This window comes from Diaphorobacter sp. MNS-0 (genome assembly GCF_019602835.1).
GTDB classification, from domain to species: Bacteria; Pseudomonadota; Gammaproteobacteria; order Burkholderiales; family Burkholderiaceae_C; genus Diaphorobacter; species Diaphorobacter nitroreducens.
Genome location: NZ_CP080761.1, coordinates 3647501 through 3759922, shown reverse-complemented (window position 1 = coordinate 3759922; position 112422 = coordinate 3647501). Strand labels below are relative to the sequence as shown.

Below are 112422 nucleotides of genomic sequence, written 5' to 3'. Positions count from 1 at the left end.
CCCGCTGCCCGAACACGTCCGCCGCGCGCTGGAGACGGTCACCCTTGAGGACAAATACACGCTGGGCCACGGCCGCGCTTTCATGAGTGGGGTGCAGGCCCTCGTGCGCCTGCCCATGCTGCAGCGCCAGCGCGATGCCGCCGTGGGCCTGAATACCGCGGGCTTCGTGAGCGGCTACCGTGGCTCGCCCCTGGGCGGCTACGACCAGGCCCTGTGGGGCGCCCGCAAGCACCTGGCGGAGCACCACGTGGTCTTCCAGCCCGGCGTGAACGAGGAGCTGGCCGCCACCGCCGTCTGGGGCACGCAGCAACTGGACATCTACCCCCAGTCCAAGAAGTACGACGGCGTGTTTGGCATCTGGTACGGCAAGGGCCCGGGCGTGGACCGTTGCTCCGACGTGTTCAAGCATGCCAACATGGCCGGCACGGCCCGGCATGGCGGCGTGATCGCCGTGGCGGGCGACGACCACATCAGCAAGAGCAGCACGGCGGCACACCAGAGCGACCACATCTTCAAGGCCTGCGGCCTGCCGGTGTTCTTCCCCAGCAGCGTGCAGGACATTCTGGACATGGGGCTGCACGCCTTTGCCCTGAGCCGCTTCTCGGGCCTGTGGTCCGGACTCAAGACCATCCAGGAGGTGGTGGAGTCGTCCAGCAGCATCTCTGTGGACCCCGACCGCGTGAAGATCGTCATGCCCGAGGACTTCACCATGCCGCCCGGCGGCCTGCACATCCGCTGGCCCGATGCGCCGCTGGAGCAGGAGGCGCGCCTCATGGACTACAAGTGGTACGCGGCACTGGCGTACATCCGCGCCAACAAGCTCAACTACAACGTGATCCAGGGCCCGCAGGACCGCTTCGGCATCATCGCCAGCGGCAAGGCGTACAACGACACGCGCCAGGCACTGGTGGACCTGGGCCTGGACGACGACACCTGCCGTCAGCTGGGCATCCGCGTGCACAAGGTCAACGTGGTGTGGCCGCTCGAAGCCACCATCACGCGCGACTTCGCCCAAGGGCTGCAGGAGATCCTGGTGGTGGAGGAAAAACGCCAGGTCATCGAATACCAGATCAAGGAAGAGCTCTACAACTGGCGCGCCGACGTGCGTCCCAACGTGCTGGGCAAGTTCGACGAGATCGAGGGTGACAACTCCGGCGGCGAATGGAGCATGCCCAATCCCAGCCAGAACTGGCTGCTGCGGCCCAAGGCCGACCTGACGCCGGCCATCATCGCCAAGGCGATCGCCAAACGCCTGAAGAAGCTGGGCGTGCCCGAGGACATCGTGGCGCGCATGGACGCGCGCATCTCCGTGGTGGAGGCGCGCGAGTGCGGCCTGCTGGAGGTGAAGACCGACACCGGCGAGCGCATGCCGTGGTTCTGCAGCGGCTGCCCGCACAACACCAGCACCCGCGTGCCCGAGGGCTCGCGCGCCGTGGCCGGCATTGGTTGCCACTACATGGCCAACTGGATGCCCGACCGCGCCACGAGCACCTTCACGCAGATGGGCGGCGAGGGCGTGACCTGGGTGGGCCAGGCGCCGTTCACCAAGGACAAGCACGTGTTCGCCAACCTGGGCGACGGCACCTACTTCCACAGCGGCCTGCTGGCGATTCGCCAGAGCATCGCCTCGGGCGCGAACATCACCTACAAGATCCTCTACAACGACGCCGTGGCCATGACCGGCGGCCAGCAGGTGGGCGAGCGCCCCGAGGGGCATTCGGTGGCGCAGATCGCCCACAGCCTGCGCGCCGAGGGCGTGGTCCGGCTGGTGGTGGTGACGGACGAGCCCGAGAAGTACCACGGCCGCACGCACCCGGCCAACGCCGCGCGCGCCGGCCACCCCGAGCTGCTCAACGACCTGCCGCCGGGCATTGAGGTCTTCCACCGCGACGAGCTGGACCGCATCCAGCGTGAGTTTCGCGAGATCGCAGGCTGCACGGCCATCATCTATGACCAGACCTGCGCGACCGAGAAGCGCCGCCGCAGGAAGCGCGGCCTGCTGGCCACACCCGCCAAGACCGTGGTCATCAACGAGCTGGTGTGCGAGGGCTGCGGCGATTGCTCGGTGCAGTCCAACTGCCTGTCGGTGGAGCCGGTGGAGACCGAGTTCGGCCGCAAGCGCCGCATCAACCAGAGCACCTGCAACAAGGACTATTCCTGCGTGAAGGGCTTCTGCCCGAGCTTCGTCACCGTCGAGGGCGGCCAGCTCAAGAAACCCAAGAAGGAGAAGAAGGGCGACCTGTCCACGATGGCGCCCATCCCCGAGCCGGTGCTGCCGGCGGCCGAAGCCGCGTGGGGCATCGTCGTGGCTGGCGTGGGCGGCACGGGCGTGATCACCATCGGGTCCCTGCTGGGCATGGCCGCGCACCTGGAGGGCAAGGGCGTCATCACGCAGGACGCGGCGGGCCTGGCGCAAAAGGGTGGCTCCACCTGGAGCCATGTGCAGATCGCCAACCGCCCCGAGGCCATCCACACCACCAAGGTGGACACGGCCAAGGCGGACCTGGTGATCGGCTGCGACCCCATCGTTGCCGCGAACAAGGCCACGCTGGCCGCCATGCAGCCGGGGCGCACATTCGTGGCCCTCAACAGCCACGGCACGCCGGCCGCGGCCTTTGTGCACAACCCCAATTGGCAGTTCCCGGCCGACGGCTGCGAGGCCGCCATCGCACAGGCCGTGGGCGCCGAGTTGCTGGGTGTGTTCGACGCCGAGCAGGTGGCCAGCCAGTTGCTGGGTGACAGCATCTACACCAACCCGCTGATGCTGGGCTATGCGTGGCAAAAGGGCCGCGTGCCGCTGTCCCACGCCGCGCTCATGCGCGCCATGGAGCTCAACGGCGTGCAGGTGGAGAACAACAAGGCCGCCTTCGAATGGGGACGCCGCTGCGCGCACAACCTGGCCGAGGTGCAGGCGCTGTTCCAGGCCGCGCAGGTGATCCAGTTCGTGAAGAAGCCCGGCTTGGCCGAGATGGTCGCCAAGCGTGTGGACTTCCTCACGGGCTACCAGAACGCCGCCTATGCGGCCGAGTACCAGGCCTTCGTGGACAAGGTGCGCGCGGCCGAGGATTCACTGGGCCAGGGCACGCGCCTCACTGAGGCGGTGGCGCGCTACCTGTTCAAGCTGATGGCCTACAAGGACGAGTACGAAGTGGCACGGCTGCACACCGACAAGGCGTTCACCGACAAGATCGCCGCGATGTACGAAGGCGACTACAAGCTGGTGCACCACCTGGCGCCCCCGCTGCTGGCCAAGCACAACGACAAGGGCGAGCTGGTCAAGCAAAGCTACGGGCCCTGGGTGCGCAAGGCCTTCGGCGTGCTGGCTCGCATGAAGGGACTGCGCGGCACGGCGCTCGATGTCTTCGGTCGGACCGAGGAACGCAAGACCGAGCGCGCGCTGATCCGCGAATACCGCGCCTGCATCGAGGAACTGCTGAAGGGCCTGACGGCCGAGCGCCTGGCGCTGGCGGTGGAGATCGCGCGTATCCCTGAGGACATCCGCGGCTACGGCCATGTGAAGGAGCGCCACCTGCAGGCCGCGCGCAAGAAGTGGTTCGCGCTCATGGACCGCTGGCGTGCCCCACACGCGGGTGCGCCCCGCCAAGTGGCCTGAGACGGTGGGCGGGCCTGTCATGCCCGCCTATTCCTTCCCCGCCTATTCCTTCTGACCCCGCCCGTCGCCGCATGCCCCCGCCCGAGGGCAACGCGGTCGTTCACGCGTTCTGAGGAATGGGCATGCCGGCCACACTGGACGGGCCTTCCTGCCCGGCCGGCGGGTCGGCCAGCTGCACGCGGCTGACCGGCACCGCCAGCCGCATGCCCAGCGCCTGCAGCCGGCCCAGCAACGCCAGGTTGATGCGCTGCTGCAGGTCCATGTAGAGGTTGTAGCCCGGGTCTTTGACGATGTAGACCACTTCGTAGTCGAGCGAGCTGGCGCCAAAGCCCTTGAAGTGCGCGCGGTCGAAGCGCAGCTGCGGTTCGGCCTCGATGATGTCGCGCACCGCTTGCGCCAGGGCCTGCGCCTGCGCGGGCGAGGTGTCCTGCGCCACGCCAAAGCCAAACACGATGCGGCGCTCGCGCATGTGGCGATAGTTGTTGATGGTCTGCTTGAGCAACTCGGTGTTGCTCATCACCACCTGTTCCCCGCTCAGGGCGCGGATGCGCGTGGTCTTTACGCCCACCTGCTGCACGGTGCCTGCGATGGGACCCACGACGATGAAGTCGCCGACCTCGAAGGGCTTGTCCACCGCGATCGCCATGGAGGCGAACAGATCGCCCAGCACGCTTTGCACCGCCAGCGCCACCGCAATGCCGCCCACGCCCAGGCTGGCCACGAAGGCGGTGATGTTCACCCCCAGGTTCGAGAGGATGGCCAGCAGCACCGTGGCCCACACCAGCGTGCGCAGCCCCCAGGACATGAGCGTGGCCGAGGCGCTGATCTGCCCCGTGCCCGCGGCGCCATGGTGGCGCCGGTAGCGCTCGACCCCCAGACTGATGGCGCGCGTGCCCCACAGCCCCAGCTGCACCGCCACGGCCAGGAACCAGAGCTGACTCACACGGTCATGCCAACGCCCGGGCAGGTCCAGCATGCCGGTGCCCACCAGCAGTGCTGCCAGCAGGATGAGCAGACGGCTGGTTCCGGCGAGCACCTGCGCCAGCAGGCTTGCCGCGCCGGCATCGCCGCCGCCGGATTTGCGGTCGGCATGGGCGACGGCCCAGCGCAGCAGCAGCGTGAGCGCCAGGTAGATGCCCATGGCCGTGGCCGCCGCCGCCAATACTTCGGCAGCGGACATGCCCCAGAACCACTCTGTCTCCAGCCAGGCGGATACCGATGCGAAATCCATGGAAAGCGTTTCCTTTCTTGATACGGGGGGTGGGAGGGAAGGGGCCGCGGCGCGGCGCCGGCCGCCGCGGGCGGCACACAGGCATGCTACGAAGCCCTGCCAGGCGCCGGCGTAGGCCCAGGCCGACGATGGGCGCGTCGCATCCGATGCATTAACCGCCCCTGGTCCGGGGCTTTATGCTATATATGTGATAGCTGCTGACGCTCGCTGGACGGGCGTTGCAAGGTGTTTTGATACTGAATCCCAGAGGGCGCCCGCAGCCCGCCGGCCGCCGGTGCGCGCAGCCCTGGCCGGCAGCCCCCCGCATACAATGGCTGGCTCACCGCCCGCAGGCCCTGGCGCCTCCCGGCGGAGCCCCTTTGCACTTATTACTACCAGTGGAGTCCTTCCCGTGTTGATTTCTTCTGCCTTTGCACAGACCGCCCCCGCCGCAGCCGCCGAGGCCGGCCTGATGGGATCGCTCACCAGCATGCTGCCGCTGGTGCTGATGTTCGTGGTGCTGTACTTCATCATGATCCGTCCCCAGATGAAGCGCCAGAAGGAGCACCGCGCCATGATCGACGCGCTGGCCAAGGGCGATGAAGTGGCCACGGCTGGCGGCTTGCTGGGCAAGGTGGCGGGCCTGAGCGAAGGCTACCTGCAACTGGAGATTGCGCCTGGCGTGCAGGTGCAGGTGCAGCGCAGCGCCGTGGCCCAGGTGCTGCCCAAGGGCACGGTCAAGTAAACCGTCCCAGCTGTAGGCCTACGGGCCTTGTTATGAGGGCAGTGCTGCGCCGCATCCCGCGGCCGCTGCCCCGCATGGATTGAAGAGCGCGATCATGAACCGTTATCCGGTCTGGAAGTACGCGATCCTGGTGATCGTGTTGCTCATTGGGGCCCTGTATACCCTGCCCAACTTCTTTGGCGAGGCGCCCGCGGTGCAGGTGTCGTCGGCCAAGGCCACGCTGAAGGTCGACGCCGCGGTCCAGCAGCGCGTCGAGGACGCGTTGAAAGCCGCCAACGTGGCCTCGGACTCCATCGTGTTCGACGGCAACTCGGTGCGCGCGCGCTTTGACACACCGGACAACCAGCTCAAGGCCAAGGACGCGATCGAGAAGGCCCTGATCCCCGACCCGAGCGATCCTTCCTACATCGTGGCGCTGAACCTCGTGTCGCGCTCGCCCGACTGGCTCACCGCGCTGCATGCACGGCCCATGTACCTCGGCCTGGACCTGCGCGGCGGCGTGCACTTCATGCTGCAGGTGGACATGCAGGCGGCGATCACGAAGAAGATCGAGTCGTACGCAGGCGACCTGCGCAGCGCGCTGCGCGAGAAGAACATCCGGCACGGCGGCATCGGCCGCGAAGGGCAGGCCGTGGACATCCGCGTGCGCGACGAGGCCACGCTCACGGCGGCACGCAACCTGATCGCCGACCAGTTCCAGGATTTGGCGGTCGTGAGCAGCGCCGACGGCGACGGTATGCGCCTGCGCGCCACCATCAAGCCCGAGGCACTGCGCAAGGTGCAAGAGCAGGCCTTGAAGCAGAACATGGTCACGCTGCACAACCGCATCAACGAACTGGGCGTGGCCGAGCCCGTGATCCAACAGCAGGGCATGGACCGCATCGTGGTGCAGCTGCCCGGCGTGCAGGACACGGCCAAGGCCAAGGACATCCTGGGCCGCACCGCCACGCTGGAAGTGCGCATGGTGGACGAGGGCACCGAGGCGCGCGCCGCCGAAATGGGTACGGGCCCCGTGCCGTTCGGTGCCGAGAAATACCTGGACCGCAACGGCCAGGCCGTGATCGTGAAGAAGCAGGTCGTGCTGACCGGCGAGAACCTCACCGACGCGCAGCCAGGATTCGACGGCCAGACCCAGGAGCCCACCGTGAACCTCACGCTGGACGCCAAGGGCTCGCGCATCTTCAAGGACATCACGCGCGAGAACGTGGGCAAGCGCATGGCCATCGTGCTGTTCGAAAAGGGCAAGGGCGAGGTGGTGACCGCACCCGTGATCCGCAGCGAGATTGGCGGTGGTCGCGTGCAGATCTCCGGCCGCATGACCACGGCCGAGGCCAACGACACCGCACTGCTGCTGCGCGCCGGCTCGCTGGCCGCGCCCATGGAGATCATCGAGGAATACACCATCGGCCCGAGCCTAGGTGCCGACAACATCGACCGGGGTATCCAGTCGGTGGTCTGGGGCATGGTGGCCATCGCGGCCTTCATGTGCGTGTACTACATGCTGTTCGGCGTGTTCTCCACGATCGCGCTGGGCGTGAACGTGCTGCTGCTGATCGCCATCCTGTCGATGCTGCAGGCCACGCTGACCCTGCCCGGCATCGCCGCCATGGCCCTGGCGCTGGGCGTGGCCATCGACTCCAACGTGCTGATCAACGAGCGCATCCGCGAGGAGCTGCGCGCTGGCGTGGCCCCGCAGGCGGCGATCGCCACGGGCTACGAGCGCGCCTGGGCCACCATCCTGGACTCCAACGTCACCACGCTGATTGCGGGCCTGGCGCTGCTGGCCTTCGGCACGGGGCCGGTGCGCGGCTTTGCCGTGGTGCACTGCATCGGCATCCTGACCAGCATGTTCTCGGCGGTGTTCTTCTCGCGTGGCCTGGTCAACCTCTGGTATGGCCGCAAGAAGAAGCTCAAGAGCGTGTCCATCGGCCAGGTGTGGAAGCCCGAGGGCGATGAGCACCGCTCGGTGGCTGCCCGCGGCAACAGCAACTAAGAAAGGGGAAAACCATGGAGTTTTTCCGCATCAAAAAAGACATCCCGTTCATGAAGTACGCGTTGGTGCTCAACGCGGTGTCTTTCATCACTTTCGCGCTGGCGGTGTTCTTCCTGGTCACGCGGGGCCTGCACCTGTCGGTGGAGTTCACGGGTGGCACCGTCATGGAGGTGGCCTACACGCAGACAGCCGACATCGGCAAGGTGCGCGACACCGTCGCGGGCCTGGGCTATGCCGACGTGGTGGTGCAGAACTTCGGCACCTCGCGCGACGTGATGGTCCGCCTGCCCGTGCAAAAGGGCGTCACCTCGGCCCAGCAAAGCGAGCAGGTGCTGAGCGCGCTGAAGGCGCAGGACCCTGAGGTCACGCTGCGGCGCACCGAGTTCGTGGGCCCGCAGGTGGGCGAAGAACTGGTGCACGGCGGCCTCATGGCGCTAGGCATGGTGGTGCTGGGCATCGTGATCTACCTGGCCTTCCGCTTCGAGTGGAAGTTCGGCGTGGCAGCGGTGATCGCCAACCTGCACGACGTGGTCATCATTCTGGGCTTCTTTGCGTTCTTCCAATGGGAGTTCTCGCTGTCGGTGCTGGCCGGCGTGCTGGCCGTGCTGGGCTATTCGGTGAACGAGTCGGTGGTGATCTTCGACCGTATCCGCGAGGCCTTCCGCAAGTTCCGCAAGCTCAACACGCATGAGGTGATCGACCACGCCATCACCTCCACCATGAGCCGCACCATCATCACCCATGCCTCCACCGAGGCCATGGTGCTGTCCATGTTCTTCTTCGGGGGCCCCAGCCTGCACTACTTCGCACTGGCGCTGACCATCGGCATCCTGTTCGGCATCTACTCGTCGGTGTTCGTTGCCGCGGCCATCGCCATGTGGCTGGGCGTCAAGCGCGAAGACCTGGTCAAGGCGCCGACCCGCAAGGAAGGCGACCCGGCCGACCCGAACTCCGGCGCCGTGGTCTGACGATGCGCGTGCGCAGCCGCCTTGTCCGCGTGCCGATGCAAAGGCCGGGGCGCGACAGCGGCTGGGGCTAATATCGGAGCCCTATGGATTTTTCGCCCACTTCCACTGCCCACCGACGGCTGGCCCACCTGGCCCGCCAGCGTTTCGTGGAGGGGCTGTGCGCCGGCTTGCCGGCGCTGGACAAAACAGTCCATGATTTCCTGACCGAGTTGATGGGGCAGACCGCCACGCAGCGCGACATGCAGTTGCGGCGCGATGCCTGGATGGGCCATCAGGCCCACCGCAAGACCTGGGTGGAACACCTGGGCCGGGCCTGGCGTGAAAGCCTGGCGCCCCCGCCCGTCACGGGGCGCGGCACCCTCAACGCGTCCAAGGCGTTCGATGGGCTTGAACTGCTGGGCGACGACGTGCTGGAGAACAAGATCATCGCCTCGCGGATGGCGCTGACCCTCACCGAGCATGTGGCCGCTCCTTTCGATTCCGCGCGGCAGCGCACACAGCATCTGGAAGGCCGTGAGCTGGCCGGCACCGATATCCTGCGCCCCGAAACCCTGTGCCTGCATCTGGTCGAGCAGTGGTTGGAGGTGGGCCTGCAGCGCGACCATTTGCAGATGGTGATCGACCCGCTGCAGCGCGAACTGGCGGCGCTGGCGCTGGCGCAGTACCAGGCCCTTGTGAAGCTGTACGACGAACAGGGCGTCGTGGCGCAGGACGACCTGCGCGCCCGCGTGCGCCGCGCGGCCGCCGGCCCCAACACCGGCAGCCCCGCCGAGCCGCCGCCCGCGTCCGGTCCCGTGGGGCTGGCCTCGCAGGCATTGCAGCAGTCGCGCGCCGCGCTGGGGCGGCCCACGGAATTTGCCCCCACGCGCCAGGCGGCGTCGGCCTTCATGCCTCCGCCCCCCGGCATGCGCGGGCAGCCGGCGATGGCCGGCATGGGCAGCCCGCTGGTGCGCGCGCGCCAGCGCGCCCAGGGCGTGATGGTGCAGCTGCGGCGCTTGCTCACGCAGCCCACTACGGGCTACGACATGGTCAAGGCACCCCCCGCGTCCGCGGCGCTGGCCCATGCGCTGGCGGCGCACCGCGTCTCGGCCGACAGCTACTACAGCGACGTGGCCACGCTGGTTGAGGACTACAGCCCACAGGCCGTGGTCCGCGTGGCGAGCGCCGTGCGCGAGCGGTCCGTGGAGTTCAAGAAGAAGGCCAGCACCGCCAGCGAGAAGGCCATCATCGAGGTGGTGGCGCTGATGTTCCAGAGCATCCTGAGTGAAGACCGCATCCCGCCCTCGGTGCGCGTTTGGTTTGCACGCCTGCAGGTGCCGGTGCTGCGCGTGGCGCTGGCCGAGCCCGAGTTCTTCAGCAACCTCACGCACCCCGCGCGCCAGCTCATCGACCGCATGGGCGCCTGCGTGCTGGGCTTTGACGCCAGCTCCATCAACGGCAGCGCGCTGGAGGCCGAGATCCGCCGCATCGTGCAGGTGATCGAGCAGTACCCCGAGACCGGCCAGCGCGTGTTCCAGCTGGTGCATGACGAGTTCGAGAAATTCCTCGCCAAATTCCTCACCGAGAAGCAGGGTACCTCGCGTATCGTCAGCGTGGCCCAGCAGGTGGAGCAGCGCGAGACGCTGGCGATCCAGTACACCATCGAGCTGCGCGCGCTGCTCAAGGACATGCCGGTGCGCGACGAGATCCGCGAGTTCTTGTTCAAGACATGGGCCGAGGTGCTGGCGATGTCGGCCGTGCGCGACGGGGCCCAGCATGCCAGTACCGCGGCCTTCAAGCGCGCCGCGGCCGACCTGGTGTGGGCGGCGGGCGCCAAGCCCAACCGCGCCGACCGTGCGCTGGTCATCCAGAACCTGCCGGCGCTGCTGCAGAGCCTGCGCCAGGGGCTGGCGCTGATCGGCGTGGCGGGGCCCGAGCAGGACGCACAGATCAAGGGAATCACCGACACGCTGGCCGACGCTTTCCTCTCCAAGACGGCCTCGATCCCGCAGGCGCACATCGATGCCATGGCCAAACGCCTGGCGAACCTGGAGGACTACATCGGCGACGAGGCGCTGGGCGACATGCCGCTGAGTGCGGACAACATCGAGTTGCTGCTGGGCATCGACGCCTCGTCCATCCACGTCATCGCCGACAATGGCGCGCCTGTGCAGGACGACATGGTGGCCTGGGCGCAGCAGCTGCCGCTGGGCACCTGGTTCACGCTGGACCACAACGGCGCGTCCACCCAGGTGCAATACGCCTGGCACAGCCAGCGCAAGCAACTGCACCTGTTCGCCACGCGCGATGGCGGCAGCTACCTCATCCAGCTGCGCCGGCTGGGGGCCTACCTGCAGGCGGGTCTGCTGGTGGCGCAGGAGGAGGAGAGCCTCACGCTGCGCGCCACGCGCGATGCGCTCACCAAGCTGGACGCCAACCCGGAGCGCCTGCTGGGTTGAGCGGTCGCGCCGCGGCCCAACGCGCACAACGGGGGCCGGCTGCGCACAGCCGCGCCGCGGGCCTCAAGCCTCTGGCATGTCCGTGGCGGCGCTGAAGCCATCGCGCGTATTGCGCGGCCTGGCATTGCACGACGGCGCGGCGTTGCGGGGTGCGACCGGTGGCGGACTGCGCGTCGACAGCTGCTATGGATGAAATAGCTTTGACGCTGGACAGAAGCGCGCCAAGCCCCGTTCTATTCCCATTCATCACCACCCCGCACCACGCGGCGCACCACGTCGGCGGCGAAGCCACGCGTGGCCAGAAAGCGCATCTGGCGCGCACGCTCCTGCGGCGTGTCGGCGGGCTGGTCGCCAAAGCGCTGGCGCCACACGGCCCGGGCGCGCTGCAGTTCGGTGCCCGCCAGCTGGGCGGCGGTGCTGCGCACCAAATCCTCGTCCAGCCCCTTGCGCCGCAGCTCCTGCAGCACGCGCTGGGTGCCGAAGCGCTCCGCGCGGCGGTGCACCACGGACTCGGCCACGCGCTCTGCATTGATGAAGTCGCGCGCCTGCAGCTCGTCCAGCAGCGCCGGCAGATCGTCGCCCTCCTGCACGTGGCGCGCCAGCTTGGCCTGCAGTTCGCTGCGCGAATGCTCGCGCTGGGCAAGCAGGCGCAGCGCACGGCCCTTGAGGGAGAGGGCGGTGAATCCCATGAATGCTATTGAAAAAAGAGCTTCCAGCGCTTGATGGTCAAGCGCTGGAGGCAGATTTCGTTCAAAAACCCCGGTGCGTGGTTACGCCTCGATCTCGCCCGTCTTGTCGGCCTTCTTGCCGCGCGCAGGCTTGTCTTCGGGCAGATCGGCCGCCGGGCTCGCGTGGCCCGTGGGCAGCAGTGCGATGCCCAGGCTTTCGCGCACCTTGTTCTCGATCTCCACGGCCAGGCCAGGGTTCTCGCGCAGGAACTCGCGGGCGTTGTCGCGGCCCTGGCCGATCTTTTCGCCGTTGTAGGCATACCAGGCGCCACTCTTTTCCAGGATGCGCGCGTTCACGCCCATGTCGATGATCTCGCCCTCGCGCGAGATGCCCTCGCCGAACAGGATGTCGAATTCGGCCGTCTTGAACGGGGGCGAGACCTTGTTCTTCACCACCTTCACCTTGGTCTCGTTGCCGATCGCCTCGTCGCCCTTCTTGATGGTGCCGGTGCGGCGGATGTCCAGGCGTACCGAGGCGTAGAACTTCAGCGCATTGCCGCCGGTGGTGGTCTCGGGGCTGCCGAACATCACGCCGATCTTCATGCGGATCTGGTTGATGAAGATGACCATGCAGTTGGTCTTCTTGATGGTGGCGGTGAGCTTGCGCAGTGCCTGGCTCATCAGGCGTGCCTGCAGGCCGGGCAGGGCGTCGCCCATCTCGCCCTCGATTTCGGCCTTGGGCGTGAGGGCGGCGACCGAGTCCACCACGATCAGGTCCACGGCGCCCGAGCGCACCAGGCTGTCCACGATCTCCAGCGCCTGCTCGCCCGTGTCCGGCTGGCTGATGAGCAGGTCGGTGAGCTGAACGCCGAGCTTGCTGGCGTACTGCACATCCAGCGCATGCTCGGCATCCACGAAAGCGCACTGGCCGCCTTGCTTCTGCATCTCGGCGATGACCTGCAGCGTGAGCGTGGTCTTGCCCGAGCTTTCCGGCCCGTAGATCTCGATCACGCGGCCGCGCGGCAGGCCGCCCACGCCCAGGGCGATGTCCAGGCCCAGCGAGCCGGTGGAGACCACCTGGATGTCCTCAATGGCCTCGCCCTCGCCCAGGCGCATGATGGTGCCCTTGCCGAACTGCTTTTCGATCTGCGCGAGGGCGGCTTGCAGGGCCTTGGCCTTTTCGCTGTTGACGGCGGTTGCGTTGCCTTTGACGGTGGCGTCCATGGAATGCTCCTTCGGGTCGGGGTCACGGTGAAATCGTGTGCCTGCCTGGAAACTGTTTCCAATGACAGGCTGGATGCTTGAACAGTAGTTTATGGGCGGTTGATGCGTTATCCAATCAATTTTTGGTCAGTTTGGCTGACAATGTGCGGATGACCGCTCCCCCCAGCCTCGACGACCGCTGGCGCCAGACCCACCTGGGCCGCCTGCTGGGCCATGCCATGCGGCGCTTCGATGCGCGCGTGCTGCAGCTCATGGCGCGCGACGTGCAGGTGCCGCTGGCGCTGTCCAACCTCGCGGCGCGCGACCAGGTGAGCGCCGCGCACATCCACATCACGCGGCATCTGTCGCTGCAGGGGGACCGCCTCACCGACCTGGCCGAGCGCGCGGGCATGGCCAAGCAGTCCATGGCCGCGCTGGTGGAGCAGTGCGCGGCCTGGGGCCTGGTCACGCGCGAGCCCGATCCGCGCGATGCGCGTGCGCGCCTGGTGCGCTTCACGCCCACGGGACTGGCGTGGCTGCAGGCGTTTCGCGCGGCGGTGGCGCAGGCCGAGGGCGAGTTCCGCGCCGAGGTGGGGCAGGACGTGGCCACGGTGGTCGCGCTGGGCCTGGAGGCCTACGCCGGCGGCGAGGGCACGGCGGCCTAAAATTCAGGCAGAGCGCAGGCCGGCGCACGACAACCAGGAGAGACACCCCATGCGCATCCTCATCGCCGAAGACGACCAGGTGCTTGCCGACGGGCTGCTGCGCACGCTGCGCGGCTCGGGCGCCGTGGTGGACCATGTGGCCAGCGGCACCGAGGTCGATACCGCGCTCCTGACCAACAACGAGTTCGACCTGCTGATCCTCGACCTGGGCCTGCCCAAGATGCACGGCCTGGAGGTGCTCAAGCGCCTGCGCGGGCGCGGCTCGGCGCTGCCGGTGCTGATCCTCACGGCGGCCGACAGCGTGGACGAGCGCGTGAAGGGCCTGGACCTGGGCGCCGACGACTACATGGCCAAGCCGTTCGCGCTGTCGGAGCTGGAGGCGCGCGTGCGTGCGCTCACGCGCCGCGGCATGGGTGGCACCAGCAGCGCCATCCGCCACGGGCCCCTGGTGTACGACCAGGCGGGCCGCGTGGCCACCATCGACGGCAAGATGGTGGAGCTGTCCGCGCGCGAGCTGGGCCTGCTGGAGGTGCTGCTGCAGCGCGCCGGCCGCCTGGTGAGCAAGGAGCAGCTGGTGGAGCGCCTGTGCGAGTGGGGCGAGGAGGTGAGCAACAACGCCATCGAGGTCTACATCCACCGCCTGCGCAAGAAGATCGAGCGCGGGCCGATCCGCATCGCCACCGTGCGCGGCCTGGGCTACTGCCTGGAAAAGATCCCGGGCTGACGGCACCCGTGGATGCTCTGTTATTGATAGCTGTTTGCGCTTGGTGCATAAGCGCTAGCGGCCAGAAACGCCCACCACCTTGAAAATCTTCCAGCGCGAGCAGCGCTCCCTCTTCGGCGAAATCCTGGACTGGATGCTCACGCCGCTGCTGCTGCTGTGGCCGGTGAGCCTGGCGCTGACCTGGCTGGTGGCCCAGGGCCTGGCCAACAAGCCCTTCGACCGCGCGCTGGAGTACAACGCCCATGCGTTGGCGCAGCTCGTCACGGTGCACGACGGCAAGGTGCTGTTCAACCTGCCCCAGCCCGCCAGCGAGATCCTGCGCGCCGACGAGTCCGACATCGTCTATTACCAGGTGCTCTCGCCCACGGGCGACTACCTGTCGGGCGAGCGCGACCTGCCGCGCCCGCCGCCCGAGGAGCAGGCGTTCTCCGGCGAGGTGCGGCTGCGCGACGCCGAGCTGCGCGGCATCGACATCCGCGTGGCCTACATCTGGGTGCGCGTGCCGCTGCCCGACGCGCCCGCCGCGCTGGTGCAGGTGGCCGAGACACGCGCCAAGCGCAGCGTGCTGGCCACCGAGATCATCAAGGGCGTGATGCTGCCGCAGTTCGTCATCCTGCCGCTGGCGGTGCTGCTAGTCTGGCTGGCGCTGGCGCGCGGCATCAAGCCGCTGCACCAGCTGGAGGAGCGCATTCGCGCGCGCAAGCCCGACGACCTCTCGCCGCTGGACCACAAGGCCGTGCCGATGGAAGTGGCGCCGCTGGTGGATTCGGTGAACGACCTGCTGCGCCGCCTGTCGGAATCCATGGCCACGCAAAAGCGCTTCCTGGCCGACGCCGCGCACCAGCTCAAGACCCCCCTGGCCGGGCTGCGCATGCAGGCCGACCTGGCGCAGCGCGAGGGCACCAGCACCGAGGAGCTCAAGCAGTCGCTCAAGCAGATCGGGCGTTCGTCCATCCGCGCCACGCACACCGTCAACCAGTTGCTGGCGCTGGCGCGGGCCGAGGGCGGCAGCGCCGTGGTGCAGCGCCAGCCGCTGGACCTGGCGCGGCTGGTGATCGAGGTGGTGCGCGACAGCGTGCCGCGCGCCATGGACAAGCACATCGACCTGGGCTACGACGGCGTCGAGCCCGGCACCAATGGCGTGTGGATGGACGGCAACCCCACGCTGCTGAAGGAACTGGTGCGCAACCTGGTGGACAACGCCATCAACTACACCCCATCCAGCGCGCAGCAGCCCGGCGTGATCACCGCGCGCGTGCTGCCCGACCCGTTCAGCCATGTGCTGCTGCTGCAGGTGGAGGACTCGGGGCCCGGCGTGCCCGAGGCTGAGCGCGAACTGGTCTTCCAGCCCTTCTACCGCGCGCTGGGGACGGACGCCGACGGCTCCGGCCTGGGCCTGCCCATCGTGCGCGAGATCGCGCGCCAGCACGGCGCCGAGGTGGAACTGGAAGACGTGCGCCCCGGCGCGGCCATGCCCGGCGCGCGCTTCAGCGTGCGGTTCGCGGCACGCGAATCGGGGCCATAGCGCTGCCGCTGTCCGATGCTATCGATTAAATAGCTGCTCGCGCTTGATGGGCAAGCGCTGGAGGGCATTTTGAGGTGGATTCAAGCAGCCGGTGCGGCCGTGCCCGCCGCGGGGTCCGCCAGCGCCAGCAGCCAGTCGCGAAAGCGCACCAGCGTGGCCAGCTGCGCACGCGACTCGGGGTAGCACAGCCAGTAGCCCAGGTCGCTCGTGTAGCCGCCGCCGGGCAGCGGCTCGGTGACGGTGCCGGCGGCAATCTCGTCCTGCACCAGGCAGCGCGGCACCAGGGCCAGGCCCATGCCCACCGACACCGCACGGATGATGGTCTGGAACTGGTCGAACTGTGGGCCGGCCAGCGGGTTCAGGCCGTTCACGCCGTGCGCCTCGGCCCAGTGCTGCCAGGCACCGGGCACGCTCACGTGGCGCAGCAGCGTGTGGCGTGCCACGTCCTGCGGGCTGTGCAGGGGCGGCGCGCCGGCCAGCCCGGCGCGCGGGCCGATCAGGGCCACGTCGTTGCCCGTCAGGTAGTGCGCGCGTGCGCCCGGCCAATGCCCGTCGCCGAACAGGATGGAGCAGTCCAGCTCGGGGTCGGCAAAGTCGTAGCCGTGCACGTAGGGCACGAAGTGCAGCGTGATCTGCGGGTGCTGCGCACGCAGCTGCGGCAGGCGCGGAATCAGCCACTTGGCGGCCAGCGTGGGCAGCACCGACAGGTGCAGCGCGCCGCCCTCGTCACCGCTGGTGATCAGCTCCAGCGTGGCCGCCTCCAGGCGGGTGAGCAGGGCGCTCACGGCCTTTTCGTAGCGCTCACCGGCGGGTGTGAGCGACAGGCGCTTGCGGCTGCGCTCGAACAGCGGAACGCCCACCCAGCGCTCCAGCTCCTGCACCTGCTTGCTCACCGCGCTCTGGGTGAGGTGCAGTGCCTCGGCCGCGCGCGAGATGCCCCCGAAGCGGGCCACGGTACAGAACGCCCGCAGCAGGTGCAGCGGCGGGTGAAGGCGGCGCAGGATCATGGGGTTTGCCGATCAAAACATTCCACAATGGAATGATAACAGGCACAGCTATTGCTTTTCCGACCGCACCCCTTCGTTTATCTTTCATGCACCATCAAAGGAGTGAGTCCATGCAACGTCGCAAACTGATTGCCGCGCTGGCGGTTACCTCTGTAGTTTCTGGAATGACCTTCGCCCAGGACAACAGCCGTCCCCTGCGCATCGTCGTGCCCTTCCCGCCGGGCGGCGCTACCGACATTGCCGGCCGCTCGCTGCAGGAACCCCTGCAGCGCCTGCTGGGCCAGCCGGTGGTGATCGAGAACAAGGCCGGTGCGGGCGGCTCCATCGGCATGGCCGAGGTGGCGCGCGCCACCGACGGGCTGACCTTCGGCGTGGCCACGCTGTCCACCCACGGCGTGAACCCGGCCGTGCTGGGCAAGCTGCCCTACGACCCCATCAAGGACTTCGTCGGCGTGACCGAGATCGTCAAGGCGCCCGGCATCATCGTGGTCAACCCCAAGGTGCTGCCCGTCAAGGACTTCGCCGACCTCGTGAAGCACCTGAAGGCCCATCCCGGCAAGGTGGAATACGCGACGCCGGGCAACGGCACCATCGGCCACATGTGGGGTGAGCTGTTCAAGAGCGCCACGGGCACCAGCATGGTGCACATCCCCTACCGCGGTGCGGGTCCGGCCACCAACGACGTGCTGGGCGGCCAGGTGCCGGTGTACTTCGACCAGGTGGCCTCGTCGCTGCCGCACGTGAAGGCCGGCAAGCTCAAGGCCTTGGCCGTGTCCTGGCACGAACGCCTGGCCGTGCTGCCCGACGTGCCCACCTATGCCGAGCTGGGCTACAAGCAGGCCAACGATGCGTCGTGGTTCGGCCTGGTGGCGCCCAAATCCACTCCCGCGGCCCAGGTGCAGCGCGTGCAACAGGCCGTGGCCCAGGCCCTCAAGGAGCCGGCGGTGCGCGATCGCCTGGCGGCCCAGGGGCTGTATGCGTCGGGCACCACGCCCGCCGAGTTCTCCGCGCAGATCGCGCGTGAAATTGACAAGATGAAACAGGTGGCAGCCTATGCCAAGATCAAACTGGATTGATTTCCACGGAGTGTGCCTATGCAAGCAGTGCTGAAACTGATCCACAGCCAGTACCTGCAGGCCGAGCCCGGCGCAGCCGGCGCCCCTGCGGCGCCGCCCGCTGCGTCACCCGCACGCATGGTCTCCCGCATCGCGGGGCGCACGCCCCTGGTGCTGGATTCGCCGCACAGCGGCACCGTCTACCCCGCCGACTTCCGCGCTGCGCTGGACCTGCCCGTGCTGCGCCGTGCGGAGGACACCCACGTCGAAAAGCTCTACGCCTTCGCGCCCGGGCTGGGCGTGGGCTGGGTGGAGGCGCATTTCCCGCGCATCTACCTGGACGCCAACCGCGACACTACCGAACTGGACGCCACCCTGCTGGACGCGCCCTGGCCCGACCCGGTCACCACCGACCCCGTGGTGCTGCAGAAGGTGCGCCTGGGCAAGGGGCTGATCTGGAAGTTCACCGACGAGGGCGAGCCCATCTACGACCGCCCGCTGGGCGTGGACGAGGTGCGTGCACGCATCGATCGCTGCTGGCGGCCCTACCACGCGGCGGTGGCGGCCGAGATCGACGCCGCCCACGCGCGCCATGGCTACAGCATCCACCTCAACTGCCACTCCATGCCCGCCGTGGCCGCCAGCCACGCCACGCTCTACCCGGGCCTGCACCATGCCGACTTCGTGGTGGGCGACCGCGACGGGGCCACCGCCAGCCCGGCGCTGTCGCAGCAGATCTGCGCGTTCCTGCGCGAACGCGGCTACAGCGTGGACTACAACCATCCCTACAAGGGTGTGGAACTGGTGCGCCGCTACGGCAACCCGGCGCAGCATCGCCACAGCATCCAGGTGGAGATCAACCGCAAGCTCTACATGGATGAGCAGACGCTGGACATCCTGCCGGCAGGGTTCGACCGGCTGCGCGCCGACCTGCGCGCGCTGGTGGAGTCTCTGCTGGCGACCGACCCGCGCGGCTGACCGCTGGCGGCGGCATTCAGGCGGCGGCCTCGGCAGCGAAGGGGCCGCAGTCGGCTGTACCGAGGTTCCCAACGCAAGGCCCGTTCCCATGGACGGGCCTTTGTCATTCCACGCGCTTGTGCAGGCGTGGCGATAAAAAACATAGCTGCTGGCGCTTACCAGGCAAGGGTGAATGCGGGATTTCTTCCCTACGGCCACCGGGCGCCGCCGCGGTGTGCGCCGGCAGTGCATTCCGCATTGAAATGAGATGTGTCGCAATGCTCATTGGTCAGCGGCCCGCGGGGTTACCAGAATGGTTTGTTACCAAAGACCAACCTTGAGGGAGCATTGCATGCAGCGTAGAGACATCCTGACACTGGCGGCCGCTGGCGCCATCCCCGGCCTGGCGAGCGCCCAGGCCTCCAGCAGCACCCTGCGGCTGGTGGTCCCCTTCCCGCAGGGCGGCGCCACCGACATCACCGCGCGTGTGCTGGCCGCGCCGCTGTCGCGCATCCTCGGCATGCCCGTGAAGGTGGACAACCTGCCCGGCGCGGGCGGCGCCACCGGCATGCAGGCGGTGGCCAAGGCTGCGGCCGACGGGATGACGCTGGGCGTGGCCACGCTCTCCACGCACGGCGTGAACCCCGCCGTGTACAAGAAGCTGCCCTACGACGCGATCAAGGACTTTGCGGCGGTGACCGAGATCGTCAAGGCTCCGGGCGTGCTGGTGGTGCACCCCAGCGTGCCGGCGCAAAACTTCGAGCAGTTCATCAAGCTGCTCAAGAGCCAGCCGGGCAAGATCACCTATGCCACGCCCGGTGCGGGCACCATCGGCCACATGTGGGCCGAGTTGCTGCAAAGCACCACCGGCACGTCCATGAAGCACGTGCCCTTCCGTGGCGCGGCGCCCGCCGTGCCCGACCTGCTGGAGGGCAAGGTGCAGGTGTACTGCGACCAGGTGGCGTCGTCGCTGCCCCATATCCAGGCGGGCAAGCTGCGCGCGCTGGCCGTGTCGTGGAACCAGCGCCTGGCCGTGCTGCCCAAGGTGCCTACCTATGCCGAGCTGAGCCTGTTCACCAACAACGATCCGTCGTGGTTCGGTCTGGTGGCACCCGCCGGCACGCCCGCCGTCGTGGTCCGCGCGCGCCGCAATGCCGTCGCACAGGCGCTGGAGGAGCCCGCCGTGCGCAAGGCGCTGGCCGACCACGGGCTGTTCCCCTCGGGCTCGCTGCCCGCGGAATTCGGGGCCCAGATTCAGAAGGAAGTGGACAAGATGCGGCGCGTGAGCCGCTTTGCGCAGATCCGCTTGGACGCGGGCTGACGGCTGACGGCGGGCCGGCAGCGGCGCTGCCGGTGCGAAGGCCGCCATCCATCAAGGCTGCCGCGCGCCATGCCGCGCAGGCCACCGCGGTAGGCAAACCGCGCCGGCGGCGTGCCAGGGATCAGGCGCAGGGGCGCAGCGTCTTGCCGGCCAGCGCCGGCTGCAGCGCATCCAGACGCAGGCGCAGCGACTCGCTCACCGCGGGCAAGCGCAGCGTGAAGCCCGGTGCTTCGGCGCGTTCCACCACCACGCGCGCGGTGCGCACGCCCTGGTTGGCCAGCAGGGCCATGCCGCGCTGCGCGGCCTCCTCGGTGGAAAAGCGTCCCAGCGACAGCCCCGGCTCCAGTGCCGCGCCGGGCCGGTCGTAGGGGATCTTGAGCGTGCGCAACTCGGCGCGCTTCTTGGCCACCGCCTCTTCGTCGGGAAAGCGCCCCATGTACACCATCCAGCGGCCCGTGATCGGCGTGGGCTCCAGGGTCCAGCTGCCCTCGGGCAAGACGGCCGCCGCCTGGCGCAGCGCGTCGGCCTGGCGCGCGTCGAACACGCCCGCCTGCAGGCAGGCCGGGGGCTCCGCGGGCGCGGCGGCGGTTGCGGGGGACGCCGCCGCCCCGCTGGCTGCGGGTGTGGAGGCCGGCGCGGAAGACGCCGGGCCCGCCGGTGCCGCGGATGACGCGGCCCCCTTGCTGCCCTGAGGCAGCAGGCGCAGGTTCTGCGGAGCGATCTGCTGCTCCATGCGCTGCGGCTCGGACTCATCCACCGGCGCCAGGCCCCAGCCGCGCAGCAGCCCCTGCGACCAGGCGTAGTAGCCGGCGTTGGCCAGCAGCAGAAGCACGACGGCAAGGCGCAGCATGGCTCAGTCCTTCAAGGTGCGGGGGGCGCGCAAAAAGCGCGGGGAACGCGGCGTGGCGGTCATTGCGGGCGCACGCTGATCTCGGCGCTGGTGACGGGCTGCATGCCGCGCGCGGTGTGCACCAGCAGGGTGCCGTCCTCGGTCACGCCGTGGGCCGTGCCCTGCGTGCCGTCGCTCAGCGTGACGGCGCGCCCGGCCAGCAGGTCGCGCTGCGCAAAGCGCGCCTGGAAGGGGGCGAAGCCATGCTCGGCAAAACCCAGCAGCGCATGCACCAGCGGCGGCGCGATGCGCTGCAGCGCGCTGGCCGCGGTGAGCGTGGTGTCCACCTCGCGCAGGCACGCGGGAGGCGTGCGCAGCCCGTCGGCCAGCACGGGCAACACGTTCAGCCCGATGCCCACCACCACGTAGCGGCTCTGGCCCGCCACCAGCGGCGGCACGGCCGCGCCGGGCGCGGTCAGCGTGGCCGTCTCCACCAGGATGCCGCCGAGCTTGCGCCCATCCTGGAGCCACAGGTCGTTGGGCCACTTGAGCAGGACGCGCGGGTGCCCGCTGCCTTCGGGGGGCAGGACGGGCTGCAGCGCCTGCGCCACGCTCACGCCCACGGCCAGCGACAGGCCCGACCAGTCGTGCGGCGCCAGCGGCAGGCCCAGCGAAAACGTGAGCGCGGGCACCACGCCGGTGTCGCGGTAGGTGGCGGCGCTGTGCCAGTCGCGCCCCAGGCGGCCGCGGCCGGCGGTCTGCTCCTCCGTCACCAGCAGCGTGGGCTCCAGCCGGCCGTCGCGCGCGCGGCGCATGAGCTCGCTGTTGGTGGAGTCGATGCTGGGCAAGACCTCCACGGTGAAGCCGGGCAGCAGCGGCGCAATCGCCTCCCACAGGGCCTCGGCCGGCCAGCGCACGGGGGTGGCGGCGGGGCTCACCGCTGGGCGCTCCTGCGGCCCTGGCGGGGTTTCGCGGATTTGGCGGGCTTGCCGGCTTTGCCGCTGCCCTTGGCTTCCTCGGCCTTGCGGGTCTTTGGGGCCTTCCCGGCTTTTTCGGTGGGAGGTTGGGGCGCCAGGCCCGGCGGCGCCCAGCCGCGCTTGGGCGCCAGCAGCGTGCCGCGGCAATTCTTGCTGCCGCACCAGCAGGGGTATTCGGCCTTCAGCTTGGGCGTGTAGCGCTCTTCGATGATCAGGCCGTAGTCGTAGTTCAGTTCCTCGCCCGCGCGGATGTTGCGCAGCGCGGTGATGAAGATGCGGCCGCCCTGCTCGTCGGCAAAGCAGTTGGGGTCGCAGCTGTGGTTGATCCAGCGCGAGGAATTGCCGCCGAACTTTGCGTCGATCACACGGTCTTCATCCACGTGGAAGTAGAAGGTGTGGTTGGGCTGCGCGGGGTCGTGCGGGTGGCGGTCCTGGGCTTCCTGCCAGCTGATGACCTCGCCCGTGTATTCGACGAGGACCTCGCCCTCGGCAATGTCCTGCACGGCGAACACACCCTTGCCATGCACGCCCGAGCGCCGGGTCTGGATGCGCCGACCGGCGGCGGGCGTGGGGGCGGCGGTGGAAGCGGTGCGGGGCATGGGGAAACTCTGTTACTTTGAATGTGTGCACACATGCGTGCGCGTGCGCGCGTGTGAGGCGGATTGTAGAAGCGCCAGCAGGGCGCGGTATGGCGTAAGAGACCCACAAAATGACCAAAACACTGGTAATTGCAGAAAAGCCCTCGGTGGCGCAGGACATCGTGCGCGCCCTCACGCCGGTTGCCGGCAAGTTCGAGAAGCACGAGGACCATTTCGAGAATGAGCGCTACGTGGTCACCAGCGCCGTGGGCCACCTGGTGGAGATCCAGGCGCCCGAGGAATTCGACGTCAAGCGCGGCAAGTGGAGCTTTGCCCATCTGCCGGTGATCCCGCCGTATTTCGACCTGAAGCCCGTGGACAAGACCAAGAGCCGCCTGAACGCGGTGGTCAAGCAGGCCAGGCGCAAGGACGTGACCGAACTGGTCAACGCCTGTGACGCGGGCCGCGAGGGCGAGCTGATCTTCCGCCTGATCGAGCAGTACGCCGGCGGCGCCAAGGGCGGGCTGGGCAAGCCCGTGAAGCGCCTGTGGCTGCAGAGCATGACGCCCCAGGCCATCCGCGACGGCTTCGAGAACCTGCGCAGCGACCAGCAGATGCAGGGCCTGGCCAGCGCCGCGCGCAGCCGCTCCGAGGCCGACTGGCTGGTGGGCATCAACGGCACGCGCGCCATGACGGCCTTCAACTCGCGCGACGGCGGGTTCTTTTTGACCACCGTGGGCCGCGTGCAGACGCCCACGCTGTCGCTGGTGGTGGAGCGCGAGGAAAAAATCCGCAAGTTCGTCAGCCGCGACTACTGGGAAATCCACGCGGGCTTTCATGCCGAGGCCGGCGAATACCTGGGCAAGTGGTTCGACCCCAAGTGGAAGAAGAGCGACGACCCCGAGGCCCGCGCCGACCGCGTCTGGTCGCACCACCAGGCCAAGGACATCGCCGACGCCGTGCGCGGCAAGGCCGCCACCGTCACCGAGGAAAGCAAGCCCACCACCCAGGCATCGCCGCTGCTGTTCGACCTGACCAGCCTGCAGCGCGAGGCCAACGGCAAGTTCGGCTTCTCCGCCAAGACCACGCTGGCCCTGGCGCAAAGCCTGTACGAACGCCACAAGGCGCTGACCTACCCGCGTACCGACTCGCGCGCGCTGCCCGAGGACTACCTGCCCGTGGCCAGGCAGACCTTCGGCATGCTGGCCGGCAGCGGCATGCGCCACCTGGCGCCGTTCGCGCAGCAGGCGCTGGACGACGGCTACGTGCGCCCGTCCAAGCGTATCTTCGACAACAGCAAGGTGAGCGACCACTTTGCCATCATCCCCACCACGCAGGCCCCCAGCGGCCTGTCCGAGGCCGAGCAAAAGCTCTACGACCTGGTGGTGCGCCGCTTCATGGCGGTGTTTTTCCCCAGTGCCGAATACCAGGTCACCACGCGCATCAGCCAGGTGGTGGGCCACTCGTTCAAGACCGAGGGCAAGGTGCTGGTCAAGCCCGGCTGGCTGGCCATCTACGGCAAGGAGGCCGCCAACGAGGTCGAAGACGGCAAGGCCGGCGACAAGGGCCAGCCGCTGGTGCCCGTCAAGCCCGGCGAGATGACCCACACCGAGTTCGCCGAGGCCAAGGGCCTGAAAACCAAGCCGCCCGCGCGCTACTCCGAAGCCACGCTGCTGGGCGCCATGGAAAGCGCCGGCAAGCAGATCGACGACGAAGAGCTGCGCGAAGCCATGCAGGAGAAAGGCCTGGGCACGCCGGCCACGCGCGCGGCCATCATCGAAGGCCTGCTGACCGAGAAATACATGCTGCGCGAAGGCCGCGAGCTGATCCCCACCGCCAAGGCCTTCCAGCTCATGACGCTGCTGCGCGGCCTGGATGTGCAGGAGCTGTGCCGCGCCGACCTGACGGGCGAGTGGGAATTCAAACTCGCGCAAATGGAAAAGGGCCAGCTGAGCCGCGAAGCCTTCATGCAGCAGATCCAGGCCATGACCGAAAAGCTGGTCAAGAAGGCCAAGGAATACGACCGCGACACCATTCCCGGCGACTACGCCACGCTGTCCACGCCGTGCCCCAACTGCGGCGGCGTGGTGAAGGAGAACTACCGCCGCTACGCCTGCGTCGGCCGGTCGGACGACGCTTCAGGTGCTGGCGCGGGCGGCAACGGCGAGGGCTGCGGCTTCTCGTTCACCAAGTCGCCCGCGGGCCGCACGTTTGAAACCGCCGAGGCCGAGCAGCTATTGCGCGACCGCCGCATCGGCCCGCTGGAGGGCTTCCGCTCCAAGGCCGGCTGGCCCTTTGTGGCCGAAGTCACCATCGCCCGCGATGAAGAGGCGGGCAACTACAAGCTCGAATTCGACTTTGGCGACGACAAGAACGCCGAGGAATCGGGCGAGATCGTGGACTTTACCGGCCAGGAAAGCTTAGGTGCCTGCCCCAGCTGCGGCGCCCCCGTGTACGAACACGGCAGCAACTACGTGTGCAGCAAATCCGTGCCCACCGCCCAGCAGCCCACGCCGTCGTGCACCTTCAAGAGCGGCAAGGTCATCCTGCAGCAGCCCGTGGAGCGCGCGCAGATGCAAAAGCTGCTGGCCACCGGCAAGACCGACCTGCTGGACAAGTTCGTCAGCATGCGCACGCGCCGCGCGTTCAAGGCCTTCCTGGCCTGGGACAAAGAGGCGGGCAAGGTCAACTTCGAGTTCGAGCAGCGCGAATCCAAATACCCGCCGCGCAAGACGGCTGCTGCAAAAACAGGAGCTGCCAGCGCACGTGGGACGGGCGCTGGAGCCGCAAAAGCCTCTAAACCCGCCACCAAGGCCGCCGCCAAGAAGGCCGCCGCCAAAACCACGGCCGCCAAGACCCCGCGCAAGGCCAGCACCGCCGCTGGCAAGGCGCCCAGCGCCCAACTGGCCGCCGTGATTGGCACTGAACCCGTGGCGCGCCCCGAGGCCGTCAAGAAGATGTGGGACTACATCAAGGCCCACAACCTGCAGGACCCGCAGGACAAGCGCACCATCGTCGCGGACGACAAGCTGCGCGCCGTCTTCGGCAAGGACCGCATCGGCATGTTCGAGCTGGCCGGCATCCTGGGCCAGCACCTGGCCTGACGCCATGCTGAGCCGCGGCGAGCGCATCTTCTGGGGCGGCCTGGCCGCCGCCGTCATTGCCGGCGCCGCCGCCGCGTGGTGGACGGCCGACCAGTGGACGCCCCACGCCGCCCCCTGGGCCGCGCAGATGTGGCGCAAGATCACCCGCCCCGGCCCCGACACCCTGCCGCCGGACAAGGCCGGCCGGCCCGCCCCCGCCGCACAGGGCGCGGCCGGTGCCGCGTCGGCGCCCCTGGCGCCGCCGCGCAAATGCCAGCAACCCGATGGCCGCGTGATCTACACCGACCAGCCATGCCCACGGGGCAGCCGCGAGCAGACGGTGGACGGGGCGGTCACGTCCCTGCCGGCGCGCTGAGCGGGCATTGCCGCGGCGCCGGGGTGTCGTGCTCCCCTGCTGCGTTGGGTGCAGCGCCATGTCTGTCGGGCATTTGACGCCCTGTATTCAAATTGCTCCTGAATAAATAGCTATTAGCGCTTGCTGCATAAGCGCTAGAGGCTGTTTTCGTCTTAAGCCGCGCACCGTGCCCCCATGCAGCCGGATGCCGCAGGCTTGGGGGTTTCGTCAGTTTGGAATCAGCTTCGCCGACTATAAGGTTTCAATCCGAAACAAATGGGACGGGCGGGGAGGAATGGCGACGTTGATACCCGCACTTGGCTCATGCGCCGGGCGCATGCAGTCGGGTGAACGCAGGCTGGCCGAGCGGCTAGCGAAAATTGGAGAAGACGACTGCCGACTGGTAGGGCATGCCCATAGGCCCCGAGCAGACCTTCACGGAATTCGTGGTAGTGCCTCGCGCTTAATTCAACGTTTCAGCATCACGGAATAAAAGGGTGGAACGCAGTGCGTGTGCATCGGCTAAATTTTAGGCGGTCTAAATTTCTACAACGCTCAGAAATATGCGTTGCTGTATGCGCCCCGCATATGTTTGGCACGCCTTTGACTGCGTTCGTACGAGTGTCTAATCCTAGTTAGAAATATTATGTCCCGTGCCTACCAGGGTTTTGAATACGGCATCAAAGATGCTGAAGAACTTCTCGCTCATTTTGATGCCATTAACACCAAACCACCGCCTCCAAATGCTGAAGTACTTAAACGTGCTGGACTTGTTATGGCCTTAACAGCTTGGGAGACATACGTGGAAGATCGTCTTTTGGAAGAAATGAATAAGAAACTTGGCGTGGTCTCCGGTAGTTACATCGGTGATTTTGTCCTAAAAAAATTGCACTCAGATTTGAAGCAATTTCACAACCCGACTTCAGATAAAACAAAGCGCATATTTCAAGAATATTTAGGTTTTGATGTAACCGAAGGCTGGACATGGGCCAACTATGAGCCAGAAAAAGCCAGGACAACTTTGAATAGTTGGATAGGAAAGCGTGGAGATGCAGTACACCGCTCCAAGCCGATAAATAATGGATCACCTGTTGCGCATCTAGTAAAACGTGATGACCTAGAAAAGGTTATTCGTTTTATAAAAGACCTAGTTAAGGCAACTGATGCCTATGTGGACAAAAACCTCTAACCCGGCGCTCAAGCCGACCCGCCTGCGGCGGTCGGCTTAGCTTTTTCGTTAGGTTTCAAGAGGTTTATTCGCATGGATGAGAAGTTAAAGAAGAAAATTCTCTCCGAGATGGAGTCCATCATCGGCAACCGATGCTACAACGGGAACATACAAAACTGGGGTGCTGGAGGTGAATGGCTTGGAGAGGGTAGAGAGTTCAGATATCCAATAATATTCTTAGAAAAAGATCTCAAAAAAGATAAATGTTGGCGCTCCGATCCATCCATGTCTATTCAAAGAATGAGAACCGGCCATTACGCCTTCGGCGCAAATAGACTCTACATCATTCAAGCATTGGAAAAGATACTTGAGAATTTAGAAAATAAATATCAATTCAAGCCAATAAACACCGAAGATTTAATTAATTGCGAAATATGCAATGCACCAGTCAACGCGAAAAACCTCAAAAAACACATAAGAAAAGTTCATGAAGCAAAAGTCAAAGAGGCCTAACCCATCACTCAAGCCGACCCGCCTCCGGCGGTCGGCTTACCTTATTCGTTAGTCCCATCACCCGCTCTATGCGCGCAGTCACTTGTTCCAGCGCTCGGCCCTGTTCAAAAGGCTTATCTGCCTTTTTGGCCTCCAGCGCTTTTGCAGCAAGCGCCACCAGCTATCATTCTTGCAGCGCTGCGCCGCTTTCGTGGCCCAGCGCTTTTTCGTGGGCTGCGCCCGTCTTCAAGGTTGGGCGCTCCCTTTTGGCCTTCGGGTCTAACCTGGCGTTCAAGCCGACCCGCCTGCGGCGGGCGGCTTACCTTAGGCGTTAGCCGCTTTTAGAGGAGAGTCTCATGGAGATGATCGCGGTGAGTTCAACAGCCATATCCGCTGTCGGGTACGACGAGAAGCTTGGTCTGATGAAGATCACCTTTCAGCAAGGCCATACGTATGACTTCTGTGGAGTTCCTCGGCACATTTTTGAAGGTCTGCTGCGGGCCGCGTCGAAGGGCTCCTACTACAACGACTACATCAAAGACCGTTATCAGTGCTAGGAGGCACGAATGACGAATCCATTGCTTTCCGATGACGATGCGCGAACCATTAATCGGCTTGTGGAGGCCGCTAAAGAAAATGGCGTAGTCATGGATCTCTTGGAGGCCATAGCGGATTGGCAAGGCTCAGGCAAACCCGCTCCCATGGATATGCATTTCTTCGAGCTCGCTGCCATGGCGACACCGTTTGCCAGGCTTGCAAGAAAGGACGATGCCGAATGAAGTCCTGGTTCGCCGAAGCGCCTAACCCTTCCATCGAGAGGACGCTGTCCGGCAAGCCGGCCAGCGCCTCTCATGTCAAACGTTAGATCTTCAAGCACCGCTATGCCAATTGCCGCAAGACGCGTCACGCAAGTCACCCTTAGCCTTGTGATTACGGGCCTCACCTTGTGGGCTGCGTTCAAGCTGCTCCAACTTCTCTGGAGTGCGTTCTCTCAGGTCAATCCGACCGTTGGCGCAGGGGTGATAGCAGCGGCAGCCACCGTGATGGTTTCCGTAATTTCTGTCTTGGTCGCCAAACGACTTGAGTTTCGTGCGAACGTCGATAAAGAGCATCGCGAAAAGAAGGTCCCGTTCTACGAAGAGATGGTCAGGTTCATCTTTCGTATTGCGTTTGCGCAGAAGCTAGGAGTTGACCCGGTGACCGAACAGGAAATGGTCCAGAAGATGGCTGAATTTACGGAGAATCTCGTTGTTTGGGGATCGGATGACGTAATCGATGCCTGGTTCAAATTTAGAAATCGCAGCATTAATAGCGGTGACTCTGGTGTTGCCGTCATCTTCGAAATCGAAAACCTCTTATTGGCTATTCGCCGAGACCTTGGTCATCAAAACAAGGGGCTCACCAAAGGAAAAATCTTGGGTCTGTTCATCAATGATATCCATGAACACATCAAGGTCTAACTCGTCATTCCAGCGGATCGCCTTCGGCGCCCGCTGAACTCAAGCGTTAGTCCCATCACCCGCTTCATGCGCGCAGCCACCTATTCCAGCGCTCTGCCTTGGCCAAGGGGTTTTCAAGCCTTTTTGGCCTCCAGCGCCTGCGCAGCAAGCGCCACCAGCTATCATTATTGTAGCGCTGCGCCGCTTTTGTGGCCCAGCGCTTTTTCGTGGGTAGCGCCCTCGTCCAAGTCTGGGCGCTCCCTTTTGGCCTTCGGGTCTAACCCGGCGTTCAAGCCGACCCGCCTACGGCGGGCGGCTTACCTTGGCCGATAGCGCCACAATCAAGATCACCTCAATTCGGGAGTCAGCATGCAGGAGTTCAAGGGAACGTTCGAGGAACTGCAAGGCACTGTCGCGGCTGCGGGTTGTATTGGCCAGTGGTCGGACATTGCAAATGGCAAACAATTCAAAAGCAAAGACGGCGGCATTCTCAATTGGTTCACAGCAACAGGCCGCGTCACCTTTCAAGGTACTGCGGCACCCAAGGCGAAGCTGATGCAAATGCTTGGGTCCGAAGCCATGTCGGAGCCTCAAGCGGCGCCAGCTCCGGTGGCCGCAGCAAAACCCAAGAGCAAAGTATTTCTGGTGCATGGGCACGATACTGTCGCGCGAGAGCAACTCGAACTTGTACTCCACAAGCTTGGCCTAGACCCCTATGTATTGGCAAACACAGGTGGCGGCGGAATGACCATCATTGAAGCTCTTGAAAGCCATATCGGTGGAACTACAGACGCAGCGAAGTTCGGCATTGTCTTAATGACTCCCGACGACATGGGTTACTCAAAGCGAGATGGCGAATCAAAGGTAGAGCCGCGTGCGCGGCAAAACGTAGTACTTGAAATGGGCATGCTCATCTCAGCCCTTGGTCGCCCAAACGTGGCAATCTTGAAAAAGGGGCACCTTGAAGTGCCCTCTGATGCCGACGGCATTCTCTACATCGGCTTTAACGATCACGTTAAAGAAACCGTTCCGCGCTTGGCCGAACGCCTTAATCACGCCGGTTTCAAGGTTGAAGGTTCTGCTATTGCGAAGGCAGCCGCATAACACGGTGGTGGCTAACCCGTCATTGCAGCGGACTGCCTTCGACAGCCGCTGAACTCAGTCGTTAGGGTTAGGCATACGACTCGTCCCACGATCATCGGCTGCACAAGCAGGGACTGGTCGTTGATACCTCCTTGTCGCTTTCCTGCGGCCCAGCGCTTCGCCCGCTACTATCTGTGCCCGCGGCGCATGTGCCGCGCGCCTGTCCTCCAGGTGCCCACCAAGCATTTCACCAAGGAGACCCACCCCCCATGTTCAGCCACGTCATGCTGGGAGCCAGCAACCCCGACCAATCCAAGCAGTTCTACGACGCCTTCCTGGGCGCCCTGGGTTGCAAGCCTGGCTTTACCGACCCCAAGGGCCGCACCTTCTGGCGCCACGCGGGCAACACCTTTGCCATCTCCGCGCCCATCAACGGCGAGCCGGCCTGCTTTGGTAACGGCGCCACGACGGGCTTTGCGGCCGAGTCGCCCGAGCAGGTGGATGCGGCGCACGCGGCAGGCGTGTCCAGCGGCGGCGTGACGTGTGAAGACCCGCCGGGCTGGCGCGAGCATGCGCCGGGCGGGCGGCTGTACCTGGCCTATCTGCGCGACCCGGCCGGCAACAAGCTGTGCGTGCTGCACCGCCCGCCCAAGGCCGCCTGATCCCCGGAGCGTTCACGCATGCAACTGTCTGAACAATGGGTGCTGGTCACGGGCGGTGCCCGGGGGCTGGGCCAGGCCATCACGCGCGCGCTGGCGCGCGAGGGCGCGGGGGTGGTCATCAACTACCACCGCAGCGCGGCGGCCGCCAAGGCGCTGGCCGATGAGCTGGGCCCGCGCGCCATCGCGCTGCAGGCGGACGTGACCGACGCCGCCGCCGTGCAGCGCCTGTTTGCCACCGCGCGCGAGCGCACGGGCGCCCCCATCAGCGCCGTGGTGAACAACGCGCTGGCGCAGTTCTCGTTCGACGGCGATGCGCGCCCCAAGCTGGGCGAGATCACCTGGGAGCGCTTCAGCCAGCAGATCGAGGGCGCGGTCAAGGGCGCGCTCAACACCATGCAGGCCGCGCTGCCCGCCATGCGCGCGCAGGGCTTCGGGCGCGTCGTGAACGTGGGCACCAACCTGTTCCAGAACCCGGTGGTGCCGTACCACGACTACACGGCGGCCAAGGCGGCGCTGCTGTCGCTCACGCGCACGGCGGCGCACGACCTGGGGCCGGATGGGATCACGGTGAACATGGTGTCGGGCGGGCTGCTGCGCACCACCGACGCCAGCAGCGCCACGCCCGAGGCGGTGTTCGACCTGATCGCCAGCATGACCCCTCTGCGCCGCGTGACCACGCCGGCCGAGTTTGCCGACGCGGTGCTGTTCTTCCTCTCGCCGTGGGGCCGCGCCGTGACGGGGCAGAACCTGGTGGTGGACTGCGGCCTCGTCAAGGATTGAAAAAGGAGTTGCCCATGGCATGGACCCACCCCATCACGGCCAAATGGCCCGCCGCGCACCCCGACCGGCTGCAGCTGTATTCGCTGCCCACGCCCAACGGCGTGAAGGTGTCGATCCTGCTGGAAGAGACGGGGCTGCCGTACGAGCCGCACCTGGTGAGCTTCGAGACCAACGACCAGCTCTCGCCCGAGTTCCTCGCGCTCAACCCCAACAACAAGATCCCCGCCATCCTCGACCCGCATGGCCCCGGCGGCCAGCCGCTGGCGCTGTTCGAGTCCGGCGCCATCCTGGTCTACCTGGCCGAGAAGACCGGGCGCTTTCTGCCGCAGGACGCCGCCGCGCGCTACGAGACGCTGCAGTGGCTGATGTGGCAGATGGGCGGGGTGGGGCCGATGTTTGGGCAGCTCGGGTTCTTCCACAAGTTCGCGGGCAAGGACTACGAGGACAAGCGCCCGCTGGGCCGCTACGTGGCCGAGTCCAAGCGCCTGCTGGGCGTGCTGGAGCAGCGCCTGACGGGCCGCGACTGGATCATGGGCAGCGACTACACCATCGCCGACATCGCCGTGTTCCCCTGGGTGCGCAACCTGGTGGGCTTCTACGGCGCGGGCGATCTGGTGGGCTTTGACGCCTTCCCGCAGGTGCAGCGCGTGCTGGCGGCCTTCGTGGCACGCCCCGCCGTGCAGCGGGGGCTGGAGATTCCGGCACGGGGCTGACCCGGCGCGGGGCATCCCGGCGCGGGGCATCCCGGCGCGGGGCTAAACCGCCCGAGGCTCACGCCGCTTAGGGCACACGCGTGGCGCGGCGAGCCCTCACGCATCCGGCCCGGCGCGGCACAAGCGCACGCACCAGGGTGGGCGTGCGCCGCGCCCCGGCCAGCGCGCCGGTTCATGGTCAAAAGCGGCTCTAGCGCTTATGTAGCAAGCGCAAGCAGCTATGCTTTTGATACTTCCACCAGCGCATCCACCACCACGGCACCCTGGCCTGCGGCGCCCACCATCACCGGGTTCAAGTCCAGCGATGCAATGGCGCCGCCGGCACCCGCGATCACCCGGCCCACCGCCACGGCGACGCGCGACAGGGCGGCCACGTCCAGCGGCGGCTCGCCGCGCACGCCATCCAGCAGCGGGGCGATGCGCAGCGTGCGCAGCGCGGCCTGCACGTCGGCCTCGGAGAACGGGGGCAGCAGCACGGCGCAGTCCTTGAGCGCCTCGACGTACTTGCCGCCGTCGCCCACCACCACCACGGGGCCAAAGATCGGGTCCATGCGCGCGCCCACCATGAACTCGTGCTGGCCCTTGCGCGTGGCCGCCACGATCACCCCGTCGCGCTGCACGCCCATGGCGTCCATCTTGGCCCAGAAGCGCTCGAACAGCTCGGCCGCCTGCTCGCGCGTCTGCACGTTGAGGGCCACCAGCCCGTGCTCGGACTTGTGCGGCACCTCGGCCGAGCAGGCCTTCACGACCGCGGGCGCGCCGATGGCGTCAAACGCTGTGCGCGCCTGGTCGGCGGTACGGCACAGGTGCATGGGCACCGTGGGCACGCCGTGGCGCGCCAGCAGGCCCAGGCTGTCCACCTCGTTCAGAAAGCCCTGTGTGCCGGCAGGCACCTGCACATGGGGCAATGCGGGCCACGTGGCGCGCGGCTGGCGCATCCGTTCCGTGTGGCCGGCCACTTGGGCCAGCACGGCGATGGCCTCGCCCTCGTTGGGGAAGGTGGCGATGCCGTGCGCGCGAAAGGGCGCCGCCACGCTCTCCTGCCACGCGGCCACGGCCACGGGCTTGCCCGTCGCGGCCTCGAAGGCCGCGGCGTCGCGGGCGAACCGGTCCACGTCGTAGCCCGCGCCGGCCACGGGAATGTTCAGGAAGAACAGGTCCGCCGCCGGATCCTGCGCCACGGCGGGCAGCACGTCGCCGAACAGGCCGCTGTTGGACAGCAGCGCGGCGGTGACGTCGATGGGGTTGCTGGCGGTGGCAAAGCCCGGCAGCTTGGCGGCCACGTCGGCCTGCGTGGCGGGGCTCAGCTCCGCCAGGGACAGGCCCATGTCTTCGGCGGCGTCGGCGCCCATCACGCAGCTGGCGCCGGAGTTGCTGATCACCACCAGGCGGCGGCCCTCGGGGCGCCAGCCCTTCAGGTAGGCGTGCGCGGCGCGTGCCTGCTCATGCGGGTCGCGCACGCGCCAGATGCCGTGGTGTTTGAAGAAGGCGTCCACCGTACGGTCCTCGTTGGCCAGCGCGCCCGTGTGGGACGACGCGGCCTTCTGCCCGCTGGCTGACCGCCCGGCCTTCACCGCGACGATGGGCAGGTCGCGCTCGCGCGCGTAGGCGGCGGTGGCGGCCAGCATCTCGGGGTGGGCGATGTTCTCCAGGTACAGCAGCAGCAGTCGCACGTCGGGGTCGTGCGCCACGGCCCAGGCCATCTCGGACGCGGTCACGTCGGCCTCGTTGCCCGTGGCGTGCACATGGCGCACGCCCAGGCCGCGCCCGCGCAGCAGGCCGTAGGCCATGGCGCTCATGCCGCCGCTCTGGCTCACGATGCCCACGGGGCCATCCATGGGCGGCACTTCGATGAACATGGTGGAAAAGCCCGCGATGGCGCCCGTGCCGAAGTTGGCCAGGCCCTGCGTGTTGGGGCCGTACAGGCGCATGCCGGCGGCGCGCGCGGTGGCCACCATGTGGTCCTGCAGCTCGCGCCCGGCGGGGCCCGTCTCACCAAAGCCCGAGGCGATCACCACGGCGGACTTCACGCCGCGCGCGGCACATTCCTCCACCGCGGCGATGGTCTTGTCGCCGCCCACGGCGATAAGCGCCAGGTCGGGCACCTCGGGCAGCGCGGCCAGGCCGGCGTAGCTCTTGTGGCCCTGCACTTCCTCGCGCGCCGGGTTGATGGGATAGATCGTGCCCCGGTAGCCGTGGCGCTGCATGTAGTGGATGGGCCGGCCGCCGATCTTGTGGATGTTCTCGGAGGCGCCAACGATGGCGACCGAGCGGGGGTTGAGTGCAGAGGTAAGAAGGTCAGACATGATGGGTTGCGAGACGTTGGGCGTTCAGTCGCCCCGCCGCTGGCAGGGCCGTGGAATGCAATGGCAGGGACAGGGACAGGGTCAGGGACAGGGGCAGGCAGCCAGCACACGCCAGCTCGGCGGCAACCCGGCCGGGGCCTGAAGCCGGCCGCGCCGCCCCCGCAGCGCCCAGCGGGGCGAGCGTGTAGCGCGCGGCGCGGCCATTCAGCGGGCCTCAGTCAATCTTTGCGCCGGAGGCCTTGACCACCTTGCCCCACTTGTCCACCTCGGCCTGCAGGAAGCCGGCGTAGGCGGTGGGCGTGCTCCAGGCGGCGGCAAAGCCCTGGGCCTCGAAGCGCTGCTTCACCTCGGGGTTGTCCAGCGCCTTCTTCAGCTCGGCGTTCAGGCGGTCCACCACTTCCTTGGGTGTGCCCGCGGGCGCCAGCACGCCGTTCCAGGCGATGGCCTCGTAGCCGGGCAGGCCGGACTCGGCCACCGTGGGGATGTCCGGCGCGCTGGGCGAGCGCTGGCTGCTGGTGACGGCCAGCGCTTTCAACTTGCCGGCCTTCACGTGCGGCATGGACGAGAGCATGGTGTCGAACATCAGGTCCGCCTGGCCGCCCATCACGTCGGTGAGTGCGGGCGCGCTGCCCTTGTACGGCACATGCGCCATCTTCACGCCGGCCGACGCGCTGAACAGCTCGGCCGACAGGTGCGTGGACTGCCCGTTGCCGGATGACGCGTAGTTGAGCCCGCCCTGCTTGGCCTTGGCCAGCGCGATCAGCTCCTTCACGTTGTTGGCGGGCGTGGCGGGGTGGGTCACGATGACCAGCGGCCCGCTGGTGAGCTGCGAAACGGGCGCGAAGTCCTTGGTGATGGAGTAGTTGAGCTTGCTGAACAGCGAGGGGTTGATGGCATGCGCCGTGGTGGCCACCACCAGCGTGTAGCCGTCCGCGGGGCTGCGGGCCACGGCTTCGGCGCCGATGTTGGCACCCGCGCCGGGGCGGTTGTCGATCACGAAGGGCTGGCCCATCTGCTCCTGGAGCTTTTGCGCCACCACGCGCGCCACGATGTCGGTGGGGCCGCCGGGCGGGTAGGGCACGACCAGCTTCACGGGCTTGTTCGGGTAGTCGCTGGCCCAGGCAAAGGGCGTGGCGGCGGCGCACAGCGCGGCGCAGGCCAGGCCCGTGAAGCGGCGGCGGTGTAAAGAGGTGAATGGCATGGTTTGTCTCCTTGTGATCTTTCAGTCGATGGATGAAAAGCGCGGCCGATGCAACTGGCGCAACCGAAACCAGGGCAGCCGAGCAAGGGCCTGGGCCGGCCGCGCCGCCCCGCAGCGAGGGCTGCGTCCCCCTGCCCGCGTTGCGCAGCAATGCGAGAGCGGGGGGAGGACGCGAAGCGTCTCAGGGGGGTGTTGCTTCATCTGGCACGAAGCGCAGCAGCGGCTGGCCCAGGTGCTCGAAGAATTCGGCGCGCACGCGCTCGCCGATCTGCACGCCCGCGGCCGCGTGGCCCATGAGGCGCGGGCCCTCGTCGAGCTGCACGATCGCCAGCGTGTAGGGCGCCAGCGCGCGGAAGTCCTCCGAGGGCGCGCGCGCCACCACCGTGGTGGCGCGCACGGTGGCGGTGCCGGCGGCGTCGCGCCAGTCCAGCCCGTCGTGGCCGCAGCGTTGGCACGCGTAGCGCGCCAGGGTCTGGGCATGGCCGCAGGCGGCGCAGCTTTGAAAGCGCACCACGCCCGCGCGCAGGCCGTCGTTGAAAGGGGTTGCCAGCGAGGTCATGGCGGTCAGCCCTCCGTTGAAAGAATGAGGCTCACGTGGGACGACATCACGCCTCCGTCGGCATGGATGAAGGCGCGTTGCGGCGCACGGATCTGCCGCTCGCCCGCCTGGCCCGTCATCTGCCGCCAGGCCTCCACGGTGTGGGCCATGCCGCCGGCCACGCCGCAGTGGCCGAACGACAGCAGGCCGCCGTGCGTGTTCAGCGGCAGCGCGCCCGTGGGCGCGAAGTCGCCCGCGCGGGCCCGTGCGGCGGCGCCGGCGCGCGGCGCGAAGCCGATCTCTTCGAGCAGCATCACCAGCGTGATCGTGAAAGAGTCGTAGATGCCCAGGTAGTCGATGTCCGCAGGGGTCAGGCCGGCCTCGGCAAAGGCCTGGGCGGCGGCATCGGATGCGCCGCACCGCATCACGTCGGCCATGGCGGTGAGGTGCTGGTGGCGGTGTGCCTGACCCGCGCCCGCCAGGCGCACCGGGGCGTGCGGGCCGGGCTCGGCCGAGACGACGAACGCCATGGCGCCGTCGGAAATGGGGCAGCAGTCCAGCAGCGACAGCGGCGCGGCGATGGGCTTGGCGGCCAGCACCTCGGCATGGGTGATGGGCGTGCGCAGGTGCGCCTCGGGGTGGCGCGCGGCGTTGGCGCGCATGAGCACGGCGAACTCGGCCAGGTCGGCGCTGGTGACGCCCGTGCGGTGCATGTATTCCGAGGCCATCAGCGCGTAGTACGCGGGCACGCTGGCGCCGTTGGGCACCTCGTAGTCGGCGTCGCCCACCTGGGCCAGGGTCTGGATGGAGCTGTCGCGCGACTGGCCCGTGAGGCGGTTCTCCCCCGCCACCACCAGCACGTTGCGGCAGCGGCCCGAGCGCACCAGCTCGCGCGCGGCCATCAGCATGGCCGCGCCCGTGGCCCCGCCCAGCTGCATGCTGTGCGCGTAGTGCGGCGCCAGTGCGAAGCGCTCGCAGAACAGCGTAGACAGCATCAGGTGCTGCAGCGTGGTGGCGTAGCCGCACAGCACGCCGTCGATGTCGGCGCGTGCCAGGCCGGCGCTGGCCAGCGCCTGGTGCGCGGCGCCTGCCATCAGGTCGAGCGCGCCGCGCCCTTCGTGGCGGCCAAAGGGTGTGCTGCCCGCGCCGCGCAGGTAGGCGGGGGAGGGTGGGGTCATCGCGGGGTCTCCGGGAGGGTTCTTGAGGGGGAGGCTGCGCCGGCCTGGCGGCGGCTGGTGCGCACGGCCTCGGACCAGCGCACCTGGCATACGGTGGATTCGCGCATCAGCGCCTGGGCCATGGCGGCTTCCCGCGCGAGGATGCGGTCGTTCAGCGCGGCAATGCTCAGGGCCGCCACGGGGCGTCCCTCGGGGTCGAGTACGGGCACGGCGATGCCGCCCATGCGCTCAACGACCACGTCCAGCAGCACCACGTGGCCGCGTTCGCGCGCGTCGGCGATGCGCTCGCGCAGCAGCGCGGGCGTGATGCGCGGGTAGCGGCTCATCTGGCTGGCGAGGATTTCCAGCGCCGCCTCGCGCTCGGCCTCGGGCATCCAGGCCAGCAGTGCCAGGCTGCCGGCCCCGGCGCCCAGCGGGCGGCGGCTGCCCACGCGCAGGTAGTTGGCGCGGATGGGGTAGGTGCCTTCCTCCACGTCGATGCACAGCGACTCCACGCCGCTGGGGATGGACAGCACCACGCTGTCCTCGAACTGGCCCACCAGCCGCAGCAGGCTGGGCCGCGCCAGCGGCCGCGGGTCAAAGCGCCGCAGCGCGGCCGCGCCCAGCACCATGAGTTCGGGCCCGAGCGAGAACTGCTTGCTCTGCGCATCGCGCGCGACGAAGCCGTCGCGCACCATCACCTCCAGCAGACGCAGTGTGGTGGCCTTGTCCAGTTCGGCCGCAGCGGCAATGTCGGTCAGGCGCGCGTTGCCGCCCTCGGACATCACCCGCAGCACGCGCATGGCGCGCTCCACGGTGGACGTGCTGCCACCGGGCAGGTGGTTCACCACGGCCTTGGGGCGTGCGCTGGAGGGGGTGGGGGGCATGGCGTGTGTTTCTTTGGATGAAACGTGATCTGTCATGAAATTTAGGCGTGGGTGCGGTAGTTGGTCAAAGACCGTGTTTCAAATTTCAATGGCTAAAACAGTTGCGCCGCGATGCGAGGGCTTACCCTGATGAAAGCGGCGGCCGCGCCGCGCGCATGCCCCACAATCGCCGGCTTGCCGACCCTTGTGCGCGCCCGTTGCGGCGCACGCCGCCCTTCCATGCCCCATGCCGTTTCCCTGCTGCGCGCCGCGCGCCTGGCCCGCAGCGCCAAGCCGTTCCTGGCGCGCGGCGGCTCGCGCCGCGAGCGTTGCGAGGGCTGCCGCCTGCCCCTGAGCCACTGCCAGTGCGCGCTGCGCCCGCAGCCCGCGGTGCGCGCGGGTATGTGCCTGCTGATGGCGGACACCGAGCCGCTCAAGCCCAGCAACACGGGCTGGCTGATCGCCGACCTGGTGCCCGACACCCACGCGTTTGGCTGGGCGCGCACCGAGGTCGATCCCGCCCTGCTGGCGCTGCTGGCCGACCCGCAGTGGCAGCCCTACGTGGTGTTCCCGGGTGAGTTCGCGCAGGCCGCGCGCGTGGTGCAGGCCGTGGCGCCACAGGCCGACGCGGCTGCGCCCGCCGCTGCGCCGCAGGGCCCGCGCCCGCTGTTCGTGCTGCTGGACGCCACCTGGACCGAGGCGCGCAAGATGTTCCGCAAAAGCCCCTATCTGGACCGCTTCCCGGTGCTGAGCCTGCACAGCGACGAGGCCTCGCGCTACCGCCTGCGCCGCTCCAAGCGCAGCGACCATTTCTGCACCGCCGAGGTGGCGGCGCTGTGCCTGGCGCAGGCGGGCGACACCCACGCGGCCGCGTTGCTGCTGGCCTGGCTGGACGTGTTCAGCGAGCGCTACCTGCTGGCCAAGCACCAGCGCCCCGTGGACCTGGACAGCGCTGCGCACCAGCAACTGCGCGCGCTGGCCGGCCCGCAGCACACCGGTTGACGCAGTTGGTTGCACCGCGGGCCGCGGCGCTGCGCACAATGCCAAGTCTTTCGCTGACAACGCCATGCACCGCCGACTCGCCCTCTCGCACGTACTGACCGCCGCCCTGGCACTGGCCGCCGGCTGTGCCAGCGCGCAGCCCAGCTACACCATCAGCACCCAGCAGCTGCAGCAGGCACTGGCCGAGCGTTTCCCGCGCAGCTACCCGCTGGGCGGGCTGCTGGACCTGCAGTTGCAGACGCCGCAACTCACGCTGCTGCCCGAGCGCAACCGCCTCAACGCCGTGCTGGACGTGGCGGCCAGCGGCGCGCTCCTGCAGGCGCGGCGATACACGGGCGCGTTCGATGTGGACTTCGGCCTGCGCTACGAACCCACCGACCGCACCATCCGCGCGCACGACCTGCATGTGAACGCGCTGCGCCTGGACGGTGTGCAGCCCTCTGCCGCCGGCATGCTGCAGCGCTACGGCCAGCAGTTGGCCGACCAGTCGCTGCGCGAGGTGGTGCTGCACCAGCTGCGCGACAAAGACCTGGCGCTGGCCGACGGCATGGGCCTGCAGCCCGAGAGCATCACCGTCACCCCGCGCGGGCTGCTGGTGCGCTTCGGCACCAAGCCGCTGTCGTGAATGCTGCGCTACTCATAGCGCTTCGCGCTGGATACGCAAGCGCTGCGGGCTGTTTGGATGCAAATGCGCAGCGTGAGGGCGGCTGTCCTACGCCGTTGCGCCGCCAGCGCGGTTACAAATAGGGTTTTGCCCTTCGTTGCGCCGCGCAGCGTCTGCGCGGCCCGCCGCACCATGACCACAGCTTTGCCCGCCAGCCCGTCCAGCGTCTTTGCGTCCTCGCCCAATCCGGTGGTGGTGATCACCGGCGCCTCCAGCGGTATCGGCCACGCCACGGCGCTGGCGTTTGCGCGCCGCGGCGCGCGCCTGGTGCTGGCCGCGCGCAACCCTGACACGCTGGCCCCTGTGGCGCTGGCCTGCCGCGCCGAGGGTGGGCAGGCGCTGGGCATTCCCACCGACGTGACCGACGCCGACGCGGTGCAGGCCCTGGCCGACAAGGCGGTGCGCCACTTCGGGCGCATCGATGTGTGGATCAACGGCGTGGGCGTGGGAGCCGTGGGGCGCTTTGACGATGTGCCGCTGGCCGCGCATCGCCGCGTGATCGAGTCCAACCTGCTGGGCCACGTGCACGGCGCGCACGCGGCGCTTACGCGCTTTCGCGCGCAGGGCCACGGCCTGCTGGTGAACCTGATCTCGCTGGGCGGCTGGGTGCCTGCGCCCTACGCGGCCGCCTACACGGCCAGCAAGTTCGGCCTGCGCGGCCTGTCCGAAAGCCTGCGCGCCGAGGTGGTCGACCTGCCCCAGGTGCATGTGTGCGACGTGGCGCCCACGTTCGTCGATTCGCCGGGCCTGTCGCATGGCGCCAACTACACGGGCCGGCGCATCCGCCCGCCGCTGCCCATGGTGGACCCGCGCGCGGTGGCCCAGGCCATCGTGGACCTGGCCGATGCGGCCCACCCGCGCGCCGTCACCTGGCTGGGCCTGGGCGCGATGCCCGGGCGTGTGGCGCATGCGCTGGCGCCGCAGGGCACGGCGCGCGCCATGCGCTGGTTCAGCGACCTGGGGCTGCGCCGGGCAGCGCCCGCGCCGCTCACCCAAGGCAATCTGTTTGCCCCCTCGCACCAGACCTCCATCGACGGCGGCCACCGCCAGCGCATGGCGGGATCGGCCACGGTGGTGGCGGTGCTCGGTGTGGTCGGCCTGGCGGTGGGCTGGTGGTGGGGACGCGGACGGCGCTGATGCTCCTATTTACATAGCTGTCGGCGCTTGATGGGCGGGCGCTGTAGGCCTTTTTTATGCAAAGCAGCAGCGCCCGGCGTTTTCCTACAGCCCGCGCGCGGCCGGCTGCCTACGATGGCGCTGCCGGGGCCGCACCATGTGTGGCGCGGCATCCCACCTGCCACCGCCAGGACGCCGCCATGACCTCTCGCCCCTCCCACACCCACGCCACCGACGCCACCGACGCCGCGCCGCCGCCGGCCGAAAGCCACCCCGCCCACACCTTCACGCTGTACGCATCGGGCGGGCGCGTGTACGCCAGCAATGTGCGCGACAAGCTCATCGACCTGGGCGCCCTCGCACCGCAAGCGCAGGGCTGGGCCTACCAGCTGGACGGCGACGGGCGCGTGGAGGCCGAAGGCTTTGACGATGCGCGGCAAGCGCTGGCCCACATCGCCGCCAGCATCACCTTCCTGTACCTGGACGGGCAGTTCACCGCGCTGCAGGATCTGGGCGACCGCTCCCGCCCCGACGTGCGCGAGGCCCCGCAGATCCAGGTGGCGCTGGACCCGCGCGGACAGGCCCGGCCCGCCATCGGCGCGGCGGCGTAGGCGGTGCCTTTCAACCCCACGGCCCTTTGTGCGGAGAACGCGATGCAAGTCCAACCCTATCTGATGTTCGATGGCCGCTGCGAAGAGGCGCTGGCGTTCTACGCCCAGGCGCTGGGCGCGCAGACGCAGTTGCTGATGCGCTTTCGGGACAGCCCCGAGCCGCCCGCGGGCGAATGCTCCGCGTCGGCCGCCGTGCCCGGCGACAAGGTCATGCAGGCGGAACTGCGCGTGGGGGAGACGACCCTCATGGCCTCGGACGGCATGGCGGGCGGCCACCCGGTGTTCAACGGCATCTCGCTCACGCTCTCGGTGGCCAGCGAGGTGGAGGCGCGCAGCAGGTTCGACGCGCTGGCCGACGGCGGCACGGTGGTGGCGCCGATGGCCAAGACCTTCTTTTCGCCCGCGTTCGGCATGGTCAACGACCGCTTTGGCGTGTCGTGGATGGTGCTGGCGGACTCCGCGCCGGGCTGAAGGCGCGGGGCAGGTGACGCGGGCGGGCCTTCGCTGCGGGAGCTGGGGCCCGCGCACAGGGCGCCAGGTTGCTCATGAAAAGGTAGCTGCCAGCGCTCAGCCCGACTGCCTTTGCGACGGTTTTTGCTCGAAGATTGGGCTGCCATCGTTCCACGCATGGGCCGCAGTGTCGCGCCGGCGCCCGCTGGGCAAATGGCCTTCCGTCCCCACATGATGCACAGTGCCTGCGCCGTGTCGCCGCGCCGGCCTTGGAAAGGAACCCCATGAACACCCGCGCCAGTCCCGTCCTGCAATCCCAGCCCCTGGGGCCGCTGTGGCCCACGCTCGATCCGTTCCTGTTCTGCGCCCACCATGACGACGCCTACCCCGCCGGCAACGGCGCCATGGGCGTGCAGGCGGTGGCGCTGGAGGGGCGCCAGATGGGCAGCGACTTCAGCCGCAAGGACGGCTTTTCGATGTACCACGGCGAGCACGTGCCCGGCTTTCCCGGCCACCCGCACCGGGGCTTCGAGACCGTCACGCTGGTGCGCAAGGGCCTGATCGACCATGCCGACTCGCTGGGCGCGGCCGCGCGCTTCGGTGGCGGCGACGTGCAGTGGGTCACCGCCGGCGCGGGCATCATGCATTCGGAGATGTTCCCGCTGCTGAACACCGACGCGCCCAACCCGCTGGAGCTGTTCCAGATCTGGCTGAACCTGCCCGCGCGCCACAAGATGGTGCGGCCGCACTTCACCATGCTGTGGAACGAGCGCATCCCGCGCCTGGAGCATGCCGACGCGGCCGGCCTGCGCACCACGGTCACCGTGGTCGCCGGCGCGCTGGACGGCGCCGGTGCGCCGCTGCCGCCGCCCCCCGAGTCCTGGGCCGCGCAGGCGGACGCCGACGTCGCCATCTGGACGCTGCGCATGGAGCCCGGCGCGCATTGGACGCTGCCGGCGGCCCGCGGACAGGGCACGCGCCGCATGCTGTACTGGTTCGTGGGCGAAGGGCTCTCGATCGCCGGCGAGCCCCAGGGCGGCCACGCGGCGCTGGAGGTGGCGGCCGATCGGGCGCTGGAGCTGGTCAACACCGGCGGCGACACCGTGGAATGCCTGCTGTTGCAGGGCCGTCCCATCGGCGAGCCGGTGGTGCAGTACGGCCCGTTCGTGATGAACACCCAGCAGGAAATCATGCAGGCCATGCAGGACTTTCGCCGCACGCAGTTCGGCGGCTGGCCCTGGGACGCGAGCGACCCGGTGCACGGCAGCGCCCCCCGGCGCTTTGCGCGCCACCCGGGCAGCGCGCAGGACGAGGTGCCGCAGGCCTGAATGCCTGCGCAGCGGCCGGCCCGGCCGCCCGCGCGGCCTTGGCGTGTGCGGGACAATGGCGGCCTTGCGGCGGCGCCTGCCCGCGCCGCCGCCCTCCACGGAAACCAAGCCATGAACATCACCCAAGACACCGCCGTCACGCTCAGCTACCGCGTCACCGATCCCGCCACGGGCAAGCCGCTCGATGCCGGCAATGTGGCCTACCTGCACGGCGGCTACGAGAACATCTTCCCCAAGGTCGAGGCCGCGCTGGAAGGCCAGGCCCCGGGCCATGCCGTCACGCTGGACCTGGCGGTGGAGGACGCATTCGGCGCGCGCGACGAGAGCTTGGTGCGCACCATCCCCAAGAGCGAGTTCCCCCCCGGCGTGAAGGTGGGCGGCCAGTTGCAGGGGCCCGGCGCCGACGGCCAGCCGCAGATGTTCCACGTGGTCAAGATCAAGGGCCCCGTGGTGCACCTGGACGGCAACCACCCGCTGGCCGGCAAGGCGCTGCGTTTTGCCTGCAAGGTGACCGAGGTGCGCGCCGCCACGGCCGAGGAGATCGCCCACCGCCATGTGCATGGCGGGCACGGGCACCACCATTGATGCTGCGTTATTGATAGCTGTCAGCGCTTGCCTATCAAGCGCCAGCGACCATTTTGGTTAACGCCTGCGCAGCAATGCGCGGCGCAGCAGGCGCTCCGCGCGGTCGCGGATCTGCAGCGGGCTGTGGCCGGGTCGGGGCAGCACGCGCGCCCGGCTGCAGGCGGCCAGGAAGTCGTGCAGCAGCGGCGAGTCGTCCAGCGTGACGGCCGCGCTGGCGCGGAATTCCGGGTGCCACTGCGTCGCCGCGATGTAGCCGCGCCCGTGGCTCGGGTTGCGGCGTATCGCCTCGGGCACGCCGTCGGGGTAGCTCCAGGCCTCGATGTCGAAGCCGGGCGCCAGGTTCTTGATGCCCTGGTGGTGGATGCTGTTCACGGTGACGCGCGGCTGCTCCGGATACAGCCGCGCCAGCCGCGTGCCGGGCACGATGTCCACCTCGTGGAAGTGCTGGTCGTAGGTGCTCGGGTTGCGGTGCTGCAGCGCGCCGGGGTGCTGGGTCTCGATGTCCTGGTACAGCGTGCCGCCAAAAGCCACGTTGATGAGTTGCAGCCCGCGGCACACGCCGAAGATGGGCTTGCCGGCCTGCTCGAAGGCCTCCACGACCGCCAGGTCGTACAGGTCGCGCACGCGGTCGCCCAGCCATGCGTCCTTGAGCGGCACCTCGCCGTAGCTGCCGGGCCAGACGTCCGCCCCGCCGTGCATCACCACGCCGTCGAGCCACTCGGCGTAGTGCTTGAGCGTGACGTCGCCGCGCGCGGTCTCGCCCGTGGGGCAGGGCACCATCACCACCAGCGCACCGGCCGACATGATCCAGTGCGCGATGGACTGCTCCACGTACTGCAGGGTCTTGTTGGTGAACAGCGGCCGGCCCGGGTCCGCATGCGAAAAGCACGCGGACAGGCCGATCTTCAGGCGCGGCTGGGAGGGCGTCACCGACGGCATGCGGTCGGGCTGTAGCCAGGGCGGCAGGACAGTCATCGGCTCAGTTGTAACACCGCGCTTGGCCGTACGCTGTAGGAACGAGCCGCAGAGCGCGGCTGTGCGTTTTGCTTGATACGAATCAAGCATGCAGGCGCCTACTGGGGCATGATAAAGACGAGGGGCGCTACCGTCTGCCCCATCGACCCATCCACTTCACGAAGGAGAAAACATGCAGATCCAGGTGCATACCGACGACCACATCCAGGGCGGCGAATCGCTGGCCCGCTGGGTGCAGGAAGAAGCCACCGCCAAGCTGGCGCGCTTTCGCGAGCACGTGACGCGCGTGGAGGTGTTCCTGTCCGATGTGGACGGCGGCAAGTCCGGCGCGGCCGACAAGCGCTGCGTGATCGAGGTGCGCCCCGCTGGCCGCCAGCCTGTGGCTACGCGTGCCGAGGCGGCCAAGGTGGCCGATGCTTTCACGGCGGCCGTGGAGAAGCTGGTGCGCGCGCTGGGCGACGACATCGAGCGCGCCAAGGACCGCAACGGCCGCGACACCATCCGCACGGCGGAGTGAGCGGGCGCTATTGATGCGATAGCTGCCAGCGCCTGACAGTAGGGCGCTGCAATGCGCAAAAGGCCGCAGGAGCGTTGGCTCCTGCGGCCTTTTGCCTTTCAGAAGCTGCTGCCCGGCTGCTGCAGGAAGGCGAGCTCCTCGGCCGTGCTGGCGCGGCCCAGTGCGGCGTTGCGGTGCGGATAGCGGCCAAAGCGCGCAATGATGTCCCGGTGCGCATGCGCGAAGTGCAGGCTGCCCGGGTTGCCCAGCGCGGTGAACAGGCGCACCGATTCTTCCTGCACGCGCGGCGACTCGCTGTGCATGTAGGGCATGTACAGGAAGGCGCGCTGCGCGGGCTCCAGCCGCGCGTCCAGACCCTGTGCCAAGGCCTCCTGCGCCAGCACCAGGGCCATGCCGTCCTGCGCGAAGGCGGCGGGGGTGTCGCGGTGCAGGTTGCGCGAAAACTGGTCGAGCACCAGGATTTCCGCCAGGCGGCCCTGGGCATCACCGCGCCAGTGCCACAACTCCCCCTGCGCGGCCTGCGCATGCAGCGCAGCGAAGCGGGTGCGGATGGCGGCGTCGAACGCGGCGTCCTTGGCGAACCATTGCTGCGGCGTGGCCTCGTCGAACCAAAAGCGCAGCACGTCGGCGGCGGTGGGGAGGGCGGGAGAGGTGGTCATGCCGCAAGTATGGGGTGCCGGCCGTGGACGTGCTTTGCTATTGAATAAATAGCTACCTACGCTTGATGGATAAGCGCTGGAGGCATATTTGACATAAAAAACGCGCCCGAAGGCGCGTTCTCTGTGAGCGGCGGAGGCTGCGGCTTACTTGCCGGCCATCACGCGCACCATTTCCAGGCACTTGTTGGAGTAGCCCCACTCGTTGTCGTACCAGGACACGACCTTCACGAAGGTCTTGTCCAGGGCGATGCCGGCGTCGGCGTCGAACACCGAGGTGCAGGTCTCGCCCACGAAGTCGGTGGCCACCACCTTGTCCTCGGTGTAGCCGAGGATGCCCTTCAGCGCGCCCTCGGACTGGGTCTTCATCTCGGCCTTGATCTCGTCGTAGCTGGCTTCCTTCTCCAGCTCCACCGTCAGGTCCACCACCGACACGTCGGAGGTGGGCACGCGGAAGGACATGCCGGTCAGCTTCTTGTTCAGCTCGGGGATCACCACGCCCACGGCCTTGGCGGCGCCGGTGCTGCTGGGGATGATGTTTTCCAGGATGCCGCGGCCGCCGCGCCAGTCCTTGTTGCTCGGGCCGTCCACGGTCTTTTGCGTGGCGGTGGCGGCGTGCACGGTGGTCATCAGGCCGCGCTTGATGCCCCACTTGTCATGCAGCACCTTGGCCACGGGGGCCAGGCAGTTGGTGGTGCAGGACGCGTTGGAGATGATGGCCTGGCCGGCGTAGGTGGCGTGGTTCACGCCGAACACGAACATGGGCGTGTCGTCCTTGGACGGGGCCGACATCAGCACCTTCTTGGCGCCGGCAGCGATGTGCTTCTCGGCGCTGGCCTTGTCCAGGAACAGGCCGGTGGACTCGATCACGATGTCGGCGCCGACTTCGTTCCACTTCAGGTTGGCGGGGTCGCGCTCCTGCGTCAGGCGGATCTTCTTGCCGTTGACGATCAGCGTGTTGCCCTCGACCGAGACCTCGCCCTTGAAGCGGCCATGCACGCTGTCATAGCGCAGCATGTACGCGAGGTACTCGGGCTCCAGCAGGTCGTTGATGCCAACGACTTCGATGTCGGAGAAGTTCTGCACGGCCGAGCGCAGTACGTTGCGGCCGATGCGGCCGAAGCCGTTGATGCCAATCTTGATCGTCATGGTGTGAGCCTCTAGGGATGGATGGATTGCAAAAAACGAGAACCGGGAGGGATCAGCGCGCGCGCTGCAGCGCGGCCAGCACCGTGTCGGCGACGTTCTCGGCCGTGAAGCCGAAATGCTTGAACAGCACGCCGGCCGGGGCCGACTCGCCATAGGTGTCGATGCCGACCACGGCGGCGCAGCCGTACTTCCACCAGAAGTCGGTCACGCCCATCTCGACGGCGATGCGCGGGATGCCGGCGGGCAGCACCAGTCGCTTGTACTTGGTGTCCTCGCGGTCGAAGGTGGTGGTGCTGGGCATGGAGACCACGCGCACGGCGATCTTCTTGGCGGCCAGCAGTTGCTGCGCGGCCAGGGCCAGCTGCACCTCGGAGCCGGTGGCGATGATCACGGCCTGGGCCTTCTTCTTCAGACCCACGGCGGCGGGCTCGGAGAGAATGTAGGCGCCGCGCGAGATGTCGCCCAGGTCGCTCTTGGACGCGTAGGGCAGGTTCTGGCGGGACAGCAGCAGCGCGGTGGGCTTGTCGCGGTTGGACAGGGCCACGCTCCAGGCCACGGCGGTCTCGGCCGTGTCGGCGGGGCGCCACACGTCCAGGCCGGGGATCAGGCGCAGGCTGGCGGCGTGCTCGATCGACTGGTGCGTGGGGCCGTCCTCGCCCAGGCCGATGGAGTCGTGCGTGAACACGTGCACTACGCGCTGCTTCATCAGCGCGGCCATGCGGATGGCGTTGCGGCTGTAGTCGCTGAATGTGAGGAAGGTGCCGCCGTAGGGGATGAAACCGCCGTGCAGCGCCAGGCCGTTCATGATGGCCGCCATGCCGAACTCGCGCACGCCGTAGTTGATGTGGCGGCCCACCTGGCCGGCCTCGGTCTTGGCCACGGCGCCGTTGGGCTCGATGCGCAGCGCGGGCGTGCTCTTGGTGTTGGTGAGGTTGGAGCCGGTCAGGTCGGCGCTGCCGCCCAGCAGTTCGGGCAGTGCGGCGGTGAAGGCTTCCAGTGCGATCTGGCTGGCCTTGCGGCTGGCCACGGTCTCGGCCTTGGTGTGCGCGGCCACCACGGTGTCCACCGCCACCTGGGCGAAGTGCTTGGGCAGGTCGCCAGCCATGCGGCGGGACAGCTCGAATGCCAGCTCGGGGTAGGCGGCCTCGTAGGCGGCAAAGCGCAGCGTCCACTCGGCTTCGGCGGCCTGGCCGGCCGCCTTGGCATCCCAGTCGGCGTACACCGACTCGGGGATCGCGAAGGGCTCGTGCGACCAGCCCAGGGCAGCGCGCGTGAGGTTGATTTCCTCGGCGCCCAGGGGCTCGCCATGGGCCTTGGCCGTGTTGGCGCGGTTGGGGCTGCCCTTGCCGATGACGGTCTTGCAGACGATCAGCGTGGGCTTGTCGGCGCTGGCCTTGGCTTGGCCGATGGCGGCGGCCACAGCTTCCACGTCATGCCCGTCCACGGCGTCGATCACGTTCCAGCCGCAGGCCATGAAGCGCTGCGGGGTGTTGTCGATGAACCAGGGCGCCACCTGGCCGTCGATGCTGATGCCGTTGTCGTCGTACAGCGCGATGAGCTTGTTGAGCTTCCACGCGCCGGCGAGAGCCACGGCCTCATGGCTGATGCCTTCCATCAGGCAGCCGTCGCCCAGGAACACGTAGGTGTGGTGGTCCACCACGGCGTGGCCTTCGCGGTTGAACTCGGCGGCCAGCAGCTTCTCGGCCAGCGCAAAGCCCACGGCGTTGGTCACGCCCTGGCCCAGCGGGCCGGTGGTGGTCTCCACGCCGGGGGTGATGCCGTGCTCGGGGTGGCCGGCGGTCTTGCTGTGCAGCTGGCGGAAGTTCTTCAGCTCCTGCAGGGGCAGGTCATAGCCCGTGAGGTGCAGCAGCGAGTACAGCAGCATCGACGCGTGGCCGTTGGACAGCACGAAACGGTCGCGGTCCATCCACTGGGGGTTGGTGGGGTTGTGCTTCAGGTGCCGGCCCCACAACGCCACGGCCATGTCGGCCATACCCATGGGGGCACCGGGATGGCCCGAGTTGGCTTGTTGAACGGCATCCATTGCGAGTGCGCGGATCGCATTCGCCATTTGTTGAGAATTGGCCATCGGGGCGGTTCCGGAAGGGGCTGTAAGGGTAAACCTGCAATTTTACCGGGCAGGCGGCCCCCCTGCCCACCAGCCGCGAATTGGGCGACCGCGCCGGTGGCCCGGCCTGCCGGCCATTGACACTTTTTTTACAGGCCGCCGAGGCCTTTCTACCCCGTTTTGATGCGCCCTTCGGGAGACTGCCTGTCATCTGTTTGGATTGGCAGGAGTGTGTTGTATGGACATCGTATGGGTTGCCGGGCTGGGCTTGCTCTGGCTGGCAGTGGCGCAGTTGGCCGTGGGCCTGGATCGCCTGGGACGGGCGCGCGGGGAGCCGGTGTGATGGCGCTCGAAGTTCTTTACGGCCTGGGAGGGCTGCTGGCCGTCCTCCTGATGGCCTACCTTGTGTTCGCGCTGGTCTGCGCCGAGGAGTTCTGACCATGAACACCTCTTCCTGGGGCCTGCTGGCCCTGTTTCTGGCATTGCTGGCCCTGCTGGCCTGGCCTCTGGGCCGCTGGCTTGCGGCCCTTATCGACGGGCGCCTGCCGCGCTGGCTGCTGCGGGCCGAGGCGCCGCTGTACCGGCTGGCTAGCGTGCGTCCGGACGAATCCATGGGCTGGCGCGCCTACGCGCTGGCACTGCTGGTCTTCAACGCGCTGGGTGCGCTGGCCCTCTATGGCCTGCAGCGCCTGCAGGGGTGGCTGCCGCTGAACCCCGAGGGCTTCGGCGCCGTGGCGCCCGACTCGGCGTTCAACACGGCCATCAGTTTCGTGACCAACACCAACTGGCAGGGCTACGCGGGCGAGAGCACCATGAGCTACCTCAGCCAGATGCTGGGCCTTGCGGTGCAGAACTTCCTGTCGGCGGCCACCGGCATTGCAGTGGCCTTTGTGCTGGTGCGTGGTTTTGCCGGGCGGGGCGAGGGCCGTCCGGCCGCGGGGACGCGTTTTGGCGCCGTCGGCAATGTGTGGGTGGACCTCACGCGCATCACCCTGTGGGTGCTGATGCCGATCGCCTTCGTGATCGCCCTCTTCTTCGTGTCGCAGGGCGTGATCCAGAACTTCGATGGCTACCACCGGGTGGCGACCGTCGAGGCCACCACCTACCTGGCGCCGCAGACCGGCGCAGACGGCCAGCCGCTGCTCGACGCGGCGGGCCAGCCGGTGGTGCAGGAGCTGCGCACGCAGACGCAGACGCTGCCCATGGGGCCCGTGGCCTCGCAGGAGGCGATCAAGCTGCTGGGCACCAACGGCGGGGGCTTCTTCAACGCCAACTCGGCCCACCCCTACGAGAATCCCACGGCGCTGGCCAACCTGGCGCAGATGCTGGCGATCTTCCTGATCCCCGCGGCGCTGTGCTTCGCCTTCGGCCGGGCGGTGGGCGACAGCCGCCAGGGCTGGGCGATCCTGGCCGCCATGGCGGTGATCTTCGTGGCCGCCGTGGTGGCCGTCACCTGGGCGGAGCGCGCAGGCAATCCGTTGCTGACGGCGCTGGGGGTGGACCCGGCCCTGGGCAACATGGAAGGCAAGGAGCTGCGCTTCGGTATCTCCGGCACGGCGTTGTTCGTGGCCGTGACGACCGCCGCCTCGTGCGGCGCCGTGGACGCCATGCACGACTCGCTCACGCCCCTGGGCGGCATGGTGCCGCTGGTGCTCATGCAGCTGGGCGAGGTGGTCTTTGGCGGCGTGGGCTCGGGGCTGTACGGCATGCTGGTGTTCGCCGTGCTGGCGGTCTTCATCGCCGGCCTGATGATCGGCCGCACGCCCGAGTACCTGGGCAAGAAGATCGAGGTGTTCGAGATGAAGCTGGTGTCATTCATCATCCTCGTCACGCCGCTGGTGGTGCTGCTGGGCACGGCCGTGGCCGTGAGCACCACGGCCGGGCGCGCCGGCGTCGCCAACCCCGGGGCCCATGGCTTCTCCGAGGTGCTGTACGCCTTCACCTCGGCGGCCAACAACAACGGCAGCGCCTTCGCCGGGCTGTCGGCCAACACCCCCTTCTACAACGCCATGCTGGGCGTGGCCATGTGGCTGGGCCGCTTCGCCGTGATCGTGCCGGTTCTGGCCCTGGCCGGGGCGCTGGCGGGCAAGCCGCGCCTGCCGGTCACCTCCGGCACCCTGCCCACGCACGGCCCGCTGTTCGTGGTGCTGCTGGTCGGCACCGTGCTGCTGGTGGGCCTGCTGAACTATGTGCCGGCGCTGGCCCTGGGGCCGGTGGTCGAGCACCTGATGCTCTGGAAGTGAGTCAACCATGACTTCGATGCAAAAAAATCTTTCGCTTGCCGATCCCGCCCTGCTGCGGCCGGCGCTGCGCGGCGCCTTCGCCAGGCTCAGCCCGCGCGCCCAGTGGCGCAACCCGGTGATGTTCGTCGTCTATGTCGGCAGCATCCTCACCACGCTGCTGTGGCTGAACACGCTCAACGCTCCCGGCGACACAGGCATGGGCGCCGGCTTCGTCCTGGCGGTGGCGTTGTGGCTGTGGTTCACCGTGCTGTTCGCCAACTTTGCCGAGGCCCTGGCCGAGGGGCGCAGCAAGGCCCAGGCCGCGTCGCTGCGCAGCCTGCGCAAGGACACCTGGACCAAGAAGCTCAAGGGCGTACACCGCGACAGCGGCTTCCTGCCCCAGCAGGCGACCGACCTGCGCAAGGGCGACGTGGTGCTGGTCGAGGCCGGCGACATGATCCCGCTCGACGGCGAGGTGATCGAAGGCGTGGCCTCGGTGGACGAGAGCGCCATCACCGGCGAATCGGCGCCGGTGGTGCGCGAGTCGGGCGGCGACTTCTCCGCCGTGACCGGTGGCACGCGGGTGTTGTCCGACTGGCTGGTGGTGCGCATTGGCGTGAACCCGGGCGAGTCGTTCCTGGACCGCATGATCGGCATGGTGGAGGCCGCCAAGCGCAGTAAGACGCCCAACGAGATCGCCCTCACCATCCTGCTGGTGGCGTTGACCATCGTGTTCCTGGTGGTGACCGTGACGCTGCTGCCCTATTCGGTCTTCAGCGTGCAGGCTTCCGGCGCGGGCACCGTGGTGTCGCTGACGGCGCTGGTGGCCCTGCTGGTGTGCCTGATCCCCACCACCATCGGCGGCCTGCTGTCGGCTGTGGGCGTGGCGGGCATGAGCCGCATGATGCAGGCCAACGTCATCGCCACCTCGGGCCGCGCCGTGGAGGCCGCGGGCGACGTGGACGTGCTGCTGCTGGACAAGACCGGCACCATCACCCACGGCAACCGGCAGGCCAGTGCCTTCCTGCCCGCGCCGGGCGTCGACAAGGCGCAGCTGGCGCAGGCGGCGTTGCTGGCCTCGCTGGCCGACGAAACGCCCGAGGGGCGCAGCATCGTCGAGCTGGCGCGGCGCGAGGGCGTGACCTCGCAGCCGGTGCCGGGGGCCCTGTTCGTGCCCTTCACGGCCCAGACGCGCATGAGCGGGGCCGACCTGCCGGCCGCGAAGGGCGGGGCGGGTGAGTGGGTTCTGCTGCGCAAGGGCGCCGTCGAGGCGCTGCGCCACCATGTTGAGGCGCTGGGCGGGCGTCTGCCGCCCGAGGTGGTCCAGGCCGCCGACGCGGTGGCACGCCGGGGCAGCACGCCGCTGGCCGTGGCCGAGGGCGCGCGCGTGCTGGGCGTGGTGGAGCTCAAGGACATCGTCAAGGCGGGCATCCGCGATCGCTTCGCCGAGCTGCGGCGCATGGGCATCCGTACGGTGATGATCACGGGCGACAACCGGCTCACCGCCGCCGCCATCGCGGCCGAGGCCGGTGTGGACGACTTCCTGGCCGAGGCCACGCCCGAGGACAAGCTGCGCCTCATCCGCCAGTACCAGGCCGAAGGCCGGCTGGTGGCCATGACCGGCGACGGCACCAACGACGCGCCCGCGCTGGCCCAGGCCGACGTGGCCGTGGCCATAGGCAGCGGCACGCAGGCCGCCAAGGAGGCCAGCAACATGGTGGACCTGGACTCCAACCCCACCAAGCTGCTGGAGGTGGTGGAGACCGGCAAGGCGCTGCTGATGACGCGCGGCTCGCTCACCACCTTCTCCATCGCCAACGACGTGGCCAAGTACTTCGCCATCATCCCGGCGATCTTCATGGGCACCTATCCGCACCTGGGCGCCCTGAACGTCATGGATCTGGCCAGCCCGTCCTCGGCCATCCTGAGCGCCGTGATCTTCAACGCGCTGATCATCGTCGTGCTCATCCCGCTGGCGCTCAAGGGCGTGCGCTACCGGCCCGTCGGCGCATCTGCGCTGCTGCGCCGCAACCTGGCGGTCTATGGACTGGGCGGGCTGGTCGTGCCCTTCGTGGGCATCAAGCTGATTGACATGCTGCTGGCCGCCAGCGGCCTGGTGTGAAGGAGCCGGAGATGAACAACAACCTCAACCCCAACCAAGGCCCGAGCCAGCGCCACGCGCTGCTGCGCCCGGTGCTGGCCCTGTTTGCCTTGCTGAGCGTGCTGACCGGCATCGTCTACCCGCTGGCCGTGACCGGCGCGGCGCGCGCCGTGTTCCCGCAGCAGGCGGCGGGCAGCCTGGTCGTGCAGGGCGAAACCGTCGTGGGCTCGGCGCTGATCGGCCAGTCCTTCAGCGACCCCCGCCATTTCTGGGGCCGGCCGTCGGCCACGGCGCCCATGGCTTACAACGCGGCGGCTTCCTCGGGGTCGAACCAGGGCCCGCTGAACCCGGCCCTGGTCGACGCGGTCCGGGCCCGCATCGAAGCCCTGCGCGCGGCCGACCTCGGCAACCAGGCGCCCGTGCCCGCCGATCTGGTCACCGCCTCGGCCAGCGGGCTGGACCCGCACATCAGCCCCGCCGCCGCCCTGTACCAGGCGCCGCGCATCGCCCGCCTGCGCGGCCTGGCGCCGCAGCAGTTGGTGGATCTGGTGGGGCAGCATACGGAGCAGCCGCTGCTGTTCGGCCTGATCGGCGAGCCGCGCGTGAACGTGCTGGCGCTCAACCTGGCGCTGGACGCCGCCCATGGCCGATGACTGGCTGCACCTGCTGTGCGCCCTGGCGGCGCTCGGTGTGCCCGTGCTGCTGGCCTGGGTGTTGGTGAGCCGGGGCCAGCGCCGCCGGCGCCGCCCCGCCCGCGGTGGCCGCCCGGCACCGCCCATGCGTTAACCTGCCCTCGCCATGCCCGAAGCCAGCCGCCCCGACCCCGACGCCCTGCTCGCGCAACTGCGCGCCGACGAGGTGCGCGCGCAGCGTGGCCGCCTGCGCATTTACTTCGGCGCCAATGCCGGGGTGGGCAAGACCTGGGCCATGCTCAGCGCGGCCCGGCGCGAACGGGAGGCCGGCCGCGACGTGGTGATCGGCGTGGTCGAAACCCATGGCCGCAGCGAGACCGCCGCGCTGGTCGAGGGGCTGGAGGCCCTGCCGCCGTGCGAGCGGCACTACCGCGGCAAGCTGCTGCGCGAGTTCGACCTGGACGGCGCGCTGCTGCGCCACCCGCAGGTGCTGCTGGTGGACGAACTGGCGCACAGCAACGCGCCCGGCTCGCGCCACGCCAAGCGCTGGCAGGACGTGGAGGAGCTGCTGGCCGCCGGCATCGACGTGTGGACCGCGCTCAATGTGCAGCACCTGGAGAGCCTGAACGGCACGGTGGGCGCCATCACCGGCATCCGCGTGAACGAGACCGTGCCCGACAGCGTGCTGGACGAGGCCGACGAGGTGACCCTGGTCGATGCCACGCCCGACGAAATGGCGGCGCGGCTGGCCGCCGGCAAGGTCTACCTGCCCCAGCAGGCCGAGCGCGCGGCGCAGAACTTCTTTCGCAAGGGCAACCTGATCGCGCTGCGCGAGATCGCCCTGCGCCGCACGGCCGACCACGTCGAGGACGACGTGCGGGGCTGGCGCATCGAGCAGTCGGGCGAGAGCGGCGCGCCGGGGGGCGGCGCACCCCCGGCGTGGAACACCTCGGGCGCCATCCTGGCGGCCGTGGGGCCGGAGCAGGACGCGGCGCAGACCGTGCGCGCGGCGGCCCGCATGGCGGGCCAGCTCAATGTGCGCTGGCATGCCGTCTACGTGGAAACGCCGCGCCTGGCGCGGCTGGACGATGCCGCGCGCGACCGCATCCTGGCCGTGCTGCACCTGGCGCAGGAGCTGGGCGCGGAAACCGCCGTACTGAGCGACGAGCAGGTGGCGCCCGCGCTGGCCGAACAGGCGCAGCGCCTGAACTGCGCCATGCTGGTGCTGGGCCGTGGCCGCGCGCGCGCCGGCTGGCGCCGCTGGGCCGGGCGCTGGTGCGCGCCGCTGGCGCTGCGGCTGGCGCGCATCGCGCCCACGCTGGACCTGGTCAGCGTGGCCCCGGCCGACAGCGCCCGCCGCCTGGCGCGCACGCCCTGGGCGGCCCCGGCGCGTGGAGAACTGCCCGAGGAGCCGGATGCCGCCACCTGGCCCGGCTTTGCCTGGGCCGTGGGCAGCAGCGTGGCCCTCACCGGGCTGGCTGCGCCGCTGTCGGGCGTGCTGGAGCTGACCAACATCGTCATGCTCTACCTGCTGGGCGTGGTGGGCGTGGCGTGGCGTTTCGGGCGCGGGCCGGCGGCCCTCGCGGCGGCGATGAACGTCATGGCCTTCGACTACTTCTTCGTGCTGCCCACCTTCTCGTTCGCGGTGAGCGACGTGCAGTACCTGCTGACCTTCGCCGTCATGCTGGGCGTAGGCCTGCTGGTGGGGCAGCTCACGGCGGGCCTGCGCTTCGCGGCCAGCGTGTCGGCGGGGCGCGAGCGGCGCGCGCAGTCGCTGTTCGAGCTGGCGCGCGAGCTGTCGGCGGCGCTGCAGGCCAGCCAGGTCGAGGCGCTGGGCGCGGCGGCGGTGCAGCGCCATTTCGGCGGCGAGGCCCGGGTGCTGCTGACCGACGCCCAGGACCGGCTCGTGCCCCCGTCCGATCCGCCCGAGGGGTTCGACTTCAGCGTGGCCGACTGGGCCTTCCGCCAGGGCCAGAGCGCGGGCCTGACCACGGCCACCCTGTCGGCCCAGCCCTGGCACTACGTGCCGCTGGTGGCGCCCATGCGCGTGCGCGGCGTGCTGGCGCTGCGTCCGGCGCAGCCGCGCTGGCTGGTGATTCCCGAGCAGGCGCGGCAGCTGGAAACCCTGGCGCGCCAGATCGCCATTGCCGTGGAGCGCGTGCATTACGTCGAGGTGGCGCAGCAGGCGGTGGTGGACATCGAGTCCGAGCGCCTGCGCAACGCCTTGCTGGGCGCCATCTCGCACGACGTGCGCACGCCGCTGACGGCGCTGATCGGGCTGGCCGAGTCGCTGCGCACGCTGGCGCCGCCGCTGTCGCCCGCGCAGGCGCAGGCGGCGCAGGCCATCGTGGCCCAGGCGCGCGCGCTGAGCACGCTGGTGGGCAACCTGCTGGACATGGCGCGGCTGGAAAGCAGCGCCAGCGGCGCCGTGCAGCTGCGGCGCGAGTGGCAGTCGGTGGAGGAGGTCGTGGGCGCGGCCATCCGCGCCGCGCAGCCGGCCCTGGGCGGCATGGCGGTGCGCACCGAGTTGGCGCCCGAGCTGCCGCTGGTGGAGTTCGACGCCGTGCTGATCGAGCGCGTGCTGGTCAACCTGCTGGAGAACGCCGCGCGCTACGGCGCGCCGCCCATCGTCGTGGCGGCCAGCGCGCTGCCGCAGGCGCTGCGCATCACCGTGCGCGACCACGGCCCGGGCCTGCCGCCCCACCTGCGCGGGCGCGAGCAGGTGCTGTTCGACAAGTTCACCCGCGGCCAGGCAGAGTCCACCACGCCCGGCGTGGGGCTGGGCCTGGCCATCTGCAAGGCCATCGTGCAGGCGCATGGCGGCGAGATCTCGGCCACGAACGCCGCCGCCGATGCGCATGGCAGCGGCGGTGCGGCGTTCACCATCGAGCTGCCGCGCCGTCCGCCGCCCGCCGTTACCGAATGAAATCCTATGTCTTCTCCCCCTAGCCTCACCGCCATCGTGATCGAGGATGAACCCCAGATCCGCCGCTTCGTGCGCGGCGCGCTGGAGGACGAGGGCTGGCTGGTGCACGAGGCCGCCACCCAGCGCGAGGGCCTGGTGGCCGCCGGCACGCGCCACCCCGACCTGCTGGTGCTCGACCTGGGCCTGCCCGACGGCGACGGCGTGGAGCTGATCCGCGACGTGCGCGGCTGGTCCAGCGTGCCCATCATCGTGCTCTCGGCGCGCGCCGACGAGGCCGACAAGATCGCCGCGCTGGACGCGGGAGCGGACGACTACCTCACCAAGCCCTTCGGCACCGGCGAGCTGCTGGCACGCGTGCGCGCCAACCTGCGGCGTCCGCGTGCCGCGGCGGGCGAGGCGCCCGCGCCGGCCGATGCGGTGTTCCGCTTTGGCGAGGAGGCCGGGGCGGTGGAGGTGGACCGCGCCCGGCGCGTGGTGCGCCGCGCCGGCGACGAGGTGCACCTGACCCCCACCGAGTACCGTTTGCTCTCCGTGCTGGTGGCCAACGCCGGGCGCGTGCTCACCCAGCGCCAGTTGCTGCGCGAGGTCTGGGGGCCGGCGCACAGCGACCAGAGCCACTACCTGCGCGTCTACATGGGCCACCTGCGCGGCAAGCTTGAGGTCGACCCGGCGCAGCCACGCCACCTGCTCACCGAGACGGCGGTGGGCTACCGCCTGCTGCCCTGACCGGGGGCGCTGCGGCCCCTACACTGCGGGCCCATGACGATGCCCCAGTTCCCCGCCATGCTGCTGGCCGCCGGCCGCGGCGAGCGCATGCGCCCGCTGACCGATGCCTGTCCCAAACCATTGCTCGAAGTGCGCGGGCGGCCGCTGCTGGAGTGGCACCTGCGTGCGTTGGTCGAAGCGGGTGTCGAGCGCGCCGTGATCAACACCGCGTGGCTGGGCGAGCAGATTGGCCACCGGTTTTCAGATGTTTTTGCCGTCGAAGGCAAGCAGGACAAGCGCGAACAGCTATCAATTTCATACTCCCATGAAGGCCGGGATTTCGGTCGCGCGCTGGAGACGGCCGGCGGTATCGCACGCGCGCTGCCGCAGCTGGGGCCGGTGTTCTGGCTGGCGGCGGGCGATGTGTTCGCGCCCGACTTCACCTTCGAGGCGCAGGCCGTGCAGCGGTTCGTGGCCGGCGATGCCCTGGCCCATCTGTGGCTCGTGCCCAACCCGCCGCACCACCCGCGCGGCGACTTTGGCCTGTCGCCCGAGGGGTTGGCGCTGAATCTGCCGGCGCAGGACCCGCGGCCGCGCTACACCTACAGCACCATCGCCCTGCTGCGCGCCGAGCTGTTCACCGCGCCCTGGAGCGACATCGCGCCCGGCAACCCCGAGGGCGTGGCCGCGCCGCTGGCGCCGCTGCTGCGCCGCGCCATGGATGCGGGGCGGGTGACGGCGACGCTCCATACCGGGCGCTGGACCGATGTGGGTACGCCCGAGCGGCTCGCTGAGCTGAACGCCGGCTGAGGCAGCGTCCGTCGCCCAGCGGTTCAGGCGCCTGGCGCGGATGCGGGGGCCGAGGCGGCGCCCGACGCGGGATCGGAGGGGTCTGATGCCGGCTCGGCGGGCGGCGGCGGAGGCAGCAACTCGGGCGCGGGCGCCAGCGCGGCGGCCGATGCGGGATGGGCGGGCTGCACATCGATGGCCGGGCCGTTCTCGCAGTTGCGGAACTGCCACTGGCTGGGCAGGAAGCGGGCCTGCGGCCCGTCGGGTGCGGGCTTGCCCACCTCGGCCTGCACGTCGTAGGGGATGTGCGGCACCTGGAACAGGGCGATCTGGCCCTGGCGGCACAGCAGCGCGGGTACCACCTTGTTCAGCTCCCAGTCCTTGGTGTCGGTGTTGTAGCGGTACAGCGGGCCAATACGCTGGTCCTGGGCCAGTTCTACGCGCATCGGCAGCACCTGCATCGCCTGGGCCCATACGCCGGCCACGAGCACGGGCTGCGAAAAGCGCACCGCCTCCAGGCCGCGCAGGGACACCGGCTGCACCGGCGCGCCGTTGTCGAAGGGGTCCAGCCGGTTGATCAGGCTGCCCGCGGGAATCACCAGTTCGCCGTACTGCACGTCGTGCGGCAGCACGAAGCGTTCGCGGTGGGTGCGATGCACGGCGCTGTCCTGGCGCGTCTGCTGCGCGCGACCCGACAGGTACAGGCGCAGGCCCAGCCAGGCATCGCACACCACGGCCACGGCGCACAGGGCGACCAGCACGCGCCGGTCCAGCCGCGGCTTGTTGGGAACATCGATATACCGCGCATAGAACGCGTAGGAAAGCAGGGCCACGGTCAGCACCAGGCCCAGCAGGGGGATGAGGGTGGTCAGCAGGAAGGACATGCGGCGAGTCTGCCACGGCGCCTGGGCGCCGCCGCGCGCGCCGGCCGTTGGGCCCACAATGGCAGCATGACCACGCCCAGCTCCCTCTACGCGCAGCGTCGCGCCCGCCTTGCCGCCCAGTTGGGCGCGGGCGGCATCGCCATCGTGCCCACCGCCCCGCTGCAGCAGCGCAACCGCGACAGCGAGTTTCTCTACCGCCACGACAGCTACTTCTACTACCTCACGGGCTTTGCCGAGCCGGGCGCGTGGCTGGTGCTGACCGCGGAAGGCCACAGCACGCTGTTTTGCCAGCCCAAGGACCTGGAACGCGAGATCTGGGATGGCTACCGCCTGGGGCCCGAGGCAGCCCTGGCCACCCTGGGCGTGGACGCCGCGCACTCCGTGGCCGATATCGACGCGCGCCTGCCGCGCCTGCTGGAAAACCGCGGCAGCGTCTGGTTCCCCTTCGCCACCCACCCAGGGCTGGCTGCGCGTGTGGAAGGCTGGCTGAACCAGGTGCGCGCACGCGTGCGGTACGGCGCGCTGTGCCCCGCGCAGCAGGGTGATCTGTGCACGCTGCTCGACGAGATGCGCCTGATCAAGGACGGGCATGAGCAGGACCTGATGCGCCGCGCCGCCGCCATCAGCGCCCGCGCCCATGTGCGCGCCATGCAAAGAAGCGCCCGCATGCTGCGCGCCGGCCAGGACGTGCGCGAATACCACCTGGATGCGGAGCTGCTGCACGCGTTCCGCGAAGAGGGCTCGCAGTGTCCGGCGTATGGTTCCATCGTGGCCGCGGGGGCCAACGCCTGCGTGCTGCACTACCGCGCCGATGCCGCGCCGGTGCGCGCGGGCGAGCTGGTGCTGATCGACGCGGGCTGCGAGCTGGACGGCTACGCCTCGGACATCACGCGCACCTTTCCGGCCAATGGCCGCTTCACCGGTCCGCAGCGCGCGCTGTACGACCTGGTGCTGGAGAGCCAGAAGGCGGCCATCGCCGCCACGCGTGCAGGCAACCGCTTCAACGACCCGCACGACGCCACGGTGGCCGTGCTGGCGCAGGGCATGCTGGACTTGGGCCTGCTGGACGCCAACAAGGTCGGCAGCGTGCAGGACGTGATCGCGAGCCGTGCGTACTTCCAGTTCTACATGCACCGTACCGGCCACTGGCTGGGCATGGATGTGCATGACTGCGGCAGCTATGTCGAGCCCGCAGAAGTGGGCCAGGTGAGCGAGCGGCGCGACCCGCTGTCGGGCGAGCTGATCCAGAACCGCCCCAGCCGCATCCTGCGCCCGGGCATGGTGCTGACCATCGAGCCCGGCTTGTACGTGCGCCCCGCGCCGGGCGTGCCCGAGGCCTTCCACCACATCGGCATCCGCATCGAGGACGACGCCATCGTCACCGAGACCGGCTGCGAACTGATCACCCGCGGGGTGCCCGTGGAGGGCGACGAGATCGAGGCGCTGATGCGCGGCTGAGCGGGTGTTTTCAGGAACCGCGATGTAACTGATTTTGTGCAAAAATCGAAACTCGATTACATCCACGGAAAAGAGACACCCCCATGCAGATCCGCCGCGCCACCAAGATCGTTGCCACCCTGGGCCCCGCCTCCAGCGACCCGCAACTGCTGGAGCAGATGATCGCGGCGGGCGTGAACGTGGTGCGCCTGAACTTCAGCCACGGCAAGGCGCAGGACCATGTGGAGCGCGCTGCCATGGTGCGCGAGGCCGCCCAGCGCGCCGGGCGCGAGGTCGCCATCATGGCCGACCTGCAGGGGCCGAAGATTCGCGTGGGCAAGTTTGCCGAAGGACGGGTGATGCTGGAGCCGGGCCAGCCTTTCGTGCTGGACGCGTCGCGCAGCGAGCCCGGCGACCTGCAGGGCGTGGGCCTGGACTACAAGGAACTTCCCCGCGACGTGAAGCCCGGCGACGTGCTGCTGCTGAACGACGGCCTCATCGTGCTGCAGGTGGATGCCGTGCGCGGCGAGGCGGTGTACACCACCGTGAAGATCGGCGGCGAGCTGTCCAACAACAAGGGCATCAACAAGCAGGGGGGAGGCCTCACGGCGCCCGCTCTCACGGCCAAGGACATGGAGGACATCAAGACCGCCATGAGCTTCCAGGCCGACTATGTGGCCGTGAGCTTCCCCAAGAACGCCACCGACATGGAGATGGCGCGCCAGCTGTGCAACGTGGCCGCGGCCGAGTTCCGCCACAAGCCCGGCCTGATCGCGAAGATCGAGCGTGCAGAGGCCGTGCCGCTGCTGGAGGAGATCCTGCGCGTGTCCGACGGCATCATGGTGGCACGCGGCGACCTGGCCGTGGAGGTGGGCAACGCCGCGGTGCCCGCGCTGCAGAAAAAGATGATCCGCATGGCGCGCGACATGGACAAAGTGGTGATCACCGCGACCCAGATGATGGAGAGCATGATCGCCAACCCCGTGCCCACGCGTGCCGAAGTGAGCGACGTTGCCAACGCCGTGCTGGACGGCACCGACGCCGTGATGCTCAGCGCCGAGACGGCGGCCGGCAAGTACCCGCTGGACACGGTGCGGGAGATGGCCACCATCTGCGCCGCCGCGGAAGCGGCCGAAGACCTGGAGCGCGACTCCGACTTCATCGGCCAGACCCTGGGCCGCATCGACCAGTCCATCGCCATGGGCGCGCTGTTCACGGCGCACCACCTGGGTGCCAAGGCCATCGTGGCGATGACCGACAGCGGTTCCACGGCACTGTGGATGAGCCGCCACCGCATCCACATTCCCATCTATGCATTGACGCCGAAGGTGGCCACGCAGCGGCGCATGGCGATGTTCCGCAACGTGCGCCCGTTGCTCATGGACACCAGCGCCGACCGCGACACTGCATTGGACCAGGCCGAGAGCCACCTGAAGATGCGCAACATCGTGCAACAGGGCGACCTGTACGTGATCACCTGCGGCGAGCCCATGGGTGCGCCCGGCGGCACCAACATGCTCAAGATCTGCCGCGCACGATGAACTCGCGGTAGCGCATCCTTTCACCCCGTGAACGCAGACGGGGCGATGGGGGGTATTGGGGGCATGGGTCCAGGAAGCGGTAGGGCGGCTAAAATTACGAGTTACCAAGCGGTTACCGCCGCTCATCCATCAACCCTCGAACGGATCCACCCCATGCCTCTCGTCTCGATGCGCGAACTGCTCGACCATGCCGCCGACCACGGCTATGGCATTCCCGCCTTCAACGTCAACAACCTGGAGCAGGTGCAGGCCGTGATGGCCGCTGCCGACGAGGTGGGCGCGCCGGTGATCCTGCAAGCCAGCGCCGGCGCCCGCAAGTACGCCGGCGAGAGCTTTATCAAGCACCTGATCGCCGCCGCTGCCGAGGCGTATCCGCACATCCCCCTGGTCATGCACCAGGACCACGGCACCAGCCCCGCCATCTGCAAGGGCGCGCTGGAGCTGGGCTTCGGCTCGGTGATGATGGACGGCTCGCTGCGCGAAGACGGCAAGACCCCCGCAGACTTCGACTACAACGTGCGCGTCACCCAGGAAGTGGTGGCCATGGCGCACAAGATCGGCGCTACCGTCGAAGGCGAACTGGGCTGCCTGGGCAGCCTGGAGACCGGCGAGGCGGGTGAGGAAGACGGCGTCGGCGCGGCTGGCAAGCTCAGCCACGCCCAGCTGCTCACGGACCCCGAGGAGGCTGCGCAGTTCGTCAAGGCCACGCAACTGGACGCCCTGGCGATCGCCATCGGTACCAGCCATGGGGCCTACAAGTTCTCCCGCCCGCCCACGGGCGATGTGCTGTCGATCCAGCGCGTCAAGGAAATCCACGCGCGCATTCCCAACACCCACCTGGTGATGCATGGCTCGTCCAGCGTGCCGCAGGATCTGCTGGCCCTCATCAACCAGTTTGGCGGCAAGATGAAGGAAACCTACGGCGTGCCCGTGGCCGAGATCCAGGAAGCCATCAAGCACGGCGTGCGCAAGATCAACATCGACACCGATATCCGCTTGGCCATGACCGGGGCGGTGCGCAAGTTCCAGGCCGAGAACCCGGATAAATTCGACATGCGCGAGTGGATGAAGCCCGCGCGCGAAGCCGCCAAGGCCATCTGCAAGCAACGCTACCTGGAGTTTGGCTGCGAGGGCCAGGGCGCGAAGGTGAAGGGCTATACCCTCAGCGAAATGGCTGCCAAATACGCCAGCGGCGCGCTGCAGCAGGTCGTGAACTGACGCAATGAGGCGCGCGGCGGAGCCGTCTGCCGCTCACGCTTTCCCAAGCCCGGCGCCCCATGGCCGCCGGGCTTTTTCTTTGGCCTCACTCCGTGCCATGTCGCGCGTGCGTCGAAGGTGTTAAATTCTTCATGTAAGCTCACGGTAAGTAGAAATACGCAATGCTGCGTGGACCAACGCCGTAGGGCGCTCGCGTGCAGGAGGAGATGACATGCTGATAGGTGTGCCCGCCGAAACCCTGGCAGGCGAGACGCGGGTGGCCGCCACGCCAGAAACCGTCAAGAAACTCGTGGCCCAAGGCCACACGGTGCGGGTGCAGTCAGGCGCCGGCGTCTGCGCCAGCGTCACCGATGCCGGCTTTGCCGCCGTGGGAGCCGAGATCACCGACGCGGCCGGCGCCTGGGGCTGCGACCTGGTGCTCAAGGTGCGCGCGCCGCAAGAGGCCGAAGCCGGCCTGCTGCGCCAGGGCAGTACCTTGGTCGGCATGCTGAATCCGTTCGACGCCGCAGGTCTGCACCGCCTGGCCGCTGCCGGCGTCACCGCCTATGCATTGGAAGCTGCGCCGCGCACCACGCGCGCGCAGAGCATGGACGTACTCTCTTCGCAGGCCAACATCGCCGGCTACAAGGCCGTGGTGATGGCCGCTGATCGCTACCAGCGCTTCTTTCCCATGCTCATGACTGCGGCGGGCACCGTGAAGGCGGCCCGCGTGGTCATCCTGGGCGTGGGCGTGGCGGGCCTGCAGGCGATTGCCACGGCCAAGCGCCTGGGCGCGGTGATCGAGGCCAGCGATGTGCGCCCCAGCGTCAAGGAGCAGGTGGAGTCGCTGGGCGCGAAGTTCATCGACGTGCCCTACGAAACCGCCGAGGAGAAAGAAGCTGCCGAGGGCGTGGGCGGTTACGCCCGCCCCATGCCGCAAAGCTGGCTGGACCGCCAGAAGGCCGAGGTTGCCAAGCGTGTCGCGCAGGCCGACGTGGTCATCACCACGGCGCTGATCCCCGGCCGCGCCGCGCCGGTGCTGGTCACGCAGGAGATGGTGGAGTCCATGAAACCCGGCTCCGTCATCGTGGACCTGGCGGCCGCGCAGGGCGGCAACTGCCCGCTGACCCAGCCGGGTCAGACCGTCGTGCACCACGGCGTGACCCTGGTCGGCGAGACCAACCTGCCCGCGCTCGTCGCGGCCGACGCCTCCGCGCTGTACGCGCGCAACGTGCTCGACTTTCTCAAACTCATCATCAACCCCGAAGGCGCCCTGCACCTCAACCGCGATGACGACATCGTGGTGGCCTGCTTGGTGGCGCATGAGGGGGCCGTCACGCGCGCGTGACCCTGTTCTGCCCGCAACCTTGGAGTGACTTTCTTGCGTCTTCGTTGGAACCCCTTTGTCCCCGCCATCGCGGCCCTGCTGTCGCTCGTTGCATGCGCGCCAGCGCAGCCGGACCTCGTACGGGTGGGCCGTGCCGAACTGCAGTTGCCCGCGGGCACCTGGCAGCCTTTGGGCGGCAACGCCGAGCAGTTTGACGTCCGCCCCGATGACACCGCGCACGATCTGCCCATGCAGACCCGCGCAGTGGCCCTGCGCGGCCAGGCCAAGGAACCGCTGGCGGTTCTGGTAGTGCAGACCAATGCCAGCAACCACCCGCGCGACACCACGCTGTGGACCGCGGCCTGCCTGCCGCAAAAGGGCGTGCAGGTGGAAGACGCGGCGCGCGGCAGTCCGGTGCGCATCGACTGCCTGCGCTACAAGCGCAGCGCGGGCACCGACGGCTACCTGGCCAGCGCGCGTCCGGCGCTTGCCCAGTGGCTGACGCAGCAGCAGGCCGTGCCAGCCAACCCGTATTCCCACGTCTCGTACCGCTACTCCACCCCCGAAGGTGGCTATGTGTCCGTGGATGTGCTGGCCGATCGGCGGTTGCTGCGGCCTACCGTGCGCAACAACGAGGAGTTCCTGCGTGCAGGCCGTCCCGCGCAGGCGTGGATGGAGCAGCTCGCCCAAGCGGCCCGCCAGAGCATCACCATGCTGGACGGCCGTTTCGTCGTGCCCCCGTTTCCCCAGGCCTTGCCCGAATAGCTGTCAATTGGGGCCGTGTAGAGGTCCCCTTTCCGAAGGAGCGTCGAAATGGAGTCGGTTTCGCCCACGCTGATCAACCTGATCATCTTCGTGCTGGCCATCTACGTGGGCTACCACGTGGTCTGGAACGTCACGCCCGCGTTGCACACGCCGCTGATGGCCGTGACCAATGCCATCTCGGCCATCGTCATCGTCGGGGCCATGCTGGCCGCGGCGCTCACCGAAACGCCACTGGGCAAGACCATGGGCGTGCTGGCCGTGGCGCTGGCGGCGGTGAACGTGTTCGGCGGCTTCCTGGTCACCCGGCGCATGCTGGAGATGTTCAAGAAGAAAGAGCGCAAGGCGCCCGCCGAACAAGCGAAAGCAGCTACGAAATAAGGAGCGTTGGTATGAGCATGAACCTTGTCACGCTGCTGTACCTGGTCGCCAGCGTCTGTTTCATCCAGGCGCTCAAAGGCCTGTCGCACCCCACCACGTCGATCCGCGGCAACCTGTTCGGCATGGCGGGCATGGCGATCGCCGTGCTGACCACGGCGGCGCTCATCGTGGAGCTGGCCAGTGACAAGGGCGTGGGCATGACCTACGTGCTGGCCGGCCTGGTGGTGGGCGGCGGCGCGGGCGCGGTGATGGCCCAGCGCGTGGAGATGACCAAGATGCCCGAGCTGGTGGCCTTCATGCACAGCATGATCGGCCTGGCGGCGGTGTTCATCGCCGTGGCGGCCGTGGCCGAGCCCTGGGCCTTCCAGATCGTGGCGCATGGCCAGCCGATCCCCCTGGGCAACCGTCTGGAGCTGTTCCTGGGCGCGGCCATCGGCGCCATCACCTTCAGTGGCTCGGTGATCGCCTTCGGCAAGCTCTCGGGCAAGTACAAGTTCCGCCTGTTCCAGGGCGCGCCGGTGGTCTTCAAGGGGCAGCACCTGCTGAACCTGGTGCTGGGCCTGGCCACCGTCGGCCTGGGGCTGGTGTTCATGCTCACCGAGCGCTGGGATGCCTTCTTCGCCATGCTGGCGCTCGCCTTCGTGATGGGCGTGCTCATCATCATTCCCATCGGCGGCGCCGACATGCCCGTGGTGGTGTCCATGCTCAACAGCTACTCGGGCTGGGCAGCGGCGGGCATCGGCTTCTCGCTGAACAACAGCATGCTCATCATCGCGGGCTCGCTGGTAGGCAGCTCGGGCGCGATCCTGAGCTACATCATGTGCAAGGCCATGAACCGCTCGTTCTTCAACGTGATCCTGGGCGGCTTCGGCGGCGACGCGGCAGCTGCGGCCACGGGCGGCGGCGTGCAGCGCACGGCCAAGAGCGGCAGCGCCGACGATGCGGCCTTCATCCTGAGCCAGGCGGAGACCGTGGTCATCGTCCCCGGCTACGGCCTGGCCGTGGCGCGCGCGCAGCATGCGGTGAAGGAGCTGGCGCAAAAGCTCACCGACAAGGGCATCACCGTCAAGTACGCCATCCATCCGGTGGCGGGCCGCATGCCCGGCCATATGAACGTGCTGCTGGCCGAGGCCGAGGTGCCCTACGACCAGGTGTTCGAGATGGAGGACATCAACGGCGAGTTCGGCCAGGCCGACGTGGCCATCGTGCTGGGCGCCAACGATGTGGTGAACCCCGCCGCGCTGCACAAGGGCAGCCCCATCTACGGCATGCCGATCCTGGAGGCTTACAAGGCCAAGACCGTGATCGTCAACAAGCGCTCCATGGCCGCGGGCTACGCCGGCCTGGACAACGAACTGTTCTACATGGACAAGACCATGATGGTCTTCGGCGACGCCAAGAAGGTGGTCGAAGACATTGGCAAGGCCGTGGAGTAGTGCCGCATCCGCGCATGCCGGCGGGGCCGGCACGCTAGGGTAATTCCAGACGCGCGAAGGCTGCAGGCCATCCACAATGCGCCGCACTTTGCCGTCATTCGTAACTAGAAGATTCCAGGAGAGACATCTATGACCGATCGCCCATGGCTTGGCGCCTACCCGCAGGGCGTTCCTGCCGACATCGACCCGACGCAGTACACGTCGCTGGTGGAGCTGATGGAGCAGGCCTTCCGCGACTATGCGGACCGCACGGCCTACAGCTTCATGGGCAAGGAGACCAGCTACCGCGAGACGGACGCGCTGAGTCGCCAGTTTGCGGCCTACCTGCAGAGCCTGGGCCTGGTGCGCGGCGACCGCGTGGCGCTCATGATGCCCAACGTGCCGCAGTACCCGATCGCCGTGGCGGCCGTGCTGCGCGCGGGCTTCGTGGTGGTCAACGTGAACCCGCTGTACACCCCGCGCGAACTGGAGCACCAGCTCAAGGACTCGGGTGCCAAGGCCATCGTCATCATCGAGAACTTCGCCGCCACGCTGCAGGCCTGCATCGCCAACACCCCCGTGCAGCACGTGGTGCTGTGCGCCATGGGCGACCGGCTGGGCCTGCTCAAGGGCCTGCTGGTCAACTACGTGGTGCGCAACGTCAAGAAGCTGGTGCCGGCCTACCAGCTTCCCGGCGCAGTGCGCTTCAACGACGCGCTGGCCAAGGGCGCCGGCCTGCAGTTGAACAAGCCGTCTTTGAAGAGCGACGACATCGCACTGCTGCAGTACACCGGCGGCACCACGGGCGTGAGCAAGGGCGCCGTGCTGCTGCACCGCAACGTGATCGCCAACGTGCTGCAGTCCGAGGCCTGGAACAAGCCCGCGACGAGCAAGATCCCCGAGAGCGAGCAGCCCACGGCCGTGTGCGCGCTGCCGCTGTACCACATCTTCGCGTTCACGGTGAACATGATGCTGTCCATGCGCACGGGCGGCAAAACCATCCTCATTCCTAATCCACGCGATCTGCCGGCCGTGCTCAAGGAGCTGTCCAAGCACACGTTCCACAGCTTCCCGGCGGTGAACACGCTGTTCAACGGCCTGGCCAACCATCCCGACTTCAACACGGTCAACTGGAAGAACCTCAAGGTTTCCGTGGGCGGCGGCATGGCTGTGCAGGCGGCCGTGGCCAAGCTCTGGCTGGACAAGACCGGCTGCCCGATCTGCGAAGGCTATGGCCTGTCGGAGACCAGCCCGTCGGCCAGTTGCAACCCGGTCACCGCCACGGAGTTCTCGGGCACCATCGGCGTGCCGTTGCCCAGCACCTCCATGCGCATCCTGGACGACGAGGGGCACGACATCTCCGCCACCGGCCAGGCGGGCGAAATCGCCATCAAGGGCCCGCAGGTCATGGCCGGCTACTGGCAGCGCCCCGACGAGACCGCCAAGGTCATGACCGAGGACGGTTACTTCAAGACCGGCGACATCGGCGTGATGGACGCACGCGGCTACTTCAAGGTGGTGGACCGCAAGAAGGACATGGTGCTGGTCAGCGGCTTCAACGTCTACCCCAACGAGGTGGAGGACGTGGTGGCGCTGATGCCCGGCGTGCTGGAATGCGCGGTGGTGGGCGTGCCCGACGAGAAGACGGGCGAGGCCGTGAAGCTGGTCATCGTCAAGAAGGACCCGGCGCTCACCGAGGCGCAGGTCAAGGACTTCTGCCGCGCCAACCTCACGGGCTACAAGCAGCCCAAGGTGATCGAGTTCCGTACCGAACTGCCCAAGACCCCCGTCGGCAAGATCCTGCGCCGCGAGCTGCGCGACAAGAAATAAGCCGAGAACCCGAGGGCCCCGCGCGGGCTCTCGCATTGCCCCAGCCGGGATAATCCCGGCTTTTTTACGCCCGGCCCTCACCCTCATGACCACTGCCATCCTCAGCGCCCTGCCCGAAGAGCAGGGCGGCCTCATGCACGCCCTGCAGCAACCTGAGCAACTGCAGCATGCGGGCCGCATCTTCTGGCGCGGCCACCTGCATGGGCAGCCCGTGGTGCTGGCACTGTCGGGCATTGGCAAGGTGGCGGCGGCCACCACGGCCGCAGCGCTGGCCGAGCGCTTTGGCGTGGCGCGCATGGTGTTCACCGGCGTGGCCGGCGGCGTGGGCGAGGGCGTGCAAGTGGGCGATGTGGTGGTCGCGCAGGACTACCTGCAGCATGACTTTGATGCCTCGCCCATCTTCCCGCGCTGGGAAGTGCCGGGCTACGGCCGTGCGCGCATGGACTGCGATGCGGCGCTGAATGCTCTGCTTTTGGAAGCTGCTCGCGCTTACCTGGCGGACGCTGGAGCCCATTTCGTTACTGATCTTCCCAACGCTGCACGCGCCCCGCAGGTGCACCACGGCCTGATGGCCAGCGGCGACCGTTTCGTCTCCACGGCGCAGGAATCCAGCGCGCTGCGCGCGGCGCTGCTGGCGTCTGACCACGACGTGCTGGCCGTGGAGATGGAAGGCGCCGCCGTGGCCCAGGTCTGCCGCGACTACGGCCTGCCGTTTGCGGCGGTGCGCACCATCTCCGACCGCGCGGACGACAGTGCGCATGTCGACTTCGCCCACTTCATGCAGAACGTGGCGAGCCGCTATGCGGACCACATCGTGCAGCGCTTCGTGCAAATGCTCCCAAAATAAGAGCTGCTAGCGCTTGATGCGTAGGCGCCAGAGGCCGATTATGTTTGAAATTGGCGCGCCCTTATCCATCCGATGGCCGCGGAGCCGGCCACCCCAGCAGACGCCGTGGAACAGGCTTCGCCAGGCCACCGGCGTCGTTCCCCTTCCCGCAGCGCGCAGCGATGCGAGAGAAGGGGGAAGCGGCGCAGCCGCTCAGGGGGATGTTCCCTATTTCAACCAGCCCCGCTTGCGGAAGTACAGCATCGGCCCCAGCGCGCTGGCCACCATCAGTGCCAGCACGTAGGGGTAGCCGTACTGCCAGTCCAGCTCGGGCATGAACTTGAAGTTCATGCCGTAGACGCTGGCGATCAGCGTCGGCGGCAGCAGCGCCACGCTGGCCACGGAGAAGATCTTGATGATCTTGTTCTGGTTGATGTTGATGAAACCGACCGTGGCGTCCATCAGGAAGTTGATCTTGTCGAACAGGAAGGCTGTGTGGCTGTCCAGCGACTCGATGTCGCGCAGGATCTGGCGCGCGTCCTCGAACTGCTCGGAGCTGAGCATGCGGCTGCGCATCATGAAGCTCACCGCGCGGCGCGTGTCCATCACGTTGCGGCGGATGCGGCCGTTCAAGTCCTCCTGACGCGCAATGGCCGCCAGCACCTCGCTGGCGCGTGCGTCGGTCACGTTGCCCGCCAGCACCTGGGTGCTGACCTGCTCCAGGTCGTCGTAGATGCCTTCCAGCGTGTCGGCGGAGTATTCGGCGTCGGTGTCAAACAGGCTCAGCAGCACCTCTTTGGCATCGTCGATCAGGCCCGGCGCGCGCCGCGCGCGCATGCGCAGCAGGCGAAAGACCGGAATGCTCTCATCGTGGATGGAAAACAGCACGCCCTTGCTTTTGAGCTCGTCGTTGACCAGGTTCAGGATGAAGGCCACGCGCGCCGAGCGCGGCTTGTCGTACACATCCACCAGAAAGTCGCTGCGGATGTGCAGCTCGCCGTTGTCTTCCTCGTAAAAGCGCGCGGACTCTTCGATGTCCTCGTCCATCGCATCTTCGGGGATGGACAGGCCGTAGTGCTGCTTGATCCAGCGCTTTTCTTCCAGCGTGGGGGACTCCAGGTCCACCCAGATCGGCTGAAAGCGCGCCAACTCTTCCAGGGACTCGATTTCTTCCTGGACGAGCCGGCCGTTGGCGAGCGTAAAGATGTTGAGCATGGCTCACTCTCCCGGTTGTCTTGTGGCGTCTGCAAAAGGGGCGGGGGGCGCTTTCAGTCCCTTCGGCATGTCAATGGGCCGGGAGGCTGAAAGCTACCAACTAGGGTAGGTTTCCACGGAGCTGTCTCCATACGTTGTGCAAGACGGGAATTATCGCATCCGCTCCCCAATGGAAGCACCGCCGCATGACACGTTCTTGGCGCCTTTTCGGGGGAAAGGCGCCGCACCGCATCACCCCCCGCCGCGGTGCGTGTGCAGGTCCAGGTGCCGCATGAAAGCCTGGCGCTCGGCGGGCGGGACGCCGTCGAACGCGAAGTGCAGGTGCAGCGTGGGCAGGCGCAGCAGCGCGATCTGGCGCGCAGGCCCCGGCGCCCAGTGCAGCGTGAGCGCGCCCCCCGCGAGCGCGATGCGTACCTGGGCGTCGCCCTGTGCGGCCCAGTCGTGCCCCGCCAGCGCCCGCTGCAGCAGCCGCTGCCATTCGGCGGGCGCGCAGCTCATGTCGCGCGTGAAGTGGTCAGGCCAATCGCTCAAAAGGTGCGGGGAGGGTAGGAGGCTGCGATTCAGCCGCCGGCGATCGGCGGCCAGATGGCGAGCGCGTCGCCCTCGTGCAGCGTGGTGGTGGCGCGCGCCGCGGGGGCGATGTAGCGGCCGTTGACCAGCACCAGGTGCACCATGTCCGGCGGCAGGCGGAAAGGCGCGATGATCTGGCTGATGCTCTGTGTGGGGGCGACTTCCAGCACCATCTGGTTGCCTGGGCGCACCTCGGGCGGCAGGTAGTCGGTGAGCGAGGCAAAGAGCTTGAAAGTGATGCGCATGCGCCTATCCGGTTTTCATGCCAAATCGGCCGTTTGCACTTGTGGGATAAGCGCTGACAGCTACTTTTAGCATAGCAAATTCCCTGGCCTCAGCGCCGGCGCGCGTCCTGCGCGCCGCTCCAGTGCCCCTGCGCCTGGGCGCAGGCCAGGTAGGCCTCCATCAGCCGCGTAGGGTCGCGGCGCAGGTGTTCCTTCCAGGGGCCCAGGCGCACCTGGCCTTCCACCAGGCCGCGCATGGCGCCCACGTGCTGCGTCATGCCCACGGAGTTGCAGCCGATGAGCCGGTCGCCCTCGAACTGCAGGCTCAGGTGTTTGCCGGCCGCCGCGTCGGTCAGCGCCACCTGTTCGCCGCCGGCCACGCCCTGCCAGTTGCCGAAGCTGGTGGAGATGAGCCCCAGCGTGTCCAGCACGTTGATCTGGGTGACCACCGCCAGCGCCGCGGGAAGCCCCAGCATGTTGAGCGCCGCCACGCGCGCCTGCTCGGCCGCGTTGGGCTGGATGGCGCTGACCACGGTCTTGCGCGTGAAAGGGTCGAACGCCTCGGCGCAGTCGCCCGCGGCATAGATGCCGGGCACGTTGGTCTGCATGCGCTCGTCGGTCAACACGCCCTGCAGGCAGGTGACGCCACTGCCCGCCAGAAAGCCAATGGCCGGGCGCACGCCCGTGGCGCTGATGACGAGGTCGGCATCCAGCACCCTGCCGCCCGACAGGTGCACACGCAGCGCGTCGCCGCCGCCTTCACCTTGTGCGCGGTCGATGCGCTCGACCTTGTGGCCCGTGAACACCTGCACGCCCTGGCGCTCGCACCAGTCGCGGATCATGCCGCCGGCCACCGCGCCCATCATGCGCGGGACCATGCGGTCGCCCATCTCGACCACGCTGAGCTGCACGCCGCGCTTTTGCAGCGCCTCCATGATGATGCAGCCGATGAAGCCCGCGCCCATTTGCAGCACGCGCGCGCCGGGCCGGGCGCGCGCGGCGATGGCGCGCGCGTCGGCCAGCGTCCAGCAGGTCTGCACGCCCGGCAGGTCCAGCCCGGGGATGGGCGGGCGCACGGGGTGGGAGCCGGTGGCGATGAGCAGCCGGTCGAAACCCAGCGTGACGCCACCCTCCAGCGTGACGGTGCGGGCCTGCACATCCACGCCCGCGGCGCGTGCGCTCAGGCGGTCGATGCGCAGCTGTGCGAAGTGGTCGGCGCGCTTGCGCAGGTAGGTGCCGCGCTCGTCGATGTCGCCCACCAGCAGGTAGGGGATGGCCATGCGCGAGTAGGGCGGCTCGGCCTCGTCGCCCACGAGGGTGATGCGGTCGCCCGGCGCATGCTTGCGCAGGGTTTCCGCGGCGATGACGCCGGCCGGGCCGGCCCCGAGGATCAGGTGGTGCATAGGGATGCTCGGTTGCTGCAGTATTGATAGCTGCTAACGCAGGATAGGTATGCGCTGCATGCCGATTTGCCTTTTATCCTTGCGCCGCGGGCGGGCCCCTGCCGTGGCCCGCGGCAGATGGCCTCACAGTCCCAGGCGCGCGCGCGTCTCGGGTGTGGGCCGGCCTTCGGGGTCCCAGCCGCGCACGGCGTAGTACTTGGGCAGCATTTCGGGCAGGTGGCTCACCGTGCCCTTGGAGCCGCCGGTCTTGGCCGCCTCGGTCAGCAGGCGCCGGGGCAGGCTGTCGTCCGCCTTGGTGAAGCCGGCGGCGTTGTTGAACTCGCGCTCCATGTTCCAGATGCGCTCGCCGATCTTCTCCAGCTCCGGCACCGTGAAGCCTTCGTCGCACGCCGCCTGCAGTTGGGGGGCGAGGTCGGGCAGGCTCCAGGCGAAGGTGGTGAAGATGCACACGCCGGCCGAGTCAAACGCCGCCGTCGCGTCCTGGAAGGCCTTGACCAGCTCGGGCTTGCCCTCGGTGGCCGTAGGCTCGGTCTTGACGGGGATGCCCAGGATCTCGGACGCGATGGTGTAGCCGCGCAGGTGGCAGCCGCCGCGGTTGCTGGTGGCGTAGGCCAGGCCGATGCCCTGGATGGCGCGGCCGTCGTAGGCGGGGAACTCCTGGCCCTTGGAGGACATGGACAAATCAGGATGGCCGTACTTGGTGCACAGGCGCTTGGAGCCCTGCCCCACCTCCTTGCCAAAGCCGCGGCCGTGGATGGTTTCTTCGGCCAGGAAGGCCAGCGCCTTGGCCGAGCCGAAGGGCGCCTCGATGCCGATCTGCTCGCGGGTGAGCACGCCCATTTCGTACAGCTCCATCACCGCGCCCACGGTGGCGCCGAAGCTGATGGGGTCGATCCCCTGCTCGTTGCACAGCAGGTTCACGTACTGCAGGCATTCCAGGTCGTTCACGCCGTTGGCCGCACCCAGGGCCCAGGCGGCCTCGTATTCCAGGCCGCCGCTGGCGCCCCAGTACTGCGGCTTGTTGACCACCGTGAAGTGCGTCTCGTCGATCTTGCTGATGCGCCCGCAGGCAATGGTGCAGCCAAAGCAGGCCTGGTTGGTCACCAGCTGCTTCTTGCCGTCGCTGGCGCGCGGCGTGGCCATGGCCTCGGCGGAGATGTCCTTGGCACCCTCGAACTGCACGTCGCGGTGGTTGCGCGTGGGCAGGGCGCCCACCTCGTTGATCACGTTCATCAGCACCTGCGTGCCGTAGGTGGGCAGGCCCTGGCCGGTGACGGCGTTGTCGTGCAGGATCTTCTTGCGCGCAAAGGTCTCGGCCATGAAGGCCTTGGGGTCGCGGATGTTGCCCACGCCCTTGGTGCCGCGCACGGCGATGGCCTTGAGGTTCTTGCTGCCCATCACCGCGCCCACGCCCGATCGGCCCGCGGCGCGGTGCAGGTCATTGACCACTGCGGCGAACAGTACCTGGTTCTCGCCCGCGCGGCCAATGCCCGAGATGCGCGTGAGCGGGTCCTGCAGCGTGGTCTTGAGGTGCTCCTCGGTTTCCCACACGCTCTTGCCCCAGATGTCGGCGGCGTCGCGCAGCTCGGCCACGTCGTCGTTGATGTACAGGTACACGGGCTTGAGGGACTTGCCCTCGAAGATGACCATGTCCCAGCCGGCCATCTTCAGCTCGGCGCCCCAGTAGCCGCCCGAGTTGGAGCAGGCGATGGCGCCCGTCAGCGGCCCCTTGGTGATGACGGTGTAGCGCCCGCCCGTGGAGGCCATGGTGCCCGTGAGCGGACCCGTGGCCCAGATGATCTTGTTGTCCGGCGACAGCGGGTCGACCTGGGGGTCGATCTCGCTGACCAGGTACTTGGTGCCCAGGCCGCGCGAACCCAGGTACTGGCGTGCCCAGTCCATGTTCAGCGGCTCGGGGGTAACGGTGCCCGCGCTCAGGTTGACGCGCAGAATCTTGCCAGCCCAGGACATGATGTGTGCTCCTTGATTGATAGCTGCTAGCGCTTGGTGGTCAAGCGCCAGCGGGCTGATTGGCTTGATTGCCCAGCTTGTCGGCCCACTGCTTCATGCGCTCCAGGCCGGTCCAGTTGGCGTCGATGTAGGTGATGGCCGTGGTCGGGCAGGCCTCCACGCAGGCCGGGCCCTCGGCGCGGTCGTGGCACAGGTCGCACTTTTGCACCTTGCCCGTGTCGGCCACGTAGTTGATGGTGCCGAAGGGGCAGGCGATGGTGCAGACCTTGCAGCCCACGCAGGTGGACTCGGACACGATCTTGGCGCCGCTCAGCTTGTCCACCGTGATCGCCTCCACCGGGCAGGCGTGCAGGCACCAGGCCTCGTCGCACTGGGTGCAGGTGTAGGGCACCTTCTTGCCCGTGGTGTGGAAGTCGAACACCTTGATGCGCGATTTGGCGGTGGCGTAGACGCCGTAGTTCTCGAAAGAGCAGGCCATCTCGCACTGCAGGCAGCCGGTGCACTTGTCGGCGTTGATGTGCAACACCTTTTGCATGAATGTCTCCTTGGGTACCGGCGCCCAGGGCAGGGGACGCCTTGCCTATGAAAAGATTTGCATAGGTATTGTAGGCAGCCCAGGGGAGGGGACTTGCAGAGGGGAAACCCGCGTCGGGTATGGGGTGCGCGCCGTACCCCGCCAGGCGCGTGCCGGGCGGGCCGTTCGGTTGCGGCGGATCAGGGTGCGGTGCTGCGCCGCACCAGGGCCAGCGCCCGGCACAGGTCGGCCCAGGCGGCGGCCTTGGCATCGGGTGCGCGCAGCAGGTAGGCCGGGTCGTAGCTCACCACGGCGGGCGTGCCGTCTGGCAGGTGGTGCGCGGTGGCGCGCAGGCGCCCCAGGGGCTCGCGGCTGCCCAGCACCACGCGCGCCGCGCCCAGGCCCAGCACCAGCACCAGGGAGGGGCGCAGCGTCTGCAGCGCCTGTTGCAGGCCGGCGGCGGGCTCCAACCCCTCGGCGGTCAGGCCCGGCGCGTGCCGGTTCAGCGTGGCGACGAAGGTGCGCGGGTGCCGGTGCAGGCGCATGGCGCGCAGCATGTTGTCCAGCAGGCGGCCGCTGTCGCCCGCCAGCGGCTCGGCCGGCGTGGGGCTTTCCAGCACCACCAGCCAGCCGGCGCCCAGCTCGGGCGGAACGGCCTGGGGGTCGGCCTGCGGGTACAGCGCCACGGGCGCGCGCAGCAGCAGGCCGGTGGGCGCGGCGCCGGCCGTGCGCGGCTCGGACGCGGGTGCGGCAGGGGCAGCGGCATGCGCGGGCTGGCGCGGGGCGGCTGGCGTAGGTTGCGCGTGCAGCACTGGCGTGGGCGCGGCGGCGGATGCGATGGCCGCTTCCGCTTCCGCTTCCGCTTGCGCAGGCGCGGCCACTGGGGGCGGCAGCGGGCGTGCCGGCGGCGGCGCCCAGACGGTGACGCCCATCTCTTGCAGCATGGCGCGTTGGCGCGTGTCCAGGGACAGGCTCATAGCAGCAGGCTCATCACCACGGCGTCCTCGCGCTCGCCGTCCGCGGCGGGGTAGTAGCGCTTGCGCTCGCCCACACGGCGGTAGCCGTGGACTTCATAGATGCGCCGCGCGCGCTCGTTGCTCGCGCGCACCTCCAGCCACAGCCATTGCGCGCCCTGGCCGCGCGCCCACACGGCCAGCGCGTCCAGCATCACATGGGCCCAGCCCTGGCGCTGGAAGGCGGGCGCCACGGTGATGTTGAGCAGGTGCACCTCGTCCACGCCGCGCATGGCGACGAAGTAGCCCAGGATCTGTCCATCGGCCACGAGCAACTGGGCCTGGTAGCCGGCGGCCATGGCGTCGATGAAGTTGCCGCGTGTCCAGGGATGGCTATAGGCGCTGTTCTCGATGGCCAGGAGCGCATCCAGCCGCGCGGGCGTCAGCGGCTCGAAGGCGGCCTCGAAGGCGTGGGGGGGCTGGACGATGGCGCTCATGTCTGGGGGGCCGGCGCGGTTTGGCGGGCGGCTTCTCGCTCGGCGGTGGTTTGCGCCACTTTATCGCGGATGTAGCGCGGCAGCGCTGCGTCGGCCGCCACGCCCGCGCCCGCCGCCAGCAGCGCCGGTGCCAGCCGCAGCAGGGCCGCCGCCGTAGGCAGGGCGTGCATGTGCGGGGCCTGCGGCGCGAGGCGCTCGCCGTAGGCGGCGCGGGCATTGCCGGCGACCGTCCAACCATCCGGCACGGCCAGGGCCTCGGGCGCCAGCAGCTGGAAGTCCTGCGGCACCTGCCAGCGGCCGTCGGCCTGCCACTCAAAGGGTGCCGCGTAGACCTCGTTCATACGGGCGTCCAGCGTCGCCACCACCCGCGTGCAGCCGTGCTGCGCGCGGGCCTCTTCGGCCACGGCGAGCAGCGTGTCCACCGGCAGCACGGGCACGCCCTGCCCGCCGCGCGCGCCAAAGGCCAGGCCCTGGGCCACCGCGCACGCGGTGCGCAGCCCCGTGAACGAGCCCGGGCCGCGCCCGAACACCACGGCATCCAGTTGGTCGAACGACAGTTCGGCCTGCGCCAGTAGATGGCGGATGGCCGGGATCAGCGTGGCCGAGGCCTGGGCGCCGCCGGCGCCGCTGTGCTGCCACACGCGCGCGCCGTGTTGCACGGCGATGGACAGCGCGTCGGTACTGGTGTCGAAGGCAAGCAGGTTCATGGAGGGCGTGATTATCGGCTGCGCGCCAAGCCATGGCGGGGCGGGCGGCCATGGCGCCCCCTAAACTCGCCGCCATGTCGTTTTCTTTCCTTGGGCAGGCCCGCCGCCTGCGCTGTGCGGCCGGGTGGGCGCTGGCCCTGGCCTTCCTGACACCCTGGGCGGGCGCCCAGCCTGCGCCCGCCGATGCATCGGCCTTGCCACCTTCCGTCGAGGCCGCGCTGCAGCGCGCCAAGGTGCCGCGCGAAGCGCTCTCCGCCTTGGTGGTGGAAGTCGAGGGGCGCCAGCCGCGCCTGGCCCACCGCGCCGATGCGCCCGCCAACCCGGCCTCGGTCATGAAGCTGGTCACGACGTATGCGGCGCTGGACCTGCTGGGGCCGGCATTCACCTGGGACACGCCCGTGTACCTGGACGCCGTGCCCCAGGGCGGCAGCCTGCGCGGCAACGTGTACATCAAGGGGCAGGGCGACCCCAAGCTGGTGGTGGAGCGCCTGTGGTTGCTCATGCGCCGCCTGCGTGCGATGGGGGTCGAGGTGATCCTGGGCGACATCGTGCTGGACCGCAGCGCCTTCGCGCTGCCGGCGCACGATCCGGCGCTGTTCGACGGCGAGCCCTGGCGCCCCTACAACGCCGCGCCCGACGCGCTGCTGCTCAACTACAAGGCGGTGTCCATCGGCTTCGTGCCGGATCTGGCGGCCGGCGTGGCGCGGCTGCGCTATGAGCCGCCGCTGGCCCAGGTGGAACTGCCCGCCACCGTGCCGCTGGCGGCGCAGGGCGCGGCCTGCGGCGATTGGCGTGCAGGGCTGCGGGCGGATTTCGCGGACCCTGCGCGCATCGCCTTCCCGGGCGTGTACCCGGCGGCCTGCGGCGAACGCGAGTGGTCCATCGCACCGGCCGACCCGGGCGGCTATGCGGCGCGCGCGGTGGAAGGCATGTGGCGCGAACTGGGCGGCAAGCTCACCGGCCGCGTGCGCGACGGCAAGGTGCCCGCGGGGCTGGCGCCGGCATTCGGCAGTACCTCGCCGCCGTTGTCGGAGGTGGTGCGTGACATCAACAAGTACAGCAACAACGTCATGACGCAGCAGGTGTTTTTGACGCTGGGGCTGCAAAAAGCCGGCGCAGGCAGCTTCGACCAGGCGCGCAGCGTGCTCGCACAGTGGTGGCGCCAGCGCCTGGGCGCCGCCGAGATGCCGGTGGTGGACAACGGCGCCGGCTTGAGCCGTGAGGCGCGCGTGAACGCGCGGGCGCTTGCGCGCATGCTGCAGCACGCCTGGGCGTCGCCGGTGATGCCGGAATTCATGGCATCGCTGCCCATTGCCGGGGTGGACGGGACGCTGCGCCGCCGCCAGGGCCAGGCTGCGGGCTTCGCGCACCTCAAGACGGGTGCGCTGCGCGACGTGGTGGCGCTGGCCGGCTATGTGCATGCCGCGGGCGGCCGGCGCTATGTGCTGGTGGGCTTCGTCAACCACCCGAATGCCTCCGCGGCACGCCCGGCCCTGGACGCGCTGGTGGACTGGGCCGCGAGCGACCGCTGAGGCGGCGCAGCCGCCGTCCGCCATCGAACGCCCGGGCCGGCCCACCGGCAGACGTGTCGTGCTGCCCGCGCGGCGCGGCGGGATGCCTCCGATGTTGGTATTTACCCGCAGACGGCCTCTCGCGCTTCATCGGTAATACTCCTGAAAAAAACGAACGTTCGTTCTATTCATAACAGGAGTTCCTGATGAAACCACGCATGCAGTGGGTCGCCGTTGCCGTTTCCGCCGCCGTTCTGGCGGCCTGCGGCGGTGGTGGCGCCGACACCACGCCCGCCACGGCGGTCACCGCAGTCAAGGTGATGGGTGACAGCCTGGCGGACAGCGGCACCTTCGGGCTGAAGTTCACGGTCCAGGGCACGGCCCCTACGGGCGCGGGCTCCACGGCCATCTGGCCCGAGCGCGTGGCCGCCAGTTATGGCCGCACGCTGTGCCCGCACTATGTGTCCGCGGGGGGGAGCTTCAGCGCCAAGGCCGACTGCACCAACTACGCGGTAGGCGGCGGGCGCATCAACAACTTCAAGGCGCCCACCTCGCCCGTGTCCATCCTACAAGAGCTTCCTCAAGACCACGGCCCACTTGTCCAGCGGCCAGAGCATCGGCATGCGGCTGAACCCCAGCGTGGTGGCGGTGGGGGTGGGCTACCGGTTCTGAGAGCGCCCCAGGCGCCGAGGGAGGGGGCGCGCCGCGGGGTGCGCGAAGTGCCCCAGGTTTTCGTCTCCGAGGCTTGAAAGGCCGGCTCCTTGCGGAGCTGGCCTCTTTTTTTGGGGGCTCTGACGATCAGGGGAGCGAACGGGGGCGGATGCGCCCCCGTGGCTGGGCCGGCGCAGCACCGGTGTGGCCGCCGGCGGGTGCCCCGCGGGCGGGCGTGCTTGCTTACCAGCGGTTGCGCAGGCGGTCGTAGGCGTAGTTGCCGAATTCGCGGTGCGCGGCCGGAGTGATGTACACCTTGTCGGCGAACAGGAAGCGGTCCGGGTTGGCGTTGGGCAGCAGCGTGGCGGTGGTGCACAGCGCGGAGTTCACCTCGCCCGCGCCGATGCCGATGCCCGGGCCCGCGTCCACCGACGTGCACACGGGTGTGCTGCTATCGGTGAAGCCGTACCCGCCGGGCGATCCCTCGAACAGGTTCACGTAGTAGGCCACGTCCACGTAGAGCACGGTCTTGCCCATGTCCACGATGTTGACCAGCAGGTCGTCATTGAAGCGGCGGCTGGCGCTGCTGATGAGGCTTTCCTTCTTGAGGGCCTTGGCCCAGGGTGTGCGGCTCAGGTCGTAGGTGCCGGTCATCAGGATGTGCATGGCGCCCGCGTCCGACAGGCGGCGCACTTGCGCGGCCAGCTCCTGGCCTGCCTTGCCCGCAGCCTCCACGTACTGCTCTTCGGTGAGCGTTCCGGCCTGCACCGCGGCCATGCCGGCGATGATGTCGCTCACGCCGGCGCTCAGCATCACCAGATCGGTGTCGGCAAACTTGTTGGCAGCCAGGAACTGGTCGATCTGCTGCGTGACCGTGGGGGTGGCGGCGTTGCCGGCGGCGTCGGGGGTGGCCGTCACGCGGGCATTGCCCTGCGCGTAGCTCAAGCCGCCTGCCGACACGGGCTTCAAGGTGCCGCCGTAGTTGGAGGAGATGCGCAGCATCCAGTTGTTGATGCTGCCGTCGTTGATCGTGTAGCTGGAGCCCTTCTGGCCCACGTCGGCCAGGCCGTCGCCGAAGGCGATGAAGCGCTGGGGCGAGATTGCCGATTCAGTGCTGCTGGAACCGCAGGCCGCGAGCAGCGCGGCCGATGCACAGGCGGCGGCCACGAAAGTGCGGCGCATCCAATTTGCTGCCATGTATTTCTCCGATTGAAGTGGGCGAGAGTGTAACGAGGGTGCGGACAAGGCTTGTAGCTTGATGTAGGCGCGTCAGCCCGCGGCCGCGGCGCGCTGCAGGCGGTCGCGCACGCCTTCCCATGCGGGCGCATCGGGCGGCGTTTCGATCCAGATCAGCTTCACCCCGGCCTCGTCGAAGCCGCGCAGCGCGGCGAACAGCTGCTGCGCGGTGGCGGCGGCGTCATCGGGCATGCGCCGCACAAGGATCTTCGACGACGCCGCGCGCAGCGGCGCGCGTGCATACACGGCGATGTGGGCCGCGTCCGCCCCCAGCACATCCAGTCCGGCCTGCAGCTGCTTGGCGTCCATCAGGCGCACGCGCGCCGTTGGGGCGTAATGGGCTAAAAGTGTGCCTGAAGCCCGCGGGGTCAGTGCTGGAAGCTCTTCTTTCGATAGCGGTCGTTGGCCGCAGGCGCGCTGCACGTCCTCGCGCGAGATGGCGCCGGGGCGCAGCAGCACGGGCACGCCGCGCGTGCAGTCGATGATGGTGGACTCGATGCCGACGGTGCAGGCGCCGCCGTCCAGCACCAGCAGGTCGTCGCCGAATTCCTCGGCCACATGCTGCGCGGTGGTCGGGCTCACGCGGCCGAAATGGTTGGCGCTGGGCGCGGCCACGCCCCACACGGGGGGCTCCAGCCGCTGGCAGGCTTGCAGCACCGCATGCGCCACGGGGTGCGCGGGGCAGCGCAGGCCTACGCTGTCCTGCCCGCCCGTAGAGGCCACGGCGGCGTGGGGCAGGCGCGGCAGGATGAGCGTGAGCGGGCCGGGCCAGAAGGCGTCGATGAGTTGCTGCGCGAACAGCGGCACTTCCTTGGCGTAGCGGGTGATGGCCGCGGCGTCGGCCACGTGCACGATCAGCGGGTGGCTGGCGGGGCGCCCCTTGGCGGCAAAGATCTGCGCCACGGCCGCGTCGTTGTCGGCGTCGGCCGCCAGGCCGTACACCGTCTCGGTGGGCAGGCCCAGCAGTTCGCCGCGCGCCAGGGCCTGCGCGGCGGCCTGCACCGAGGCGTCCAGGCGTCCATCCAGAATCATGCGGGCCTCGTTCAGAACGGCGCGATGCCGAGGAGGGCCGCCGCCTGCAGCGCCGTGGCGCGCACCGCCTCGGGCGTGGTGCCGGTGATGTTCAGGTGGCCCATCTTGCGGCCGCGCTTGGCCTCCACCTTGCCGTACAGGTGCAGGTGGCAGCCCGGCAGGGCCAGCACCGCATCCCACGCGGGGGCAGTCGGCGCCACGGGCTGGTCCCCCGTGAACCACAGGTCGCCCAGCAGATTGAGCATGATGGCGGGGCTGTGCAGGCGCGGCTGGACCAGCGGCAGGCCGGTCATGCAGCGCACCTGCAGCTCGAACTGCGAGACGTCGCACGCGTTCTGGCTGTAGTGGCCGCTGTTGTGCGGGCGCGGGGCGATCTCGTTGACCACCAACGTGCCGTCCTGCAGCACGAAGAACTCCACGCACAGCACGCCCACGTAGTTCAGACCGTTTGCTACTGATTTCGCAGCTATCAGCGCTTGACTGGTCTGCGCTGGAGGCAGATTTCCTTCGTAGACCTCGGTCACGGCCAGGATGCCGTCCCGGTGCAGGTTGCGCTGCACGGGCAGGTGCACCACGGTGCCGTCACGCCCGCGCGCGACGATGACGGAGCACTCGTGCGCCAGCGGCAGCATCTTTTCCAGCACGCAGGGGACGCGGCCCAGTTGCTCCCAGGCGCCGGCCAACTCGGCGGGCGTGGCCACGCGCACCTGGCCCTTGCCGTCGTAGCCCATGCGGGCGGTTTTCAGAATGCCCGGCAGCAGATCAGCGGGAACGGCGGCGAGCTGCGCGGCGGTTTCGATCACTGCATGCGGTGCCACGGGCACGCCGCACTGCACGAAGTGCGCCTTTTCACGCGCGCGGTCCTGGGCGATGGCCACGGCGCTGCCGGCGGGCGACACCGGCAGGCTGCGCGCCAGGGTGTCCAGCGCGGCGGCGGGCACGTTTTCAAACTCGGTGGTCACGGCGGCGCAGGCGCGGGCCAGCGTGGCCAGGCCCTGCGGGTCTTCGTAGCCGGTGCGGATGTGGTGGTGGCTCACCAGGCCGGCGGGGCTGGCCGCGTCCTCGTCCAGCACCGCGGTGAAGTAGCCCATGGCCTGGGCGGCGTGCACGAACATGCGCCCCAGCTGCCCGCCGCCCAGCACGCCCAGCGTGGCGCCGGGCAGGATCGCGGTCTGACGCTCGTTCATGCGGACACCGGCGGCAGCGTCATGGCGCGCGCGGCGGCGGTCTGCTCGGCGCGGAAGGCGTCCAGCTGCTCGCGCAGCGCCGGGTTCTCGTTGGCCAGCAGCGCCACGGCGAACAGCGCCGCGTTGGCCGCGCCGGCCGCGCCGATGGCGAACGTGGCCACGGGCACGCCCTTGGGCATCTGCACGATGGAGTGCAGCGAGTCCACACCCTGCAGGTGGCGGCTGGCGACCGGCACGCCCAGCACCGGCACGGTGGTCTTGGCGGCGATCATGCCGGGCAGGTGCGCGGCGCCGCCCGCGCCCGCGATGATGGCCTTCAGGCCCCGGCCGGCGGCAGCCTCGGCGTAGCGGAACATGTCGTCGGGCATGCGGTGGGCGGAGACCACCTGCGCCTCGTGCGCGATGCCGAATTGCTGGAGGATGGCAACTGCGTGCTGCATGGTCTCCCAGTCGCTGCTGGAGCCCATGACCACGCCGATCTGGATGGGGTTCATGTGGGGGTGCGCGCGGTGCGCTCGCCGGGGGTGAAGCCCGCGATTTTACTTTTTGTGCGCGCGCCCGGGGGTCAATGCGCCAGCAGGGCGGCGCTGGCGCCCAGCGTGATCGAGCGGACGGGCACGCGCGCGTCGCGCGGAATCTCGCCGGACAGCTGCAGCGCCAGGTAGCGCGTGCAGCACACGCGCAGGAACGAGGTGAAGTTGTCCACCGCGCCGTGCTCGGCCACCAGCTCGTCGTACAGCTTGGTGCACAGCTGGGCCACGCTGTAGCCGTCGCGCGCGGCGATCTCCTGCAGCACCTGCCAGAACAGGTTCTCCAGCCGGATGCTCGTGGCCACCCCGTGCAGCCGCACGGAGCGGGCGCGGTAGGCGTAGAGCTGCGGATCGGCGCTGATGAAGACCTGGCACACGGCGGAACTCCTTCGGGCGTGGGGACGGCGGGCCATGGTGCGGCCCGCCGCCGGCGCCGTCAAGTCAGGAGTTAGGTGCTTTCAAAGTGATAGTGATAGCTGCTTGCGCTTGATGGGTGAGCGCTGCGGCCCTTTTTGCCTTCAGAGCGTGATGCGCGTGCCCAGCAGCGCCAGGAACTGCGCGATCCACGCGGGATGCGCGGGCCACGCGGGCGCGCTGACCAGGTTGCCCTCGGTGTGCGCCTGGTCCACGGGGATGTCGGCGTAACGGCCGCCGGCCAGTTCCACTTCGGCGCGGCAGGCGGGGTAGGCCGAGCAGGTGCGGCCCTTGAGCACGCCGGCACCCGCGAGGAGCTGGGCGCCGTGGCACACGGCGGCCACAGGCTTGCCCGCCTCGAAGAAATGGCGCACGGCGGTGCACACGGCGGCGTCGTTGCGCAGGTACTCGGGGCCGCGCCCGCCGGGGATCACCAGCGCGTCGTAGCTTTGCGCCTGGACGTCCGCGAACGTGGCGTTCAGGGTGAAGTTGTGGCCGGGTTTCTCGCTGTAGGTCTGTGCGCCTTCGAAGTCGTGGATGGCCGTCTTGATGTGGTCGCCCGCTTTCTTGCCCGGGCAGACCGCATGCACCGTGTGGCCCACGGCCTGCAGCGCCTGGAACGGCACCATGGTCTCGTAGTCCTCGCAGTAGTCGCCGCAGATCATCAGAATCTTCTTGCCTGCCATGGGGGTCTCCTTTGCTGTGGGTGGCTGGGGTACAGACCATTGTGGGCAGCCTGCAGGTGCGGCAGGTATTAACCCGCTACTACAAGGGGCCCTGCGGGCTTGTACCTGTGGCGCGCGAAATTGCCGCAGAATCCCCATCACCATTGACCGGCGCCGTGCGCCGCACTACCGGGACCGCTACACATGATCGACGTCACCCTAGAGAATTTTGAAACCGAGGTGGTTGCCGCCTCGATGCAAGTGCCCGTGCTGGTGGACTTCTGGGCACCCTGGTGCGGCCCCTGCAAGACGCTGGGCCCGGTGCTGGAGAAGCTGGAGGTGGAATACGCTGGCCGCTTCACCCTGGCCAAGATCGACTCTGACCAGGAGCAGCAGCTGGCTGCCATGTTCGGCATCCGCAGCATTCCCACCTGCGTGCTGATGATGAATGGCCAGCCCGTGGATGGCTTCATGGGCGCCCAAACCGAGAGCCAACTGCGCGCCTTCCTGGACAAGCATGTGCCCAGCGCCGAGGAGCTGCAGGCCGAGGAGCAGGAAGAGGAAGCCCTGGATGCGCTCGCCGAGGGCGATACCGAGGGTGCACTGGAAAAGCTGCAGCACGCCGTCGCCACCGACCCGGCCAACGACGACGCGCGCTTTGACTACGTCAAGCTGCTGCTGCAGCTGGGCCGCGAAGACGACGCCAAGGTGGCCTTCGCGCCGGTCATCGCCAAGGCCGAGGTCTCGCGCCGCCTGGGGGCGCTCAAGGCGTGGATGGATGCTCTTGATTTCGTAGCTTCTAGCGCTTATGGGGCGGGCGCTGGAGCCGAATTTGATGCAAAGATTGCGGCCAACAAGCGCGACTTCGAGACGCGCTTTGCACGCGCACGCTGGCTCATGGCCCAGCAGCGCTGGCAGGAGGCCATGGACGAGCTGCTGGAAATCCTCATGCGCGACAAGGCCTGGAACGACGATGCCGCGCGCAAGGCCTACGTGGCCGTGCTGGAGATCATCGAGCCCCCGAAGGTCAAGGTGGCCGACGGGCAGATCCCGCCCGAGGACCCGGTGGTGGCCAGCTACCGGCGGCGCTTGTCCAGCGTGGTGCTGAGCTGACCCACGCCGGGGGCGGGCGCGCGGTGGCGGGACTGCAGCCGTTGCATGCGGCCGGGCGGACGGCGCTGCTGCTGGCCGCCGCGTGGCTGGCCGGCTGCGCCACGGCCCTGGGGCCCGATGCGCAGATATCCGGCACCGTGATCTCGCGCGAGCGGCTTTACGTGCCGCCCGACGCGCTGTTCGAGGCAGCGCTTGTGGACGTGACGCGCGAGGGCCATCCGCCGCGGGTGCTGGGCCGCCAGCGCATCGACCCGGCCGGCCCGCTGCCCTACATGCTGCGCATTCCCTACCGCCAGGTGGACGTCCACGCCCAAGGCCGCTACGAGGTGCGCGCAGCGGTCACGCAGCAGGGGCGCCTGCTGCTGGACACGCCCCGCGTGCACCCGGTGCTGATCGACCCGGCCTTCCGCCATGTGGACGTCATCCTGGCGCGCGTGCCAGCGCTGCAAGCCACGGCGGCCGCATCCGTGCCGCTGCGCCAGACCTATTGGAAACTCGTGGAGGTGGTGGACGATGCGCCGGTGGACGCGCCGGCCGAGGGGCAGGCCGCGGCCCATCTGGTGCTGCAGCGCGATGCGGGGCGCGTGAGCGGTTCGGGAGGGTGCAACCGTTTCGTGGGGCAGTACGTGCAAGAGGGCGGGCAACTGCGGCTGTCCCGCATGAGCGCATCCCTGCGCCTGTGCCTTGCGGGCGGCGGATCGGAGCCGGCCTTCTTCGAGCGCCTGGGCGCGGTGGCGTATTACCGGCAGCAAGGCCGGGCGCTGGAGCTGCGCGGCGAGGACGGCACGCCCCTGCTGCGCTTCGTGGCCGAGGAATGGGGCGCGCCGCGGCCCGAGGACGACGAGCCACCCATGCAACCCCAGTGAGTGCGCTGCGACCCATGCCGCGGCGTTCGCCGTGGTTGATGCGGGTGCATGAAGGAAATTGGCCTCTAGGGCCTGTTCACACTATTTTTGCCAGTGCGAATGGCGTGAAAACCGCGCCAATCTAGGCGCGTGACGACGCCAAGGCCGGGGCCTTGGCTAGGAGGGCAACGACGCGTGGCGCGGTTTTCACTCCGTTCCCTCCGGGTTGCGATCAAAAAGGGCCATTCGCGGCGTTGCCAAGCCTCGCTGGGGTAGCACCCCAGCTTCGTTTGGCGCCTTGCGCCTGGCCCTTTTTGATCGCAACGCATCTGGCAAAAATAGTGTGAACAGGCCCTAGCGCTTGGTGGGTGAGCGCCAGCCGCTACAAAAACAGAAGTTCTGATGCGTGCATCGCGGCAGGCGCGGCATTTGCGCGACCGTGTTTTTTACAAATCGAGATGATAAGGATTCCCATTTGTTTAAACCAAGGGAACTGTCGTCTATGAACCCCCATCCCCTCCGCCCCGTCGTGCGCTCCATCGCACTCATGACGTTGATCGTGCAGCCGCCCTTGATGGGCGCCGCATGGGCCCAGGCGAGTGCGCCCGTCGAGCCTACGCTGAAGGAGGTGACGATTGTCCAGCAGCGCGAGGACCGGGTGAGCAGCGGGGCGACCGGGCTGGATCTGGACATCAAGGAAACGCCGCAATCCATCAGCATCGTGACCACCGAGCAAATGCGCGATTTCGGCACCAGCAATCTCAACGAAGCGCTGCGCCTGAGCACCGGCATCATCGTCGACGAGTGGGAGACCAACCGCACCACGTTCACCGCGCGCGGCTTTGACATCGCCAACACGCAGATCGACGGCGTCGGCCTGCCCAATGACTGGGGCATCGTCACCGGCGCCATGGATTCCTTCGGCTACGAAAAGATCGAAGTCATCCGCGGCGCCAACGGGCTGCTGACCGGCGTGGGCAATGCGGCGGGCACGATCAACTTCGTGCGCAAGCGTCCCACCAACAAGGAGCAGGGCTCATTGGGTCTGAGCTATGGGTCCTGGGGGACCACGCGCGTCGAGGCGGACTACTCGCGGCCGCTCACCGCCGATCGCCGCTGGGCGGGCCGGGTCGTGGCGGCACGCGAGGAGGGCGGCTCGCACCTGCGCAGTTTCGACCGCGAGCGCACGTTCCTCTATGGCGTTGTGGATGGGCAGGTGGGCGACAACGGCCTGTTGACGTTGGGCCTGTCCCATCAGCAGTCCGACTCCACGGGCAACATGTGGGGCGCCCTGACCTTCATGAATGCCGATGGCACCCAGAACGCATGGGGCCGCAACGCATCCACGACGCAGGACTGGACCCGCTGGGACACCACGACCAAGACGGCCTTCGTGGAATACGCCCACCAGATCGGCATGGACTGGCAGCTCAAGCTGGCCTACAACTACCGCGCCATCGACAACGACAGCAAGCTCTTTTACGCGTTTCCCTCGGGCTCCAGTCTGGTCGGCTATGCGTGGGGCGGCAAAGACACGATGGACGCGCACCTGGCCACCGCCACCGTCAACGGCCGCTTCGAGATGCTGGGACGGCAGCACGAGGCGCTGTTCGGTGTGAGCTGGGCCAAGAGCGAGTACACGGGTAATGGATACGCCGGGTCGGACTGCGGCGCCAGTGCCTGCAGCGCCATCGCGCTGCCGGGCTTCCCGTACCCCGGCAACCTTGTTCCCGAGCCGCAGTGGGGCCCATTGGTCCTCGAAAGCACGCTGAACCAGAAACTGCAGCGCGCATTTGGCACCATGCGGTTCACGCTGACGGATCGGCTCAAGGCGGTGGTGGGAGTCAACCACGCGCAATACAGCCGCGACGGAACGAGCTATGGCGTGGCCTCCGACCTTTCACGCAGCAAGACCAGCCCCTATGCCGGGCTGACGTTCGAGTTCACGCCCAGCGTGCTGGGCTACGTGAGCTACTCTGACCTGTATTTCCCGCAGAGCCAGGCCGATGCGAACGACCGCTATCTCGACCCTAGCAAGGGCACCAACTACGAGGCGGGCCTGAAAGCCGACTGGCTGGACAAGCGCCTGCTGACCTCGGTCGCGGTGTTCCAGGCCAAGCAGTCGGGCCTGGCCACGCCCACGGGCACCTATAACCAGAATGGCCAGGCGGTCTACGCGCCCGAAGACGTGAAGTCCACCGGCGTGGAGCTGGAAGCCGTGGGCCGGCTCAACAACCATATCGACCTGACAGCCGGCTATACCACCCTGAAGCTGACCGGCCCGGATGGCGGCGACACCTACGCCTGGGTACCGCGCCATACGGCCAATCTCGCGCTCAAGGCGCGTCTACCGAGCCTTCCCGCGCTGTCCTTTGGCACCAGCGCCCGGTGGCAGAGCAAGATCTCCAACATGGAAGCCAGCGGCTTCACCGTGCGCCAGGGCAGCTATGCCGTGCTCAACGCCTTCGTCGCATGGCAGCTGCAGCCCAAGACGACGCTGCGCTTCAATGTGAACAACATCACCGACGAGAAGTACATCAACACCCTGCGCTACGCGGGCTACTACGGCGCGCCGCGCAGCTACCAGCTCTCGCTGAACCACCAGTTCTAAGCAAGCGTTGGCGATCCCCGGCCGATCCCCGGCCAGGGGCGTCGCGCAAGCAATCAAGCGGTCAGGCGCTCCAGCGCTTCGCGGTATTTGGCGGCGGTCTTTTCCACCACCTCGCGCGGCAGGCGCGGCGCGGGGGCGGTCTTGTTCCAGGGCTTGCCGCCGACCTGGGCCTGCTCCAGCCAGTCGCGCACGAACTGCTTGTCGTAGCTGGGGGGGTTCTCGCCCTTGGCCAGGGCCTCGGCATAGCCCTCCACGGGCCAGTAGCGCGAGCTGTCGGGCGTGAGCACCTCGTCCATCAGCACCAGCGTGCCGTCGGGCGCCAGGCCGAACTCGAACTTGGTGTCGGCAATGATCATGCCCTTTTCCAGCGCGATGGCGGCGGCGGCCTCGTACAGCTGGATGGAGATGTCGCGGATCCTGGTGGCCAGATCCAGGCCCACGATCTCCACGGTGCGCTCAAAGCTGATGTTCTCATCGTGCTCGCCCATGGCGGCCTTGGCGGCGGGCGTGTAGATGGTCTGTGGCAGCTTGGCGGCATTGGTCAGGCCGTCTGGCAGCGGCACGCCGCAGACGGAGCGCGATTCCTGGTACTCCTTCCAGCCGCTGCCGGCCAGGTAGCCGCGCACCACGGCCTCGATGGGGATGGGCTTGAGGCGCTGCACCAGCATGGAGCGGCCCCGCACCTGGGGCGCCTCCGCCGGCGTGACCACGCTCTCGGGCGCCTCGCCCGTGAGGTGGTTGGGCACGATGTGTCCCAGTTTGCCGAACCAGAACAGAGCCATCTGGGTGAGCAACTCGCCCTTGCCGGGGATGGGCTCGCCCATGATCACGTCGAAGGCCGAGAGACGGTCGCTGGCCACCATCAGGATGCGGTCGTCACCCACGGCGTAGTTGTCGCGCACCTTGCCGCGTGCCAGGAGCGGCAGCGAGGTCAGGGCGGAGGTGTGCAGTGCAGAGGTGCTGGGCTGGGTCATGGCGGTCGTACGGAAGGCGCTCGCGCAATGCAGGCGCGCGGTGGACGTTGGGGCAAGACGCCCCGCCGGTGGCGAGGTCGAAGGACGGGATTTTAGCGACGCGGCCCCCGTGCGGGCGCCGTACACCCGCCACAAGGTACGTGGGTTGGAGAGGCTGGAGCCCCAGGTCGGCGCTGGAGGCAACCCAGCCATTGTGATGCGTTTCGGTCGGTTTGACACCTTCCTGTCATATCCCTTGTGCCATGCGCGGGAACGATTGATTTGCGCTGGCGGCGGGCGCATAGTGAACCCAGGCCTGAATGCATTCACGTTCGCAGACCGCCCCGCACCGGCAAGGGGCGGTGTTTTTCAACTGTGAGTCACAGGAGACTTGTCTATGAACTTGACGATCAGCGGCCATCACCTTGAAGTGACCCCCGCCTTGCGCAGTTATGTGACGTCCAAGTTGGACCGCATTACCCGCCACTTCGATCAGGTGGTGGATGTCAAGGTGCTACTGACCGTGGAGAAGCAGAAGGAAAAGGAAAAGCGCCAGCGCGCTGAATGCACCGTGCATGTGAAAGGAAATGACCTGTTCGTGGAAAGCACCCATTTCGACCTGTATGCCGCCGTGGACGAATTGATGGACAAGCTCGACCGCATGGTCGTGCGCCACAAGGACCGTCTGCAGGACCACCAAGCCGGCCTACGCCGCGCCACCATTCAGGCAGCAGCTGCCGCCACGGCTTGAACCGTTGCTTGACGGCCTGTGTACCGCCGGAACGCGCCGGCGGTGCCGCAACCGCCCAGCCAGGGCGGTTTTTTGTTGCCAGTGGATACACTCCCAGGGTTTCCGCTAGGCGTGCATAATCGTCGCTCAGACCATGAATCGACTTGCTTCCATACTGCCTCCCGCACAAGTGCTCGTGAGTGTCGATGTCACCAGCAAAAAACGTGCCTTTGAGGAGGCGGGCCTGTTGTTCGAAAGCCAGCACGGTTTGTCGCGGGCCTTGATCACCGACAGCCTGTTTGCGCGCGAACGCCTGGGTTCGACCGGGTTGGGCCATGGCGTGGCCATTCCCCATGGCCGCATCAAGGGGCTGAAGTCGCCCATGGCGGCGGTGTTCCAACTGGCGCAGCCGATCGGCTTCGACGCGCCTGACGAGCAACCCGTATCGCTGCTGATTTTTCTGCTGGTGCCCGAGGCGGCCACGCAAAAGCACTTGGAAATCCTCTCGGAAATCGCCGAACTGCTGAGCGACGGCGCCTTGCGCGAACGCCTCAAGACCCATACCGACGCGGCCAGCCTGCATGCGCTGATCGCGGGCTGGCAGTCCGCCCAGGGCGCCTGACGCCACCGCCATCGCGCCGCCGTGAAACCCAACGTCGTCAGCGCGGATGTGCTCTTCGAGGAGTTCCGCAACCTCCTGAAATGGGAGTGGGTGGCGGGCCTGGGCGCGTCCGAGCGGCGCTTTGCCGAGGTGGCGGTGCGTGCCGCCCGCTCGGGTGCGGACCTGGTGGGTTACCTGAACTACATCCATCCCTACCGTGCGCAGGTCCTGGGCGAGCGCGAGATTGCCTATCTGACCAACGCCACGCCGGAGGACTGCAAGCGCCGCATCGCGCGCATCGTCACGCTGGAGCCCCCCGTGCTTGTGCTGGCCGACGGCCAGGCCGCGCCGGACGAGGTGGTGTCCATGTGCGAACGCGCGCAGATCCCCATGTTTTCCACCCAGGAGTCCGCGGCCTTCGTGATCGATGTGCTGCGCGCCTACCTGTCCAAGCACTTTGCCGATCGCACCACCATGCACGGCGTGTTCATGGACATCCTGGGTCTGGGCGTGCTCATCACGGGCGAGTCGGGCCTGGGCAAGAGCGAGCTGGGGCTGGAACTGATCACGCGCGGCAATGGCCTGGTGGCCGACGACGCGGTGGACCTATACCGCATCAACCAGACCACCATCGAGGGCAAGTGCCCCGAGTTGCTGCAGAACCTGCTGGAGGTGCGCGGCATCGGTCTGCTGGACATTCGCGCCATCTTCGGCGAGACGGCCGTGCGCCGGCGCATGCGGCTGAAGCTCATCGTGCACCTGGTGCGCAAGGAGACGCTGGAACGCGACTACGAGCGCCTTCCCTACGAGCCGCTCACGCAGGACGTACTGGGCGTGCCGGTGCTCAAGGTGGTGATTCAGGTGGTGGCGGGCCGCAACATCGCGGTGCTGGTGGAAGCGGCTGTGCGCAACACCATCCTGCAACTGCGCGGCATCGATACCTATCAGGAGTTCGTGGAGCGCCACCGGCGCGCCATGGAGCGGGGCGGCGCCTCCTGAGGGCGCCGGGCGCTTATTTTTTTGCGCAATTAGCGCACTGGCCGTAGAGCGCCATGGCGTGGTCGTGCACCACCCAGCCCTTGGCCTGGGCGATCAGGTTCTGGCGCTTTTCGATCTCGGGGTCGTAGAACTCCTCGACCTTGCCGCAGGCGGTGCAGACGAAGTGGTCGTGGTGCTGGCCCTCGTTCAGTTCGTAAACGGCCTTGCCGCTCTCGAAATTGCTGCGGATCAAAATGCCGGCCTGCTCGAACTGCGTGAGCACGCGGTACACGGTGGCCAGCCCGATGTCGGAGCGCTCGTCCAGCAGCACGCGGAATACGTCTTCGGCCGTCATGTGGCGCTGGGCGCCCTTCTGGAAGATCTCCAGGATCTTCAGCCGGGGCAGCGTGGCCTTGAGGCCGGTGCTTTTGAGTTCGTCGATGTTCGTCATGACAAGGTCTTTCGTGTGCCAGGGCGAAACCATGGATACCGGCGGCTTGCGCGCAAGGCCCAGAAGATCCAGCCGCTACAATGGGCCGGATCATATCCCCTATGCATAAACCCATGTTTGCACCCGCCCGTTGGGGCGCCCGCTGGGGCGCCATTGTGTTGATTGGTGCCGGGATGGCCGGCTGCGCGGGCACCGGCAGTCGCCTGGCCGGCATGGTCACGCCCTACAAGGTGGACGTGGTGCAGGGCAACTTCATCTCGCGCGAGCAGGTGCAGATGTTGCAGCCTGGCATGGGCCGCCAGCAGGTGCGTGAGATCCTGGGCACACCCCTTATGGTGAGCGTGTTCCACTCCGACCGCTGGGAATACGTCTTCACCCTCAAGCGCCCCGATGTCGAGGTGCAGACGCGCAAGCTCACCGTGTTCTTCAAGGACAACGTGATGGAGCGTGTCGAAGGCGACGAGATGCCCACCGAGGCCGAGTTCGTGGCCTCGCTCTCCACCAAGGTGTCCAAGCCCAAGGTGCCGCAGCTTGAGGCCACCGAGGCGCAGCTCGCGCGCTTTCCCAAGGCGGAGCCGGCCGCCGAGCCGGCCGCCGCGCCCGCTCTGCCGCCCGCCACGAGCTATCCGCCGCTGGAATCTCCGCGCCGTTGAACGCGGCCGGTGCGCCCGCTGCAGCGCGTCGCGCTGGACGCAGCAGAACCGCCCCCTGTTTGGATTGCGAACTGACATGACCTCTTCCTCCTCCGCTCCCCGCCGCGTGGCCGTGGCCGGCGCTTCTGGCCGCATGGGCCGCATGCTCATCGAGGCGATTCAGGCGAGCGACGGCTGCGTGCTGGCCGGTGCGCTGGACCAGCCCGGCAACCCCGCCGTGGGCACGGACGCCGCCGCTTTTTTGGGGCGCGCGAGCGGTGTGGTCATCACCGCTGACCTGCGCGAGGGGCTCAAGGACGCCGACGTGCTGATCGACTTCACGCGCCCCGAGGGCACGCTGGCCCACCTGGCCGTGTGCGCGGAACTCGGCGTGCAGATGGTCATCGGCACCACGGGCTTTTCCGATGCGCAGAAGGCGCAGATCGAGGCCGCCGCGCAGAAGGTGGGCGTCGTGTTCGCGCCCAACATGAGCGTGGGCGTGAACGTCACGCTCAAGCTGCTGCAGATGGCCGCGCAGGCGCTGCGCACGGGCTATGACATCGAGATCATCGAGGCGCACCACAAGCACAAGGTGGACGCCCCCTCGGGCACGGCGCTGAAGATGGGCGAAGTGATTGCCGAGGCGCAGGGCACGCGGCTCGCCGACCGTGCCGTGTACGAGCGCTACGGCCACACGGGCGAGCGCAAGGCAGACACCATTGGCTTTGCCACCGTGCGCGGCGGCGACATCGTGGGCGACCACACGGTGCTGTTCGCCGGGACGGGTGAGCGGGTGGAGATCTCGCACAAGTCCAGCAGCCGCGCCGGCTACGCCCAGGGCAGCCTGCGCGCGGTGGGCTTCCTGGCCACGCAGCGCGCGGGCCTGTTCGACATGTTCGACGTGCTGAACCTCAAGTAACCTGCCCATGGACAGCCTGCACTGGTTGCGTCAGGGTGATGCGGTCACGCAGGCGTCGGCGCTGCTGCTGCTGGCCATGTCGGTTGCCAGCTGGGTGGTGATTTTCTGGAAGCTGCGCCTGATGCGGCGCGCCCATGTGGACGTGCCGCGCAGCACGGCCGCGTTCTGGCAGGCGCCGTCGCTGGCCGCGGCGGCCGAGCGGCTGCCCGCCTTTGACCGTGAAGGGCTGGTGCTGCCGCTGGTGCGTGCCGCGCAGCAGGTGGAGCAGGCCGGCGCGGGCACGCTGGCCGGGCAGGGCGGCCTGTCGCAGCGGCTCACGCGCGTGTTGCGCGATGCGCTGCATGGCGTGCTGGGCAAGCTGCAGTTCGGCCAGGTGCTGCTGGCCACCGTGGGCTCCACGGCGCCGTTCGTGGGGCTGCTGGGCACGGTGTGGGGCATCTACCATGCGCTCACGGCCATGGCCGGCGCGGGGCAGATCAGCATCGAGCGCGTCGCCGGCCCGGTGGGCGAGGCGTTGATCATGACCGCCGCCGGACTCACGGTGGCGATTCCCGCCGTGCTGGCCTACAACTGGTTCGGGCGTGTCATCGGCCGCATCGAGGCCGACCTCGAAGGCTTTGCCCGCGACCTGCGCGAGCTGGTCATCGACACCAACGCCGCCGACTAGGGCCGGTAAACGCCATGGCATTCGGCCGACTGGAGCGCACCCCGGGCCCGCAGCCCATGAGCGAGATCAACATCACACCGCTGGTGGACGTGATGCTGGTGCTGGTGGTGATCTTCATCCTGACCGCGCCGCTGCTGGCCAGCAGCATCCGGCTGGAGCTGCCGCGCGCCGAAGGCGCGCAACCGGGCACGCCCGCGCATGCCGTGATGCTGGTGGTGGACACCGCCGGCCAGGCCTACCTGGACGATGAGCCCGTGGGCGCCGATGCGCTGGCGCAGCGCCTGCGCCAGATTGCCGCCGAGGCGCCGGACACCGAGGTGCAACTGCGCGCCGATACCGCCGTGCCCTACGGCCGCGTGGTGGAGGTGATGGGGGCGGCCCATGCGGCGGGCCTGCAGCGCATTGGTTTCGTCACGCAGCCCACCGATGGGGCCGTGCAAGGCACTCAAAAATAGGAGCTGCTCGCGCTTGGTGTGCGGGTGTTTGCGGTAGAAAAGTAGCTGAGAACGCCAGCTGGCAAGCGCTGGCAGCTCTTGTTTTTATGGCAATGCGGCCATGGCTGTTGGGGCGCCGGGGCGCAGTCCCGCGCGGATGTCGTTGCCCGTGGGGCTCTGGAACAGGTGCAGGCCGAACTCCGGCAGCACGGCGATCAGGTGGTCGAAGATGTCGCCCTGGATGGCTTCGTACTCCACCCAGGCGGTGGTGGCCGTGAAGCAGTACAGCTCCAGCGGCACCCCCTCGGCCGTGGGCTCCAGCGTGCGCACGATGAGCAGCATCTGCTGGTGGATGCGCGGGTGCGCGCGCACATAGGCTTCGCAGTAGGCGCGGAAGGTGCCGATGTTGGTCAGGCGGCGCTGGTTGGCGGGCTCCAGCGCCTGTGCACCCAGCTGCGCCTGCAGGGCGGCGTTGGTCTGCTGCACGTCGCGCAGCTTGCCTTCCAGGTAGGGGCGCAGCAGCGCGATGCGCGACAGGCGCTCGATCTCCGCCTCGGTGAGAAAGCGGATCGAGTTCGTGTCCAGCCGCAACGCGCGGCGGATGCGCCGCCCGCCCGAGCTGAACATGCCGCGCCAGTTCTTGAAGCTCTCGCTCATCAGCCGCCAGGTGGGGATGGTGGTGATGGTCTTGTCCCAGTTCTGCACCTTCACGGTGTGCAGTGCGATGTCCACCACGAAGCCGTCCGCGCCCACCTGGGGCATCTCGATCCAGTCGCCCACGCGCAGCATGTCGTTGGACGACAGTTGCACGCCCGCGGTGAACGAGAGAATGGTGTCCTTGAACACCAGCATCAGCACCGCCGACATGGCGCCCAGGCCGGACAGCAGGATCAGCGGCGATCGGTCCACCAGCGCCGCCACGATGACGATGGTGCCCACCAGCGCCAGCAGCAGCTTGCCCAGCTGCACATAGCTCTTGATCGAGCGCGTGGCCGTGGGCACGCCGTCCGGGGCCTGCTCATGCTCGTGCAGCACGGCGTCCAGCAGCGCGATCAGCGTCCGCACCAGCTGCAGCACGGTGAGCGCCACGGCCACGTTGCCGATCACTGCGGCCGCCACGGGGTGCACATGGGGCACGGCGCCGATGCCTGCCTGGATGACGAGCGACGGTGCCACATGCGCCAGACGCCGCAACACCTGGTCGTGCCAGAACACCCGCGCCCAGCGCGCGCCCAGGCGTTCGCGCAGGCGCGGCACGGTGTTCAGCAGCACGTATTGGGCGACGGACTGGAGGGCGAAGGCCAGCAGCACCAGGCCGCATAGGCCCAGGGCGGCCTGCAGCCAAGGATCCAGATCGGCAATCAGCGAGGGCGCGGACACAGGCAAGACAACTTTCCAGAAATGCAGGAAACAGCCGGCCCAGGCGGGGCGGCCATGCAGGGGATGGGGGGATGAACGCCTAGAATTGGGCGCAGTACAGCCCATTGTGACCATTGCGCAGGTGCGCGGTTCTCCTTTTCCCAGCTTCCATGCAAGACAAATACAACCACACCGAGGTGGAGCGCGCCGCGCATGCCCACTGGAATGCCAACGACGCCTACCGCGTGACCGAGGACCAGGCCAAGCCCAAGTTCTACGCCTGCTCCATGCTGCCCTACCCCAGCGGCAAGCTGCACATGGGCCATGTGCGCAACTACACCATCAATGACATGCTCACGCGCAGCCTGCGCATGAAGGGCCACAACGTCCTCATGCCCATGGGCTGGGATGCCTTCGGCCTGCCGGCCGAGAACGCCGCCCTCAAGAACGGCGTTCCGCCCGCGCAGTGGACCTACGACAACATCGCCTACATGAAGAAGCAGATGCAGGCGATGGGGCTGGCCATCGACTGGAGCCGCGAGATCGCCACCTGCGACCCCGACTACTACAAGTGGAACCAGTGGCTGTTTTTGAAGATGCTGGACAAGGGCATCGCCTACCGCAAGACCCAGGTCGTGAATTGGGACCCGGTGGACCAGACCGTGCTGGCCAACGAGCAGGTGATCGACGGGCGCGGCTGGCGCACCGGCGCGCTGGTGGAAAAGCGCGAGATCCCCGGCTACTACCTGAAGATCACCGACTACGCGCAGGAGCTGCTGGACCATGTGCAGATCGGCAACGAGAAGGCCACGCTGACCGGCTGGCCCGACAAGGTGCGGCTGATGCAGGAGAACTGGATCGGCAAGTCGGCGGGCGTGCGCTTTGCGTTCCCGCACGACATCCGCAACGCCGCGGGCGAGCGGATCCAGGACGGCAAGCTGTACGTGTTCACCACGCGCGCCGACACCATCATGGGCGTGACGTTCTGCGCCGTCGCGCCCGAGCACCCGCTGGCCCAGCACGCCGCGGCGTCCAACGCCGCGCTGGCGGCCTTCATCGAGGAATGCAAGAAGGGCGGCACGACCGAGGCCGAGCTGGCCCTGAAGGAAAAAGAGGGCATGCCCACGGGCCTGTTCGTCACCCACCCGCTCACCGGCGAGCAGGTCGAGGTGTGGGTGGGCAACTACGTGCTCATGAGCTACGGCGACGGCGCCGTGATGGGTGTGCCCGCGCACGACGAGCGCGACTTTGCCTTCGCGCTCAAGTACCAGCTGCCCATCAAGCAAGTGGTGCTGGTGGACGGCGAGACCTTCGACTTCCACCAGTGGCAGGACTGGTACGGTGACAAGGAGCGCGGCGTCACCATCAATTCCGGCAACTTCAGCGGCCTGTCGTACCAGGACGCCGTGGCCGCCGTGGCCCATGCGCTGGCCGAGAAGGGCCTGGGCGAGCTCAAGACCACCTGGCGCCTGCGCGACTGGGGCATCAGCCGCCAGCGCTACTGGGGCACGCCGATCCCCATCATCCACTGCGAGAGCTGCGGCGCCGTGCCCGTGCCCGAGAAGGACCTGCCCGTGGTGCTGCCGCAGGACCTGGTGCCCGACGGCAGCGGCAACCCGCTGGCCAAGTGCGAGGCCTTCCTGAAGGTGGACTGCCCCTGCTGCGGCAAGCCCGCGCGCCGCGAGACCGACACCATGGACACCTTCGTGGACTCGTCCTGGTACTTCATGCGCTACTGCGACCCGAAGAACCGCGACGCCATGGTGGCGGGCGGCACCGACTACTGGATGCGCGACCAGAAGGCCGCCACCGGCGGCAGCGGCATGGACCAGTACATCGGCGGCATCGAACACGCCATCCTGCACCTGCTGTATGCGCGCTTCTGGACCAAGGTGATGCGTGACCTGGGGCTGGTGAAGGTGGACGAGCCCTTCACCAAGCTGCTCACGCAAGGCATGGTGCTGAACCACATCTACAGCCGCCGCACGGCCAAGGGCGCCAAGGACTACTTCTGGCCGCACGACGTCGAGCACGTTTACGACGAGGCCGGCAAGATCGTTGGCGCCAAGCTCAAGAACCCCGCCGAGAGCGGCGACGGCCTGCTGCCCGTGGGCACGCCCATCGACTACGAGGGCGTGGGCACGATGTCCAAGTCCAAGAACAACGGCGTGGACCCGCAGCAGCTCATCGAGAAGTACGGCGCCGACACCGCGCGCCTGTACACCATGTTCACCGCGCCGCCCGAGCTGACGCTTGAGTGGAACGACGCCGCCGTGGAAGGCAGCTACCGCTTCCTGCGCCGCGTGTGGAACTTCGGCGTGAAGCTGTCCGCCATCGACAAGGACGCGGCCCTGGCCAGCGTGGCGGGCGCCGCCAGCCTGAAGGACGTGCAGTTCGGCAAGGAAGCCAAGGCGCTGCGCCTGGAGATCCACACCGTGCTCAAGCAGGTGGACTACGACTACCAGCGCATGCAGTACAACACCGTGGTCTCCGGCGCCATGAAGATGATCAACGCGCTGGAGGACTTCAAGGCCACGGACAGCGCCGGCGCCCAGGTGGCGCTGATCGAGGGCTTCGGCATCCTGCTGCGCGTGCTGTACCCGGCCACGCCGCACATCGCCCATGTGCTGTGGGACGAGCTGGGTTACGCCGGCACCCTGGGCGACCTGCTGGACGCCGCCTGGCCCCAGGTGGCCCCCGATGCCCTGGTGCAGGACGAGCTGGAGCTGATGCTGCAGGTCAACGGCAAGCTGCGCGGCGCGATCCGCGTGGCCGCCTCGGCCGACAAGGCTGCCATCGAGCAGGCGGCCCTGGCGAGCGAGGACTTCCAGAAGTTCGCCGAGGGCAAGGCGCCCAAGAAGGTCATCATCGTGCCCGGCCGCCTGGTCAACGTCGTCGTCTGAGAGCCCTCCCGCCATGCACAAGCGCACCCTGCTCACCGCCGCGGCCCTGGCGCCGCTGGCCGCCCTCACCGCCTGCGGCTTTCGCCTGCGCGGCGCGCCGCAGTTCGCCTTCCGGTCCCTGTACGTGCAGGCGCAGCCCGGCTCGCCGCTGGCACGTGAGCTGATCCGCACGCTGCAGGGGGCGGGCGGGGACCTCGTGGTGCTGACGGCGCCCGCGCAGCTGCCCCAGGCCGAGGCGATCCTGGACGTGCTGTCCGAGCAGCAGGAGCGCGTGGTGGTGGGCCTGAACGCCTCGGGCCAGGTGCGCGAGCTGCAGCTGCGCCAGCGCGTGCGCATCCGCCTGCGCGGCCAGCAAGGCCAGGAATGGATCGCCGACACCGAGCTGCTGCAACAGCGCGACATCAGCTACAACGAAACCGTCGCCCTTTCCAAGGAAGGCGAGGAGGCCATGCTGTTTCGCAACATGCGCACCGACCTCGTGCAGCAGCTGATGCGCCGCCTGGCGGCAGTGAAATCGCTGTAACGCTCCTTATTTGATAGCTGTTTGCGCTTGCTGCACGGGCGCTAGCGGCATATTTGTTACTAGAACAGGCCGCATGCAAATCGCTTTGAACCAGCTCGGTGCGCAGCTGCACAAAGGCCTGCGCCCGCTCTACACGCTGCACGGCGACGAGGCGCTGTTGCAGCAGGAGGCGCTGGACGCCATCCGCGCCGCGGCACGTGCGCAGGGCTATACCGAGCGCAGCAGCTTCACCGTGGCCGGCGCGCATTTCGACTGGAGCGGCGTGCTGGCCGCGGGCGGGTCGTTGAGCCTGTTCGCCGACAAGCAGATCGTGGAGATCCGCATCCCCTCGGGCAAGCCCGGCAAGGACGGCGCCGCCGCGCTGCAGCAGATGGCTGCCGCCGCGCCGGGCAACGACAGCACGCTCACCGTGGTGGTGCTGCCGCGCCTGGACAAGGCCACGCGCACGGGCGCGTGGTTCGCGGCACTCGAAGCGCACGGCGCCACGGTGCAGATCGACCCCGTGGAGCGCGCGCAGCTGCCCGGCTGGATCGCCCAGCGCCTGGCCGCGCAAGGCCAGCGCGTGGTCGCGGGCGAAGAGGGGCAGCGCACGCTGCAGTTCTTCGCCGACCGGGTGGAGGGCAACCTGCTGGCCGCGCACCAGGAGATCCAGAAGCTCGCGCTGCTGCACCCCGAGGGGGAACTCACCTGGGCGCAGGTCGAAGCGGCCGTGCTCAACGTGGCGCGCTACGACGTGTTCAAGCTGTCCGAGGCGGTGCTCTCCGGCCAGGTGGCGCGCGTGCAGCGCATGCTGGACGGCCTGCAGGCCGAGGGCGAGGCCGAGGTGCTGGTGCACTGGGCGCTGGCCGAGGACATCCGCGCCCTCAAGCGCGTGAAAGACGCCATGAACGCCGGCAAGCCCCTGCCCATGGCCCTGCGCGAGAACCGCGTCTGGGGCGCGAAGGAGCGGTTGTTCGAGCGCCTGCTGCCCCAGGCCAGCGACGCCGCCCTGGCGCGGCTGCTGCAGTCCGCCCACACGGTGGACGGCATCGTCAAGGGCCTGAAGGCGCCCGACTGGCCACAGGACGGCTGGCAGGCCCTCTCGCGGCTGGCGCTGCAGATGTGCAAGCTGGCGCGCTGAGATCGCAATGAAATGTGAATCTAGCGCTTATGGGATAAGCGCTAGCAGCTATTGATTCAGGAGTGTTGGGCGACCAACGCCGCACGCGCCTTGTCCGCCCACTGCTGCAGCTGGTCCACCAGCGCCTGGTGGCTGAAGGAGCAGCTCTCCTCGGTGAACAGCGCGCCGGCCTCCAGCCGGTCCAACAGGCCCAGCAGCACCTCGCCATAGCGCGGGGGCAGGGCGGCCAGCAGCACGGCGTGGCCGCGCGCGGCGGCGCTGAAGGCGTGGTTGCTGATGCGCTGCTCGCGCAGGGCGTGCAGGTCGGCCTGCAGGTTGTCGAGCTGGTGGGTGGCGAGTTCGGCGGTCATGGCGAGGGCACGGAGGGTGGCAAAGGCCTCAAGCGTAGCCGGAGTCCCCCGGCCAGCGTGGCGGCGGTGAACTGCGTCAGAATCACGCCCATGAACGCGCTGAACATCGCTGAATACACGCACACGCTTGGTTTGCAGGCAAAAACGGCCTCCGCCCAAATGGCGCGCGCGCCGGCAGCTATCAAAAACAAGGCATTGCTGGCCCTGGCGCGGCTGCTGCGCCAGAACGTGGACGCCCTGCAGGGGGACAATGCCCGCGACCTGGAGCGCGCGCGCGCCGCCGGCCTGGCCGAACCCATGGTGGACCGCCTCAAGCTGACCCCCAAGGTGCTGGAGACCTGCGCCCAAGGCTGCGAGCAGCTGGCGGCCATGCCGGACATCATTGGCGAGATCCAGGGCATGAAGCAGCAGCCCAGCGGCATCCGCGTGGGGCAGATGCGCGTGCCGATCGGCGTGTTCGGCATGATCTACGAGAGCCGGCCCAACGTGACCATCGAAGCCGCGAGCCTGTCCATCAAGAGCGGCAACGCCTGCATCCTGCGCGGCGGCTCCGAGGCCATCGACTCCAACAAGGCGCTGGCGCGCCTCGTGGCCCAGGCGCTGGCCGAGGCCGGCCTGCCCGAGCACGGCGTGCAACTGGTGCAGACCACCGACCGCGCCGCCGTGGGCCAGCTCATCGCCATGCCGCAATACGTGGACGTGATCATCCCGCGCGGCGGCAAGGGGCTGATCGAGCGCATCAGCGCCGAGGCCAAGGTGCCCGTGATCAAGCACCTGGACGGCAACTGCCACACCTATGTGGACGACCCCTGCGACATCGCCATGGCCGTGCAGGTGGCCGACAACGCCAAGACGCAGAAGTACAGCCCATGCAACGCCAGCGAGGGCCTGCTGGTGGCGCGCGGCGTGGCAGCGCAATTCCTGCCGCAGATCGGCGCCGTCTACGCCGCCAAGGGCGTGGAGATGCGCGGCTGCCCCGAGGCGCTGGCCATATTGCGCGCCGTTCCGGGCGTGCAGCTGGCCGAGGCCACCGAGGCCGACTGGAGCGAGGAATACCTGGCCCCCATCATCAGCGTGAAGGTGGTGGCAGGCGTGGATGAGGCCATCGCGCACATCAACCGCTACGGCAGCCACCACACGGACGCGATCCTCACGCGCGACCACATGCACGCCCAGCAGTTCCTGCGCGACGTGGATTCCGCCAGCGTGATGGTCAATGCCAGCACGCGCTTTGCCGACGGCTTCGAGTACGGGCTGGGCGCCGAGATCGGCATCAGCACCGACAAGTTCCACGCGCGCGGCCCGGTGGGCATCGAGGGCCTGACGTCGCTCAAGTGGGTGGTGTTGGGTGAGGGAGAGGTGCGGACTTGATGGGGTTGCTGCTAATTTGATAGCTGCTAGCGCCCGTCAACATTGGGATTGAGGCCAATTTCGCATGAAGATCATCATCCTGGGAGCGGGGCGCGTGGGCTACAGCGTGGCCGACAGCCTGGTGTCGGAGGAGAACGACATCACCGTCATCGACACCGACGCCGAGCGGCTGCGCGACCTGGAGGCGCGGTTTGACCTGCGCGGGGTGGTGGGCAACGGCATTGACCCCCAGGTGCTGGCCGAGGCCGGCGCGCGCGACACCGACCTGCTGATCGCCTGCGCCGCGCAGGACGAGACCAACCTGGTGTGCTGCAAGGTCGCGCAGCTGATGTTCAACATCCCCACGCGCATCGCGCGCGTGCGCTCGTCGGGCCTGGAACTGGAGCGCAACCAGGCGCTGCTGGGCAAGGAGGGCTTTGGCGTGGACCGCGTCATCTGCCCCGAGGAATCGCTCACGCGCTACATCGGCAAGCTGGTGGAATACCCCGAGGCGCTGCAGGTGCGCGAATTCGCGGGCGGGCGCGCCTGCCTGGTGTCGGTGCGCGCGCGCCCCGGCGCGCCCATGGTGGGCATGCGTATCGCCACCATGCGCGAAACCGCGCCCGACGTTGCCATGCGCATCGTGGCCATCTACCGGCGCTTTCCCGACGAGCCCGACCGCTTCCTGCCCTGCGACGGCGCCACGCGCGTGGAGCCGGGTGACGAGGTGTTCGTGCTGTCCGCGCGCGAGCAGATCCCGCAGGTGCTGGCCGCGCTGCACCGCCACCATGGGCACCCGGCGCGGCCCGTGCGCCGCATCATGATTGCAGGCGGCGGGCGCGTGGGCCTGCGGCTGGCGCGCCAGTTGGCCCAGCGGGGGGGCTTTCACATCAAGGTGGTGGAAGAAAGTGCCGAGCGCTGCGTGGCGCTGGCGGCCGAGTTGCCCTCCGACATCCTCGTGCTGCAGGGCGACGCCACCGACGAGGACCTGCTGGGCGACGAGAGCATCGAGGAGGTGGACCTCTTCCTCGCGCTCACCGACGACGACGAGGACAACATCATGGCCAGCCTGCTGGCCAAGCGCATGGGCGCGAGCCGCGTGCTGGCGCTCATCAACCGCCGCAGCTATGCCGACCTGATGCATGGCACGCAGATCGATATTGCGCTGTCGCCCGCGCAGGCCATGCTGGGCGAGCTGCTGGCCTATGTGCGGCGCGGCGACGTGCAGGCCGTGCACAGCCTGCGCCGCGGCGTGGCCGAGGCGCTGGAGATCGTGGCCCGCGGCGACCGCAAGAATTCGCGCGTGGTGGGCCGCAAGGTCAGCGAGATCCACTTGCCCGCCGAGGTGCACATGGGCCTGATCGTGCGCGGTCTGCCCGAGGACGGTGGCGAGCCGCCGGCCGACGCACCGCCCCAGGTCATCATTCCGCGCAGCCACACCGTGATCGAGAGCAACGACCACGTGGTGTTCTTCCTGCCCCACAAGCGGCTGGTGCGCGAGGTGGAAAAGCAGTTCCGCGTGAGCGCCACCTTCTTCTGATCGGCAGGAGCCGCGATGTCCGACGTCCTGCCCGTCATGCGCGTACTCGGTGCCCTGCTGGCACTGTTTGCCGTTTCCATGGGGGTGCCGCTGGCGGCGTCGCTCTGGGCGCGGGAGGGCCTGTGGCAGCACTACGCCACGGCCATCGCCGTCACATCCATGGCCAGCGCGCTGCTGTGGGGCGGCCTGCGCGCGCACAAGCGCGAGCTGCTGCCGCGCCACGGCGTGATGCTGGTGTCGGTGGTGTGGGGGATCCTGCCGCTGTTCGCGGCGCTGCCGCTGCTGCTGGTGATGCACGCCATCGGCCGGCCGCTGTCGTTCACGCATGCCTACTTCGAATCGGTGTCGGGCCTCACCACCACCGGCGCCACGGTGCTGGCCGAGCTGGATCGGCTCCCTCTGTCGGTGAACATGTGGCGCACGTTCATGCAGTGGATCGGCGGCATGGGCATCCTGATTCTTGCGGTGGCGGTGCTGCCGCTGCTGGGGGTGGGCGGCAGCCAGCTCTTCAAGGCCGAGGCTGCGGGCCCGGTGAAAGACACCAAGCTCACCCCGCGCATGACCGAGACGGCCAAGGGGCTGTGGGGCGTGTACGTGGTGTTCTCGGTGGTGTGCGCGCTCGCGTTCTGGCTGGGCGGCATGACGCCGCCGGACGCGATCATGCACATGTTCGCCACCGTCAGCCTGGGCGGGTTGTCGCCCCACGATGCGAGCTTTGCCTACTTCGAGTCGCCGCTGCTGGAAACCATCGCCCTGGTTTTCATGCTGTGCGCCAGCTGCAACTTCGCGCTGTACTTCATCGCGCTGCGCAAGGGCAACTGGCGGGGCTTCTGGCGTGACCCCGAGATGCGCGCCACGATCACCGCGCTGCTGGGCGGCGGGCTGTTGGTGGCGCTGCTGCTGTGGGTCAAGGGCGTGTACGACCCGCTGCAGGCGCTGCGCCACGGCATGTTCAACGTGGTGTCGGTGGCCACGACCACGGGCTTTGCCACCACCGACTACCTGGGCTGGCCGGTGTTCGCGCCCGTGTTCATGCTGCTGCTGTCGGGTGTGGCCACCAGCGCCGGGTCCACGGGCGGCGGCATCAAGATGGTGCGCATGCTGATCCTGCTGAAGCAGGCGCGCCGCGAGATGACGCGCATCGTGCACCCGCGTGCGGTGCAGCCCGTGCGCCTGGGCGACCGCGTGGTGGACAACCGCATGATCTTCTCGGTGCTGGCCTTCATGCTGGTCTACGGCGCCACAGTGATCACGCTGAGCATGGTGCTGCTGCTGACCGACCTGGACATGGTGACCGCCTTCTCGGCCGTGCTGGCCAGCGTGCACTGCATGGGGCCGGGGCTGGGAATGCTGGGGCCGGCCTCCAACTTCGCGGTGCTCACCGACTTCCAGCTCTGGGTCTGTACGCTGGCCATGCTGCTGGGACGCCTGGAGATCCTGAGCTTCATGGCCCTGCTCACCCCCGCATTCTGGCGGCGCTAGGGCGCACGTGGCCTTCCCTACAATCGTCGCCAACCTCTTTCCGTCTCCCATTTGAGGGCTCTTCATGGTTCCCCACCTCATCACCGCGCTCACCGGGCCAATCAACGAGTTGGAGCAGCGCATCCTCGACTCCATGCCAGTCATCGAGCGCTGGTTCCGTCTGGAGTGGATGGAACACACGCCGCCGTTCTACTCGTCGGTGGACATCCGCAACGCGGGGTTCAAGCTGGCGCCGGTGGACACCAACCTGTTCCCGGGCGGCTGGAACAACCTCACCAATGAAATGCTGCCGCTGGCGGTGCAGGCGGCCATGGCGGCCATCGAAAAGATCTGCCCCGAAGCGCGCAACCTCTTGATCATTCCCGAGAACCATTCGCGCAACACCTTCTACCTGGCGAACGTGGCGCAGCTGGTGCGCATCTTCAACATGGCCGGGCTGAACGTGCGCGTGGGCTCCATCAGCCCTGAGATCAAGAAGACCACCACCATCACGCTGCCCCATGGCGAGACCGTGACGCTGGAGCCGGTGATCCGCAGCAAGCGCCGCCTGGGGCTGAAGAACTTCGACCCCTGCACCATCTTGCTCAACAACGACCTGTCGGCCGGCCCGCCGGGCATTCTGGAGGAGCTGTACGAGCAGTATCTGCTGCCGCCGCTGCATGCGGGCTGGAGCGTGCGCAGGAAGAGCCGCCACTTCCAGAGCTACGAGGAGGTGGCCAAACGCTTTGGCAAGATGCTGGGCATCGATCCCTGGCTCATCAATCCGCTGTTCAGCCGCTGCGAGGGCGTGGACTTCAACGAAGGCACGGGCATGGAGGAGCTGCGCAGCGCCGTGGACGCCACGCTGGCCAAGGTGCGCCGCAAGTACAAGGAATACGGCATCAACGAAAAGCCGTTCGTGGTCGTCAAGGCCGACAACGGCACCTACGGCATGGGCATCATGACGGTGCGCGATGCCAAGGAACTGGACGGGCTGAATCGCAAGACCAAGAACAAGATGGCCGTGATCAAGGACGGCCAGGTCGTGCATGACGTGATCGTGCAGGAGGGTGTGCTCACCCAGGAGCGCGTGCACGAAGCGGTGGCCGAGCCGGTGGTCTACATGATGGACCGCTACGTGGTCGGGGGGTTCTACCGCATGCATGCCGAACGCGGCGTGGATGAGAACCTGAACATCCCCGGCGCGAGTTTCGTGCCGCTGGCGTTCGAGCACAGTACCCATCTGCCGCAGCCCGGTGCGCGTCCGGGCGCCAGTGCCCCCAACCGCTTTTACATGTACGGCGTCATCGCCCGCTTGGCGATGCTCGCGGCCAGCTACGAGCTGGAGGCCACGGACCCCGAGGCCGAGGTGTACGACTGATGCGCCGGATGTGCCGCCCTGCAGTTGCTGCATTGCAACATAGGCGGTACCCCGTATGTGCCCGAAGCGGGGGCGGCGCACAATGGCGCTCCTTTGGCATCCCCCGTGGCCGCTGAGGCAGCAGCCCGGACCTGTTCACCGTGCACACTTCCAAATCGTCGTTAGCAGCGCTCACCCTGGGCGCGATCGGCGTCGTCTATGGCGACATCGGCACCAGCGTGCTGTATGCGGTCAAAGAGGTCTTCGGCTCCGGCCATGTGCCTTTCACGCATGCCAACGTGTACGGCGTGCTGTCCGTGCTGTTCTGGACGCTCACCGTGATCGTCTCGCTCAAGTATGTGGTGCTGGTGCTGCGCGCGGACAACCATGGCGAAGGCGGCCTCATCGCCATGCTGGCGCTGGCGTCGCAGGCGGTGAAGGACCGGCCGCGCCTGCGCGGCTGGCTGCTGGGCCTGGGCATCTTCGGCACGTCCCTGTTCTATGGCGACGGCGTGATCACGCCGGCGATCTCCGTGCTTTCGGCCATCGAGGGCCTGGAGGTGGTGTCGCCGCATTTCGGCAAGGCGGTGATTCCGCTCACGCTCGTGGTGCTGTTCGGGCTGTTCGCCGTGCAAAAGCGCGGCACGGCGGGGGTGGGCCGCTACTTCGGCCCGGTGACGCTGGTCTGGTTTTCTACGATCGCAGCCCTGGGCGTGCCGCACATCGTGGGCCATCCGGAGATCCTCGGCGCCCTGAGCCCGCACCATGCACTGGGCTTCATCCTGGGCAACCCGGGCATCAGCTTCATCATCCTGGGCGCGGTGGTGCTGTGCGTCACCGGCGCAGAGGCGCTGTACGCCGACCTGGGACATTTCGGCAAGCGCCCCATCCGCCTGGCGTGGTTCAGCGTGGCCATGCCGGCCCTCACGATCAACTACTTCGGCCAGGGCGCGCTGCTGCTGGCCGAGCCATCCGCCGTCAAGAACCCGTTTTACATGATGGCGCCCGACTGGGCGCTGGTGCCGTTGGTGGTGCTGGCCACCATGGCCACGGTGATTGCGTCGCAGGCGCTGATCACCGGCGCGTTCAGCGTGACCAAGCAGGTCATCCAGCTGGGCTACCTGCCGCGGCTGAACATCCAGCACACCAGCGTGCGCGAGACGGGCCAGATCTATCTACCGTTTGTGAACTGGAGTCTGTTCGTCGCCATCGTGTTGGCGGTGGTCATGTTCCGCAACAGCAGCAACCTGGCGGCCGCCTATGGCATTGCGGTGACGCTGGACATGCTGATCACCACGGTGCTCACCTTCTTCGTGATCCGCTACGGCTGGGGCTATCCGCTGGCGCTGTGCGTGGCCACCACGGGCTTCTTCTTTGTCGTGGACCTGGCATTCTTCAGCTCCAACCTGCTCAAGCTGCTGCAGGGCGGTTGGTTCCCGCTGATGATCGGCGGGCTGGTGTTCACGCTCATGATGACCTGGAAGCGCGGACGCGAGTTGCTCAACGACAAGCTGCGAGAGGACTCCATAGGCCTGCAGGACTTCCTGGCCTCGGTGCAGGCCAACCCGCCCATGCGCGTGGACGGCACGGCGGTGTTCCTGAGCGCCGAGGCGGGCGTGGTGCCCAATGCACTGCTGCACAACCTCAAGCACAACAAGGTGCTGCACCGCCAGAACCTGTTCGTCACCGTGCGTTACCACGAGACCCCCTGGATCGGCCTGGACCAGCGCCTGCAGGTGGCGCCGTTGGGGGGCGACTGCTGGCAGGTCACCGTGAACTACGGTTTCAAGAATGAACTGGACCTGCCCAGCGCGCTGCGCCTGATGCACGGCCGCGGCTGCGAACTAGAAACCATGAGCACCAGCTATTTCCTCTCGCGCGACGTGGTCGTGCCTACCATCGGCAGCGGCATGGCGCCGTGGCGCGAAAAGCTGTTTGCGCAGATGCACCACAACGCCAGCGGGGTGGCGGCTTTCCTGCACCTGCCCAGCAACGCCGTCGTGGAGTTGGGCTCCAAGGTCGAGATCTGATTGGGCTGGTGGGTTTGTAAGGTTTTTGGCCTCTAGCGCTTAGCTGGCAAGCGCGAGCAGCTATATATTTTGATGAAGCAGGACAGTGGTTGCGCCAAGAGCAATGCCACAATCCGCCGCCATGCAGTTTTTCAAAGACCTGAGCCTGTCCGCCTTCACCGCCGGTTTCGTGGCTGTGCTGGTAGGGTTCACCAGTTCGGTCGCCATCGTGTTCCAGGCGGCGCAGGCGTTCGGGGCGACGTCCGAGCAGATCACCTCCTGGATGTGGGCGCTGGGCCTGGGCATGGGACTGTGCTCGCTGATTCCCTCGCTCATCCTGCGCCAGCCGGTCATGGTGGCCTGGTCCACGCCCGGTGCAGCGGTGCTCGCCACCGCCGGCCTGACCGGGGGCTTCAGCATGGGCGAGGCGGTCGGCGCGTTCATGGTGTGTGCCTTGCTCATCACCCTGGCCGGAGTGACGGGTTGGTTCGAGCGCGTGATGAACCGTATTCCCATGGAGCTGGCGTCGGCACTGCTGGCCGGCGTGCTGGCGCGCTTTGGCATGCAGGCCTTCGCAGCCGTGCAGACCGCGCTGCCGCTGGTGCTGGTCATGCTGGCGTCCTACTTGTTTGCACGGCGGCTGCTGCCCCGCTATGCGGTTGTGCTCACGCTGGTGGCAGGCGTTGCCTGGGCCGCAGGCAATGGCCAGATGCGCTGGTCCGCGGTGCACTGGGCGCTGGCCACACCGGTCTTCACCACGCCGCAGTTCAGCCTACAGGCGCTCATGAGCCTGGCGCTGCCGCTGTTCATCGTGACCATGGCGTCGCAGAACCTTCCGGGTGTGGCCGTCATGCGGGCCACCGGATACCAACTGCCGGTGTCGCGGCTGATCACCCTGACGGGCCTGGCCACCCTGGTGCTGGCACCGTTCGGCGCCTTTGCCCTCAACTTCAGCGCCATCACCGCAGCGATCTGCATGGGGCCCGAGGCGCACCCCGACCGCGCGCGGCGGTACACCGCCGCCGCATCGTGCGGGCTGCTGTACATCGCAGTGGGCATCTTTGGTGCGGTGGTCACGGGGCTGCTGACGGCGTTTCCACAGGAGCTGGTGGTGGCCATCGCTGGGCTGGCGCTGTTGGGCGCCATCGGAGGAGGGCTAGCGTCTGCGCTGCAGGCCGAAGCGCATCGGGAGGCGGCGTTGATCACTTTTCTGGTGACGTTGAGCGGTGTCACCATAGTCGGGATCGGATCGGCGTTTTGGGGGGTGGTCGCCGGCAGCATCGCGCTATTTGTGCAACAGTATGGACGCCCGCGCGCGCCCCAGGCGCCGCGCTAGGGGCATAGCCCTCTGCAATACAGCCCGTGCATTCCATGAATCTCCTCATCGTCGCCGACCCCATCGAGCAATTCAAGATCTACAAGGACACGACCTTCGCGATGATGCGCGAGGCGCAGCGCCGCGGCCACCGGCTCGCGGTCTGCGAGCCCCGGCACATCCACTGGTTGCGCGGTGGTCGGGTCACGGCGCGGGTGCGCGACATCACTCTTACGGGCCACGCGGAGAACTGGTTTACTGCGGGCGAACTCCGCTTGGCGGCACTGGCGGACTTCGGCGCCGTGCTCATGCGCAAGGATCCTCCGTTCGACAGTGAGTATTTCTATGCCACGCACCTATTGGAGCAGGCCGAGCGTGAAGGCGCTCGGGTGTTCAACAAGCCGCGTGCTTTGCGGGACCATCCGGAAAAACTGGCCATTCTGGAGTTTCCGCAGTTCATCGGCCCCACGCTGGTGACGCGCGATGCGCAGGACATCCGCCGG

The 112422-nt window shown here is 68.2% G+C and carries 106 protein-coding genes and 2 pseudogenes (2 of these 108 only partly in view); 72 read left to right on the top strand and 36 right to left on the bottom strand.

From position 1 onward, the window contains the following. Positions 1-3613: the 3' portion of an indolepyruvate ferredoxin oxidoreductase family protein gene (locus K2L43_RS17815; RefSeq protein WP_220638151.1), read on the top strand. The gene continues 8 nt to the left of window position 1, outside the view; the window shows 3613 of its 3621 coding nt (coding positions 9-3621); the start codon falls outside the window, past its left edge; the stop codon is at positions 3611-3613. Positions 3614-3713: 100 nt separating this feature from the next. Here the strand turns inward: K2L43_RS17815 and K2L43_RS17810 are convergent, their stop codons facing one another. After that, positions 3714-4844 carry a mechanosensitive ion channel family protein gene (locus K2L43_RS17810; protein WP_123675518.1) on the bottom strand — a complete coding sequence of 377 codons (1131 nt, stop codon included), beginning with the start codon at positions 4842-4844 and terminating at the stop codon, positions 3714-3716. A 391-nt stretch (positions 4845-5235) separates the two neighbouring features. Here K2L43_RS17810 and yajC point away from each other — a divergent pair, with 391 nt between their 5' ends. The 4 genes from yajC (at position 5236) to K2L43_RS17790 (ending at position 10967) form a co-directional block, all read left to right on the top strand. Next, entirely contained in the window at positions 5236-5568 is a 333-nt protein-coding gene (gene yajC / locus K2L43_RS17805; RefSeq protein ID WP_015914577.1) for a preprotein translocase subunit YajC, read from the top strand. Between the two features lie 94 nt (positions 5569-5662). After that, a complete protein-coding gene (gene secD, locus K2L43_RS17800) occupies positions 5663-7561 on the top strand; it encodes a protein translocase subunit SecD (protein ID WP_220638150.1) in 1899 nt (632 codons plus the stop codon). Between the two features lie 14 nt (positions 7562-7575). Then, positions 7576-8529, top strand: coding sequence for a protein translocase subunit SecF (secF, locus tag K2L43_RS17795; protein ID WP_015914575.1), 954 nt, complete (start codon positions 7576-7578; stop codon positions 8527-8529). Positions 8530-8612: 83 nt separating this feature from the next. After that, positions 8613-10967: a DUF1631 family protein gene (locus tag K2L43_RS17790; RefSeq protein WP_220638149.1), complete on the top strand. Its 2355-nt coding sequence runs from the start codon at positions 8613-8615 to the stop codon at positions 10965-10967. A gap of 233 nt (positions 10968-11200) precedes the next feature. Here K2L43_RS17790 and recX read toward each other — a convergent pair whose 3' ends face one another. Together recX and recA are read right to left on the bottom strand one after the other, a co-directional pair. Continuing rightward, positions 11201-11656 carry a recombination regulator RecX gene (recX, locus tag K2L43_RS17785; RefSeq protein WP_011807085.1) on the bottom strand — a complete coding sequence of 152 codons (456 nt, stop codon included), beginning with the start codon at positions 11654-11656 and terminating at the stop codon, positions 11201-11203. Between the two features lie 81 nt (positions 11657-11737). Continuing rightward, positions 11738-12859, bottom strand: a complete 1122-nt coding sequence (gene recA, locus K2L43_RS17780) for a recombinase RecA (RefSeq protein WP_011807084.1) — start codon at positions 12857-12859, stop codon at positions 11738-11740. Positions 12860-13008: 149 nt separating this feature from the next. Here recA and K2L43_RS17775 point away from each other — a divergent pair, with 149 nt between their 5' ends. The 3 genes from K2L43_RS17775 (at position 13009) to K2L43_RS17765 (ending at position 15752) form a co-directional block, all read left to right on the top strand. Continuing rightward, entirely contained in the window at positions 13009-13503 is a 495-nt protein-coding gene (locus K2L43_RS17775; protein WP_088888100.1) for a MarR family winged helix-turn-helix transcriptional regulator, read from the top strand. Positions 13504-13552: 49 nt separating this feature from the next. Beyond that, the gene (locus tag K2L43_RS17770) at positions 13553-14227 is read left to right on the top strand and encodes a response regulator transcription factor (protein WP_011807082.1); all 675 of its coding nucleotides are present in this window, start codon (positions 13553-13555) and stop codon (positions 14225-14227) included. 79 nt (positions 14228-14306) lie between these two features. Then, positions 14307-15752, top strand: a complete 1446-nt coding sequence (locus K2L43_RS17765) for a sensor histidine kinase (RefSeq protein ID WP_088888101.1) — start codon at positions 14307-14309, stop codon at positions 15750-15752. A gap of 80 nt (positions 15753-15832) precedes the next feature. Here the strand turns inward: K2L43_RS17765 and K2L43_RS17760 are convergent, their stop codons facing one another. After that, positions 15833-16759, bottom strand: coding sequence for a LysR substrate-binding domain-containing protein (locus K2L43_RS17760; RefSeq protein WP_220638148.1), 927 nt, complete (start codon positions 16757-16759; stop codon positions 15833-15835). Positions 16760-16869: 110 nt separating this feature from the next. On the opposite strand from K2L43_RS17760, the gene K2L43_RS17755 reads away from it, so the two are divergent. From K2L43_RS17755 to K2L43_RS17745, 3 genes are all read left to right on the top strand, one after another. Continuing rightward, positions 16870-17835 carry a tripartite tricarboxylate transporter substrate binding protein gene (locus tag K2L43_RS17755; protein ID WP_011807079.1) on the top strand — a complete coding sequence of 322 codons (966 nt, stop codon included), beginning with the start codon at positions 16870-16872 and terminating at the stop codon, positions 17833-17835. An 18-nt stretch (positions 17836-17853) separates the two neighbouring features. Then, on the top strand, positions 17854-18792 hold the full coding sequence (locus tag K2L43_RS17750; RefSeq protein WP_088888102.1) for an N-formylglutamate amidohydrolase: 939 nt from the start codon (positions 17854-17856) through the stop codon (positions 18790-18792). A gap of 331 nt (positions 18793-19123) precedes the next feature. Further along, positions 19124-20092, top strand: coding sequence for a tripartite tricarboxylate transporter substrate binding protein BugE (locus K2L43_RS17745; RefSeq protein WP_220638147.1), 969 nt, complete (start codon positions 19124-19126; stop codon positions 20090-20092). Positions 20093-20213: 121 nt separating this feature from the next. Here the strand turns inward: K2L43_RS17745 and K2L43_RS17740 are convergent, their stop codons facing one another. From K2L43_RS17740 to K2L43_RS17730, 3 genes are read right to left on the bottom strand one after another with little or no spacing between them, the layout of a single operon-like run. Continuing rightward, positions 20214-20942, bottom strand: a complete 729-nt coding sequence (locus K2L43_RS17740; protein ID WP_220638146.1) for an SPOR domain-containing protein — start codon at positions 20940-20942, stop codon at positions 20214-20216. Positions 20943-21001: 59 nt separating this feature from the next. After that, the gene (locus K2L43_RS17735) at positions 21002-21859 is read right to left on the bottom strand and encodes a biotin--[acetyl-CoA-carboxylase] ligase (protein ID WP_088888105.1); all 858 of its coding nucleotides are present in this window, start codon (positions 21857-21859) and stop codon (positions 21002-21004) included. After that, positions 21856-22497 carry an SET domain-containing protein gene (locus K2L43_RS17730; protein ID WP_196994811.1) on the bottom strand — a complete coding sequence of 214 codons (642 nt, stop codon included), beginning with the start codon at positions 22495-22497 and terminating at the stop codon, positions 21856-21858. The genes K2L43_RS17735 and K2L43_RS17730 overlap by 4 nt, the downstream gene beginning before the upstream one ends. 110 nt (positions 22498-22607) lie before the next feature. Here K2L43_RS17730 and K2L43_RS17725 point away from each other — a divergent pair, with 110 nt between their 5' ends. The 13 genes from K2L43_RS17725 (at position 22608) to K2L43_RS17665 (ending at position 32251) form a co-directional block, all read left to right on the top strand. Then, positions 22608-25580 (top strand): DNA topoisomerase III, encoded by a 2973-nt coding sequence (locus tag K2L43_RS17725; RefSeq protein WP_220638145.1) that lies wholly within the window; start codon positions 22608-22610, stop codon positions 25578-25580. A gap of 4 nt (positions 25581-25584) precedes the next feature. Further along, positions 25585-25935: a DUF4124 domain-containing protein gene (locus K2L43_RS17720; protein WP_220638144.1), complete on the top strand. Its 351-nt coding sequence runs from the start codon at positions 25585-25587 to the stop codon at positions 25933-25935. A 625-nt stretch (positions 25936-26560) separates the two neighbouring features. Continuing rightward, the gene (locus K2L43_RS17715; protein ID WP_220638143.1) at positions 26561-27103 is read left to right on the top strand and encodes a HEPN domain-containing protein; all 543 of its coding nucleotides are present in this window, start codon (positions 26561-26563) and stop codon (positions 27101-27103) included. Between the two features lie 72 nt (positions 27104-27175). Beyond that, positions 27176-27595: a hypothetical protein gene (locus K2L43_RS17710; protein WP_220638142.1), complete on the top strand. Its 420-nt coding sequence runs from the start codon at positions 27176-27178 to the stop codon at positions 27593-27595. A gap of 68 nt (positions 27596-27663) precedes the next feature. Continuing rightward, the gene (locus tag K2L43_RS17705; RefSeq protein ID WP_220638141.1) at positions 27664-27909 is read left to right on the top strand and encodes a DUF1010 domain-containing protein; all 246 of its coding nucleotides are present in this window, start codon (positions 27664-27666) and stop codon (positions 27907-27909) included. Positions 27910-27930: 21 nt separating this feature from the next. Further along, a complete protein-coding gene (locus K2L43_RS17700; protein WP_220638140.1) occupies positions 27931-28131 on the top strand; it encodes a KTSC domain-containing protein in 201 nt (66 codons plus the stop codon). 9 nt (positions 28132-28140) lie between these two features. Then, positions 28141-28353 (top strand): hypothetical protein, encoded by a 213-nt coding sequence (locus K2L43_RS17695; protein WP_220638139.1) that lies wholly within the window; start codon positions 28141-28143, stop codon positions 28351-28353. Between the two features lie 102 nt (positions 28354-28455). Continuing rightward, on the top strand, positions 28456-29034 hold the full coding sequence (locus tag K2L43_RS17690; protein WP_220638138.1) for a hypothetical protein: 579 nt from the start codon (positions 28456-28458) through the stop codon (positions 29032-29034). Positions 29035-29100: 66 nt separating this feature from the next. Further along, positions 29101-29346: a DUF1010 domain-containing protein gene (locus tag K2L43_RS17685; protein WP_220638137.1), complete on the top strand. Its 246-nt coding sequence runs from the start codon at positions 29101-29103 to the stop codon at positions 29344-29346. 36 nt (positions 29347-29382) lie between these two features. Continuing rightward, complete coding sequence (locus K2L43_RS17680) at positions 29383-30117, top strand: TIR domain-containing protein (RefSeq protein WP_220638136.1); 735 nt, start codon at positions 29383-29385, stop codon at positions 30115-30117. A 248-nt stretch (positions 30118-30365) separates the two neighbouring features. Beyond that, the gene (locus K2L43_RS17675; RefSeq protein WP_220638135.1) at positions 30366-30758 is read left to right on the top strand and encodes a VOC family protein; all 393 of its coding nucleotides are present in this window, start codon (positions 30366-30368) and stop codon (positions 30756-30758) included. Between the two features lie 18 nt (positions 30759-30776). Beyond that, positions 30777-31538 carry a 3-oxoacyl-ACP reductase gene (locus K2L43_RS17670; protein ID WP_220638134.1) on the top strand — a complete coding sequence of 254 codons (762 nt, stop codon included), beginning with the start codon at positions 30777-30779 and terminating at the stop codon, positions 31536-31538. A gap of 14 nt (positions 31539-31552) precedes the next feature. Next, positions 31553-32251 carry a glutathione S-transferase N-terminal domain-containing protein gene (locus K2L43_RS17665; RefSeq protein WP_220638133.1) on the top strand — a complete coding sequence of 233 codons (699 nt, stop codon included), beginning with the start codon at positions 31553-31555 and terminating at the stop codon, positions 32249-32251. 218 nt (positions 32252-32469) lie between these two features. Here K2L43_RS17665 and K2L43_RS17660 read toward each other — a convergent pair whose 3' ends face one another. From K2L43_RS17660 to K2L43_RS17640, 5 genes are all read right to left on the bottom strand, one after another. Beyond that, positions 32470-34557 (bottom strand): acetate--CoA ligase family protein, encoded by a 2088-nt coding sequence (locus tag K2L43_RS17660; protein WP_220638132.1) that lies wholly within the window; start codon positions 34555-34557, stop codon positions 32470-32472. Positions 34558-34771: 214 nt separating this feature from the next. After that, positions 34772-35758 (bottom strand): tripartite tricarboxylate transporter substrate binding protein, encoded by a 987-nt coding sequence (locus K2L43_RS17655; protein ID WP_220638131.1) that lies wholly within the window; start codon positions 35756-35758, stop codon positions 34772-34774. Positions 35759-35939: 181 nt separating this feature from the next. Next, positions 35940-36317: a Zn-ribbon domain-containing OB-fold protein gene (locus K2L43_RS17650; protein ID WP_220638130.1), complete on the bottom strand. Its 378-nt coding sequence runs from the start codon at positions 36315-36317 to the stop codon at positions 35940-35942. 5 nt (positions 36318-36322) lie between these two features. Next, on the bottom strand, positions 36323-37474 hold the full coding sequence (locus K2L43_RS17645; protein ID WP_220638129.1) for a thiolase family protein: 1152 nt from the start codon (positions 37472-37474) through the stop codon (positions 36323-36325). Then, a complete protein-coding gene (locus tag K2L43_RS17640; RefSeq protein ID WP_220638128.1) occupies positions 37471-38340 on the bottom strand; it encodes an IclR family transcriptional regulator in 870 nt (289 codons plus the stop codon). Before K2L43_RS17640 ends, K2L43_RS17645 begins: the two co-directional genes overlap by 4 nt. Positions 38341-38559: 219 nt before the next feature. Between K2L43_RS17640 and K2L43_RS17635 the strand changes: the two genes are divergently transcribed. From K2L43_RS17635 to K2L43_RS17605, 7 genes are all read left to right on the top strand, one after another. Beyond that, positions 38560-39321: a tRNA-uridine aminocarboxypropyltransferase gene (locus K2L43_RS17635; RefSeq protein WP_220638127.1), complete on the top strand. Its 762-nt coding sequence runs from the start codon at positions 38560-38562 to the stop codon at positions 39319-39321. Positions 39322-39385: 64 nt separating this feature from the next. Then, positions 39386-39946 (top strand): DUF1439 domain-containing protein, encoded by a 561-nt coding sequence (locus K2L43_RS17630; RefSeq protein WP_220638126.1) that lies wholly within the window; start codon positions 39386-39388, stop codon positions 39944-39946. A 171-nt stretch (positions 39947-40117) separates the two neighbouring features. After that, complete coding sequence (locus K2L43_RS17625) at positions 40118-41122, top strand: SDR family oxidoreductase (RefSeq protein WP_047351169.1); 1005 nt, start codon at positions 40118-40120, stop codon at positions 41120-41122. Positions 41123-41301: 179 nt separating this feature from the next. Beyond that, positions 41302-41712: a hypothetical protein gene (locus tag K2L43_RS17620; protein ID WP_047351170.1), complete on the top strand. Its 411-nt coding sequence runs from the start codon at positions 41302-41304 to the stop codon at positions 41710-41712. A gap of 42 nt (positions 41713-41754) precedes the next feature. After that, positions 41755-42183 (top strand): VOC family protein, encoded by a 429-nt coding sequence (locus tag K2L43_RS17615; RefSeq protein ID WP_047351171.1) that lies wholly within the window; start codon positions 41755-41757, stop codon positions 42181-42183. A gap of 263 nt (positions 42184-42446) precedes the next feature. Continuing rightward, entirely contained in the window at positions 42447-43490 is a 1044-nt protein-coding gene (locus tag K2L43_RS17610) for a pirin family protein (protein ID WP_011807050.1), read from the top strand. Between the two features lie 111 nt (positions 43491-43601). Continuing rightward, the gene (locus K2L43_RS17605; protein ID WP_011807049.1) at positions 43602-44075 is read left to right on the top strand and encodes a peptidylprolyl isomerase; all 474 of its coding nucleotides are present in this window, start codon (positions 43602-43604) and stop codon (positions 44073-44075) included. A gap of 57 nt (positions 44076-44132) precedes the next feature. Here the strand turns inward: K2L43_RS17605 and K2L43_RS17600 are convergent, their stop codons facing one another. Then, on the bottom strand, positions 44133-45050 hold the full coding sequence (locus K2L43_RS17600) for a gamma-glutamyl-gamma-aminobutyrate hydrolase family protein (protein ID WP_011807048.1): 918 nt from the start codon (positions 45048-45050) through the stop codon (positions 44133-44135). Positions 45051-45222: 172 nt separating this feature from the next. On the opposite strand from K2L43_RS17600, the gene K2L43_RS17595 reads away from it, so the two are divergent. Continuing rightward, positions 45223-45567 carry an HPF/RaiA family ribosome-associated protein gene (locus K2L43_RS17595; RefSeq protein ID WP_011807047.1) on the top strand — a complete coding sequence of 115 codons (345 nt, stop codon included), beginning with the start codon at positions 45223-45225 and terminating at the stop codon, positions 45565-45567. A 98-nt stretch (positions 45568-45665) separates the two neighbouring features. On the opposite strand, the gene K2L43_RS17590 is transcribed toward K2L43_RS17595, so the two are convergent. From K2L43_RS17590 to tkt, 3 genes are all read right to left on the bottom strand, one after another. After that, positions 45666-46226 (bottom strand): DUF924 family protein, encoded by a 561-nt coding sequence (locus K2L43_RS17590; RefSeq protein ID WP_047351172.1) that lies wholly within the window; start codon positions 46224-46226, stop codon positions 45666-45668. A 144-nt stretch (positions 46227-46370) separates the two neighbouring features. Beyond that, positions 46371-47372: a type I glyceraldehyde-3-phosphate dehydrogenase gene (gap, locus tag K2L43_RS17585; protein WP_220638125.1), complete on the bottom strand. Its 1002-nt coding sequence runs from the start codon at positions 47370-47372 to the stop codon at positions 46371-46373. A 52-nt stretch (positions 47373-47424) separates the two neighbouring features. Beyond that, positions 47425-49461, bottom strand: a complete 2037-nt coding sequence (gene tkt, locus K2L43_RS17580) for a transketolase (RefSeq protein ID WP_220638124.1) — start codon at positions 49459-49461, stop codon at positions 47425-47427. Positions 49462-49779: 318 nt separating this feature from the next. On the opposite strand from tkt, the gene K2L43_RS17575 reads away from it, so the two are divergent. Genes K2L43_RS17575 through K2L43_RS17540 form a run of 8 tightly spaced genes read left to right on the top strand, consistent with a single transcriptional unit; the run spans position 49780 to position 58836 of the window. Continuing rightward, a complete protein-coding gene (locus K2L43_RS17575) occupies positions 49780-49878 on the top strand; it encodes a potassium-transporting ATPase subunit F (protein ID WP_084002077.1) in 99 nt (32 codons plus the stop codon). A 2-nt stretch (positions 49879-49880) separates the two neighbouring features. Further along, positions 49881-51683, top strand: a complete 1803-nt coding sequence (kdpA, locus tag K2L43_RS17570) for a potassium-transporting ATPase subunit KdpA (RefSeq protein ID WP_047351176.1) — start codon at positions 49881-49883, stop codon at positions 51681-51683. Between the two features lie 7 nt (positions 51684-51690). Next, a complete protein-coding gene (gene kdpB / locus K2L43_RS17565) occupies positions 51691-53784 on the top strand; it encodes a potassium-transporting ATPase subunit KdpB (protein ID WP_220638123.1) in 2094 nt (697 codons plus the stop codon). An 11-nt stretch (positions 53785-53795) separates the two neighbouring features. Next, positions 53796-54416, top strand: coding sequence for a potassium-transporting ATPase subunit KdpC (gene kdpC / locus K2L43_RS17560; protein WP_047351193.1), 621 nt, complete (start codon positions 53796-53798; stop codon positions 54414-54416). After that, the gene (locus K2L43_RS17555; RefSeq protein ID WP_157497510.1) at positions 54406-54549 is read left to right on the top strand and encodes a hypothetical protein; all 144 of its coding nucleotides are present in this window, start codon (positions 54406-54408) and stop codon (positions 54547-54549) included. The genes kdpC and K2L43_RS17555 overlap by 11 nt, the downstream gene beginning before the upstream one ends. A gap of 12 nt (positions 54550-54561) precedes the next feature. Further along, a complete protein-coding gene (locus K2L43_RS17550; RefSeq protein ID WP_047351178.1) occupies positions 54562-57321 on the top strand; it encodes a DUF4118 domain-containing protein in 2760 nt (919 codons plus the stop codon). Positions 57322-57327: 6 nt separating this feature from the next. Then, positions 57328-58047 (top strand): two-component system response regulator KdpE, encoded by a 720-nt coding sequence (kdpE, locus tag K2L43_RS17545; protein ID WP_103738485.1) that lies wholly within the window; start codon positions 57328-57330, stop codon positions 58045-58047. Positions 58048-58080: 33 nt separating this feature from the next. After that, positions 58081-58836, top strand: coding sequence for a nucleotidyltransferase family protein (locus K2L43_RS17540; RefSeq protein WP_255580484.1), 756 nt, complete (start codon positions 58081-58083; stop codon positions 58834-58836). A gap of 23 nt (positions 58837-58859) precedes the next feature. Here the strand turns inward: K2L43_RS17540 and K2L43_RS17535 are convergent, their stop codons facing one another. Next, the gene (locus K2L43_RS17535; protein WP_103738483.1) at positions 58860-59699 is read right to left on the bottom strand and encodes a hypothetical protein; all 840 of its coding nucleotides are present in this window, start codon (positions 59697-59699) and stop codon (positions 58860-58862) included. Positions 59700-59765: 66 nt separating this feature from the next. Here K2L43_RS17535 and K2L43_RS17530 point away from each other — a divergent pair, with 66 nt between their 5' ends. The 9 genes from K2L43_RS17530 (at position 59766) to K2L43_RS17490 (ending at position 70436) form a co-directional block, all read left to right on the top strand. Next, positions 59766-61157: an aminopeptidase P N-terminal domain-containing protein gene (locus K2L43_RS17530; protein ID WP_220638122.1), complete on the top strand. Its 1392-nt coding sequence runs from the start codon at positions 59766-59768 to the stop codon at positions 61155-61157. An 83-nt stretch (positions 61158-61240) separates the two neighbouring features. Then, positions 61241-62677 carry a pyruvate kinase gene (pyk, locus tag K2L43_RS17525; protein WP_103738481.1) on the top strand — a complete coding sequence of 479 codons (1437 nt, stop codon included), beginning with the start codon at positions 61241-61243 and terminating at the stop codon, positions 62675-62677. Positions 62678-62830: 153 nt separating this feature from the next. Next, positions 62831-63895: a class II fructose-bisphosphate aldolase gene (gene fba, locus K2L43_RS17520; RefSeq protein WP_015914537.1), complete on the top strand. Its 1065-nt coding sequence runs from the start codon at positions 62831-62833 to the stop codon at positions 63893-63895. A gap of 211 nt (positions 63896-64106) precedes the next feature. Beyond that, positions 64107-65222, top strand: a complete 1116-nt coding sequence (locus K2L43_RS17515; RefSeq protein ID WP_172208849.1) for a Re/Si-specific NAD(P)(+) transhydrogenase subunit alpha — start codon at positions 64107-64109, stop codon at positions 65220-65222. A gap of 24 nt (positions 65223-65246) precedes the next feature. After that, complete coding sequence (locus tag K2L43_RS17510) at positions 65247-65966, top strand: hypothetical protein (protein ID WP_255580483.1); 720 nt, start codon at positions 65247-65249, stop codon at positions 65964-65966. Positions 65967-66014: 48 nt separating this feature from the next. Beyond that, positions 66015-66344: an NAD(P) transhydrogenase subunit alpha gene (locus K2L43_RS17505; protein ID WP_015914535.1), complete on the top strand. Its 330-nt coding sequence runs from the start codon at positions 66015-66017 to the stop codon at positions 66342-66344. Positions 66345-66355: 11 nt separating this feature from the next. Further along, on the top strand, positions 66356-67780 hold the full coding sequence (locus tag K2L43_RS17500; RefSeq protein ID WP_011807036.1) for an NAD(P)(+) transhydrogenase (Re/Si-specific) subunit beta: 1425 nt from the start codon (positions 66356-66358) through the stop codon (positions 67778-67780). Positions 67781-67909: 129 nt separating this feature from the next. Continuing rightward, entirely contained in the window at positions 67910-69589 is a 1680-nt protein-coding gene (locus tag K2L43_RS17495; RefSeq protein ID WP_015914533.1) for a long-chain-fatty-acid--CoA ligase, read from the top strand. Positions 69590-69674: 85 nt separating this feature from the next. Next, entirely contained in the window at positions 69675-70436 is a 762-nt protein-coding gene (locus tag K2L43_RS17490) for a 5'-methylthioadenosine/adenosylhomocysteine nucleosidase (RefSeq protein ID WP_220638120.1), read from the top strand. A 207-nt stretch (positions 70437-70643) separates the two neighbouring features. On the opposite strand, the gene corA is transcribed toward K2L43_RS17490, so the two are convergent. From corA to tsaB, 9 genes are all read right to left on the bottom strand, one after another. Next, a complete protein-coding gene (gene corA / locus K2L43_RS17485) occupies positions 70644-71630 on the bottom strand; it encodes a magnesium/cobalt transporter CorA (protein ID WP_103738475.1) in 987 nt (328 codons plus the stop codon). Between the two features lie 231 nt (positions 71631-71861). Then, on the bottom strand, positions 71862-72161 hold the full coding sequence (locus K2L43_RS17480) for a hypothetical protein (protein ID WP_135147942.1): 300 nt from the start codon (positions 72159-72161) through the stop codon (positions 71862-71864). Positions 72162-72190: 29 nt separating this feature from the next. Next, positions 72191-72445 carry a MoaD/ThiS family protein gene (locus tag K2L43_RS17475; protein ID WP_011807031.1) on the bottom strand — a complete coding sequence of 85 codons (255 nt, stop codon included), beginning with the start codon at positions 72443-72445 and terminating at the stop codon, positions 72191-72193. 89 nt (positions 72446-72534) lie between these two features. Then, positions 72535-73827, bottom strand: a complete 1293-nt coding sequence (locus K2L43_RS17470) for an NAD(P)/FAD-dependent oxidoreductase (protein WP_220638119.1) — start codon at positions 73825-73827, stop codon at positions 72535-72537. Between the two features lie 123 nt (positions 73828-73950). Continuing rightward, a complete protein-coding gene (locus K2L43_RS17465) occupies positions 73951-75798 on the bottom strand; it encodes an aldehyde ferredoxin oxidoreductase family protein (protein ID WP_220638118.1) in 1848 nt (615 codons plus the stop codon). Positions 75799-75838: 40 nt separating this feature from the next. Then, positions 75839-76333, bottom strand: coding sequence for a 4Fe-4S dicluster domain-containing protein (locus tag K2L43_RS17460; RefSeq protein ID WP_047351546.1), 495 nt, complete (start codon positions 76331-76333; stop codon positions 75839-75841). Between the two features lie 179 nt (positions 76334-76512). Then, a complete protein-coding gene (locus K2L43_RS17455; protein ID WP_011807027.1) occupies positions 76513-77289 on the bottom strand; it encodes a uracil-DNA glycosylase family protein in 777 nt (258 codons plus the stop codon). After that, positions 77286-77762 carry a ribosomal protein S18-alanine N-acetyltransferase gene (rimI, locus tag K2L43_RS17450; protein WP_011807026.1) on the bottom strand — a complete coding sequence of 159 codons (477 nt, stop codon included), beginning with the start codon at positions 77760-77762 and terminating at the stop codon, positions 77286-77288. The genes K2L43_RS17455 and rimI overlap by 4 nt, the downstream gene beginning before the upstream one ends. After that, on the bottom strand, positions 77759-78469 hold the full coding sequence (tsaB, locus tag K2L43_RS17445) for a tRNA (adenosine(37)-N6)-threonylcarbamoyltransferase complex dimerization subunit type 1 TsaB (protein ID WP_220638117.1): 711 nt from the start codon (positions 78467-78469) through the stop codon (positions 77759-77761). Before tsaB ends, rimI begins: the two co-directional genes overlap by 4 nt. 50 nt (positions 78470-78519) lie before the next feature. On the opposite strand from tsaB, the gene dacB reads away from it, so the two are divergent. From dacB to K2L43_RS19120, 3 genes and pseudogenes are all read left to right on the top strand, one after another. Next, complete coding sequence (gene dacB, locus K2L43_RS17440; RefSeq protein WP_370633068.1) at positions 78520-80001, top strand: D-alanyl-D-alanine carboxypeptidase/D-alanyl-D-alanine-endopeptidase; 1482 nt, start codon at positions 78520-78522, stop codon at positions 79999-80001. A 185-nt stretch (positions 80002-80186) separates the two neighbouring features. After that, a pseudogene (locus K2L43_RS17435) lies at positions 80187-80558 on the top strand (phospholipase); the annotation flags it as partial. After that, positions 80548-80652 (top strand): annotated as a pseudogene (locus tag K2L43_RS19120) (OmpW family protein); the annotation flags it as partial. The pseudogenes K2L43_RS17435 and K2L43_RS19120, both read left to right, overlap by 11 nt. Before the next feature lie 222 nt (positions 80653-80874). Here K2L43_RS19120 and K2L43_RS17430 read toward each other — a convergent pair. From K2L43_RS17430 to K2L43_RS17405, 6 genes are all read right to left on the bottom strand, one after another. Then, positions 80875-81828 carry an SGNH/GDSL hydrolase family protein gene (locus tag K2L43_RS17430; protein WP_011807022.1) on the bottom strand — a complete coding sequence of 318 codons (954 nt, stop codon included), beginning with the start codon at positions 81826-81828 and terminating at the stop codon, positions 80875-80877. A 72-nt stretch (positions 81829-81900) separates the two neighbouring features. Then, on the bottom strand, positions 81901-82899 hold the full coding sequence (locus K2L43_RS17425) for an L-threonylcarbamoyladenylate synthase (protein ID WP_011807021.1): 999 nt from the start codon (positions 82897-82899) through the stop codon (positions 81901-81903). A gap of 11 nt (positions 82900-82910) precedes the next feature. Beyond that, positions 82911-84086 (bottom strand): 5-(carboxyamino)imidazole ribonucleotide synthase, encoded by a 1176-nt coding sequence (locus K2L43_RS17420; RefSeq protein WP_220638115.1) that lies wholly within the window; start codon positions 84084-84086, stop codon positions 82911-82913. Further along, positions 84083-84580 carry a 5-(carboxyamino)imidazole ribonucleotide mutase gene (gene purE, locus K2L43_RS17415; RefSeq protein ID WP_047351539.1) on the bottom strand — a complete coding sequence of 166 codons (498 nt, stop codon included), beginning with the start codon at positions 84578-84580 and terminating at the stop codon, positions 84083-84085. The genes K2L43_RS17420 and purE overlap by 4 nt, the downstream gene beginning before the upstream one ends. A gap of 71 nt (positions 84581-84651) precedes the next feature. Then, entirely contained in the window at positions 84652-84993 is a 342-nt protein-coding gene (locus K2L43_RS17410; protein WP_015914516.1) for a ribbon-helix-helix domain-containing protein, read from the bottom strand. Positions 84994-85134: 141 nt separating this feature from the next. After that, positions 85135-85716, bottom strand: coding sequence for a DJ-1/PfpI family protein (locus K2L43_RS17405; protein WP_011807017.1), 582 nt, complete (start codon positions 85714-85716; stop codon positions 85135-85137). 183 nt (positions 85717-85899) lie between these two features. On the opposite strand from K2L43_RS17405, the gene trxA reads away from it, so the two are divergent. The 3 genes from trxA (at position 85900) to K2L43_RS17390 (ending at position 90264) form a co-directional block, all read left to right on the top strand. Further along, a complete protein-coding gene (trxA, locus tag K2L43_RS17400; protein WP_011807016.1) occupies positions 85900-86808 on the top strand; it encodes a thioredoxin in 909 nt (302 codons plus the stop codon). Positions 86809-86831: 23 nt separating this feature from the next. Next, entirely contained in the window at positions 86832-87674 is an 843-nt protein-coding gene (locus K2L43_RS17395) for an META domain-containing protein (protein ID WP_220638114.1), read from the top strand. Between the two features lie 481 nt (positions 87675-88155). Beyond that, complete coding sequence (locus K2L43_RS17390) at positions 88156-90264, top strand: TonB-dependent siderophore receptor (RefSeq protein WP_135148886.1); 2109 nt, start codon at positions 88156-88158, stop codon at positions 90262-90264. A 53-nt stretch (positions 90265-90317) separates the two neighbouring features. Here the strand turns inward: K2L43_RS17390 and K2L43_RS17385 are convergent, their stop codons facing one another. Next, positions 90318-91238: a phosphoribosylaminoimidazolesuccinocarboxamide synthase gene (locus tag K2L43_RS17385; RefSeq protein WP_011807013.1), complete on the bottom strand. Its 921-nt coding sequence runs from the start codon at positions 91236-91238 to the stop codon at positions 90318-90320. Positions 91239-91614: 376 nt separating this feature from the next. On the opposite strand from K2L43_RS17385, the gene hpf reads away from it, so the two are divergent. The 3 genes from hpf (at position 91615) to hprK (ending at position 93547) form a co-directional block, all read left to right on the top strand. After that, a complete protein-coding gene (gene hpf / locus K2L43_RS17380) occupies positions 91615-91968 on the top strand; it encodes a ribosome hibernation-promoting factor, HPF/YfiA family (protein ID WP_011807012.1) in 354 nt (117 codons plus the stop codon). Between the two features lie 133 nt (positions 91969-92101). Beyond that, positions 92102-92569 carry a PTS sugar transporter subunit IIA gene (locus K2L43_RS17375; protein ID WP_015914511.1) on the top strand — a complete coding sequence of 156 codons (468 nt, stop codon included), beginning with the start codon at positions 92102-92104 and terminating at the stop codon, positions 92567-92569. A gap of 21 nt (positions 92570-92590) precedes the next feature. Next, positions 92591-93547, top strand: coding sequence for an HPr(Ser) kinase/phosphatase (gene hprK / locus K2L43_RS17370; protein ID WP_011807010.1), 957 nt, complete (start codon positions 92591-92593; stop codon positions 93545-93547). A gap of 13 nt (positions 93548-93560) precedes the next feature. On the opposite strand, the gene fur is transcribed toward hprK, so the two are convergent. Beyond that, positions 93561-93977, bottom strand: coding sequence for a ferric iron uptake transcriptional regulator (gene fur, locus K2L43_RS17365; protein WP_015914510.1), 417 nt, complete (start codon positions 93975-93977; stop codon positions 93561-93563). A 113-nt stretch (positions 93978-94090) separates the two neighbouring features. On the opposite strand from fur, the gene K2L43_RS17360 reads away from it, so the two are divergent. The 4 genes from K2L43_RS17360 (at position 94091) to K2L43_RS17345 (ending at position 96650) form a co-directional block, all read left to right on the top strand. After that, positions 94091-94630, top strand: a complete 540-nt coding sequence (locus K2L43_RS17360) for an outer membrane protein assembly factor BamE (RefSeq protein WP_370633062.1) — start codon at positions 94091-94093, stop codon at positions 94628-94630. 76 nt (positions 94631-94706) lie between these two features. Further along, complete coding sequence (dapB, locus tag K2L43_RS17355; RefSeq protein WP_220638113.1) at positions 94707-95528, top strand: 4-hydroxy-tetrahydrodipicolinate reductase; 822 nt, start codon at positions 94707-94709, stop codon at positions 95526-95528. Positions 95529-95535: 7 nt separating this feature from the next. Next, the gene (locus K2L43_RS17350) at positions 95536-96195 is read left to right on the top strand and encodes a MotA/TolQ/ExbB proton channel family protein (protein ID WP_047351531.1); all 660 of its coding nucleotides are present in this window, start codon (positions 95536-95538) and stop codon (positions 96193-96195) included. A 14-nt stretch (positions 96196-96209) separates the two neighbouring features. Further along, positions 96210-96650, top strand: coding sequence for a biopolymer transporter ExbD (locus K2L43_RS17345; RefSeq protein ID WP_220638112.1), 441 nt, complete (start codon positions 96210-96212; stop codon positions 96648-96650). A gap of 84 nt (positions 96651-96734) precedes the next feature. Here K2L43_RS17345 and K2L43_RS17340 read toward each other — a convergent pair whose 3' ends face one another. After that, entirely contained in the window at positions 96735-98015 is a 1281-nt protein-coding gene (locus K2L43_RS17340) for a mechanosensitive ion channel family protein (RefSeq protein WP_220638111.1), read from the bottom strand. Positions 98016-98158: 143 nt separating this feature from the next. On the opposite strand from K2L43_RS17340, the gene leuS reads away from it, so the two are divergent. The 3 genes from leuS (at position 98159) to holA (ending at position 102534) form a co-directional block, all read left to right on the top strand. Then, positions 98159-100891 (top strand): leucine--tRNA ligase, encoded by a 2733-nt coding sequence (gene leuS / locus K2L43_RS17335; protein WP_220638110.1) that lies wholly within the window; start codon positions 98159-98161, stop codon positions 100889-100891. Between the two features lie 13 nt (positions 100892-100904). Next, entirely contained in the window at positions 100905-101414 is a 510-nt protein-coding gene (lptE, locus tag K2L43_RS17330; RefSeq protein ID WP_011807002.1) for an LPS assembly lipoprotein LptE, read from the top strand. Positions 101415-101487: 73 nt separating this feature from the next. Next, positions 101488-102534, top strand: a complete 1047-nt coding sequence (holA, locus tag K2L43_RS17325; protein WP_011807001.1) for a DNA polymerase III subunit delta — start codon at positions 101488-101490, stop codon at positions 102532-102534. 56 nt (positions 102535-102590) lie between these two features. Here the strand turns inward: holA and K2L43_RS17320 are convergent, their stop codons facing one another. Next, positions 102591-102884 carry a hypothetical protein gene (locus K2L43_RS17320; RefSeq protein ID WP_011807000.1) on the bottom strand — a complete coding sequence of 98 codons (294 nt, stop codon included), beginning with the start codon at positions 102882-102884 and terminating at the stop codon, positions 102591-102593. 90 nt (positions 102885-102974) lie between these two features. Between K2L43_RS17320 and K2L43_RS17315 the strand changes: the two genes are divergently transcribed. From K2L43_RS17315 to gshB, 7 genes are all read left to right on the top strand, one after another. Beyond that, positions 102975-104255 carry a glutamate-5-semialdehyde dehydrogenase gene (locus K2L43_RS17315; RefSeq protein ID WP_011806999.1) on the top strand — a complete coding sequence of 427 codons (1281 nt, stop codon included), beginning with the start codon at positions 102975-102977 and terminating at the stop codon, positions 104253-104255. 64 nt (positions 104256-104319) lie between these two features. After that, a complete protein-coding gene (trkA, locus tag K2L43_RS17310; protein WP_047351526.1) occupies positions 104320-105774 on the top strand; it encodes a Trk system potassium transporter TrkA in 1455 nt (484 codons plus the stop codon). Positions 105775-105789: 15 nt separating this feature from the next. Continuing rightward, positions 105790-107256, top strand: a complete 1467-nt coding sequence (locus tag K2L43_RS17305; RefSeq protein ID WP_047351525.1) for a TrkH family potassium uptake protein — start codon at positions 105790-105792, stop codon at positions 107254-107256. Between the two features lie 64 nt (positions 107257-107320). Further along, complete coding sequence (gene gshA / locus K2L43_RS17300) at positions 107321-108616, top strand: glutamate--cysteine ligase (protein ID WP_220638109.1); 1296 nt, start codon at positions 107321-107323, stop codon at positions 108614-108616. 140 nt (positions 108617-108756) lie between these two features. After that, complete coding sequence (locus K2L43_RS17295; protein WP_135148695.1) at positions 108757-110625, top strand: potassium transporter Kup; 1869 nt, start codon at positions 108757-108759, stop codon at positions 110623-110625. Positions 110626-110746: 121 nt separating this feature from the next. Next, positions 110747-111940, top strand: coding sequence for a benzoate/H(+) symporter BenE family transporter (locus K2L43_RS17290; protein WP_220638108.1), 1194 nt, complete (start codon positions 110747-110749; stop codon positions 111938-111940). Positions 111941-111975: 35 nt separating this feature from the next. Next, positions 111976-112422 carry the 5' end (the start) of a glutathione synthase gene (gshB, locus tag K2L43_RS17285; RefSeq protein ID WP_172208807.1) on the top strand. It continues 504 nt past the right edge of the window, so 447 of the gene's 951 nt are visible here — the first part of the coding sequence; it begins with the start codon at positions 111976-111978; its stop codon lies off the right edge, out of view.

Coding starts and splice junctions, on each gene's coding strand:
- tkt (WP_220638124.1), bottom strand. CDS start 49,461: ATGGCCAATTCTCAACAAATGGCGAATGCGATCCGCGCACTCGCAATG.
- K2L43_RS17630 (WP_220638126.1), top strand. CDS start 39,386: ATGCACCGCCGACTCGCCCTCTCGCACGTACTGACCGCCGCCCTGGCA.
- recA (WP_011807084.1), bottom strand. CDS start 12,859: ATGGACGCCACCGTCAAAGGCAACGCAACCGCCGTCAACAGCGAAAAG.
- K2L43_RS17470 (WP_220638119.1), bottom strand. CDS start 73,827: ATGCACCACCTGATCCTCGGGGCCGGCCCGGCCGGCGTCATCGCCGCG.
- K2L43_RS17670 (WP_220638134.1), top strand. CDS start 30,777: ATGCAACTGTCTGAACAATGGGTGCTGGTCACGGGCGGTGCCCGGGGG.
- K2L43_RS17550 (WP_047351178.1), top strand. CDS start 54,562: ATGCCCGAAGCCAGCCGCCCCGACCCCGACGCCCTGCTCGCGCAACTG.
- K2L43_RS17675 (WP_220638135.1), top strand. CDS start 30,366: ATGTTCAGCCACGTCATGCTGGGAGCCAGCAACCCCGACCAATCCAAG.
- fba (WP_015914537.1), top strand. CDS start 62,831: ATGCCTCTCGTCTCGATGCGCGAACTGCTCGACCATGCCGCCGACCAC.
- K2L43_RS17535 (WP_103738483.1), bottom strand. CDS start 59,699: ATGTCCTTCCTGCTGACCACCCTCATCCCCCTGCTGGGCCTGGTGCTG.
- K2L43_RS17710 (WP_220638142.1), top strand. CDS start 27,176: ATGGATGAGAAGTTAAAGAAGAAAATTCTCTCCGAGATGGAGTCCATC.
- K2L43_RS17505 (WP_015914535.1), top strand. CDS start 66,015: ATGGAGTCGGTTTCGCCCACGCTGATCAACCTGATCATCTTCGTGCTG.
- K2L43_RS17725 (WP_220638145.1), top strand. CDS start 22,608: ATGACCAAAACACTGGTAATTGCAGAAAAGCCCTCGGTGGCGCAGGAC.
- K2L43_RS17640 (WP_220638128.1), bottom strand. CDS start 38,340: ATGCCCCCCACCCCCTCCAGCGCACGCCCCAAGGCCGTGGTGAACCAC.
- leuS (WP_220638110.1), top strand. CDS start 98,159: ATGCAAGACAAATACAACCACACCGAGGTGGAGCGCGCCGCGCATGCC.
- K2L43_RS17635 (WP_220638127.1), top strand. CDS start 38,560: ATGCCCCATGCCGTTTCCCTGCTGCGCGCCGCGCGCCTGGCCCGCAGC.
- K2L43_RS17740 (WP_220638146.1), bottom strand. CDS start 20,942: ATGCTGCGCCTTGCCGTCGTGCTTCTGCTGCTGGCCAACGCCGGCTAC.
- K2L43_RS17420 (WP_220638115.1), bottom strand. CDS start 84,086: ATGAACGAGCGTCAGACCGCGATCCTGCCCGGCGCCACGCTGGGCGTG.
- K2L43_RS17590 (WP_047351172.1), bottom strand. CDS start 46,226: ATGACCACCTCTCCCGCCCTCCCCACCGCCGCCGACGTGCTGCGCTTT.
- K2L43_RS17595 (WP_011807047.1), top strand. CDS start 45,223: ATGCAGATCCAGGTGCATACCGACGACCACATCCAGGGCGGCGAATCG.
- K2L43_RS17495 (WP_015914533.1), top strand. CDS start 67,910: ATGACCGATCGCCCATGGCTTGGCGCCTACCCGCAGGGCGTTCCTGCC.
- K2L43_RS17530 (WP_220638122.1), top strand. CDS start 59,766: ATGACCACGCCCAGCTCCCTCTACGCGCAGCGTCGCGCCCGCCTTGCC.
- purE (WP_047351539.1), bottom strand. CDS start 84,580: ATGAACCCCATCCAGATCGGCGTGGTCATGGGCTCCAGCAGCGACTGG.
- trkA (WP_047351526.1), top strand. CDS start 104,320: ATGAAGATCATCATCCTGGGAGCGGGGCGCGTGGGCTACAGCGTGGCC.
- K2L43_RS17425 (WP_011807021.1), bottom strand. CDS start 82,899: ATGATTCTGGATGGACGCCTGGACGCCTCGGTGCAGGCCGCCGCGCAG.
- K2L43_RS17375 (WP_015914511.1), top strand. CDS start 92,102: ATGAATCGACTTGCTTCCATACTGCCTCCCGCACAAGTGCTCGTGAGT.
- K2L43_RS17460 (WP_047351546.1), bottom strand. CDS start 76,333: ATGCAAAAGGTGTTGCACATCAACGCCGACAAGTGCACCGGCTGCCTG.
- K2L43_RS17695 (WP_220638139.1), top strand. CDS start 28,141: ATGACGAATCCATTGCTTTCCGATGACGATGCGCGAACCATTAATCGG.
- K2L43_RS17345 (WP_220638112.1), top strand. CDS start 96,210: ATGGCATTCGGCCGACTGGAGCGCACCCCGGGCCCGCAGCCCATGAGC.
- recX (WP_011807085.1), bottom strand. CDS start 11,656: ATGGGATTCACCGCCCTCTCCCTCAAGGGCCGTGCGCTGCGCCTGCTT.
- corA (WP_103738475.1), bottom strand. CDS start 71,630: ATGCTCAACATCTTTACGCTCGCCAACGGCCGGCTCGTCCAGGAAGAA.
- K2L43_RS17430 (WP_011807022.1), bottom strand. CDS start 81,828: ATGGCAGCAAATTGGATGCGCCGCACTTTCGTGGCCGCCGCCTGTGCA.
- K2L43_RS17790 (WP_220638149.1), top strand. CDS start 8,613: ATGGATTTTTCGCCCACTTCCACTGCCCACCGACGGCTGGCCCACCTG.
- K2L43_RS17405 (WP_011807017.1), bottom strand. CDS start 85,716: ATGGCAGGCAAGAAGATTCTGATGATCTGCGGCGACTACTGCGAGGAC.
- K2L43_RS17350 (WP_047351531.1), top strand. CDS start 95,536: ATGGACAGCCTGCACTGGTTGCGTCAGGGTGATGCGGTCACGCAGGCG.
- pyk (WP_103738481.1), top strand. CDS start 61,241: ATGCAGATCCGCCGCGCCACCAAGATCGTTGCCACCCTGGGCCCCGCC.
- secD (WP_220638150.1), top strand. CDS start 5,663: ATGAACCGTTATCCGGTCTGGAAGTACGCGATCCTGGTGATCGTGTTG.
- K2L43_RS17360 (WP_370633062.1), top strand. CDS start 94,091: ATGTTTGCACCCGCCCGTTGGGGCGCCCGCTGGGGCGCCATTGTGTTG.
- K2L43_RS17490 (WP_220638120.1), top strand. CDS start 69,675: ATGACCACTGCCATCCTCAGCGCCCTGCCCGAAGAGCAGGGCGGCCTC.
- kdpE (WP_103738485.1), top strand. CDS start 57,328: ATGTCTTCTCCCCCTAGCCTCACCGCCATCGTGATCGAGGATGAACCC.
- K2L43_RS17600 (WP_011807048.1), bottom strand. CDS start 45,050: ATGACTGTCCTGCCGCCCTGGCTACAGCCCGACCGCATGCCGTCGGTG.
- hpf (WP_011807012.1), top strand. CDS start 91,615: ATGAACTTGACGATCAGCGGCCATCACCTTGAAGTGACCCCCGCCTTG.
- dacB (WP_370633068.1), top strand. CDS start 78,520: ATGGCGCCCCCTAAACTCGCCGCCATGTCGTTTTCTTTCCTTGGGCAG.
- K2L43_RS17305 (WP_047351525.1), top strand. CDS start 105,790: ATGTCCGACGTCCTGCCCGTCATGCGCGTACTCGGTGCCCTGCTGGCA.
- K2L43_RS17770 (WP_011807082.1), top strand. CDS start 13,553: ATGCGCATCCTCATCGCCGAAGACGACCAGGTGCTTGCCGACGGGCTG.
- K2L43_RS17665 (WP_220638133.1), top strand. CDS start 31,553: ATGGCATGGACCCACCCCATCACGGCCAAATGGCCCGCCGCGCACCCC.
- K2L43_RS17605 (WP_011807049.1), top strand. CDS start 43,602: ATGAACATCACCCAAGACACCGCCGTCACGCTCAGCTACCGCGTCACC.
- K2L43_RS17650 (WP_220638130.1), bottom strand. CDS start 36,317: ATGACCTCGCTGGCAACCCCTTTCAACGACGGCCTGCGCGCGGGCGTG.
- K2L43_RS17290 (WP_220638108.1), top strand. CDS start 110,747: ATGCAGTTTTTCAAAGACCTGAGCCTGTCCGCCTTCACCGCCGGTTTC.
- K2L43_RS17390 (WP_135148886.1), top strand. CDS start 88,156: ATGAACCCCCATCCCCTCCGCCCCGTCGTGCGCTCCATCGCACTCATG.
- K2L43_RS17500 (WP_011807036.1), top strand. CDS start 66,356: ATGAGCATGAACCTTGTCACGCTGCTGTACCTGGTCGCCAGCGTCTGT.
- K2L43_RS17475 (WP_011807031.1), bottom strand. CDS start 72,445: ATGCGCATCACTTTCAAGCTCTTTGCCTCGCTCACCGACTACCTGCCG.
- K2L43_RS17465 (WP_220638118.1), bottom strand. CDS start 75,798: ATGTCCTGGGCTGGCAAGATTCTGCGCGTCAACCTGAGCGCGGGCACC.
- K2L43_RS17750 (WP_088888102.1), top strand. CDS start 17,854: ATGCAAGCAGTGCTGAAACTGATCCACAGCCAGTACCTGCAGGCCGAG.
- K2L43_RS17555 (WP_157497510.1), top strand. CDS start 54,406: ATGGCCGATGACTGGCTGCACCTGCTGTGCGCCCTGGCGGCGCTCGGT.
- kdpB (WP_220638123.1), top strand. CDS start 51,691: ATGACTTCGATGCAAAAAAATCTTTCGCTTGCCGATCCCGCCCTGCTG.
- rimI (WP_011807026.1), bottom strand. CDS start 77,762: ATGAGCGCCATCGTCCAGCCCCCCCACGCCTTCGAGGCCGCCTTCGAG.
- K2L43_RS17760 (WP_220638148.1), bottom strand. CDS start 16,759: ATGATCCTGCGCCGCCTTCACCCGCCGCTGCACCTGCTGCGGGCGTTC.
- K2L43_RS17540 (WP_255580484.1), top strand. CDS start 58,081: ATGACGATGCCCCAGTTCCCCGCCATGCTGCTGGCCGCCGGCCGCGGC.
- tsaB (WP_220638117.1), bottom strand. CDS start 78,469: ATGAACCTGCTTGCCTTCGACACCAGTACCGACGCGCTGTCCATCGCC.
- kdpA (WP_047351176.1), top strand. CDS start 49,881: ATGAACACCTCTTCCTGGGGCCTGCTGGCCCTGTTTCTGGCATTGCTG.
- K2L43_RS17730 (WP_196994811.1), bottom strand. CDS start 22,497: ATGCCCCGCACCGCTTCCACCGCCGCCCCCACGCCCGCCGCCGGTCGG.
- K2L43_RS17745 (WP_220638147.1), top strand. CDS start 19,124: ATGCAGCGTAGAGACATCCTGACACTGGCGGCCGCTGGCGCCATCCCC.
- gshA (WP_220638109.1), top strand. CDS start 107,321: ATGGTTCCCCACCTCATCACCGCGCTCACCGGGCCAATCAACGAGTTG.
- K2L43_RS17610 (WP_011807050.1), top strand. CDS start 42,447: ATGAACACCCGCGCCAGTCCCGTCCTGCAATCCCAGCCCCTGGGGCCG.
- holA (WP_011807001.1), top strand. CDS start 101,488: ATGCAAATCGCTTTGAACCAGCTCGGTGCGCAGCTGCACAAAGGCCTG.
- gap (WP_220638125.1), bottom strand. CDS start 47,372: ATGACGATCAAGATTGGCATCAACGGCTTCGGCCGCATCGGCCGCAAC.
- lptE (WP_011807002.1), top strand. CDS start 100,905: ATGCACAAGCGCACCCTGCTCACCGCCGCGGCCCTGGCGCCGCTGGCC.
- secF (WP_015914575.1), top strand. CDS start 7,576: ATGGAGTTTTTCCGCATCAAAAAAGACATCCCGTTCATGAAGTACGCG.
- K2L43_RS17775 (WP_088888100.1), top strand. CDS start 13,009: ATGACCGCTCCCCCCAGCCTCGACGACCGCTGGCGCCAGACCCACCTG.
- K2L43_RS17655 (WP_220638131.1), bottom strand. CDS start 35,758: ATGCCATTCACCTCTTTACACCGCCGCCGCTTCACGGGCCTGGCCTGC.
- fur (WP_015914510.1), bottom strand. CDS start 93,977: ATGACGAACATCGACGAACTCAAAAGCACCGGCCTCAAGGCCACGCTG.
- K2L43_RS17625 (WP_047351169.1), top strand. CDS start 40,118: ATGACCACAGCTTTGCCCGCCAGCCCGTCCAGCGTCTTTGCGTCCTCG.
- K2L43_RS17690 (WP_220638138.1), top strand. CDS start 28,456: ATGCCAATTGCCGCAAGACGCGTCACGCAAGTCACCCTTAGCCTTGTG.
- K2L43_RS17700 (WP_220638140.1), top strand. CDS start 27,931: ATGGAGATGATCGCGGTGAGTTCAACAGCCATATCCGCTGTCGGGTAC.
- K2L43_RS17720 (WP_220638144.1), top strand. CDS start 25,585: ATGCTGAGCCGCGGCGAGCGCATCTTCTGGGGCGGCCTGGCCGCCGCC.
- kdpC (WP_047351193.1), top strand. CDS start 53,796: ATGAACAACAACCTCAACCCCAACCAAGGCCCGAGCCAGCGCCACGCG.
- K2L43_RS17755 (WP_011807079.1), top strand. CDS start 16,870: ATGCAACGTCGCAAACTGATTGCCGCGCTGGCGGTTACCTCTGTAGTT.
- K2L43_RS17620 (WP_047351170.1), top strand. CDS start 41,302: ATGACCTCTCGCCCCTCCCACACCCACGCCACCGACGCCACCGACGCC.
- K2L43_RS17810 (WP_123675518.1), bottom strand. CDS start 4,844: ATGGATTTCGCATCGGTATCCGCCTGGCTGGAGACAGAGTGGTTCTGG.
- trxA (WP_011807016.1), top strand. CDS start 85,900: ATGATCGACGTCACCCTAGAGAATTTTGAAACCGAGGTGGTTGCCGCC.
- K2L43_RS17615 (WP_047351171.1), top strand. CDS start 41,755: ATGCAAGTCCAACCCTATCTGATGTTCGATGGCCGCTGCGAAGAGGCG.
- K2L43_RS17320 (WP_011807000.1), bottom strand. CDS start 102,884: ATGACCGCCGAACTCGCCACCCACCAGCTCGACAACCTGCAGGCCGAC.
- K2L43_RS17680 (WP_220638136.1), top strand. CDS start 29,383: ATGCAGGAGTTCAAGGGAACGTTCGAGGAACTGCAAGGCACTGTCGCG.
- K2L43_RS17660 (WP_220638132.1), bottom strand. CDS start 34,557: ATGTCTGACCTTCTTACCTCTGCACTCAACCCCCGCTCGGTCGCCATC.
- K2L43_RS17315 (WP_011806999.1), top strand. CDS start 102,975: ATGAACGCGCTGAACATCGCTGAATACACGCACACGCTTGGTTTGCAG.
- K2L43_RS17385 (WP_011807013.1), bottom strand. CDS start 91,238: ATGACCCAGCCCAGCACCTCTGCACTGCACACCTCCGCCCTGACCTCG.
- K2L43_RS17685 (WP_220638137.1), top strand. CDS start 29,101: ATGCGCGCAGCCACCTATTCCAGCGCTCTGCCTTGGCCAAGGGGTTTT.
- dapB (WP_220638113.1), top strand. CDS start 94,707: ATGACCTCTTCCTCCTCCGCTCCCCGCCGCGTGGCCGTGGCCGGCGCT.
- K2L43_RS17705 (WP_220638141.1), top strand. CDS start 27,664: ATGCGCGCAGTCACTTGTTCCAGCGCTCGGCCCTGTTCAAAAGGCTTA.
- K2L43_RS17645 (WP_220638129.1), bottom strand. CDS start 37,474: ATGACCCCACCCTCCCCCGCCTACCTGCGCGGCGCGGGCAGCACACCC.
- K2L43_RS17455 (WP_011807027.1), bottom strand. CDS start 77,289: ATGAGCCTGTCCCTGGACACGCGCCAACGCGCCATGCTGCAAGAGATG.
- K2L43_RS17715 (WP_220638143.1), top strand. CDS start 26,561: ATGTCCCGTGCCTACCAGGGTTTTGAATACGGCATCAAAGATGCTGAA.
- K2L43_RS17515 (WP_172208849.1), top strand. CDS start 64,107: ATGCTGATAGGTGTGCCCGCCGAAACCCTGGCAGGCGAGACGCGGGTG.